115 protein-coding genes and 1 other RNA gene are annotated in these 112,238 nt (G+C 66.2%); 50 read left to right on the plus strand and 66 right to left on the minus strand.

Going from position 1 to position 112,238, the window contains the following annotated elements; translation table 11 throughout:
* Positions 1-269 precede the first annotated feature (269 nt).
* Positions 270-770, minus strand: coding sequence for a DUF3016 domain-containing protein (locus FPV16_RS08560; protein ID WP_227437804.1), 501 nt, complete (start codon positions 768-770; stop codon positions 270-272).
* A 3-nt stretch (positions 771-773) separates the two neighbouring features.
* A complete protein-coding gene (locus tag FPV16_RS08565) occupies positions 774-1,283 on the minus strand; it encodes a DUF2244 domain-containing protein (protein ID WP_227437805.1) in 510 nt (169 codons plus the stop codon).
* 47 nt (positions 1,284-1,330) lie between these two features.
* On the opposite strand from FPV16_RS08565, the gene nth reads away from it, so the two are divergent.
* A complete protein-coding gene (nth, locus tag FPV16_RS08570; RefSeq protein ID WP_227437806.1) occupies positions 1,331-2,110 on the plus strand; it encodes an endonuclease III in 780 nt (259 codons plus the stop codon).
* Positions 2,111-2,317: 207 nt separating this feature from the next.
* Entirely contained in the window at positions 2,318-3,112 is a 795-nt protein-coding gene (gene purC / locus FPV16_RS08575; RefSeq protein ID WP_026175628.1) for a phosphoribosylaminoimidazolesuccinocarboxamide synthase, read from the plus strand.
* Between the two features lie 90 nt (positions 3,113-3,202).
* On the opposite strand, the gene FPV16_RS08580 is transcribed toward purC, so the two are convergent.
* The gene (locus tag FPV16_RS08580) at positions 3,203-3,817 is read right to left on the minus strand and encodes a hypothetical protein (protein WP_227437807.1); all 615 of its coding nucleotides are present in this window, start codon (positions 3,815-3,817) and stop codon (positions 3,203-3,205) included.
* A gap of 80 nt (positions 3,818-3,897) precedes the next feature.
* Positions 3,898-4,377, minus strand: coding sequence for an invasion associated locus B family protein (locus FPV16_RS08585; RefSeq protein WP_227437808.1), 480 nt, complete (start codon positions 4,375-4,377; stop codon positions 3,898-3,900).
* 275 nt (positions 4,378-4,652) lie between these two features.
* Between FPV16_RS08585 and FPV16_RS08590 the strand changes: the two genes are divergently transcribed.
* Positions 4,653-5,030, plus strand: coding sequence for a hypothetical protein (locus FPV16_RS08590; RefSeq protein ID WP_227437809.1), 378 nt, complete (start codon positions 4,653-4,655; stop codon positions 5,028-5,030).
* Between the two features lie 46 nt (positions 5,031-5,076).
* On the opposite strand, the gene FPV16_RS08595 is transcribed toward FPV16_RS08590, so the two are convergent.
* Together FPV16_RS08595 and FPV16_RS08600 are read right to left on the minus strand one after the other, a co-directional pair.
* The gene (locus FPV16_RS08595) at positions 5,077-5,811 is read right to left on the minus strand and encodes a M48 family metallopeptidase (RefSeq protein WP_227437810.1); all 735 of its coding nucleotides are present in this window, start codon (positions 5,809-5,811) and stop codon (positions 5,077-5,079) included.
* A gap of 82 nt (positions 5,812-5,893) precedes the next feature.
* The gene (locus FPV16_RS08600) at positions 5,894-7,162 is read right to left on the minus strand and encodes a polyhydroxyalkanoate depolymerase (RefSeq protein ID WP_227437811.1); all 1,269 of its coding nucleotides are present in this window, start codon (positions 7,160-7,162) and stop codon (positions 5,894-5,896) included.
* Positions 7,163-7,390: 228 nt separating this feature from the next.
* Here FPV16_RS08600 and FPV16_RS08605 point away from each other — a divergent pair, with 228 nt between their 5' ends.
* The 5 genes from FPV16_RS08605 to purQ all read left to right on the plus strand — a co-directional run bounded on the left by FPV16_RS08605 (position 7,391) and on the right by purQ (position 10,842).
* The gene (locus tag FPV16_RS08605) at positions 7,391-8,776 is read left to right on the plus strand and encodes an ActS/PrrB/RegB family redox-sensitive histidine kinase (protein ID WP_227437812.1); all 1,386 of its coding nucleotides are present in this window, start codon (positions 7,391-7,393) and stop codon (positions 8,774-8,776) included.
* Between the two features lie 40 nt (positions 8,777-8,816).
* Positions 8,817-9,419, plus strand: coding sequence for an ActR/PrrA/RegA family redox response regulator transcription factor (locus FPV16_RS08610; protein ID WP_227437813.1), 603 nt, complete (start codon positions 8,817-8,819; stop codon positions 9,417-9,419).
* Between the two features lie 114 nt (positions 9,420-9,533).
* Complete coding sequence (locus FPV16_RS08615) at positions 9,534-9,773, plus strand: hypothetical protein (RefSeq protein WP_027170825.1); 240 nt, start codon at positions 9,534-9,536, stop codon at positions 9,771-9,773.
* Positions 9,774-9,922: 149 nt separating this feature from the next.
* Positions 9,923-10,162 carry a phosphoribosylformylglycinamidine synthase subunit PurS gene (gene purS, locus FPV16_RS08620; protein WP_227437814.1) on the plus strand — a complete coding sequence of 80 codons (240 nt, stop codon included), beginning with the start codon at positions 9,923-9,925 and terminating at the stop codon, positions 10,160-10,162.
* Entirely contained in the window at positions 10,162-10,842 is a 681-nt protein-coding gene (gene purQ, locus FPV16_RS08625) for a phosphoribosylformylglycinamidine synthase subunit PurQ (RefSeq protein ID WP_227437815.1), read from the plus strand. Before purS ends, purQ begins: the two co-directional genes overlap by 1 nt.
* Positions 10,843-10,991: 149 nt before the next feature.
* On the opposite strand, the gene FPV16_RS08630 is transcribed toward purQ, so the two are convergent.
* The gene (locus tag FPV16_RS08630; protein ID WP_027170828.1) at positions 10,992-11,537 is read right to left on the minus strand and encodes an adenine phosphoribosyltransferase; all 546 of its coding nucleotides are present in this window, start codon (positions 11,535-11,537) and stop codon (positions 10,992-10,994) included.
* Between the two features lie 190 nt (positions 11,538-11,727).
* Here FPV16_RS08630 and FPV16_RS26065 point away from each other — a divergent pair, with 190 nt between their 5' ends.
* Positions 11,728-11,862: a hypothetical protein gene (locus tag FPV16_RS26065; RefSeq protein ID WP_264483758.1), complete on the plus strand. Its 135-nt coding sequence runs from the start codon at positions 11,728-11,730 to the stop codon at positions 11,860-11,862.
* Between the two features lie 86 nt (positions 11,863-11,948).
* Positions 11,949-12,176: a type II toxin-antitoxin system RelE/ParE family toxin gene (locus FPV16_RS08635; RefSeq protein ID WP_227437816.1), complete on the plus strand. Its 228-nt coding sequence runs from the start codon at positions 11,949-11,951 to the stop codon at positions 12,174-12,176.
* A gap of 199 nt (positions 12,177-12,375) precedes the next feature.
* Here FPV16_RS08635 and FPV16_RS08640 read toward each other — a convergent pair whose 3' ends face one another.
* From FPV16_RS08640 to gap, 8 genes are all read right to left on the minus strand, one after another.
* Entirely contained in the window at positions 12,376-13,965 is a 1,590-nt protein-coding gene (locus FPV16_RS08640) for a calcium-binding protein (RefSeq protein WP_227437817.1), read from the minus strand.
* Positions 13,966-14,699: 734 nt separating this feature from the next.
* Positions 14,700-15,494 carry an inositol monophosphatase family protein gene (locus FPV16_RS08645; protein WP_227437818.1) on the minus strand — a complete coding sequence of 265 codons (795 nt, stop codon included), beginning with the start codon at positions 15,492-15,494 and terminating at the stop codon, positions 14,700-14,702.
* A 278-nt stretch (positions 15,495-15,772) separates the two neighbouring features.
* Positions 15,773-16,822, minus strand: a complete 1,050-nt coding sequence (locus tag FPV16_RS08650; RefSeq protein ID WP_227437819.1) for a tetratricopeptide repeat protein — start codon at positions 16,820-16,822, stop codon at positions 15,773-15,775.
* Positions 16,819-17,478 carry a thiamine phosphate synthase gene (locus tag FPV16_RS08655; RefSeq protein ID WP_227437820.1) on the minus strand — a complete coding sequence of 220 codons (660 nt, stop codon included), beginning with the start codon at positions 17,476-17,478 and terminating at the stop codon, positions 16,819-16,821. Before FPV16_RS08655 ends, FPV16_RS08650 begins: the two co-directional genes overlap by 4 nt.
* A 118-nt stretch (positions 17,479-17,596) precedes the next feature.
* Positions 17,597-18,667 carry a class II fructose-bisphosphate aldolase gene (gene fba / locus FPV16_RS08660; protein WP_018042049.1) on the minus strand — a complete coding sequence of 357 codons (1,071 nt, stop codon included), beginning with the start codon at positions 18,665-18,667 and terminating at the stop codon, positions 17,597-17,599.
* A 290-nt stretch (positions 18,668-18,957) separates the two neighbouring features.
* Positions 18,958-20,160 carry a phosphoglycerate kinase gene (locus FPV16_RS08665; RefSeq protein WP_227437821.1) on the minus strand — a complete coding sequence of 401 codons (1,203 nt, stop codon included), beginning with the start codon at positions 20,158-20,160 and terminating at the stop codon, positions 18,958-18,960.
* 29 nt (positions 20,161-20,189) lie between these two features.
* Positions 20,190-20,714 (minus strand): hypothetical protein, encoded by a 525-nt coding sequence (locus FPV16_RS08670; RefSeq protein WP_227437822.1) that lies wholly within the window; start codon positions 20,712-20,714, stop codon positions 20,190-20,192.
* 85 nt (positions 20,715-20,799) lie between these two features.
* A complete protein-coding gene (gene gap / locus FPV16_RS08675) occupies positions 20,800-21,807 on the minus strand; it encodes a type I glyceraldehyde-3-phosphate dehydrogenase (protein ID WP_027170834.1) in 1,008 nt (335 codons plus the stop codon).
* A 425-nt stretch (positions 21,808-22,232) separates the two neighbouring features.
* Between gap and FPV16_RS08680 the strand changes: the two genes are divergently transcribed.
* The 8 genes from FPV16_RS08680 (at position 22,233) to FPV16_RS08715 (ending at position 28,426) form a co-directional block, all read left to right on the plus strand.
* The gene (locus FPV16_RS08680; RefSeq protein ID WP_227437823.1) at positions 22,233-22,529 is read left to right on the plus strand and encodes a DUF4164 domain-containing protein; all 297 of its coding nucleotides are present in this window, start codon (positions 22,233-22,235) and stop codon (positions 22,527-22,529) included.
* Positions 22,530-22,613: 84 nt separating this feature from the next.
* Positions 22,614-22,973, plus strand: coding sequence for a cell division protein ZapA (locus FPV16_RS08685; RefSeq protein WP_227437824.1), 360 nt, complete (start codon positions 22,614-22,616; stop codon positions 22,971-22,973).
* Positions 22,974-23,040: 67 nt separating this feature from the next.
* A non-coding RNA gene (gene ssrS, locus FPV16_RS08690) (6S RNA) lies at positions 23,041-23,198 on the plus strand.
* Complete coding sequence (locus FPV16_RS08695) at positions 23,188-23,775, plus strand: 5-formyltetrahydrofolate cyclo-ligase (protein ID WP_227437825.1); 588 nt, start codon at positions 23,188-23,190, stop codon at positions 23,773-23,775. The genes ssrS and FPV16_RS08695 overlap by 11 nt, the downstream gene beginning before the upstream one ends.
* 9 nt (positions 23,776-23,784) lie before the next feature.
* Positions 23,785-24,606 carry a TIGR00282 family metallophosphoesterase gene (locus FPV16_RS08700; protein ID WP_227437826.1) on the plus strand — a complete coding sequence of 274 codons (822 nt, stop codon included), beginning with the start codon at positions 23,785-23,787 and terminating at the stop codon, positions 24,604-24,606.
* A 121-nt stretch (positions 24,607-24,727) separates the two neighbouring features.
* Positions 24,728-25,693, plus strand: coding sequence for a MotA/TolQ/ExbB proton channel family protein (locus tag FPV16_RS08705; protein ID WP_227437827.1), 966 nt, complete (start codon positions 24,728-24,730; stop codon positions 25,691-25,693).
* Positions 25,693-26,706 (plus strand): peptidoglycan -binding protein, encoded by a 1,014-nt coding sequence (locus FPV16_RS08710; RefSeq protein WP_227437828.1) that lies wholly within the window; start codon positions 25,693-25,695, stop codon positions 26,704-26,706. Before FPV16_RS08705 ends, FPV16_RS08710 begins: the two co-directional genes overlap by 1 nt.
* A 463-nt stretch (positions 26,707-27,169) precedes the next feature.
* A complete protein-coding gene (locus FPV16_RS08715; protein WP_227437829.1) occupies positions 27,170-28,426 on the plus strand; it encodes a glycosyltransferase in 1,257 nt (418 codons plus the stop codon).
* A 40-nt stretch (positions 28,427-28,466) separates the two neighbouring features.
* On the opposite strand, the gene FPV16_RS08720 is transcribed toward FPV16_RS08715, so the two are convergent.
* The 21 genes from FPV16_RS08720 to FPV16_RS08820 all read right to left on the minus strand — a co-directional run bounded on the left by FPV16_RS08720 (position 28,467) and on the right by FPV16_RS08820 (position 51,055).
* A complete protein-coding gene (locus FPV16_RS08720; RefSeq protein WP_227437830.1) occupies positions 28,467-29,180 on the minus strand; it encodes an ABC transporter ATP-binding protein in 714 nt (237 codons plus the stop codon).
* A 17-nt stretch (positions 29,181-29,197) separates the two neighbouring features.
* The gene (locus FPV16_RS08725; RefSeq protein WP_227437831.1) at positions 29,198-30,502 is read right to left on the minus strand and encodes a lipoprotein-releasing ABC transporter permease subunit; all 1,305 of its coding nucleotides are present in this window, start codon (positions 30,500-30,502) and stop codon (positions 29,198-29,200) included.
* A 7-nt stretch (positions 30,503-30,509) separates the two neighbouring features.
* On the minus strand, positions 30,510-31,835 hold the full coding sequence (gene proS, locus FPV16_RS08730) for a proline--tRNA ligase (RefSeq protein ID WP_227437832.1): 1,326 nt from the start codon (positions 31,833-31,835) through the stop codon (positions 30,510-30,512).
* A gap of 472 nt (positions 31,836-32,307) precedes the next feature.
* The gene (locus FPV16_RS08735) at positions 32,308-32,652 is read right to left on the minus strand and encodes a DUF1467 family protein (RefSeq protein ID WP_227437833.1); all 345 of its coding nucleotides are present in this window, start codon (positions 32,650-32,652) and stop codon (positions 32,308-32,310) included.
* Positions 32,649-33,053: a methylmalonyl-CoA epimerase gene (mce, locus tag FPV16_RS08740; protein WP_018042032.1), complete on the minus strand. Its 405-nt coding sequence runs from the start codon at positions 33,051-33,053 to the stop codon at positions 32,649-32,651. Before mce ends, FPV16_RS08735 begins: the two co-directional genes overlap by 4 nt.
* Positions 33,054-33,254: 201 nt before the next feature.
* Positions 33,255-34,928, minus strand: a complete 1,674-nt coding sequence (locus tag FPV16_RS08745; protein ID WP_227437834.1) for a ribonuclease J — start codon at positions 34,926-34,928, stop codon at positions 33,255-33,257.
* A gap of 12 nt (positions 34,929-34,940) precedes the next feature.
* Complete coding sequence (locus FPV16_RS08750) at positions 34,941-35,789, minus strand: biotin--[acetyl-CoA-carboxylase] ligase (protein ID WP_227437835.1); 849 nt, start codon at positions 35,787-35,789, stop codon at positions 34,941-34,943.
* A 4-nt stretch (positions 35,790-35,793) separates the two neighbouring features.
* Positions 35,794-37,236: an NADH-quinone oxidoreductase subunit NuoN gene (gene nuoN / locus FPV16_RS08755; protein ID WP_227437836.1), complete on the minus strand. Its 1,443-nt coding sequence runs from the start codon at positions 37,234-37,236 to the stop codon at positions 35,794-35,796.
* A gap of 13 nt (positions 37,237-37,249) precedes the next feature.
* Complete coding sequence (locus tag FPV16_RS08760; RefSeq protein ID WP_227437837.1) at positions 37,250-38,770, minus strand: NADH-quinone oxidoreductase subunit M; 1,521 nt, start codon at positions 38,768-38,770, stop codon at positions 37,250-37,252.
* A 47-nt stretch (positions 38,771-38,817) separates the two neighbouring features.
* The gene (gene nuoL, locus FPV16_RS08765) at positions 38,818-40,923 is read right to left on the minus strand and encodes an NADH-quinone oxidoreductase subunit L (RefSeq protein ID WP_227437838.1); all 2,106 of its coding nucleotides are present in this window, start codon (positions 40,921-40,923) and stop codon (positions 38,818-38,820) included.
* A 103-nt stretch (positions 40,924-41,026) separates the two neighbouring features.
* Positions 41,027-41,332, minus strand: a complete 306-nt coding sequence (gene nuoK, locus FPV16_RS08770) for an NADH-quinone oxidoreductase subunit NuoK (protein WP_018042026.1) — start codon at positions 41,330-41,332, stop codon at positions 41,027-41,029.
* A gap of 28 nt (positions 41,333-41,360) precedes the next feature.
* Positions 41,361-41,981 (minus strand): NADH-quinone oxidoreductase subunit J, encoded by a 621-nt coding sequence (locus tag FPV16_RS08775; RefSeq protein WP_018042025.1) that lies wholly within the window; start codon positions 41,979-41,981, stop codon positions 41,361-41,363.
* A gap of 121 nt (positions 41,982-42,102) precedes the next feature.
* The gene (nuoI, locus tag FPV16_RS08780) at positions 42,103-42,591 is read right to left on the minus strand and encodes an NADH-quinone oxidoreductase subunit NuoI (protein WP_227437839.1); all 489 of its coding nucleotides are present in this window, start codon (positions 42,589-42,591) and stop codon (positions 42,103-42,105) included.
* A gap of 25 nt (positions 42,592-42,616) precedes the next feature.
* Positions 42,617-43,633, minus strand: a complete 1,017-nt coding sequence (gene nuoH, locus FPV16_RS08785; protein WP_018042023.1) for an NADH-quinone oxidoreductase subunit NuoH — start codon at positions 43,631-43,633, stop codon at positions 42,617-42,619.
* 12 nt (positions 43,634-43,645) lie between these two features.
* Positions 43,646-45,727: an NADH-quinone oxidoreductase subunit NuoG gene (gene nuoG / locus FPV16_RS08790; RefSeq protein WP_227437840.1), complete on the minus strand. Its 2,082-nt coding sequence runs from the start codon at positions 45,725-45,727 to the stop codon at positions 43,646-43,648.
* A 43-nt stretch (positions 45,728-45,770) separates the two neighbouring features.
* On the minus strand, positions 45,771-47,072 hold the full coding sequence (nuoF, locus tag FPV16_RS08795; RefSeq protein WP_227437841.1) for an NADH-quinone oxidoreductase subunit NuoF: 1,302 nt from the start codon (positions 47,070-47,072) through the stop codon (positions 45,771-45,773).
* 1 nt (position 47,073) lies between these two features.
* Positions 47,074-48,165 (minus strand): NADH-quinone oxidoreductase subunit NuoE, encoded by a 1,092-nt coding sequence (gene nuoE, locus FPV16_RS08800; protein WP_227437842.1) that lies wholly within the window; start codon positions 48,163-48,165, stop codon positions 47,074-47,076.
* Positions 48,166-48,187: 22 nt separating this feature from the next.
* Positions 48,188-49,378, minus strand: a complete 1,191-nt coding sequence (locus FPV16_RS08805; protein WP_018042019.1) for an NADH-quinone oxidoreductase subunit D — start codon at positions 49,376-49,378, stop codon at positions 48,188-48,190.
* A gap of 16 nt (positions 49,379-49,394) precedes the next feature.
* Positions 49,395-50,039, minus strand: coding sequence for an NADH-quinone oxidoreductase subunit C (locus FPV16_RS08810; RefSeq protein ID WP_227437843.1), 645 nt, complete (start codon positions 50,037-50,039; stop codon positions 49,395-49,397).
* Positions 50,040-50,048: 9 nt separating this feature from the next.
* Positions 50,049-50,636 (minus strand): NuoB/complex I 20 kDa subunit family protein, encoded by a 588-nt coding sequence (locus FPV16_RS08815; RefSeq protein WP_018042017.1) that lies wholly within the window; start codon positions 50,634-50,636, stop codon positions 50,049-50,051.
* Positions 50,637-50,689: 53 nt separating this feature from the next.
* On the minus strand, positions 50,690-51,055 hold the full coding sequence (locus tag FPV16_RS08820; RefSeq protein ID WP_018042016.1) for an NADH-quinone oxidoreductase subunit A: 366 nt from the start codon (positions 51,053-51,055) through the stop codon (positions 50,690-50,692).
* 459 nt (positions 51,056-51,514) lie between these two features.
* On the opposite strand from FPV16_RS08820, the gene FPV16_RS08825 reads away from it, so the two are divergent.
* Positions 51,515-52,648 carry a glycosyltransferase family 4 protein gene (locus FPV16_RS08825; RefSeq protein WP_227437844.1) on the plus strand — a complete coding sequence of 378 codons (1,134 nt, stop codon included), beginning with the start codon at positions 51,515-51,517 and terminating at the stop codon, positions 52,646-52,648.
* 293 nt (positions 52,649-52,941) lie between these two features.
* Positions 52,942-55,278, plus strand: a complete 2,337-nt coding sequence (locus FPV16_RS08830) for a glycogen debranching N-terminal domain-containing protein (protein ID WP_227437845.1) — start codon at positions 52,942-52,944, stop codon at positions 55,276-55,278.
* Between the two features lie 171 nt (positions 55,279-55,449).
* Here the strand turns inward: FPV16_RS08830 and infC are convergent, their stop codons facing one another.
* Positions 55,450-55,971, minus strand: coding sequence for a translation initiation factor IF-3 (gene infC, locus FPV16_RS08835; RefSeq protein ID WP_019906832.1), 522 nt, complete (start codon positions 55,969-55,971; stop codon positions 55,450-55,452).
* A gap of 188 nt (positions 55,972-56,159) precedes the next feature.
* Positions 56,160-57,386, minus strand: coding sequence for a glycosyltransferase family 4 protein (locus FPV16_RS08840; RefSeq protein ID WP_227437846.1), 1,227 nt, complete (start codon positions 57,384-57,386; stop codon positions 56,160-56,162).
* Between the two features lie 179 nt (positions 57,387-57,565).
* Here FPV16_RS08840 and FPV16_RS08845 point away from each other — a divergent pair, with 179 nt between their 5' ends.
* Entirely contained in the window at positions 57,566-58,345 is a 780-nt protein-coding gene (locus FPV16_RS08845; protein ID WP_227437847.1) for an alpha/beta hydrolase, read from the plus strand.
* Positions 58,346-58,358: 13 nt separating this feature from the next.
* On the opposite strand, the gene FPV16_RS08850 is transcribed toward FPV16_RS08845, so the two are convergent.
* Together FPV16_RS08850 and FPV16_RS08855 are read right to left on the minus strand one after the other, a co-directional pair.
* Positions 58,359-58,643 (minus strand): DUF1150 family protein, encoded by a 285-nt coding sequence (locus tag FPV16_RS08850; protein ID WP_227437848.1) that lies wholly within the window; start codon positions 58,641-58,643, stop codon positions 58,359-58,361.
* Positions 58,644-58,721: 78 nt separating this feature from the next.
* The gene (locus FPV16_RS08855; protein WP_227437849.1) at positions 58,722-59,159 is read right to left on the minus strand and encodes an Hsp20 family protein; all 438 of its coding nucleotides are present in this window, start codon (positions 59,157-59,159) and stop codon (positions 58,722-58,724) included.
* A 619-nt stretch (positions 59,160-59,778) separates the two neighbouring features.
* Here FPV16_RS08855 and FPV16_RS08860 point away from each other — a divergent pair.
* The 7 genes from FPV16_RS08860 to FPV16_RS08890 all read left to right on the plus strand — a co-directional run bounded on the left by FPV16_RS08860 (position 59,779) and on the right by FPV16_RS08890 (position 63,974).
* A complete protein-coding gene (locus tag FPV16_RS08860) occupies positions 59,779-60,255 on the plus strand; it encodes a Tat pathway signal protein (protein WP_413629237.1) in 477 nt (158 codons plus the stop codon).
* 86 nt (positions 60,256-60,341) lie between these two features.
* A complete protein-coding gene (locus FPV16_RS08865) occupies positions 60,342-61,034 on the plus strand; it encodes a MotA/TolQ/ExbB proton channel family protein (RefSeq protein ID WP_227437850.1) in 693 nt (230 codons plus the stop codon).
* 110 nt (positions 61,035-61,144) lie between these two features.
* Positions 61,145-61,624 carry a protein TolR gene (tolR, locus tag FPV16_RS08870; protein ID WP_227437851.1) on the plus strand — a complete coding sequence of 160 codons (480 nt, stop codon included), beginning with the start codon at positions 61,145-61,147 and terminating at the stop codon, positions 61,622-61,624.
* Positions 61,625-61,629: 5 nt separating this feature from the next.
* Positions 61,630-62,634, plus strand: a complete 1,005-nt coding sequence (locus FPV16_RS08875; RefSeq protein WP_227437852.1) for an energy transducer TonB — start codon at positions 61,630-61,632, stop codon at positions 62,632-62,634.
* A gap of 13 nt (positions 62,635-62,647) precedes the next feature.
* Positions 62,648-63,172: a metallophosphoesterase family protein gene (locus FPV16_RS08880; protein ID WP_227437853.1), complete on the plus strand. Its 525-nt coding sequence runs from the start codon at positions 62,648-62,650 to the stop codon at positions 63,170-63,172.
* A gap of 138 nt (positions 63,173-63,310) precedes the next feature.
* Positions 63,311-63,625 carry a hypothetical protein gene (locus FPV16_RS08885; RefSeq protein WP_018042003.1) on the plus strand — a complete coding sequence of 105 codons (315 nt, stop codon included), beginning with the start codon at positions 63,311-63,313 and terminating at the stop codon, positions 63,623-63,625.
* A gap of 193 nt (positions 63,626-63,818) precedes the next feature.
* The gene (locus tag FPV16_RS08890; protein ID WP_197031090.1) at positions 63,819-63,974 is read left to right on the plus strand and encodes a hypothetical protein; all 156 of its coding nucleotides are present in this window, start codon (positions 63,819-63,821) and stop codon (positions 63,972-63,974) included.
* Positions 63,975-63,986: 12 nt separating this feature from the next.
* Here FPV16_RS08890 and FPV16_RS08895 read toward each other — a convergent pair whose 3' ends face one another.
* The gene (locus FPV16_RS08895) at positions 63,987-64,241 is read right to left on the minus strand and encodes a hypothetical protein (RefSeq protein ID WP_227437854.1); all 255 of its coding nucleotides are present in this window, start codon (positions 64,239-64,241) and stop codon (positions 63,987-63,989) included.
* Between the two features lie 296 nt (positions 64,242-64,537).
* Between FPV16_RS08895 and flaF the strand changes: the two genes are divergently transcribed.
* A complete protein-coding gene (flaF, locus tag FPV16_RS08900) occupies positions 64,538-64,897 on the plus strand; it encodes a flagellar biosynthesis regulator FlaF (RefSeq protein WP_027170870.1) in 360 nt (119 codons plus the stop codon).
* Between the two features lie 250 nt (positions 64,898-65,147).
* On the opposite strand, the gene FPV16_RS08905 is transcribed toward flaF, so the two are convergent.
* The 4 genes from FPV16_RS08905 to FPV16_RS08920 all read right to left on the minus strand — a co-directional run bounded on the left by FPV16_RS08905 (position 65,148) and on the right by FPV16_RS08920 (position 67,918).
* On the minus strand, positions 65,148-65,510 hold the full coding sequence (locus tag FPV16_RS08905) for a hypothetical protein (protein WP_227437855.1): 363 nt from the start codon (positions 65,508-65,510) through the stop codon (positions 65,148-65,150).
* A 188-nt stretch (positions 65,511-65,698) separates the two neighbouring features.
* The gene (gene modC, locus FPV16_RS08910) at positions 65,699-66,829 is read right to left on the minus strand and encodes a molybdenum ABC transporter ATP-binding protein (protein ID WP_227437856.1); all 1,131 of its coding nucleotides are present in this window, start codon (positions 66,827-66,829) and stop codon (positions 65,699-65,701) included.
* 8 nt (positions 66,830-66,837) lie between these two features.
* Positions 66,838-67,530, minus strand: a complete 693-nt coding sequence (modB, locus tag FPV16_RS08915; protein WP_227437857.1) for a molybdate ABC transporter permease subunit — start codon at positions 67,528-67,530, stop codon at positions 66,838-66,840.
* Positions 67,531-67,702: 172 nt separating this feature from the next.
* On the minus strand, positions 67,703-67,918 hold the full coding sequence (locus FPV16_RS08920; protein ID WP_227437858.1) for a hypothetical protein: 216 nt from the start codon (positions 67,916-67,918) through the stop codon (positions 67,703-67,705).
* A gap of 111 nt (positions 67,919-68,029) precedes the next feature.
* On the opposite strand from FPV16_RS08920, the gene FPV16_RS08925 reads away from it, so the two are divergent.
* The 6 genes from FPV16_RS08925 to FPV16_RS08950 all read left to right on the plus strand — a co-directional run bounded on the left by FPV16_RS08925 (position 68,030) and on the right by FPV16_RS08950 (position 75,587).
* Positions 68,030-68,947 carry a 50S ribosomal protein L11 methyltransferase gene (locus tag FPV16_RS08925; RefSeq protein WP_227437859.1) on the plus strand — a complete coding sequence of 306 codons (918 nt, stop codon included), beginning with the start codon at positions 68,030-68,032 and terminating at the stop codon, positions 68,945-68,947.
* Positions 68,948-68,990: 43 nt separating this feature from the next.
* The gene (locus tag FPV16_RS08930; RefSeq protein ID WP_227437860.1) at positions 68,991-70,835 is read left to right on the plus strand and encodes an aminopeptidase P family protein; all 1,845 of its coding nucleotides are present in this window, start codon (positions 68,991-68,993) and stop codon (positions 70,833-70,835) included.
* 34 nt (positions 70,836-70,869) lie between these two features.
* Positions 70,870-71,220: a hypothetical protein gene (locus FPV16_RS08935; protein WP_227437861.1), complete on the plus strand. Its 351-nt coding sequence runs from the start codon at positions 70,870-70,872 to the stop codon at positions 71,218-71,220.
* 123 nt (positions 71,221-71,343) lie between these two features.
* Entirely contained in the window at positions 71,344-72,618 is a 1,275-nt protein-coding gene (locus FPV16_RS08940; RefSeq protein WP_227437862.1) for an NAD(P)/FAD-dependent oxidoreductase, read from the plus strand.
* Positions 72,619-72,735: 117 nt separating this feature from the next.
* Positions 72,736-74,949 (plus strand): protein-disulfide reductase DsbD family protein, encoded by a 2,214-nt coding sequence (locus FPV16_RS08945; RefSeq protein ID WP_413629238.1) that lies wholly within the window; start codon positions 72,736-72,738, stop codon positions 74,947-74,949.
* A 5-nt stretch (positions 74,950-74,954) separates the two neighbouring features.
* Positions 74,955-75,587, plus strand: coding sequence for a redoxin domain-containing protein (locus FPV16_RS08950; RefSeq protein WP_227437863.1), 633 nt, complete (start codon positions 74,955-74,957; stop codon positions 75,585-75,587).
* Between the two features lie 13 nt (positions 75,588-75,600).
* Here the strand turns inward: FPV16_RS08950 and FPV16_RS08955 are convergent, their stop codons facing one another.
* Positions 75,601-76,770 carry a hypothetical protein gene (locus FPV16_RS08955; RefSeq protein ID WP_227437864.1) on the minus strand — a complete coding sequence of 390 codons (1,170 nt, stop codon included), beginning with the start codon at positions 76,768-76,770 and terminating at the stop codon, positions 75,601-75,603.
* 180 nt (positions 76,771-76,950) lie between these two features.
* Here FPV16_RS08955 and FPV16_RS08960 point away from each other — a divergent pair, with 180 nt between their 5' ends.
* A complete protein-coding gene (locus FPV16_RS08960) occupies positions 76,951-78,183 on the plus strand; it encodes an MFS transporter (RefSeq protein WP_227437865.1) in 1,233 nt (410 codons plus the stop codon).
* 157 nt (positions 78,184-78,340) lie between these two features.
* Here FPV16_RS08960 and tolB read toward each other — a convergent pair whose 3' ends face one another.
* The 4 genes from tolB to tolQ all read right to left on the minus strand — a co-directional run bounded on the left by tolB (position 78,341) and on the right by tolQ (position 82,464).
* Positions 78,341-79,672 (minus strand): Tol-Pal system beta propeller repeat protein TolB, encoded by a 1,332-nt coding sequence (gene tolB / locus FPV16_RS08965; RefSeq protein WP_227437866.1) that lies wholly within the window; start codon positions 79,670-79,672, stop codon positions 78,341-78,343.
* Between the two features lie 217 nt (positions 79,673-79,889).
* Complete coding sequence (gene tolA / locus FPV16_RS08970) at positions 79,890-81,257, minus strand: cell envelope integrity protein TolA (protein ID WP_227437867.1); 1,368 nt, start codon at positions 81,255-81,257, stop codon at positions 79,890-79,892.
* A 14-nt stretch (positions 81,258-81,271) separates the two neighbouring features.
* The gene (locus FPV16_RS08975; protein WP_227437868.1) at positions 81,272-81,715 is read right to left on the minus strand and encodes an ExbD/TolR family protein; all 444 of its coding nucleotides are present in this window, start codon (positions 81,713-81,715) and stop codon (positions 81,272-81,274) included.
* Positions 81,716-81,747: 32 nt separating this feature from the next.
* Positions 81,748-82,464: a protein TolQ gene (tolQ, locus tag FPV16_RS08980; RefSeq protein ID WP_018041984.1), complete on the minus strand. Its 717-nt coding sequence runs from the start codon at positions 82,462-82,464 to the stop codon at positions 81,748-81,750.
* 345 nt (positions 82,465-82,809) lie between these two features.
* On the opposite strand from tolQ, the gene FPV16_RS08985 reads away from it, so the two are divergent.
* A complete protein-coding gene (locus FPV16_RS08985) occupies positions 82,810-84,111 on the plus strand; it encodes a methyl-accepting chemotaxis protein (protein WP_227437869.1) in 1,302 nt (433 codons plus the stop codon).
* 27 nt (positions 84,112-84,138) lie between these two features.
* On the opposite strand, the gene ybgC is transcribed toward FPV16_RS08985, so the two are convergent.
* The 3 genes from ybgC to ruvB form a co-directional block, all read right to left on the minus strand.
* Complete coding sequence (gene ybgC / locus FPV16_RS08990; protein ID WP_227437870.1) at positions 84,139-84,552, minus strand: tol-pal system-associated acyl-CoA thioesterase; 414 nt, start codon at positions 84,550-84,552, stop codon at positions 84,139-84,141.
* A complete protein-coding gene (locus tag FPV16_RS08995; RefSeq protein ID WP_227437871.1) occupies positions 84,549-85,493 on the minus strand; it encodes a metallophosphoesterase in 945 nt (314 codons plus the stop codon). The genes ybgC and FPV16_RS08995 overlap by 4 nt, the downstream gene beginning before the upstream one ends.
* A 180-nt stretch (positions 85,494-85,673) precedes the next feature.
* On the minus strand, positions 85,674-86,762 hold the full coding sequence (gene ruvB / locus FPV16_RS09000) for a Holliday junction branch migration DNA helicase RuvB (protein ID WP_227437872.1): 1,089 nt from the start codon (positions 86,760-86,762) through the stop codon (positions 85,674-85,676).
* A 160-nt stretch (positions 86,763-86,922) separates the two neighbouring features.
* On the opposite strand from ruvB, the gene FPV16_RS09005 reads away from it, so the two are divergent.
* Positions 86,923-87,477 (plus strand): Uma2 family endonuclease, encoded by a 555-nt coding sequence (locus tag FPV16_RS09005; RefSeq protein ID WP_227437873.1) that lies wholly within the window; start codon positions 86,923-86,925, stop codon positions 87,475-87,477.
* Positions 87,478-87,507: 30 nt separating this feature from the next.
* On the opposite strand, the gene bfr is transcribed toward FPV16_RS09005, so the two are convergent.
* The 4 genes from bfr to ruvA form a co-directional block, all read right to left on the minus strand.
* Complete coding sequence (bfr, locus tag FPV16_RS09010; RefSeq protein ID WP_018041978.1) at positions 87,508-88,005, minus strand: bacterioferritin; 498 nt, start codon at positions 88,003-88,005, stop codon at positions 87,508-87,510.
* Positions 88,006-88,067: 62 nt separating this feature from the next.
* Complete coding sequence (locus tag FPV16_RS09015) at positions 88,068-88,349, minus strand: bacterioferritin-associated ferredoxin (RefSeq protein WP_227437874.1); 282 nt, start codon at positions 88,347-88,349, stop codon at positions 88,068-88,070.
* 206 nt (positions 88,350-88,555) lie between these two features.
* A complete protein-coding gene (locus FPV16_RS09020; protein ID WP_227437875.1) occupies positions 88,556-89,545 on the minus strand; it encodes a hypothetical protein in 990 nt (329 codons plus the stop codon).
* 173 nt (positions 89,546-89,718) lie between these two features.
* The gene (ruvA, locus tag FPV16_RS09025) at positions 89,719-90,336 is read right to left on the minus strand and encodes a Holliday junction branch migration protein RuvA (protein WP_027170893.1); all 618 of its coding nucleotides are present in this window, start codon (positions 90,334-90,336) and stop codon (positions 89,719-89,721) included.
* Between the two features lie 83 nt (positions 90,337-90,419).
* Between ruvA and FPV16_RS09030 the strand changes: the two genes are divergently transcribed.
* Positions 90,420-91,037, plus strand: a complete 618-nt coding sequence (locus FPV16_RS09030) for a YceI family protein (RefSeq protein WP_227437876.1) — start codon at positions 90,420-90,422, stop codon at positions 91,035-91,037.
* A gap of 78 nt (positions 91,038-91,115) precedes the next feature.
* Here FPV16_RS09030 and ruvC read toward each other — a convergent pair whose 3' ends face one another.
* On the minus strand, positions 91,116-91,682 hold the full coding sequence (gene ruvC, locus FPV16_RS09035; RefSeq protein ID WP_227437877.1) for a crossover junction endodeoxyribonuclease RuvC: 567 nt from the start codon (positions 91,680-91,682) through the stop codon (positions 91,116-91,118).
* A gap of 606 nt (positions 91,683-92,288) precedes the next feature.
* Here ruvC and FPV16_RS09040 point away from each other — a divergent pair.
* Together FPV16_RS09040 and FPV16_RS09045 are read left to right on the plus strand one after the other, a co-directional pair.
* Positions 92,289-92,504: a hypothetical protein gene (locus FPV16_RS09040; protein ID WP_227437878.1), complete on the plus strand. Its 216-nt coding sequence runs from the start codon at positions 92,289-92,291 to the stop codon at positions 92,502-92,504.
* 15 nt (positions 92,505-92,519) lie between these two features.
* A complete protein-coding gene (locus FPV16_RS09045; RefSeq protein WP_227437879.1) occupies positions 92,520-93,998 on the plus strand; it encodes a methyl-accepting chemotaxis protein in 1,479 nt (492 codons plus the stop codon).
* 129 nt (positions 93,999-94,127) lie between these two features.
* Here FPV16_RS09045 and FPV16_RS09050 read toward each other — a convergent pair whose 3' ends face one another.
* The 5 genes from FPV16_RS09050 to FPV16_RS09070 form a co-directional block, all read right to left on the minus strand.
* Complete coding sequence (locus FPV16_RS09050) at positions 94,128-94,874, minus strand: YebC/PmpR family DNA-binding transcriptional regulator (protein ID WP_227437880.1); 747 nt, start codon at positions 94,872-94,874, stop codon at positions 94,128-94,130.
* A 276-nt stretch (positions 94,875-95,150) separates the two neighbouring features.
* On the minus strand, positions 95,151-95,897 hold the full coding sequence (locus FPV16_RS09055; RefSeq protein WP_227437881.1) for an HAD-IA family hydrolase: 747 nt from the start codon (positions 95,895-95,897) through the stop codon (positions 95,151-95,153).
* Positions 95,891-96,577 (minus strand): ribulose-phosphate 3-epimerase, encoded by a 687-nt coding sequence (rpe, locus tag FPV16_RS09060; protein WP_227437882.1) that lies wholly within the window; start codon positions 96,575-96,577, stop codon positions 95,891-95,893. Before rpe ends, FPV16_RS09055 begins: the two co-directional genes overlap by 7 nt.
* Positions 96,578-96,638: 61 nt before the next feature.
* Positions 96,639-97,499 carry a phosphoribulokinase gene (locus tag FPV16_RS09065; RefSeq protein ID WP_018041968.1) on the minus strand — a complete coding sequence of 287 codons (861 nt, stop codon included), beginning with the start codon at positions 97,497-97,499 and terminating at the stop codon, positions 96,639-96,641.
* A gap of 34 nt (positions 97,500-97,533) precedes the next feature.
* On the minus strand, positions 97,534-98,595 hold the full coding sequence (locus FPV16_RS09070) for a class 1 fructose-bisphosphatase (protein WP_056247998.1): 1,062 nt from the start codon (positions 98,593-98,595) through the stop codon (positions 97,534-97,536).
* A gap of 203 nt (positions 98,596-98,798) precedes the next feature.
* On the opposite strand from FPV16_RS09070, the gene FPV16_RS09075 reads away from it, so the two are divergent.
* Both FPV16_RS09075 and FPV16_RS09080 read left to right on the plus strand, forming a co-directional pair.
* Positions 98,799-99,755 (plus strand): LysR family transcriptional regulator, encoded by a 957-nt coding sequence (locus FPV16_RS09075; RefSeq protein WP_056248002.1) that lies wholly within the window; start codon positions 98,799-98,801, stop codon positions 99,753-99,755.
* Positions 99,752-100,987: an NAD(P)/FAD-dependent oxidoreductase gene (locus FPV16_RS09080; protein ID WP_227437883.1), complete on the plus strand. Its 1,236-nt coding sequence runs from the start codon at positions 99,752-99,754 to the stop codon at positions 100,985-100,987. Before FPV16_RS09075 ends, FPV16_RS09080 begins: the two co-directional genes overlap by 4 nt.
* A gap of 18 nt (positions 100,988-101,005) precedes the next feature.
* On the opposite strand, the gene FPV16_RS09085 is transcribed toward FPV16_RS09080, so the two are convergent.
* Positions 101,006-101,326: an XRE family transcriptional regulator gene (locus tag FPV16_RS09085; protein ID WP_227437884.1), complete on the minus strand. Its 321-nt coding sequence runs from the start codon at positions 101,324-101,326 to the stop codon at positions 101,006-101,008.
* Between the two features lie 313 nt (positions 101,327-101,639).
* Here FPV16_RS09085 and FPV16_RS09090 point away from each other — a divergent pair, with 313 nt between their 5' ends.
* The 7 genes from FPV16_RS09090 (at position 101,640) to FPV16_RS09120 (ending at position 106,668) form a co-directional block, all read left to right on the plus strand.
* On the plus strand, positions 101,640-102,134 hold the full coding sequence (locus FPV16_RS09090) for an META domain-containing protein (RefSeq protein WP_227437905.1): 495 nt from the start codon (positions 101,640-101,642) through the stop codon (positions 102,132-102,134).
* A 369-nt stretch (positions 102,135-102,503) separates the two neighbouring features.
* Entirely contained in the window at positions 102,504-102,674 is a 171-nt protein-coding gene (locus tag FPV16_RS09095; protein WP_227437885.1) for a hypothetical protein, read from the plus strand.
* 279 nt (positions 102,675-102,953) lie between these two features.
* Positions 102,954-103,928: a cysteine synthase A gene (cysK, locus tag FPV16_RS09100; protein ID WP_227437886.1), complete on the plus strand. Its 975-nt coding sequence runs from the start codon at positions 102,954-102,956 to the stop codon at positions 103,926-103,928.
* Between the two features lie 167 nt (positions 103,929-104,095).
* Positions 104,096-104,428 (plus strand): hypothetical protein, encoded by a 333-nt coding sequence (locus tag FPV16_RS09105; RefSeq protein WP_227437887.1) that lies wholly within the window; start codon positions 104,096-104,098, stop codon positions 104,426-104,428.
* Positions 104,429-104,677 (plus strand): hypothetical protein, encoded by a 249-nt coding sequence (locus FPV16_RS09110; protein ID WP_227437888.1) that lies wholly within the window; start codon positions 104,429-104,431, stop codon positions 104,675-104,677.
* 51 nt (positions 104,678-104,728) lie between these two features.
* Positions 104,729-104,893 carry a hypothetical protein gene (locus tag FPV16_RS09115; RefSeq protein ID WP_227437889.1) on the plus strand — a complete coding sequence of 55 codons (165 nt, stop codon included), beginning with the start codon at positions 104,729-104,731 and terminating at the stop codon, positions 104,891-104,893.
* A 119-nt stretch (positions 104,894-105,012) separates the two neighbouring features.
* On the plus strand, positions 105,013-106,668 hold the full coding sequence (locus tag FPV16_RS09120) for an acyl-CoA synthetase (RefSeq protein ID WP_227437890.1): 1,656 nt from the start codon (positions 105,013-105,015) through the stop codon (positions 106,666-106,668).
* A 25-nt stretch (positions 106,669-106,693) separates the two neighbouring features.
* Here the strand turns inward: FPV16_RS09120 and FPV16_RS09125 are convergent, their stop codons facing one another.
* Both FPV16_RS09125 and typA read right to left on the minus strand, forming a co-directional pair.
* Positions 106,694-109,672, minus strand: coding sequence for an Eco57I restriction-modification methylase domain-containing protein (locus FPV16_RS09125; protein ID WP_227437891.1), 2,979 nt, complete (start codon positions 109,670-109,672; stop codon positions 106,694-106,696).
* A 493-nt stretch (positions 109,673-110,165) separates the two neighbouring features.
* Positions 110,166-111,986, minus strand: a complete 1,821-nt coding sequence (gene typA / locus FPV16_RS09130) for a translational GTPase TypA (RefSeq protein ID WP_027170907.1) — start codon at positions 111,984-111,986, stop codon at positions 110,166-110,168.
* Positions 111,987-112,238 lie beyond the last annotated feature (252 nt).

The following is a 112,238-nucleotide window of genomic DNA, read 5'->3' on the forward strand; positions in this document are numbered from 1 at the left end:
CACACAGGACAACAAAAACAGACGATCACCCAGCCAATCAGCCGGATCATCCATCCGATCATCGTCCCGAAGACACAACAACCGCCCGCCGAACCGAAGTCCCCGCTGGCCGCCGCCGATGAACAGGGATATACGGACCAGCTCAGCGGGCGTCAACCGCAAAAATCGAGGGATGGAGATTTCCCGAGCCGGCTCGTCATGGCGTCTCCCCTCCCCTGCGGTGTCCCCTATTCAGCACCATCCCTCGATTGGCCCAGTCAGGCGTTCGCTCAGCGGCGGTTCGCGAAGCGCCGTTTTGCCCATTCCCGGAGAACCTCGCGTTCGTAGGGAAAGCTGCCCGATTGCGCGGCGCGGGCACCGAACAGGAAGTTGATATCGCTGACCCGCTCCTCGTTCGACGCAATACGCTGCCCCCGCTGGTTCAGCAGCGTGTAGCGCAGGCGAAAGGACGGCGGGGTCGCGTCGGTGACGACCCGCAGGCCGTAGGGAAGATTGGCGCCCGGATTGGGGAAACCGGCCAGATCCACATCCAAGACATCGACCACCAGACGCTCGCCCGGGGCAAGGAAGGGTGACGCCGCCTGCTCCATCAACCGGCGTAGCTCGGCCAGTGTCGCCTCGGGTCCGATGCCGGAACTGAACCGGTTGTTGGCGTCGACGTAACGGCCGGGCTCGATGAAGCGTATCTCCACCGATCCGCCCGGCGCAGCGATCGCGGAGCCGGCAAAACCCACGAGGGCGAAGGCGAGTTGCAGGAGCGACGCGCGCACAGCTCAGTACCCCCTCTTCACATCCGCCAGGGCCCGCGTCAGTCCCTCGGCGATCCGCTCGCGGACGGGGGGCGATGCATCGCGGGCCACCACCACGAATTCCCGGCGCGAGACCAGGGTCAGGGTCTGGAGCCCGTATTCCTCGTCCTCGACCCTGGTCAGTTTCGTCCACAGGGGATTGAAGCGCCATTCGCGCCGCTCGCCAAGATGGGTCACGCGGGCGAGCGAAACCTCGAGCGGCGAGATCATGACCTCCTCGAAGGAGCCCCCACGCTTCAGGCTTGTCGTCAACGCCACGTAGAGGGCGATCATATCGAGGCCGAAAAAGCCCGCCACCGGCCAGAACCCCGCCTGGACACAGGCAATCGAGGTCACCAGCGAGACAGCACCGCAGCCGATCATGACGTTGCGAAAGCCACGATAGGTCAGCGACTGATGCGGACGGATGGTCGCCTGAAAAACCGGGACGTCGATGCTGTTCGGGTCGAGCCCGTCGGGATGGGATGGGATCATGTCGCGAACCATATTGCCGCTCTCCAGGGGCCACATATAACCCACCGATGAAGACCCGACAGTCGAAGCCCCCAAAGAAGTCCGCGACCGCGACGACATTGCCCGCTCCGAAGGCTCCCCGGGCAGCGAGGATCGACGCGACCATCGCCGCCCCCCTCGTCGCCGGGGTGGCGACGGCCCCCTCCCCTGTCGATGCCGCCACGGTCGCCGAGATCTTTTCGCGATTGCGTTCCGCCAACCCGGAGCCGAGGGCGGAACTCGACTATCTCAATCCGTTCACGCTGCTCGTCGCGGTGGTGCTGTCGGCCCAGGCCACCGACAGGAGCGTGAACCTCGCCACCGCGCCCCTCTTCGCCATCGCCGATACGCCGGCCGCAATGCTGGACGTGGGAGAGGAGCGGGTCCGCGACTTCATCCGCACCATCGGCCTGTTCAACACCAAGGCGAAGAACGTCATCGCCCTGTCCCGCATCCTGCTGGAGCAGCATGACGGGCAGGTCCCGGCCTCGCGCGAGCATCTCGAGATCCTGCCGGGTGTCGGCACCAAGACCGCGAGCGTGGTGATGAACGTCGCGTTCGGCGTGCCCACCATCGCCGTCGACACCCATATCTTCCGGGTCTCGAACCGCATCCCCCTCGTGGTCGCGGCAACGACCGACAAGGTCCAGGCGGGGCTGGAGGCGATCGTGCCGGAGCCGTTCCGCCTGAACGCCCACCATTGGCTGATCCTGTTCGGCCGCTACGTGTGCAAGGCGCGCAAGCCCGAATGCCCGACCTGCCTCATCGCCGATCTCTGCCGCTATCCGGACAAGACCGTCGCGGCCTGACGAAATGGCGCTTACCCCGTCATGCATATCCGACTCGCCCCGCACGGCCGGGCTGCGGGCGGGTGCGTTGTACTGCAAACCCGCTTCGGGTAGTTTGCGCCACGGTCGTCGAGGCTTTCGACAAACGATGTGTTCTCGCGGCCCGGTCTCATCGAGACCGCCACGCCGCGGATTCCGCACATCGACTGTCCGAAGGAGTCACGGCCCATGGACTTCCTCAAACCACGGTATACGCCTATGAACCGCCGCCGTCGCATCTACGAGGGCAAGGCGAAGGTCCTGTACGAGGGACCCGAGCCGGGAACGCTCATCCAGCACTTCAAGGATGATGCCACCGCCTTCAACGCGCAGAAGCACGAGGTCATCGACGGCAAGGGTGTGCTGAACAACCGGATCTCCGAGTTCGTGTTCCAGCACCTCAACGATATCGGCGTGCCGACCCACTTCATCCGCCGCCTCAACATGCGCGAGCAGCTGATCCGCGAAGTCGAGATCATCCCCCTCGAAGTGGTGGTGCGCAACGTCGCCGCCGGCTCGCTCGCCACCCGCCTCGGCCTCGAGGAAGGCACGCAGCTGCCGCGCTCGATCATCGAGTTCTATTACAAGAACGACGCGCTCAACGACCCGATGGTGTCGGAAGAGCACATCACCGCCTTCGGCTGGGCGACCCCCCAGGAGATCGACGACATCATGGCGCTCGCCATCCGCGTCAACGATTTCCTGTCGGGCCTCTTCCTCGGCGTCGGCATCCGTCTCGTGGACTTCAAGATCGAGACCGGCCGGCTCTGGGAAGGCGACCTGATGCGGATCGTCGTCGCCGACGAGATCTCCCCGGATTCGTGCCGCCTGTGGGACATCAAGAGCCAGGACAAGCTCGACAAGGACCGCTTCCGCAAGGATCTCGGCGGCCTGATCGAAGCCTACACGGAAGTGGCCAAGCGCCTCGGCATCATGTCCGAGAATGAGAAGGTCCAGTCCGGCGGGCCGCGCCTGGTTCAGTAGAAGACGTCACCAAGACGACATGAAAAAGGGGCCCCGCGCAAGCGGTGGCCCCTTTTTCATGCGCTAACGACGGGAGCGCGTGGCGGAAAGCTATTGCGACGCCTCGGGGGCCGCCTCTGCGGGGGCGGCGGCACTGGCCGGAGCGGGCTTGCGCTTGCGCTTCACCGCGGCCTTGCCGGGCGCTCCGTGCAGCGAGACGCCGATCTCGTAGCTCTCGCTCAAGGGGCGCGGCACCACGAGGTTCTCCTCGATCACCGAGAACAGACCCTGCGCCTCGCCCGGTCCGATCGACACCGCCACCTTGCGCGCCCGCGCGACGATGGTCTGGTCGCCGGCCTTGATCGTGAAATAGACCGGGGCCTCGAACCGCCCGGGCCGTCCCTGGGGTCCCAGCAGCACCTGCCCCTCGACGCCCACCTTCACGCTCACCGAGCCATCGGCCAAGCGCACGCATTCGCGGGCGAGACGCCCGAGGGTGATCTGGCTGCGCAAGCTGGCATTGTCGTCGGCCCGGCCACCGTAGCTGCGCAGGGCGGCGCCGTTCTCCGCGACATCGACCGTGGGGCAGTAGACTTCGCCGAGATCGGCGGGCTGCGACGGCGGAACCGTGGTCCCGCCGTATTTCAGCATGTTGGTGAACCAGTTGCCGTCCTCGGCCAGGGCCGCCCGGGGCATCATGGCCGCCAAGGGAAGGAATCCCGCCATCAGGGCGATTCCGACCGTTATCGCGCGTGTCCGCATCCTTTGATCCCGCTGAACCTCCGGCGCGGGGCGCCGGAACAGGCCTATTTCAAGCTGGAGAACCCGTCGCCGAAGCCCTTCATCGAGAGGGGGATGCCGACCCCCTCCTCCGGAGTCTGGAACACGATGAACGTGGCCTGCACCCCGGCGCTGAACTGCTTGACGAGGTTGTCGTCCATGACCACCTCGGCGACGCAGCCGGTGGTGAGGCAGCGCACGAACCCGGCCCGGCCGACATCGGTCTTGTCGATCTTCAGGCCGAGGCCGGAGGGCAGCAGAACGCCCAGCGGCGCCACCACGCGCAGCAGGTAGCCGCGATTGTCCGCCGTCTTGAGGACGATGACGACGAGGGTGAGGTTGGGCCGGTCCTCGGCGGCGAGGTATTGCACCAGGGCGCATTGCTCGGCCTTCGCCCCGGCCGGCGTCTCGCAGCGGAGCTGCCAGTCCCCGAACGTGTTGCGCACCATGCCCTGCGCCTCGGCGCGCCCGCCGCCGGCGAGCCCCGCGCCGACGAGTGCCGCCATGCAGACCAGACCGATCCGCGCCGAACGCCCGAGAGAGGTTGCCCGATCCTCGGCGACCCGCCTCGCACGCCCCAGCCTTGCTCGAAAACCCACGCGCCGATCCCTCTCGCCTCACCCCTCATGGCCAGGGGTACCCGATGAAACCCGCGGTGTTCCGACCATGCGCGGCTATTCTGTGTCAAGCGTGACCACTAGTTTACCCTCACGGACTATCGTTACCCCGCATGACGCCCTAGTTCAGGGAGTAAAGCCCCATGCGCCAACGGATCGAGCCCATGCGATATCCTGCTACCGCCGCGTTCCTGATCCTCGCCGGGATCGCTCCCGCCTCGGCTCAGTCCCTGCCCGTCGGCGAGACCACCTATGTCGAGCGGTCGCTCAACCGCGACGGACCGCTCGTGGTCGAACACCGGCCGATCCGGCGCATGCCGGGGGGCCGGGTCAATTCCAATTCGGCCGAGATCGCCGGTTTCTGCCGCGATGGCGGATATGTCCGCCGCCTCGACGAGTTCGGCAACCCGACGATCCTGCGCCAGCGCGAGGTCTGCGACAGCGTCGCGCCCCGCACGATGCGGCCCGGCGATGTGGACGCCCGTCCGACCTGGCCGGCCGAGCGGGTAGCGCGGGACCGGGTCCTGCGCGCACGCGGCTAAAGGTCCTGCGCGCACGCGGCTAAGGCGGAAAAACCCGGCCCCTGCCTCAGCCGTAGCGGTGGAGGCTGGCGCCGTTGCGCTTGAGCCAGCGCTCCGCCTCGTCCACATGCGGGCACAGGGATTCCACCAGCGACCAGAACCGCTGGGAATGGTTCATCTCGCGCAGATGCGCCATCTCGTGCGCCACGAGGTAATCGAGCACCAGGGGCGGCGCGAGGATCAGGCGCCAGGAGAAGTTCAGCTCGCCGCGCGCGGTGCAAGAGCCCCAGCGCGAGCGAGTATCGCGGATGGTGATCCGTTTCGGGCCCTGACCCAGCTTGCTCGTATAGACCGACACCGCCTGGGCGAGATCCTTGCGGACCTCCCGCTCCAGGAAGTCCCTGACCCGGCGCGGCAGGTGGGGCGCCTCGCACGCCACGGAGAGGACCGGCCCGCCCTCCTCTTCCGTCACCAGGGTCACGCCGCCGCGCTCGCTCCGGTGGACGATGCGATGCCCGACACCGCGCAGGGGGAGTTCGGCCCCCGCCTCGAACGCCACGCGATCCGGAACCTTGGCGAGCCGCATGGCGATCCAGCCGCCATGGCTGACCGCGAAGGTGCGGGCGACCGCCAGGGACGTGCGGGCGGGCAGGGTCATCACCACCTCGCCGGTGGCGCTCGATACGCGCAGGGTCAGCCTGCGGGCCGCCGGGCGGCGGCGCAGGGCGACGCGGAGCTTCACGCCCTCGTGCAGGATATCGATATGGTCGGGATCGGACCCACGCAGCAGGGCGACTCTCATGAGACCAGCTTAGCGGCAGCCTACCGCCGCCGCCATCGGCGCAGGAGTCACGTCCAGAACTTTCGCGGGGTCCGATTCCGCACTACGCCGCCGGGCGTTGCTCCAGAGCCGGCAAAGCCTGCATCTCGCGGATGAAGGAGGCGATCCGCGGGGCGATGACCGTGCGATAGCGCGAGCCGTTGAACACCCCGTAATGGCCGACGCGCTCCTGCAGGTGATAGGCCTTGCGCTCGGGCGGCAGGTTCGGGGTCAGGTCGAGGGAGGCCTTGGTCTGACCGACGCCGGAAATGTCGTCGTTCTCGCCCTCGATGGCGAGGATCGCGCAGCTCCGGATCGCGGAGAGGTCCACCCGCTCGCCGCGATGGCGCATCTCGCCCTTGGGCAGGGCGTGGTCGACGAAGACGGTCTTGATCGTCTGCAGGTAAAATTCCGCCGTGAGATCCATCACCGCGAGATACTCGTCGTAGAATTCCCGGTGCTTCTCGGCGGAATCGCCGTCGCCGGTGACGAGATGGTCGAACATCTCGGTATGGGCGTTGACGTGGCGATCGAGATTCATCGCCATGAAGCCGCCGAGCTGGAAGAAGCCCGGATAGACGCTGCGCAGAGCGCCGGGATACGCCAGCGGGACGATGGTGATGCAATTCCGCTCGAACCATGCGGTGCCGCGCTCTTGCGCCAGACAATTCACGGCGGTCGGCGAGCGACGGGTATCGATGGGGCCGCCCATCAGGGTCATCGAGCGCGGCACCGGCGCCGTGCCCTGCGCCTCCATCAATGCCACCGTGGCCAGAACCGGCACGGCCGGCTGGCACACGGCCATGACGTGCAGGTCCGGACCGAGGGCGACGAAGATCTCCTTCAGGTAATCGATATAGGTGTCGAGATCGAACCGCCCGTCGGTGATCGGCACAAGGCGCGCATCGGCCCAATCGGTGATGAAGACCTGATGATTGGGGAGCATCGCCTCCACGGTGCCGCGCAGGAGCGTGGCATAGTGGCCCGACATCGGCGCCACGATTAGGAGCTTGGGCTGCGGCTCGGAGGGACCGCGCGCGAAAGAGCGGTCGAAGGTCACGACCCGGCAGAACGGCTTCTCCCACACCACCCGTTCGCTGACCGGCACCCTCAATCCGTCGATCCAGGTTCCGGTGAAGCCGAAGGCCGGCTTGGCGTAGCGCCGGGTTCCGCGCTCGAACATCTCGCAGGCCGCGGCCATGGACTTCGCATAAGGCGAGTAGGCGAGCGGATTGGCGGGATTCTGCAGGCTGTGCTTGACCATGTCCGCCGCGAGGCGCGCCGGCGCCGTCATCATGCGGCCGAACTCGTACCAGGTGTAGGCCAAGCTCATATCCGCCCCTCCCCTGTCGTCCCGCGCTTCGCCATTCCGGGCGATCGAACGCGGTAGAAAACGCCGCGCCTCCGGAAACGTTCGGCTCCAGACGTCGCGCACGACAAATATGCGCAAGGCGAAACCACGAAATGCGGACACACGAAAGGATGCGGAGTGCGCAAGGATAGGCGCAATCGGCGGGCGAAGCATGGATTCCGAGCCGCCGAGCACTATCGTTGAGCGGACATGATCGACATGAGCACCAATGGCTTCGTTCGCGATGCCCGGCATCTCCGGCTCGACACGTTCGTGCGCCTGCGCTGGCTCGCGATCACCGGGCAGAGCGCGGCTGTCGTCGGCGCGCAGTTCGGCCTCGGCCTGCCCCTGCCCTTCGGCTGGTGCTTCCTCGTCATCGCGGCGTCGTCCTGGCTGAACCTCGCCCTGCGGATCCGGTTTCCCGCGAGCTACCGCCTCAGCGATGATTCGGCGGCCCTGCTCCTCGCCTTCGACATCATCCAGCTCGCCGCCCTCCTCTTCCTCACCGGCGGCCTGCAGAATCCGTTCTCGCTGCTCTTCCTCGCCCCGGTGCTGATCTCGGCCACGGCCCTGCCCCCGGAGCGGACCCTGGCCCTGGGGCTCCTGGCGGTGGGGCTCGCGACCATGCTGGCCCTGATCCACCGGCCGCTGCCGTGGTTCGCGGACGGGCGGCTCGAACTCCCGTTCCTCTACGTCTCGGGGGTGTGGACGGCGATCCTCCTCGGCACCGCCTTCACCGGGGTCTATGCCTGGAAGGTCGCCGACGAGACCCGGCAGCTCGCCCAGGCCCTCGCGGCCACGGAACTCGTGCTGGCACGCGAGCAGCACCTGTCGCAGCTCGACGGGCTGGCGGCGGCGGCGGCGCATGAACTCGGCACGCCGCTGGGTACGATCATGCTCGTCACCAAGGAACTCACCCGCCAGCTCGCCCCGACGGCCTCGCCCGCCGTGAAGGACGACCTCGACCTCCTGCGCGACCAGGTCGACCGCTGCCGCGGCATCCTGTCGAAGCTGACGTCCCTCGACGGAGACGAAGCCGGCATCCTCCAGACCGTGACCCTGAGCCATCTCGTGGAGGAGCTGGTGGCGCCCCAGCGCGCCATGGGCATCGCACTCGACGTCACCAGTCGGGGCGACGGCATCGAGCCGGCGTGCCGGCGCAATCCGGGAGTGCTGTTCGGCCTCGCCAACATCGTCGATAACGCCGTGGACTTCGCCACCAGCCGCGTCGTCATCGAGGCGCGCTGGACCGCCGAGCGGGTTTCCCTCGAGATCAGCGACGACGGCCCCGGCTTCTCCAGCGAGATCCTGCTGCGGGCGGGCGAGCCCTACGTCACCACCCGCAGCCCCGATAAAACGCGCGGCGGAAACAGCGTCGGCGCCGGCCTCGGCCTCGGTCTGTTCATCGCAAAGACGCTGATCGAACGCTCCGGCGCGCAGCTTACGCTCTCCAACGTTTCGGGCCACCAAGCAACCGGAGCGGTGGTCCGCGTATCCTGGGCGCGCCACATCTTCGAGCGGGACACGCTTCCCCGGCGCGGCACGGAATTCAACACCGAGGTGCCCCTGACCGAACGCAGTCCGGCGCCTATATAAGTTGCCAACAACTCGGTTTTGGAAAATGGAGGAGCGTCGGATGCTGACGCAGAGTGTAAGTCCGGGGCTTGCTGCCGATGCGCTGCAGACGTCGGAATCCGACCCGCTGGCGGCCTATGCCGACCGCACGCTGTTGATCGTTGACGACGACCGGCCGTTCTCCACCCGCCTGGCGCGGGCGATGGAAGCGCGCGGCTACGAGGTCCAGGTGGCCGAGAGCGTGGCGGAAGGCGTGTCGCTGGTGGAGACCCGCGCACCGGCCTTCGCGGTCATCGACATGCGCCTCGGTGATGGCAACGGCCTCGACGTGATCGCCCGGCTGAAGGAGAAGCGGCCCGAGGCACGGGGCGTCATCCTCACCGGCTACGGCAACATCGCCACCGCCGTCACCGCCGTGAAGCTCGGCGCGTTCGATTACCTCGCCAAGCCCGCCGATGCCGACGAGATCCACGGCACGCTGATGGCGCAGCCGGGCGAGCGGGCCGACCCGCCGGAGAACCCGATGTCGGCGGATCGGGTGCGGTGGGAGCATATCCAGCGGGTGTACGAATTGTGCAGCCGCAACGTCTCGGAGACGGCGCGTCGTCTCAACATGCACCGGCGCACGCTCCAGCGCATCCTCGCAAAGCGCGCGCCGCGCTGACACGCCCCTGACGACGACCCCGGCGGCGCGATGTTGCACGGAACCGGACTGGCGCTGTAAAGCTCCGGCCGCCCGCCGCAATCGCTGCACCGGGGCCGACGGAGAAGCATCCCCGTGAACACGCGCAACCTGATCACGATCGTCAGCATGATGGTGCTGGTGGGCACCGAAGTCTTCGCCGTCGCCATCGCCGCCGGCTGGGCGCTCGCCGGCCTGTTCGATCTCGGCGACACCGTGGGCCATGTCCTCATGGTCCTGTTCAGTTCGATCGCCGCCTGGATCATGCTCCAGCTCTGGCGTCGGGCGGTGAGCATCGAGCCGATCCGCGACGCCGCGCCGGCCGCCCGTCGCTGATTCGGGATATCATTCTGAATTGCTCTTGCGCCTGACGAAGGCGGAACGGGCGGGGACACATCCCCGCCGCGATGGGGTCGCCGCGTTGCATGGTCGGCATTTCCCGACTATCGCCTGACAGGCCGAGCCACAGCACCGAGTCCGAGACAATGAAAGCCCGCATCATCGTCACCCTGAAGACCGGCGTGCTCGACCCGCAGGGCAAGGCGATCGAATCCGCCCTCTCCTCCTTCGGCATCTCCGGCATCGAAGGTGTCCGCCAGGGCAAGGTGTTCGACATCGAGATCGCCGACACCGACCCGGCCAGCGCCGAAGCGACGCTGAAGAGCGCCTGCGAGAAGCTGCTCGCGAACACCGTGGTCGAGAATTACGAGATCGAGATCGTCTGATGCGCGCCGCGATCGTCGTCTTCCCCGGCTCCAACCGCGACGGCGACGTCGCCCGCGCCTTGCGCCTCGCCGGCGCGGAGGTGGTCAAGGTCTGGCACACCGAGACGGCGCTGCCGGCCGGCACCGATCTCGCGGTGCTTCCGGGCGGCTTCTCCTACGGCGACTATCTCCGCTGCGGCGCCATCGCCGGGCGCGCCGCCGCCATGGATGCCGTCCGCGACCACGCCGCCCGCGGCGGCCTGGTGCTCGGCATCTGCAACGGCTTCCAGATCCTGTGCGAATCCGGCCTCCTGCCGGGCGTGCTGATGCGCAACGTCGACCGGCGCTTCATCTGCCACCGGCAGCTGCTCCGGGTGGAGCGCGCCGACACCCGCTTCACCTCGTCCTATGCCAAGGGACAGGTGATCGACGTCTGCGTGGCGCATGGCGAGGGCAATTACTTCGCCGACGCCGAGACGGTCGCCCGCCTCGAAGGCGACGGCCGCGTGGCCTTCCGCTATTCCGACGCCTCGGGCGACCTGACCGTGCATGCCAACCGGAACGGCTCGCTGAACTCCATCGCCGGCATCTACAGCGAAAACCTCAACGTGCTCGGGATGATGCCCCACCCGGAGAACTTCGTCGAAGGTCTCATCGGCGGGGTCGACGGGCGCGGATTGTTCGAGAGTCTCGCGGCGTAACGCGCAAAGACCCTCTCTCCTTTGCGGGAGAGGGTACCTACGGAGCAGACTGTAGAGGGGAAGACCGCTCCGGACGACGGCGCTCCCCTCATCCGACCCGCCGGCGCGGGCTACCTTCTCCCGCAGGGGGAGAAGGAAGCTTTGCGCCCTCAATGCCCGTCGAATTCCATCAGCGTCCGGACCGGCACGTCGAGGTCGCGCAGCTTCTGGGCCCCGCCGATCTCGGGCAGGTCGATGACGAAGCAGGCCGCCACCACCTCGGCGCCGATCTGGCGGAGCAGGTTCACCGCCGCGCAGGCGGTGCCGCCGGTGGCGATGAGATCGTCCACCAGCAGCACCTTGTCGCCCGGCTTGATGGCATCCACGTGGATTTCCATCTCGTCGGTGCCGTATTCCAGCGCGTAGGCGATGGAGACGGTCTTGTGGGGCAACTTGCCCTTCTTGCGGATCGGCACGAAGCCCGATGAGAGCTGGTGCGCCACCGCGCCGCCGAGGATGAAGCCCCGCGCCTCGATGCCCGCCACCTGATCGATCCGGCCGCCCGCGAAGGGGTGGACCAGGGAATCCACCGCCCGGCGGAAGGCGCGCGGGTCGCTGAGCAGCGTGGTGATATCGCGAAAGACGATTCCGGGCTTCGGGTAATCCGGAATCGAACGGATCGAATCTTTTAGCGCGGAGTGGCGGCGGGCTTCCATGCGGGCGGCTTTCTTCAGCAAATTGTGTGGCGGCTTAGATCAGATGCGGTGCCCCGGGACCAGAGGGGCATGCTTGCCCGGTCGCCGACCCCGGCGCCGCGTGGCGCAATCGTGGATGGTGTTCCCCGCCCTCGTCACCCCCTTCTCGTAGCCGGTCGGAACGGCCTATTATGCGCGAGCGAGGTAAACCATGACGGATCTGCTGGAGAAGGCGGTCGAGGCGGTCCGGCGAATGCCACCCGCCGATCAGGACACGATCGCGCAGGCCATCATCAGCATGACGGAGATCGGCGGCGCCGACGATATCGACCCGGACCATCTCTAGGACGTACTGGACGCCATGGCGGAGATCGAACGCGGTGAATACGCTTCGGCAGAGGAGGTATCGGCGGCTTTTCGGAGCTTCGAACGGTGAAGCTCCTCGTCTCCGCAACCGCCATGCGGAGGCTGCGAGAGATCGCCGAACACATCCATGAACGTCATCCCGCTGCCGCGCGGAGCGTCGGCAGGACGATCGAGGATGCGTTCGACCTCGTCGCCCGCTATCCCGAAATGGGGCGGCGTCTGCCGAAGCGCGTGCGCCGTTTCGCAACGCCTTGCAAGCCTTATTTTATCTCAAATCAGGTTTCGCAAAAGTAGTCGCCGGTTTTGCATCTTAAACCTGCGACACTTTGAAAGCCCAAAGATCGTATTGAAGTCGATAACCGCCAGGGCTCGGCGTACCTCTGGGGGTTCGGTGACGTCCTGTATAGCCACCGGCTCGCGGACGATGCTCCACTAGCAAAGCCAAAATTGGCAGAGCGGGGCCTCGTTCCTTTTTAAGGCCCCGCCCACTCATTCATACTATCAGAAAATCACTTGCACTAATCGATGCTCTGTTATCTAAATCAGCAAATTTAATCATCTCAAATTTAACACCCGCCCCGTCCTGATCATAATACAAAGCACCTCTGTCGTGATCGTAAATAATTCTATCGCTCTTATCGATATCAGCAGCACTTAAATCTTTGAATGCACTGGAAAATAACTTTCCAGTCTTCGAAAGCCCCGTGAAAATTTCGTTTTCCAATGAAATGACATCTTTTTGATTGGCGTTCTTAGTAAAATCAATGATGATATCGGTGTTGCTTCGAGCGTCTAGGACCGTGTCGAAGAAAAACGTATCATTGCCGTTGCCGCCGCTCAATTTGTCGTTACCTCCACCGCCAAACAAACGATCATTCCCTGCGTCTCCAAGAAGAACATCGTTACCGTCCTTACCATGAATTAAGTTTTTTCCGGAATTGCCTTCTATTGTCTGTGAAAATTCATTGCCTATAAAGTCGATGGTAGATTTACTTTTAATGTCGGTCGTTCGGATTATTTCGACGAGGGCCGTCGTGCCTAATTGATAACTGACAGATGCTCGCAGCTCATCAGATCCGCCAGATAATTTTTCAATTATAATATCATTAATATTATCTACAATAAATAAATCATTGCCTTTCCCACCAGACATCATGTCTTCTCCGGCTCCGCCGTCTAGCACATCATTCCCGTTAGAGCCGTAAATTCTATCATTCCCACCTTTGCCAGATATTTTATAATCCAATTCTGGCATCTTAGCTCGTAATACGTTGTCTTTTTCTGTGCCAATCACTGATTCAACCCGAATATTATCGATTTTTTCTTGAATTTCATTGAGCATTTCTCCTGTATCCGTTTTATTGAATACGAATTTTGGCCGATTACCCCAAGTATTACTAATACTAATAATTATGTCTCTGCTAATATATATAACAATTCCATCATCAATATATTCAATCCGACCATCGAGATCAGATAACTTTTTTATTCCAGAAACTCCAGAAAACTCTATAATATCACCTTCATCTATTCCGGTTAATCCAATAATACCCGTGGGATTGCCGTTGATAATAACGCGATCAAGATCGCCGTCTCCCGGATAGCCGTAACCAGGGCCGATGTCGGCAGTGCCGGAGCCAGTGAAGACAATAGTATCTGCCCCAGAACCCGCCTCAACATGGCCTGCGAAGCTAAATATTACATCGTTACCAGTTCCCGAATCTACTTCATTGAGGCTACCTTCGGTTTCCCCGGATCTGATCCCTAGAAAAATTATATCGTCTCCTTCGCCACCATTAAGAACGCCGACTCCAACAATAATGTCATTTCCTGCCCCTCCCTCAATCGCAGAGGTCGCCCAATCTGTAGGGTCCATATAAAGTCTTGGATTTGCGCGAAGCCTACCCTCAAGATTCGCAAAAATGATATCATTTCCATTGCCGCCATAAATTTCATTAGATCCATCACCCCCAACTAAAAAATCATTCCCTTCCCCGCCTCTAATAATATCATCGCCGCCTAACCCGAAGAGCTTGTCGTTACGATTGCTTCCTATGATTAGATCATTACCTTTGGTGGCCATAATTTGCCTCACTAGGATTGGTCGGTGGAACTTTGAGCGAATCTGCAACAGCGATCATATCACGCGCCCATCCGCATGCTGTTGCTGTTGAAGCACAACTCGACACAATCAAGCATTGTAAGACCGGAAATATAAGTAAAAACTATTATGTATATTTATATTTTTGATTACATAAATATAAATATTATTACATTTCATAATTCGTAATTTTAATTAGCTAATCTAAAATAGTTAATGGAGTTTTTATAGTAAAAAGACTTTCTTTGCTTAATAAAAAAGAACGAAATTACTTATCCTAGGAGTATTTTTCAGTTTTCCATGCAACCACGCCGACGGCTGCTATCAGGTGCCGCGCTGCCAGGCAGGCTTGAGACGCGCCTGCGGAAGGGTCGAGGGGGGAGATCATGAAGCGGTCCGAGAAGCCGCGTCGACGGCGTCCAAAAGCTTTACCGTCCTGCCAAAGCGCCAGATCGTCGAGCGATCGTTAGCTTTACTGAAGCACCGCCGAGGGCCGGTACTGCCACACTCGAAACGCCCGGGCATTCCTCCACTGGGCTTCCGTCAGGCTCATGACCCGAAAACTCTGCCAGACCTTAAAATGATCCCGAGCAGGCACTAAGGCAGGAGAATCGTTGGCTTGCTAACGCAAACCGACAGGAGACGCGGTCGTCATCCTAAAAGTCCGACATGGAGCCCGGCGCCCGAGCACATGACCCAGGCCCGGCTTCGCGCCTTCAAGCGTTGGCGCGGCGCAGGAGCTTCACGAGGTCGTCGTGCAGGCTCTCGTTGCCGGCGGCCACCGAGCGGGCGGCCAGGGGCTCCGCGCCGCCATCGGCACTGGTGACGAAGCCGCCGGCCTCGCGCACCAGGATGATGCCGGCCGCGATGTCCCAGGTCTGGAGGTCACGCTCCCAGTAGAGGTCCGAGCGGCCGCAGGCGACATAGGCGAGATCGAGGGCGGCCGAGCCGAAGCGGCGGGAGCCGCCGGTCACAGCCATCACCGCCGCGACCTCGCGCAGAAGCTTCGGATGGTCGCCGCGGCCGAGATAGGGCGAGCCATAGGCGACGAGGGCGTCGGCGAGGTCGGTCCGGCCGGAGACGCGCAGGCGGCGGTTGTTGAGATAGGCACCCTTGCCGCGCTCGGCCACGAACAGTTCGTCCTTGGCCGGATCGTAGATGACGCCGGCGACGATCTGGCCCTCGCGTTCGAGACCCACCGAGATCGCGAAATGCGGGATGCCGTGGAGAAAGTTGGTGGTGCCGTCGAGGGGGTCGACATGCCAGGTATGGCTCTTGTCCTGCCCTTCGATATTCCCGGATTCCTCGAGAATCAGGCCGTAGCCCGGGCGCGCCTTCATCAGGGCGTCGCGCAGCACCTCCTCAGCCTTACGGTCGGCGGCGGAAACGAAGTTGCCGGGACCTTTACGCGAAACCTGGAGGTTCTCGATCTCGCCATAGTCGCGCTTGAGGCCACGGGCGGCCTTGCGGACGGCGTCGACCATGACGGTCATGAGGGGTGAGCTGATCATCGATGCAAAGGTCCGGGTCGATTCAAAGAACGGTCTTGCGCGGCCATAGCATGTTTGCCGCCCGCCTCACCCCTCGCCGATGCGGGGCAGAGGAGAAACGCGCGCAGGCGCCCATGGATGCCGCATCGTCCGCGGCAAGCGGCGCGCGGGTCTTGTTACCAAGAGGCACTGATCCCGACCAATGGCCGAAATCAGTGCGTTCGGCGCACGGCCGCCGCCGCGCGGTCGCGCGGTCGCGCGGGCAGTAGACGATCAGGTCGCCCCATCGTCTACTGGTATCACTCCACCTTCATCCGGGCCTCGGCCAGACGCTCGGCCCGGCCGCGCTCCTCGGCGCTGAGACCGGCAAGGGTCTCGTCGAGCTTGGGGTCGGAGCGTCCCTGGGCGGCGGCGGCGAGGTTCCAGGCCGCTGCCTCCACGAGGTTCTTCTGCATCCCCCGTCCGAGGGCATAGAGGATGGCCACGCGATTCTGCGCGATGGCGTTTCCCCGCGATGCGGCGTGCAGGAAATAGCGGGCCGCGCGGCCCTCGTCCTTCTCGACGCCGATGCCGTTGAACAGCAGGATCGCGAACTCGACCTCGCCGGCGAGATCACCGTTATCGGCGGCGCGCCGGAACCACTCGGCCGCCTGTTTGGGATCCTTCGGCACCCCCCTCCCCTGGAGGTAGAGCACGCCGAGATCGTGCTGGGCAGGGCCGATCTCGCCCTCCGCCGCCTTGCGGAACAACTCGGCGGCCTTGGCTTCGTCCGGCTCGGTTCCCGTCCCGATCAGGATCAGGGCGAGGTTGTAGGCGGCCGTGGTGTCGCCCTTGGCGGAGGCCTGTTCGAGCCAGCGGCGCCCGGTTTTCGGGTCCTTCGTGCCGCCACGGCCATCGATCGACATCAGGCCGAGGGAGGCCATGGCGTGGGTGTCGCCCTGGTTGGCGGCCAGGCGATACCATTCGGCCGCCTTCACCGGATCCTGCTTGACCCCGAGGCCCTGGTTGTAGAGCTCGCCGAGCAGCGTCATCGCCGCGGCGTCCTTGTTGTCGGCGGCAATCCGCTTCGTCGCCTCGCGGAAGGCGGTGGTGTATTGGCCGCGCTGGTAGGCGCCGAAGGCGATATCGGGCTCGGTCTTCGACCGTGGCGGCACCGCGCCGACCGCGCCGATGGAATACGGGGTCGGCAGGTCCCGCATCTGCCCCTTCAGCATCTCCTTGGGACGAGCCGTCAGGGATTGGGGCACGGCCGGATCGGTCGGCATCACCTTCGGCGCCTCGGCACGGGCTGACAACGCCGCCCCCCCGGCCAGAGCGAGGCCGAGGGCGGCCCGGCGGACGCGCCTCACGTATCGGCCTCCGAGGCCGAGACCAACGCCTGGATGGCGGCGAGATCGGCTCCCTCCACCATCCAGAGGGCGCTCTCGAGCCCGAGGAATTCGGCACCCGTCGCCAGGAGTCCTTCCACCTGCGCGAGGTCATGGGCGACGGCGATGCACGGTGTCTCGAAGATCTCGACCCACCATTCCGCGCGCTCGCGCACGGTGTCGGCATCGGGCGCGATCCCATCGGCGTAAAGGCCGCCGAACATCACGTAATCGACGCCGGCCTCGCCCGCCTCCATGGCCGCGTGTTTCTGCTCGTAGCCACCGGCCCCGAGGATACGGCCGTCGTCGAGGCGATCGCGGACATCCTTCAGAGCCCCATCGCGCGGCTTGTCCACATGGACGCCGTCCGCCCCGCCCCGGGCGGCGACGCTGACGAGGTCACCGGCGAAATCGGACACCGTGACGACCAGGGCGGCGCCGGTGGCCTGCGCCGCCGGGGCCAGACGCTTGACGAGGTTGACGAGGCTGCGCTCGTCCGCCGGTGCGAGGCGCAGGATCACGGCCGCCACGTCCCCCGCCGCGCAGGCGGCATTCAGCGCCTCGGCGAGGGCGTCGGCCTGATGGGCCTCGACCCTGTGGGGGGACAAAAGGGCGAGGCGGGTGCGGGGTTCGGCCATTCTTCTCGTCCTAACAGCATGATCCCGAGACGCGGGCTCCGCGTCTCGGGGACAGACGATGCGAGATCACCACGTCACGCATGGTTCCGGATCCGATCCGGAGCCATGAAGCCGGGGCTCAGGCGGCGCCGATCTTCGGGTCGAGGGAGCCGTTGGCGTAGCGCTTGGCCATCTCGGAGACCGAGATCGGGCGGATCTTGGAGCCCTGGCCGGCGGTGCCGAATTCCTCGAAACGCTGGCGACAGAGCTTCGTCATCGCGTCCATGGCGGGCTTCAGGTACTTGCGCGGATCGAACTCGGCCGGGTTCTCGGTGAGCACCTTCCGGATCTGACCGGTCATGGCCATGCGGTTGTCGGTGTCGATGTTGATCTTGCGCACGCCGTGCTTGATGCCGCGCTGGATCTCGGCCACCGGCACACCCCAGGTCGGCTTCATCTGGCCGCCGTAGGAATTGATGATGTCCTGCAGGTCCTGCGGCACCGAGGAGGAGCCGTGCATGACGAGGTGGGTCGTCGGCAGGCGGCGGTGGATCTCCTCGATCACGTTCATGGCGAGCACGTCGCCATCGGGCTGGCGGGTGAACTTGTAGGCGCCGTGGCTGGTGCCCATGGCGACGGCGAGCGCATCGACCTTGGTGGCGGTGACGAACTTCACCGCCTCTTCCGGGTCAGTAAGGAGCTGGTCGTGGCTGAGCACGCCCTCGGCGCCGTGGCCGTCCTCGGCCTCGCCCTGGCCGCTCTCCAGCGAGCCGAGCACGCCGAGCTCGCCCTCCACCGAGACGCCGGCCCAATGGGCCATGCGGGTGACGTTGCCAGTGATCTCGACGTTGTAGGCGTAATCTGCCGGGGTCTTGCCGTCGGCCTTCAGGGAGCCGTCCATCATCACCGAGGTGAAGCCGTACTGGATCGCCGTGGCGCAGGTGGCTTCGTTGTTGCCGTGGTCGAGATGCATGCAGACGGGGATGTGGGGGTAGATCTCCACGAGGCCGTCGATCAGCTTGGCCAGCACCACGTCGTTGGCATAGGCGCGCGCGCCCTTGCTCGCCTGCAGGATCACCGGCGAATCGGTGGCATCGGCCGCCGCCATGATGGCGAGGCCCTGCTCCATGTTGTTCAGGTTGAAGGCCGGGACGCCGTATTCGTATTCGGCGGCGTGATCCAGGAGCTGCCTCAGGGTGATGCGTGCCATTGGTGTCTCCTCAAACGATGGCTTCGACCCGTCGGGCCGCCATCCACTGAAATATGTCTGCCTTGTCGGACCTTACCGAGCCCGTCGCAACTCCATCCCGGAGCCTTCGGCCACAGAACCGTGCGTCATCGGCCCGAAATCCAAGCCAAATCCCTCATCCCGAGGTGACGAAGCGGAGCGAAGGCCTCGGAGGAGCCCTTCAGTTCGCGTGGAGGATGCCGGAGCCCTCCTTCGAGGCCCGCTGCCGCGGTCGCCTCAGGATGAGGTGATGGGATGGACGATGGAACCAATTACTCCTTGACGCGCAGGGCCTCGACGCCGGGTAGGACCTTGCCTTCCAGCCATTCGAGGAACGCGCCGCCGGCGGTGGATACGTAGGAAAAATCGTCGGCAACGCCGGCATGGTTGAGGGCGGCCACCGTGTCGCCGCCGCCGGCCACAGAAACGAGCTTACCGGCCTTGGTGCACTCGGCCGCGTGGCGCGCCGCCGCCACCGTCGCGGCATCGAAGGGTGTCAGCTCGAAGGCGCCGAGCGGTCCGTTCCAGACCAAGGTGGCAGCCTCGTCGATGGCGGCGTCGATCTCGGCGACCGAGGCCGGGCCGGCATCGAGGATCATGCCGGTCTCCGACACGGCATCGATGCCCACCGTCTCATGCACCGCGTTGGCCTTGAACTCGGCGGCGACGACCGCATCGACGGGCAGGATGATGCGGCACTTGACGGCCGCAGCGGCATCGAGGATGCGGAGCGCCGTCTCGGCGAGATCCTTCTCGCACAGGGACTTGCCCACGGCTTTCCCCTGCGCATGCAGGAAGGTGTTGGCCATACCGCCGCCGATGACGAGCATGTCGACCTTGGCGACGAGGTTCTGCAGGAGGTCGATCTTTGAGGAAACCTTGGCGCCGCCGACGAGGGCGATGACCGGGCGGTTCGGCGCCTCCAGTCCCTTGGTGAGCGCGTCGAGCTCCGCCTGCATCAGCCGGCCGGCATAGGCCGGCAGCACATGGGCGAGGCCCTCGGTCGAGGCATGGGCGCGATGAGCGGCGGAAAAGGCCTCGTTGACGAAGACGTCGCCGTTGGCAGCGAGGGCCGCCACGAAACCGGCTTCGTTCTTCTCCTCGCCCGCGTGAAAGCGGGTGTTCTCAAGGAGGAGGACGTCGCCGTCCTTCAGCGTCGAGACGGCCGAGGACGCGGCCGCGCCGATGCAATCCTCGGCAAAGGCGACCGGACGGCCGAGACGGTCGGACAGGGCGGCGACCACTTGTTTCAGCGAATCAGCCGCCACCGGCTTGCCCTTGGGGCGGCCGAAATGCGCCAGCAGCACCACGCGGCCGCCGCCATCGGCGATCTCACGGATCGTCGGGACGATCCTCTCGATGCGGGTGGCGTCGGTGACGCGCTCCCCCTCCATCGGCACGTTCAGGTCGACGCGGAGCAGCACGCGCTTGCCCTGGAGGGAGCCGGCATCGTCGAGGGTGCGGAAAGCGGTCATCCTGGCCTTCAGAGTCGTCGAGAGAAATATCAGCGCGGGGTGATGAGCCCGTCGAGATGGAAGCGCTGGGCGGCGATGGTCAGCACCACGGTGAGCACGGCGGTGATGACCGCCGTCAGCACCAGGGCCCCGGAGCCGGGCAGCCGACGCGTGCGGTCGGCGACGGCGCGGACTTCGCTGCGCAGGGCGGCGAGGTCGGACTGGCGCGCCGCCTCGCCCATGCGGGCGGTCGCCCCCTCGATCTTCTCCTCAACGCGGGAGAGCAGGGCCTCGGAGCGGGCGTACTTGTCCTCGATCCGCGCGCACTTGTCCTCGATGCGGGCGAGCTGATCGGCGCCGGGCGACGATGGGGCGGGCGCGGATTGAGCCAAGGGCTCGGCCTTGCCGACCACGAGCGGCGGCGCCGCCTGCTGGTTGGCGATCGCCTGGGTCTCGGGCACCGGCGACGGCGCCGCACCCGCGAGCGCGGTTCTCTCGGAAGTCATACTCTGAGAATTCTTGGCGCCCGGGATGAAGCTGGTTCCGGTCGACGGGGTCGGCGAAGGCTCGGTCATGTCGGACGCACCATTGCTGGTCGATCAAAGGGTGTCGTTCACGAGGCATCCCGGGCGGCCCGCGGGCCGCCCGGAAGCGCTGCTCTCAGAGCAGCTTTCCCATCGCCACGGCGGTGTCCGCCATGCGGTTCGAGAAGCCCCATTCGTTGTCGTACCAGGAGAGGATACGCACGAACGTGCCGTCCATCACCTTGGTCTGGTCGAGGTGGAAGGTGGACGAGTGGGGATCGTGGTTGAAGTCGATGGAGACGTTGGGCTGGTCGGTATAGGCCAGCACGCCCTTCAGCGGACCGTCGGCCGCGGCGCGGATCGCGTTGTTGATCTCCTCGACGGAGGTCTGACGCTTGGCGGTGAACACGAGATCGACGGCCGAGACGTTGGGGGTCGGCACGCGGATCGAGGTTCCGTCGAGCTTGCCCTTCAGTTCCGGCAGGACGAGGCCGACGGCCTTGGCCGCGCCCGTGGAGGTCGGGATCATCGACAGGGCGGCGGCGCGGGACCGGTAGAGGTCCTTGTGCATCTGGTCCAGCGAGGGCTGGTCGTTGGTGTAGGAATGGATCGTCGTCATGAAGCCGCGCTCGATCCCGACGAGATCGTTGAGCACCTTGGCCACCGGCACGAGGCAGTTGGTGGTGCAGGAAGCGTTCGAGATGACGAGGTGGTCGGCGGTCAGCTTGTCGTGGTTGACGCCGTAGACCACGGTCAGGTCGGCACCGTCGGCGGGGGCCGAGACGATGACGCGCTTGGCGCCGGCGTCGAGATGGGCCTTGGCCTTGTCCTTCGAAGTGAAGATGCCGGTGCATTCCAGGGCGATGTCGACGCCGAGTTCGCGGTGCGGCAGCTCGGCCGGGTTGCGCACGGCGGTGACCTTAATGCGCTGACCGTCGACGACGATGAACTCACCGTCCACTTCGACCTTGGCGTTGAAGCGGCCGTGGATCGAGTCGAAGCGCAGCAGGTGGGCATTGGTCTCGACGGGGCCGAGATCGTTGATCGCGACGACCTCGATATCCTTGCGGCCGGATTCGTGGATGGCGCGCAGGATGTTGCGGCCGATGCGTCCGAACCCGTTGATGGCAACCTTCACCGACACGGCGTGAATCCTTCTATGTACCGGGCACCGACCTAGCGGAACCCGTAAGCAGCAAGAGCGAGACAGCGGACCGGAGGGGCGGAGCCGCCATTCGGCGTCGCTGTGTCATGTGCACCGTTGAACGTCAGATGAACCGCTTGGCCCATCCTCGGACCCTCATGCGTCCGCGAAACGACCGATGCGGGATCGATGGTCGAACGGGTCACGGGCTCGAATTCCCAATCTGGCGGTCGGTTCGAGGAGCGCGCGGTCTCTAACATGGGGGAAACCGCTGGCAAAGGTTTTGCCCGATCGATTCGTTTTCCTTCCCCGCATATGATGGCAAAGCGTCGATTTCGCGCGCGGATCGGTGGAGGTTTGGCTACAAATCCGCTTTTCCGAAACAGATGCGCCAGCCCTTTCATGATCCGGCGGAAGGTAGAACGATGAGCCAGACGCCAGACCGGCCGAACGTGGACCATGCCCTTGCTCGGCTCGATACGGTGCTGACCCGCCTCGAGGCCTCGGTGGCCCATCGCCTCGAGGCCGAGCGCGAACCCGGCGACCTGGAGACGGAACTCGCGATCATGGCGGAGGATCGCGCGCGCCTCGCGGCGGAACTCGACGCCGCCAGCGCGCGCCTCGCCACGGTGGAGGCGACCACGAGCGATGTCGGCCACCGCCTGGGGCGGGCGATCGAAGCGGTGGAGGGCGTGCTGGCCCGTCCCCGCGCCGCACGCTAGGGCTGCGCTCTCTTTCGCCGAACCGGCATCCCCTTCGGCGGAGAGCTCTCTAATCCGACACCTCTCACACCAGCCCCATCGGACATGCCCCAGATCAGCGTCACCATCGACGGCAAGAGCTACCGGATGGCCTGCGCCGAAGGCGAGGAGGCGCATCTCTCAGCGCTGGCCGCGGAGCTCGACACCCGCGTCACCGACATGCGGAAATCCTTCGGCGAGATCGGCGACATGCGCCTGCATGTGATGGCCGCCCTCACCCAGGCGGACGAATTGGCGGAGCTCAAGCGGCGCCTGGCGGATCTGGAGGCCGAAACGGTCACGCTTCGGGAGCGCGTCGAAACCGCGGACTCCCTCCGCGCCAACGAGGAGACCCGGATCGCCGAAGGGCTCGGCCGGGCGGCGGACCGGATCGAGCGGCTGGCGCATGCGCTGGCGGCGGGATGAGCGTCCCTCGCACGATTGCCCGCCCCACCCCCTGGCGCGGAACGCCCGCCGACGCTACATGAGTCGAGCGGTGCTGCGGGGTTCGTCAGGAGTACTTTTCCCCGGGGCCTTATCGACTCCCCAGGGAGCTGTCCCTGGCCCTGTCCCTGGACTTGGCCAACACGGCGCCCACCTACACTGTAGGTTTCCCGGGATCGCAACTCCAACGGCTCACGTGGCTCCGCACTCTGATTTCCCCGCTCTGAAAGCCGCGCTTCGCAAGCAGGCCCTTGCCCGGCGCGACGGCCTCGACGCCGAGACCCGCCGGGTCGGCGGTCTACGGATCGCGCAGAGCGTCATGCGGGTCGAGCCCCTGGCCGATGCCGCCATCGTCGGCGCCTTCTGGGCGATCCGCAGTGAGGTCGACCCGCTCCCCCTCATCGAGATGCTGTTCGCGCGCGGACAGCGGGTCGCCCTGCCCAAGGTGACGCCCGACGGCCTCGTGTTCCGCGAATGGCGGGCGGGAGAGGCGCTGGTGCCGGGCTCCTTCGGCTTGAGCGAACCACGCGACGACCTTCCGCCCCTCGATCCCACCGCCCTCATCGTGCCACTCGCCGCCTTCGACCGGCGCGGGCATCGTATCGGCTACGGGCGCGGCTATTACGATCAGGCCATCGAGCGACTCTCCCGCAACGGCCCGGTCCTGACGATCGGCATCGCCTTCTCCGTCCAGGAGGTGGAGACCGTGCCCTCCGAGCCGCACGACCAGCCCCTCGACCATCTCATCACCGAAGCGGGGCCGATCCCGCTCGTCCGGGACTGACACCGACACATGCGACTTCTCTTCCTCGGCGATGTGGTGGGCCGCCCCGGCCGCAACGTGGTGATGGACCGGCTGCCGAAGCTGCGCGAGCGCTGGCGCCTCGATTGCGTGGTCATCAACGGCGAGAACGCGGCCGGCGGCTTCGGCATCACCGAGGCGATCTGCGACGAGCTCCTCCAGGCGGGCGCCGATGCGGTGACGCTGGGCAACCATTCCTTCGACCAGCGCGAAGCCCTGGTCTTCATCCAACGCCAGTCCCGCCTCGTCCGCCCGGCGAACTATCCGCCCGGCACACCGGGGCGCGGCGCCACCGTGGTGGAGACGCGGGGCGGCGCGCGCGTCCTCGTCCTCAACGTCATGGGCCGCATCTACATGGACGCGCTGGACGATCCCTTCGCCTCCGCCGAGCGTGAGCTCTCCGCCTGCCCCCTCGGCGAGGTAGCGGACGCCGTTATCGTCGACGTCCATGCCGAGGCGACCAGCGAGAAGCAGGCCTTCGGGCATTTCCTCGACGGCCGCGCCAGCCTCGTCGTCGGCACCCACACCCATACCCCCACCGCCGACCACCGCATCCTCCCCGGCGGCACCGCCTACCTGTCGGATGCCGGCATGTGCGGCGATTACGATTCGATCCTCGGCATGCAGAAAGACGAACCCCTGCGGCGCTTCCTGCAGAAGACCCCCGGCGCGCGCCTGGAAGCGGCCCAAGGCAAAGGCACCCTGTGCGGGATCGCCGTGGAGACCGACAACGCGACGGGGCTCGCCACCATGGTCTCGGCGGTGCGCCTCGGCCCACATCTCGAAGAAACCTGGCCCCGCGCTTGGGATTAGGCCCCTTGAGCTGGTGATGAGTTTCGCGGCGGGTTGATCGCGGCGGGGCATGACGCCAATGTGCGGGCACGGTCGACCCGCCCGTTTCGCGAGCCCGCGTAGATAGAGTCCCCGACACCCCATGGCGACCCGCTCCGCGACTGCCCCCTTGAGCCGCCCGGGCATCTACCTGATCCGGATGCTGGTCTTCCTGACCCTCGTCGGGTTCCTCGCCTTCGTGCTGTTCCGGCAGATCACACCGGCCTTCCTCGCCAATGCCGGGTTGAACGGGCTGATCCTCGGCGTCCTCCTCATCGCGATCCTGCTCGCCTTCGGGCAGGTGATCCGCCTCTTCCGCGAGGTCGCCTACGTCAATGCGGTCGCCGCCGGCGAGGATTCGGCCAAGCCGCCCTCGCTGCTGGCACCCCTCTCCCCGGCGATCCTGGCGCGGCGCGAGGGCACGACGCAGGCCGGCATCCGCTCCTATCTCGACACGGTGGCGGCGCGCCTCGACGAGGGCCGCGAGATCCTGCGCTACATCGCCGGTCTGCTGATCCTGCTCGGCCTGCTCGGCACCTTCTGGGGCCTCATCGACACCCTGAGCGCAGTGGGCAGCGTGATCCAGAGCATGCGCGGCGGCGGCGAGGCCAGCGCGATGTTCGACGAGTTGAAGAACGGCCTCGCCAAGCCGCTCTCCGGCATCGGCCTCGCCTTCTCGGCCTCGCTGTTCGGCTTGTCGAGCTCTCTCGTCACCGGGTTCCTCGACCTCCAGGCGGGCCAGGCCCATGCTCGCTTCCACAACGAACTGGAAGATTGGCTGGTCTCCGGCGAGGAGCAGGCCGCGGCGGCGCGCCCCGTGGCGACGCAGGAGCCGGCCTCGGCCCGCGAACTCACCGAGGCGGTGGACCGGCTCTCGGCCATCGTCTCGGAAGGTGCCAACGGCCGCGTGGCGACCCAGGCGATGACCAACCTCGCCGAAGGTATCCAGGGGCTCGTCCAGCACATGCGGGCCGAGCAGCAGATGATCCGCGACTGGGTCGAGGCGCAGGCGACGCGTGAGCGTGAACTCAAGCAGGTGCTCGACCGGCTCGGCCGCGAGAAGACCTGATGGCCTCGCTGCGCACGCGCCGGGATCGGAGCCTCAACGTCTGGCCGGGCTATGTCGACGCCCTGGCGACGCTGCTGCTCGCCGTCGTCTTCCTGCTGACGATCTTCGTCGTCGGACAGTTCTTCCTGTCCCAGGAGATCACCGGCCGCGATTCGGTGCTGAACCGGCTCAACCGCCAGATCGCCGATCTCACCGACCTCCTGGCACTGGAACGCTCCACGCGCCGGGCGCAGGAGGAGAAGGCCTCGAACCTGCGCACGACGCTGCTCGGCACCGAGGCCGAGCGCGACAAGCTGAAGGAACAGGCCGGCGCCGCCGCGAGCGGCGACAATCGTCAGGGCGAGCTCGACAAGCAGTTGGTGGCCGAGCGCGCCACCAACGCCCGCGCCGCGTCGCAGATCGATCTCCTCACAGAGCAGATCGGCGCCATGCGCCGGCAGCTTGCCGCCCTGGAGGATGCGCTGGCCGCGAGCGAGAGCCGCGACCGCGAGAGCCAGGTCCGCATCGCCGATCTCGGCAGCCGCCTCAACGTGGCCCTCGCCCAGAAGGTGCAGGAACTGGCGCGCTACCGCTCCGACTTCTTCGGCCGCCTGCGTCAGATCCTCGGCAATCGCAGTGACATCCGTGTGGTCGGCGACCGGTTCGTCCTGCAATCGGAGGTGCTGTTCCCGGCGGGCTCTGCGAGCCTGAAGCCCGAGGCGGCACCGGAACTCGACCGGATCGCCACGGCGATCCTCGATCTGTCGAAACAGATCCCAGCGGACATTCCCTGGGTCCTGCGGATCGACGGGCATACCGACGCCCGCCCTATCGCCAGTTCGCAATTCCCCTCGAACTGGTCGCTCTCGGCGGCCCGCGCCATTGCCGTGGTGCAGTACATGGCCGGCAGGGGCATCCCGCCCCAGCGCTTGCTCGCCGCCGCCTTCGGTGAATTCCAGCCCATCGAAGCCGGCACCAGCGACGACGTCTACGCCCGCAACCGCCGGATCGAGCTGAAGCTCACCGAACGTTAAGGCGAGCCCCCTACCGCAGAGGGGCCAGCGCCACCGCCCAGACGACGAACGCGCCGGAGAGCAACCCGAAGGCCATGAATTCCACCGCGCCGGTCAGGATCATCCGCTTGAGCATTGTGATCGCCTCTCGTTGACGTGACGATCTTTGTTCCTGTTTTGTTCTGTGTAAAGCGGAAATTCAGCGCGCGTCGCGAGGTGGTTAGCGAGCGGTAAACATCCTGATACAGCCCGGTGCCGGCCCCATCTGCCATGCGTCGCCGTTCTGCTTCGCCGCCCGACATGCTCCCTCGAGGCCATGTCCGAGACTCTCGCGATCGATCGGCGGGCTTCGTCAGAAAGCGGACAAATAGTCATCCCTACGCAACCCGATCAGCCCCGAAGAACTTGAAAGGCCAATCAGGGCGAAGAACCGCGGATAACATTCCATTCTCGGCCGATTTCGCTATCTTATGTGAAGGGTCGAATGCGAATACATCTCGTCGCCATCGGCTCCCATGGCGACGTCCTTCCGTTTCTCGCCATCGGCGCTGAATTCCTCCGTCGCGGACAAGATGTAATCTTGGCCGCCCCCGCCCCTTTCGCGGATCATGCGGCGCGGATCGGCTTGCCGTTCCACTCCCTCGGGGACAATTGCGACTACCGCCGCATCACCGCCGACCCCGAACTCTGGCATCCGCGCCGGGGGGCGGCCGCCCTGTTCGGAAACATGGCCGCCGCCACCGAGCAGACCTATCGCTGGATCGCCGCGAACGCGCGCAAGGGCCACTCGATCGTGGTGGCCTCGACGCTGGCCTTCGGCGCGCGCGTGGCACAGGAGAAGCTGCGCCTTCCCGTCATCACGATCCACGCGATGCCGCTGCTGATGGAGAGCCGTTATGCCTCCCCGATCCTGCCGGGCGTGCCGCTCCCCGCCTGGACGCCGTCTCGGGTTCGCCACTGGGTCGGCCGGGGCGCCGACAAATACGTGATCGGCCCGGCTGCCTTACCGACGATCAACGCGTTTCGGCAGGAACTCGGCCTCAACCCCGTGCGTCGGCTGCGTTACTGGTGGAACAGCCCCTCCCGTGTCCTGCTGCTCTTTCCCGACTGGTTCGCGGCCTCTCAGCCGGATTGGCCCCAGCAGGCCAGGCATGTGGGCTTTCCCATCGCGGATCGCTTCGGCGACACGGACCGCCTCGGGCCGCGTCTCACGCGATTCCTGAGGGGCGGGGATGCCCCCCTGGTCTTCACTTACGGATCGGCCATGCGCCAGGCATCGGGCTTCTTCCGCACCGCCCTCGCCATCTGCGAGCGTCTGGGGCGGCGGGGCGTACTGCTCGCTCCGGAGCACGGTCAGGTTCCCGAGTCCCTTCCGGATAACCTGATCCATGTCCCGTATGCGCCGCTCAGCGTCCTGCTGCCCCGGTCGGCGGCGTTGATCCATCATGGCGGGATCGGCACCGTGGCGCAGGCCCTGGCCGCCGGCACGCCGCAGATGATCGTTCCGGTGGCGTTCGATCATTTCGACGAGGCGGCACGCGTGAAGCGCCTCGGCGCCGGGATGAGCCTGAGTCGGCGCCGTTTCACGCCCGCGCGCGGCGCGCGCCGGCTTCGCCGCCTGCTGGCCTCGGCCGAGGTGGCGCGAGCCTGTGGAGATCTGAGGCTGCGCCTCGACGGGCTGGACGGAGTCGGCGCCGCTTGCGACGCGATCGAGCAGATGGCGCCCCGACGCCGCCGCTGAGCCCGGCGGGTCGTTTTCCTGCTCTTCGCCGATCCGGCTTTTAAGCCAGCTGCTCGATCAACCCGTCCCGAATGGTGACGCGCCGGTCCATGCGGGCGGCGAGCTCCATGTTGTGGGTGGCCACCAGCGCCGCGAGGCCCGAGGCGCGGACCAGCGAGACGAGGATGCCGAAGACATGCGCCGCCGTGTGCGGGTCGAGGTTGCCGGTCGGCTCGTCGGCCAGGAGCAGGCGCGGGCCGTTGGCGACCGCACGGGCTATGGCGACGCGCTGCTGCTCGCCACCCGACAATTCGGCCGGGCGGTGGACCAAGCGCTCCTTCAGGCCGAGGAAGCTCAGGAGTTCGGTGGCGCGCGCCTTGGCCTCCTTGGCACCGAGGCCGCGGATGAGCTGGGGCATCACCACGTTCTCCAGGGCCGAGAATTCCGGCAGGAGGTGGTGGAACTGGTAGACGAAGCCCATCTCCTCGCGGCGAAAGCGAGTGCGCTCGGCATCGGGCATGGCCGCCGTGGGCTGGCCACCGATATAGACCTCGCCCCCATCGGGCCGCTCCAGCAGGCCGGCGAGATGCAATAGCGTCGACTTGCCGGCCCCCGAGGGTGCCACCAGTGCCACGAGTTCACCGGGCCAGATCGCGAGATCGGCGCCGCGCAGGATGTCGAGGGCCCCCGTCCCCTGCGTGTAGCGGCGTTCGACTTTGGCGAAGAACAGGGCCGGGACCGGCTGCGCGCCGGCCGCCTCGGCTTGGGTTGTCATGATGGTTGAATCTCCCCTCAGCCGTAACGCAGGGCCTGCACCGGATCGAGCCGGGCGGCGCGCCAGGAGGGATAGAGCGTCGCCACGAGCGACAGGGCGATGGAGGTGAGGACCACCACCGTGATCTCGCCGGAATTCATCTCGGCCGGGATCTCGGCCAGGAACCGTACGGTCGGGTCCCAGGCCGAGGGAAACAGCACCCGCTGGATCGGCTTGATGTTGAGGGTGATGAGCGTCCCGAGAGCCAGCCCGCTCAACGTCCCGACCACGCCGATGAGCGCCCCGTTGATGAGAAAGACCCGCATCACGGTGCCGGGCGTGGCACCCATGGTCCGTAGGATCGCGATGTCGCTCGACTTGTCGCGCACCAGCAGGATCAGGCCCGAGACGATGTTGAGGGTCGCCACCACGACGATGAGGCTGAGGATGAGGAACATCACGTTCCGCTCCACCTCCAGCGCCCCGAAGAAAGTTCGGTTGCGCTGGCGCCAGTCGGTGAGAAGGACGGGCCGCTCGGCCGCCATTTCGAGATCGGGCCGCAATTGCGCCACGGCGTCGGCATTGTCGAGATAGACCTCGATCAGGCTGACGTCGCTGTCCCGGTTGAAGAAGGCCTGGGATTCGGCCAGCGGCATGAACACGAAGGTGGCGTCGAACTCGGTCATGCCGATCTCGAAAATCGCCTTGACCGTATAGGCCTTGGTGCGTGGCGCGGTGCCGAACGGTGTCGTCGCGCCCTTCGGCGTGGACAGGGTGATCTGGTCGCCGGCCTGGAGGCCGAGCGATTCCGCGAGCCGCCGCCCGATGGCGACGCCCGTCCCGTCATCGAACCCGTCGAGGGTGCCGCCCCGGATGGTCTTGGCGATGGAGCCGATGGAATCGATGTCCTCGCCCCTGATGCCGCGTACCAGCACGCCGCTGCCGCCATAGGGCGACGAGGCAAAGGCCTGGCCTTCCACCAGGGGGATCGCCGAGCGGACGCCGGCGACCTTGGAAAGGCGGTCGGACAGATCGACGTAATCGGTGAACAGCTTGTCGATGGGGGTGACGAAGACGTGGCCGTTGATGCCGACAATCTTCGAGAGCAGTTCGGTGCGGAAGCCGTTCATCACCGAGAGGACGATGATGAGGGTGGCGACCCCGAGGGCGATGCCGAGGACCGAGAAGAAGGCGACGACGGAGACGCCGCCGCCGCGCCGCCGGGCCCGGAGATAGCGCCCGGCGATGATCCATTCGAAGGCCGCGAAGGGCGGCGTGCTGCCGCGCTTGAACAGGCCGGAGAGACCCGCCAGCCGTTCCTTCACCGTCTCTGCCAGAGCCATGCGGGCCTCAGCTCCGCTTCAGGCGCGAGATCAGGTCGATGGGCGCCACGCTCTCGCGCTCGCCGCCAGAGCGCCGCTTGATCTCGACCTTGCCCTCGGCGAGGCCGCGCGGGCCCACCACGACCTGCCAGGGCAGGCCGATGAGATCGGCGGTGGCGAACTTGGCGCCGGGACGCTCGTCGCGGTCGTCGTAGAGGACCGTCAGGCCGCTGGCCTCGAGGTTGGACTGGATCTCGGCGCAGGCCGCGTCGGTCGCCGCATCGCCGGTCTTGAGGTTGATGAGGGCGACGTCGAAGGGCGCCACGGAATCCGGCCAAATGATGCCGGCCTCGTCGTGCGACGCCTCGATGATCGCCGCCACCAGCCGGCTCGGGCCGATGCCGTAGGAACCCATATGCACGGGGCGGTCGACGCCGTCCGGCCCGGTGACCTTGGCCCCCATCGCCTCGGAATACTTGGTGCCGAAATAGAAGATGTGCCCGACCTCGATGCCGCGCGCGGCCATCTGCTTGTCCTCGCCGACCTCGGCAAAGGCGGCGGGCTCGTGCATCTCGGAGGTAGCGGCGTAGAGCGAGGTCCAGCGGTCCACGGTGCCCTGGAGGCCGGCGACGTCGTCGAAATCGGTGGTCACCGGCGGAACGTCGAAATCGAGGTACTGCCTGTCGCAGAACACCTCGCTCTCGCCGGTCTGGGCCAGGATGATGAATTCGTGGCTGAGGTCACCGCCGATCGGGCCGGTATCGGCGCGCATGGGGATCGCCTTGAGGCCGAGGCCGGCGAAGGTGCGCAGATACGCCACGAACATCTTGTTGTAGGCGTGCCGGGCCGTCGCCTGATCGATATCGAACGAGTAGGCGTCCTTCATCAGGAACTCGCGCGAGCGCATGGTGCCGAAGCGCGGCCGCACCTCGTCGCGGAACTTCCACGAGATCTGGTAGAGGTTCTTCGGCAGGTCCTTGTAGGAGCGCACGCTGCCGCGGAAGATCTCGGTGATGACCTCCTCGGCGGTGGGGCCGAACAGCATCTCGCGGTCGTGCCGGTCGGAAATGCGCAGCATCTCCTTGCCGTAGGCCTCGTAGCGGCCGGATTCCTTCCACAACTCCGCCGACTGGATCGACGGCATCAGCAGTTCGATGGCACCGGACCGGTCCTGCTCCTCGCGGACCACCGCGCAGACCCTGTTGAGCACACGGAGGCCCAAGGGCAGCCAGGCATAGATGCCCGCCGCTTCCTGACGGATCAGGCCGGCCCGCAGCATCAGGCGATGGGAGACGATCTCCGCCTCCTTGGGCGTCTCGCGCAGGGTCGGCAGGAAATAGCGGGAGAGACGCATCGGGGGCCCTGGATCGTTTTGGAGCGCGATCGTACCGCGCATCGTTGCGGGGCACACAACACATTGCATCGAGAAAAGACAAGCGCCGTGCGGGCTCAGGGAAAGCCCCGCATGGTCACGGAAGCGGGTCGCGGGCGAAATGGCAGCCTAAACTCGCCAACTCCTGCAAAAAAACGCCAGGAATCATCTCCGAAGGCGTGACAATGCGCAATCCAGTTCCTATAAGCGCCACCGTGATGGTCGCGACGCCCGGAGAGGCAGCGCGAGGTCCGAGTCTCGGGAGGAAATTTCAGCCGCCACGCCGTCAGAAATGCGTGAGATAAAATAGGCTGACACGTCATCTGTCGTCTCAAAAGCAAGGCTCACGCCTTGCTTTTTTTATTGTCGGCACCCCGCGGATACGGGCGCAGGACGGTCCGACGCTCGCCTAATCCGACACTTGCCCGATCCGACATATGTCCGGATCGCGGCGCTACAGCCCCGACAGCTCGAAGATCGGGATCACTACGAGAAAGACGAGGCTGGCGAGCAGGGTCGTCCAGATCGCCTTCTCGAGCAGGCGCGGGGCCGCAGGCGCCCCCGGATCCTGCCCCGGCACGATCAGCGACGGGTCGGTCTCGACCTGATTGCGCAGCGGCAGGATCACGAAGAGCAGCGTCCACCACACCACGAAATACAGGGCGAAGGCCCCGAACACCGTCAGCTTGAACAGCACTACGGCGAGCGCCGCCACGGCCGAGACGATGACGAGCATGGTGGCCAGCGTCCGCCAGACCGTCGCCGAGACGGTCTGGACGAGGGCGTTCACGCCGCTCACACCTGCTCCAGCTCGACGAGGGTGCCGAGGAAGTCCTTGGGGTGGAGAAACAGCACCGGCTTGCCATGGGCGCCGATCTTCGGCTCGCCAGTGCCGAGGACGCGGGCGCCCTGGGCCTTCAGCTTATCGCGGGCGGCGATGATGTCGTCGACCTCGTAGCAGACATGGTGCACGCCGCCATTGGGGTTGCGCTCCACGAAGCTCTCGATGGGCGAGCCCTCGCCCAGCGGCGACATCAGCTCGACCTTGCTGTTGGGCAGGTTCACGAACACCACCGTCACGCCGTGCTCCGGCTGCGGCAGGGGCTCGGTGACCGTGGCGCCGAGGGTGTCGCGATAGATGGCACAGGCCGCGTCGAGGTCGCGCACGGCGATGGCCACGTGGTTCAGGCGTCCGATCATGGTCTGCTCCCCTCTTTCGCTCTCGTCATCCTACCCATCGCCCTCATCCTGAGGTGCCGCGCCAGCGGCCTCGAAGGAGCCCTCCAGTGGTCGCAGCGCGTACTGAAGGGCTCCTTCGAGGCCTTCGCTGCGCTCCGGACACCTCAGGATGAGGTCGCGGGGTGGAAGGGCAACGTCAGGCCACCGTTCCACCCCGCTTTCTCATACCTCCACCACCTGCACGTGGCAGGCGGGCTTCTTGCCCCAGGCCTCGTTCACGGCCGAGCGGATCGCCCGGTCGACGGCCTTCTCCACGGCCTCGGCATCCTTGCGCTTCTGCTTCGACAGGCCGCTGAGAGTGCGCGTCACCGCCTCGACGGCGACGTCGAGCATCGGCTGGCCGTTCTTGCCGCGGTTGGGCAGGCCCATGATGTCGATGGCAGGCTCGCCGAGAACCTCGCCCTGGACGTCGATGGCGATGGCGACAGACACGACGCCGGCTTGCGACAGCTTGCGCCGCTCGGGGATGGCGCGGTCCTTGCCGTCGATCAGGATGTTGCCATCCTTGAACAGGCGGCCGGCCTTCACGTGCTCAACGATCGCCGGCGTGCCGGGGGCGAGGCGCACGACGCTGCCGTTGCGGGCCTTGACCACGTTGCCGACGCCCTGGGCGAGGGCGAAGCGGGCGTGCTCGTCGAGATGCAGCGCTTCGCCGTGGACGGGGATCGCGGTCCTCGGCCGGGTCCAGGCATACATCTCGGCCATCTCGTCGCGGCGCGGGTGGCCGGAGACGTGGACGAGCTTCGTCCGGTCGGTCACCACCTCGATGCCGGCATTGATCAGGTCGTTGATGATCGCACCCACCGCCCGCTCGTTGCCGGGAATGGCGCGAGACGAGAAGATCACGCGATCGCCGGCGGCCAGCGTCACGTCGGGATGATCGTCGCGGGAGACGCGGGCGAGCGCCGCACGCTCCTCGCCCTGCGAGCCGGTGAGCAGGCAGACCACCTTGTCGCGGGGCAGGTAGCCGTAGCTGTCGGCCGAGCGGAAATCAGGCAGGCCGTCGAGGAAGCCGCATTCGCGGGCAACGCCGATGACCCGGTCCATGGCCCGCCCGACGGCGATGACCTCGCGGCCGCAATCGCGTGCTGCTTCGGCCACCGCCCGCATGCGGGCGACGTTGGAGGCGAAGGTGGTGACGGCGACCCGGTGAGGCGCCTCGGCGATGAGCTCGCGCAGGGTGGCGGCGACCTCGGCCTCGCTCGGGCTGCGGCCCTCGCGCACGACGTTGGTCGAATCGCTGATCATCGCGATGATGCCCTCGTCGCCCAGCTTGCGGAACGAGGCTTCCGAGGTGACGTCGCCGAGGATCGGCGTGGCGTCGAGCTTCCAATCGCCCGTATGCAGGACGAGGCCGTGCGCCGTGCGGATGGCGACCGCATTCGATTCCGGGATCGAGTGCGAGACCGGAACGTATTCGATCTCGAAGGGACCGACCGTCACCGGCTTGTGCGCCGCGATCTCGCGCAGGATTACCTTCGGCGCACCCGGCTCGCTGAGGCGCCGCGCCTCGAGCAGGTTCTTGGCAAAGCGCGTGGCGTAGACCGGCGCCTTCAGCTTGGGCCACAGCTCACCGATGGCGCCGATATGGTCCTCGTGCGCGTGGGTGATGAAGATGGCGAGGAGGTCGTCCTTGCGCTCTTCGATGAAGCTCAGATCTGGGAACATCAGGTCGATGCCCGGGAAGCCCTCTTCCCCGGCAAAGCCCATTCCGCAATCGACCATGATCCATTTCCGGCGCTTTTCCGGCCCGAAGCCGTAGAGCGCCGCATTCATGCCGATCTCGCCCACGCCGCCGAGCGGCACGAAGACGAGTTCGTCTTGCCCTGTCGTCATCACTGTAAAACCTCAAGCCGCCGTCGCGGCCGAACCCAAATGCACCTCGCCCGCCGTCACGGTCCGTCGCGTCCCATCATCCGATCGGACGACGAGCCGCCCCGCCTCGTCGATCGTCTCGAAAATTCCGTGCACGATCTCGCCGCCGATCCGCACCGAGACCGGTGCGCCGATTCCGGCGGCGTCGTCGAGCCAAAGCCGGCGGATCGATGAGAATCCGCCGCCCCGGCTCCAAAGTCGCGCTGCAGCGACGATCTCGTCCGACAGATAGTCGAACAGATCCTCGGCGCGCGTTTCGTACGAACTCTGACTGAGGCTTGTCGCGGGATAAGGCAAGTCCTGCGGTGACGCGGCGACATTGACGCCAAAGCCAATCACCGCCGTTCTGCGCCCGCCGGGATGGGTCTCGGCCTCCAGGAGCAGACCCGCGAGCTTCGCGCCGGAGACCAGGACGTCATTGGGCCATTTCAGGCGGAAGGGGCTCGTGCCACCCACTTTCCCACCGCCGACCTCATCCTGAGGTGATCTGATTGGTTGTTTAGGGTGAGAGGGTCTGATCGTTCGCTTCAGAGCCGCGATCAGTGCCACGCCTGCCACGAAGCCCAAGCTCGGCACCTGGACCGGATCGACGTCCGAGACCGGCCAGAGCAGGCTGGCCGTGAGGTTGCCGGGCAGGGACGCCCATTGGCTTCCCCTGCGACCGCGCCCCGACTCCTGCCTCAGCGCGACGACCCAGAGCGGTCCCCTCTCGCCCTGGCGCGCGAGGTCCATCGCCTGCGTGTTAGTGGAGCCGAGGCTCTCGTGAACGTGAAGTCGATGCCCGGCGGCCTTGGCCGCCGCGCCGAGGCGATATCCCGACACAATCCTAGAACAGCGACTTGGCCGCGGCCCCCGCCGCGCTCACCAGGGGAGAGGGCACGAGGAAGAACAGCACCACCACCGCGCTCGACAGGCCGAGCACGATGCGCAGACCCGGCGCCATGGTTTCGTAGGGAGCCTGGGGCTCGTCGAAATACATCACCTTGACCAGGCGCAAGTAATAGAACGCGCCGACCACGGAGGTGACGACACCGATCACCGCGAGACCGACGAGATCGGCCTTTATCGCGGCGGCGAAGACGTAGAACTTGCCAAAGAACCCGGCCAGCGGCGGAATGCCGGCCAGCGAGAACATCATCGCGGCAAGGCAGAAGGCCAGGACCGGATGCGTGCGCGAGAGGCCGGAGAGGTCGTCCACCGTTTCGTACATCCGCCCGCCGCGACGCAGGGACAGGAGCACGGCGAAGGCGCCGAGCGTCATGGCGAGATAGATGATCATGTAGATCACCACGCCGCGAATCCCCTCCTCCGAGGCGGCGGCGAGGCCGATGAGCGCGTAACCAATATTGCCGATGGAGGAATACGCCATCAGGCGCTTGATCGAGCGCTGGCCGATGGCGGCAAACGAGCCGAGGGTCATGGAAGCGATGGCGACGAAGACGATAATCTGCTGCCAGATCGCCGTCACGTCCGGGAAGGCGCCGATGAAGACCCGCACGGTCATGGCGACGGCGGCCATCTTCGGCGCCGAGGCGAAGAACGCCGTCACCGGTGTCGGCGAGCCCTCGTAGACGTCCGGCGTCCACATGTGGAATGGCACGGCGGACATCTTGAAGGCGACGCCGGCGGCCACGAACACGATGCCGAGTACGATGCCGATACCGGCATTGTCGTTGAGCGCGGAGACGATGCCGGGGAAAGAGACGGTCCCGGTGAAGCCGTAGACCAGCGATGAGCCGTAGAGCAGCATGCCCGAGGACAAGGCGCCGAGAACGAAGTATTTCAGCCCGGCTTCCGTGGATTTCAGGTTGTCGCGGTGGAAGGCGGCAATGACGTAGGCGGCGAGCGACTGCAGTTCGAGGCCGAGATAGAGCGCGATCAGGTCATTGGCCGAGGCCATCACCATCATGCCGATAGTGCAGAGCACGATCAGGATCGGGAACTCGAACCGGTCGATGCGCTCACGCTGGAAATAATCGCGCGAGAGCAGGATCGTGGCGGCCGAGCCGAGGAGGATCAGCGCCTTCATCACCTTCGAGAAATTGTCGACGATGAACGAGCCATTGAGGGTCGTGACCTTGGCGCCCGATTGCGACACGACCACGAAGAAAGCGAGGATCAGCAGGATGAGCGCGCCGACATTGACGCTCTCCACCGAGCGCTCGCCGCGGAACGCACCGTAGAGGATCAGCCCCAGCACGCCGATCGCGAGGATCAGCTCCGGCATCACCGGCGAAAGCGAGGGCAGGACGGCCTGGATAGCGGTCATCTGACGTAGACCTTCAGCGCGCCACGGGCGGGACGACCGCCGCGGTCTGCGTGTTTGAGAGCGCGGTCTTCATGCTCTGCAACAGCGCCTCCGTGGAGGGGGCGAAGGTGTCGAGGATGGGCGCCGGATGCACGCCGTAATAGATCGTCAGGGCGACGAGCGGCGCGATGATGATCTTCTCCCGCAGGTCGAGATCGAGGATGCCCTGAAGGTTGGGCTTCTCAAGCTTGCCGTAGATCACGCGGGCGTAGAGCCAGAGGGCGTATCCGGCCGAGAGGATGATGCCGAAGACGGAGAAGAAGGCGACGGTGGGGTTGGCCTTAAAGGCCCCCATCATGGCCAGGAACTCGCCGACGAAACCCGACGTGCCGGGCAGGCCGACATTGGCCATGGTGAACACCATCATCGCCGCAGCGTAGAGCGGCATCCGCTTCACGAGGCCACCATAGGCCGCGATCTCGCGGGTATGCATCCGGTCGTAGACCACGCCAACGCAGACGAAGAGCGCGCCCGAGACGATGCCGTGCGAGATCATCAGGAACAGGGCGCCCTGGATGCCCTGCTCGTTGAGGGTGAACAGGCCGAGCGTCACGAAGCCCATATGCGCCACCGACGAATAGGCGATGAGCTTCTTGATGTCGGTCTGCATCAGCGCGATCAGCGAGGTGAAGATGATCGCGATGACCGAAAGGGCGAAGACCATCGGCGCGAAATAGGCGCTGGCATCCGGGAACATCGGCAGCGAGATCCGGATGAAGCCGTAGCCGCCCATCTTGAGGAGGATGCCGGCGAGGATCACCGAGCCGGCGGTGGGCGCTTCCACGTGGGCGTCGGGCAGCCAGGTATGGACCGGCCACATCGGCATCTTCACGGCGAAGGAGGCGAAGAAGGCGAGCCACAGCCAGTATTGCAGGCCCACGGGGAAGCGGGTGTGCAGCAGGGTCGGGATGTCGGTGGTGCCGGCGTGCCAGTACATCGCCATGATGGCGAGCAGCATCAGCACCGAGCCGAGCAGGGTGTAGAGGAAGAACTTGAAGCTAGCGTAGATCCGCCGCTTGCCGCCCCAGATGCCGATGATCAGGAACATCGGGATCAGGCCGGCTTCGAAGAACAGGTAGAACAGCACCAGGTCGAGGGAGCAGAACACGCCGATCATCGTCGTCTCGAGGACGAGGAAGGCGACGAAATACTCCTTCACCCGCGTGTTCACCGAGAGCCACGACGCGCCGATGCAGAACGGCATCAGGAACGTGGTGAGCAGGATCAGCGGCATCGAAAATCCGTCGACGCCGAGCTTGAACTTGATCGTCTCCGCAAGCCAGCCGTGGGTCTCCACGAGCTGGAAGCTCGATGTCGACGGATCGAACCGGCCCCAGGCCACGAGGCTGAGGAGGAAGGTGACGATGGTGGTCGCGAGCGCGGCCCAGCGGGCGTTGCGCTTCACGCTCTCGGATTCGTTGCCGAGGGTCAGGATGAAGGCCGCGCCGCAGAGCGGCACGATCAGCAGGCCTGAAAGAATGCCGAGGCCGAACATCTAGCGGGCACTCCAATACGGGTTGGCGGCCGTCATTGCGCGAGACATCAGTGCCCGACCTTCGGCAGGCCGGTCAGCATGTACCAGCTGATGATTGCGGCGACGCCGATGAGCATGACGAAGGCGTAGTGGTAGACGTAGCCGGTCTGAAGCCGGACCACGCCGCGGGTGACGTCGAGCACGCGGGTGGCGATTCCGTCGGGGCCGAGCCCGTCGATGACGCGCCCGTCGCCCTCCTTCCAGAGGAACTTGCCGAAGTTCTTGGCCGGCCGGACGAAGATGCGCTCGTAGAGCTCGTCGAAATACCACTTGTTGAGCAGGAACCGGTACAGGCTCGGCTGCTGCGCGGCGAGCTGGCCCGGCAGTTCCGGCCGGCGGATATACATCCAGAAGGCCAGCAGGAAGCCGATCACCAGCATGATGAAGGGCGAATAGGCCACTAGAGCCGGCACCGAATGGATGTCGTGCATGATGTGGTTGTCGGGGCCGTGGCCGAGGGCATGCCCCCAGAACGTCTCCATGCCCTCACCGATGAAGCGGTTCTTAAAGATCAGGCCGGCAAAGAGCGCGCCGAAGGCGAGAATCGCGAGCGGGATCGTCATCACCAGCGGGCTCTCATGCGGCGTATGCGCATGGTCGTGATGCTCGATGGCGCTGTGCGAGGCCGGCTCGACGTCGTGGCCCTTGTCGTCATGGGCGACGCCTTCGTGGTGGCCCGGCGCGCCATCCGCCTGGACCGCCGCGTGGGCATGCGCTGCGGCCGGCGCCGCGTGATGGTCGTCATGATGAGCCGCGCCATGTCCGGCCCAGCGCGCCGGGCCCTCGAACGTCATGAAGAACAGGCGCCAGGAATAGAACGAGGTCATGAGGGCGGCGATGACGGTGGCCAGGAAGGCCAGCGTGTGGCCCGGCCGCGTGGAGGCATAGGCTGCCTCGATGATCGCGTCCTTCGAGTAGTAGCCGGCGGTGAAGGGGAAGCCGATCAGCGCCAGAGTGCCGATGGTCATCATCGCCGAGGTGAAGGGGATGTAGCGGCGCAAAGCCCCCATGTTCCGCATGTCCTGCTCGTGGTGCATCGCGTGGATGACCGAGCCGGCGCCGAGGAACAGCAGCGCCTTGAAGAAGGCGTGGGTGAAGAGGTGGAACACGGCGGCCGAATAGGCACCGACGCCGAGGGCGACGAACATGTAGCCGAGCTGCGAGCAGGTCGAGTAGGCGATGACCCGCTTGATGTCGTTCTGCACCATGCCGATCGTGGCCGCGAAGAACGCAGTGATGCCGCCGATGACGGTGACGACAATGAGGGCGTTGGGCGCCACCTCGAACAAAGGCGACAGGCGCGCCACCATGAACACGCCGGCCGTGACCATGGTCGCGGCATGGATCAGGGCGGAGACCGGGGTCGGCCCCTCCATGGCGTCGGGGAGCCAGGTGTGGAGCAGGAACTGCGCCGACTTGCCCATGGCGCCCATGAAGAGCAGCAGGCACGCCAGGGTCATGGCGTTCCAGTCGTAGCCGAGGAAGTGGAACGTAGCGTCCTTGAACTCGGCGGCGCGCGGCAGGATGCCGTCGAAGGCCACCGAACCGAACAGGACGAAGACGAGGAAGATGCCGAGCGAGAAGCCGAAATCGCCGACGCGGTTGACGATGAAGGCCTTCATCGCCGCCGCGTTGGCCGAAGGCTTCTCGTACCAGAACCCGATCAGCAGGTAGGAGGCGAGGCCGACGCCCTCCCAGCCGAAAAACATCTGCACGAGGTTGTCGGCTGTCACCAGCATCAGCATGGCGAAGGTGAACAGCGACAGGTAGGCGAAGAAGCGCGGCCGGTGCGGATCTTCCGCCATGTAGCCCACGGAGTAGAGGTGGACGAGGGTCGAGACCGTCGTCACCACCACCAGCATCACCACGGTGAGCGTGTCGATGCGGAACGCCCAGTCGACCACGAGGTCGCCGGCGGTGAACCAGGTCGCCACCTGCACGCGGGTGGCGTGATCCGAGCCCGGCACTTCGAAGAAGGCGCCCCAGGACAGGAGGGCGGAGAAGGCGAGGAAGCCGGTGGTGATGTACTCGCACACGCGAGGGCCGAGCTGCCGGCCGAACAGGCCGGCGAGCAGGGCGCCGATGAGCGGGAAGAAGACGATCGCGTGATACATCGCTGGCTGGCCCGGCCTCCGGAAGCGTGCCGGATGACCGGCCTCGCTCCATTCTCGTCAATGGGATCGCGCGGGGTGCCGCGCGGCTCGGCTTGGGGGAAGATCAGCCCTTCATCATGTTCACGTCCTCCACCGCGATCGAGCCGCGGTTTCGGAAGAAGACGACGAGGATGGCGAGCCCGATGGCCGCCTCCGCCGCCGCCACCGTGAGCACGAACAGGGCGAAGACCTGGCCGGTGATGTCGTTGAGATGGGTGGAGAACGCCACGAGGTTGATGTTCACCGCGAGCAGGATGAGCTCCACCGACATCAGGATGACGATGATGTTCTTGCGGTTCACGAAGATGCCGAGCACGCCGAGCGTGAACAGGATCGCCGCTACCGTGAGGTAATGGCTCAAGCCGATCATGAGCGCTGATCCTTCTGCAGAGCCGACATCAGACCTCGACACCCTGGCGCGAGGGCACCTTGCGGGTCTCCACCGCCATCTCCTGCGTCCGCGCGTTCTGGACGGAGATGTTCTGCCGCTTCACGCCCGGCCTGTCGCGCAGGGTGAGCACGATGGCACCGATCATCGCCACCAGCAGGATGAGCCCGGCCAGCTGGAAGTAGAAGACGTAGTCGGTGTAGAGCACCCGACCGAGCATCTGGGTGTTGGTGACGCCCTCGACATTGGCGAGCGGGCCCAGCGGCGCCTGCATCAGGCCGGGATCGATCGTCCAAGAGCCTACCACGAGCAGGAGCTCGATGAGGAAGACGGCCCCGATCAGCGCCCCCACGGGGAGGTATTGCTGGAAACCCTGGCGCAGCTGCGCGAAATCCACGTCGAGCATCATCACGACGAAGAGGAACAGCACCGCGACGGCGCCGACATAGACCACCACGAGGATCATCGCGAGGAACTCGGCGCCCATCAGGACGAACAGGCCCGCCGCGTTGACGAAGGTCAGGATGAGGAAGAGCACCGACGCGACCGGATTGCGCGAGGTGATGACCATGAACGCGGACGCGATCGCGATGCCGGCGAACAGGTAGAAGAAGGCTGCGGCTGCACTCATGCGACTATGGAGATCAGCCGTCCCGAGGACGGCCCCTTCTGCCGAAATTCAAACCAGCCCGTGCAGGCCGCCCGTCTATAGAACCCACCCCTGCGGCGCACAACCGCCGGGGCTCCCGTCATCACCGGTATGGCGCGTCCACCGCGATGTTGCGCGCGATCTCGCGCTCCCAGCGGTCGCCGTTCAGGAGCAGCTTGTCCTTGTCGTAGAGAAGCTCCTCGCGGGTCTCCACGGAGAATTCGAGATTCGGCCCCTCGACGATGGCATCCACCGGGCAGGCCTCCTGGCACATGCCGCAATAGATGCATTTCACCATGTCGATGTCGTAGCGCGTGGTGCGCCGTGTGCCGTCGTTGCGGCGCGGCCCGGCCTCGATGGTGATGGCCTGAGCCGGGCAGATCGCCTCGCATAGCTTGCAGGCGATGCAGCGCTCTTCCCCGTTGGGATAGCGGCGCAACGCATGTTCGCCACGAAAGCGCGGCCCGCGATGCCCCATCTCGAAGGGGTAGTTGATCGTGGCCTTGGGCTTGAAGAAGTAGCGCATGGCGAGGGAGAACCCCGACACGAACTCCTTCAGCAGCAGACCCTTGGCGACCTGATCGAGCTTCATGGCGCGATCTCCCTTATGCGTTGCATCATGCCCCCGGCGCGAGGCCGGTGAGCTTGAGGACGAAGGCGACGACGACGACCGAGACGAGCGAGAGCGGAAGGAACACCTTCCAGCCGAGGCGCATGAGCTGGTCGTAGCGGTAGCGCGGCACCATGGCCTTCACCATGGCGATCATGAAGAACAGGAAGCTCGCCTTCAGGGCAAACCAGATCAGCCCCGGCACCCAGGTGAAGGGCGCGAAGGGAATCGGCGAGAGCCAGCCGCCGAGGAACAGCACGGTTCCGAGCGCGCACATGGTCATGATCGCCACGTACTCGCCGAGCATGAACAGCAGGTACGGCGTCGAGGAATACTCGACCATGTACCCCGCCACGAGCTCCGATTCGGCCTCCGGCAGATCGAAGGGAGGCCGGTTGGTCTCGGCGAGCGCCGAGATGAAGAACACCACGAACATCGGAAACAGCCAAAGCCAGTACCAGCCGAGGATGCCGAGCGAGGTGTCCTGCGCCATGACGATGCGCGAGAGGTTGAGCGAGCCAGCGCAGAGCAGGACGCAGATGATGACGAAGCCCAAGCTGACTTCGTAAGAGATCATTTGTGCGGCGGAACGGAGGGCGCCGAGGAAGGCGTATTTCGAGTTCGAGGCCCAGCCGCCCATCAGCACGCCGTACACGCCGAGGGACGAGATCGCGAAGATGTAGGTGATGCCGACATTGAGATCGGCGATGGCCCAGCCTTCGGCCAGGGGGATCACCGCCCAGCCCGCCAGGGCCAGGGTGGCGAAGACCAGGGGCGCCAGCAGGAACAACGCCTTGTTGGCACCGGCCGGGATCACCGGCTCCTTCAGTACGAACTTCAGAAGATCGGCGAAGGATTGCAGCAGGCCCCAGGGACCGACCACGTTGGGGCCGCGCCGCAGCTGCACCGCCGCCCAGATCTTGCGATCGGCGAGCAGCGCGTAGGCGATGAAGACGAGAAGCAGCGCCAGGAGCACGAAGCTCTTGAGCACCAGCAGCAGGACGGTGCCGACGATTTCCAGCATGGTCGGCAGCCCCTATTCCGCCGCTTCGAGGCCGCGCGTCCGCGCGAGGCTCGAACATTCGGCTAGCACGCGCGACGCGCGGGCGATGGCATTTGTGAGGTAGAAGTCCGGCACCGCGGACACGAAGGCCGATCGGTTCGCCTCTCCGCCGAGGCCCGCCAGGGTCTCGACCGTGGCGGCGACGTCGCCTGGCGCCACCGCGTCGAGGGCGGCGAAATGCGGATATTCCGCATAGAGCGCACGCCGCAGGGCGCCGAGGGAATCGAAGGCCAGGCGCTTGCCGAGCACGTCGGACAAGGCCCGCAGGATCGCCCAATCCTCGCGGGCGTCGCCCGGCGGGAAGCCGGCACGGTTGGTGGTCTGCACCCGGCCCTCGAGATTGACGAAGGTGGCGTTCTTCTCGGTGTAGGCGGCCCCCGGCAGGATCACGTCGGCGCGGGTGGCGCCACGGTCGCCGTGGGTGCCCTGGTAGATCACGAAGGCACCGGCACCGATCTCGACCTCGTCGGCCCCGAGGTTGAACAGCACGTCCAGGGCACCCGGCTCGGCCATCGCACCGAAGCTCAAGCCCCCCTCCCCCGGCACGAAGCCGAGATCAAGGGCGCCGACGCGGGCGGCGGCAGTCTGGAGCACGGCAAAACCGCTCCATTCCGGGGTCACCGCTCCAACATCCTCGGCGAGGGCGGCCGCGGCCGCGAGGATGGCGGCTCCGTCCGGCCGGGACAGCGCCCCGGTCCCAACGATGACGAGGGGACGGCTCGCGCCCTTCAGCACCTCAGCGAAGCTGTGCCGACCGGCGGCGATGTCGGCCAGGGTGTCGGGGCCGGCGCCGAGATAGGTGTGCGGGTAGGTGAGATCCACGGCCTCGCCGATGAGGCCCACCGCCAGCGGCGCCATCCGCCAGCGCTTGCGGATGCGCACATTGAGGAGCGAGGCTTCGAGGCGCGGATTGGTCCCGACCAGAAGGATCGCATCCGCATCCTCGATCCCGGGGATGGTGGGATTGAAAGTGTAGGCGGCGCGGCCCCAGGCGGGGTCGATCGCCTCGCCGGCCTGGCGGCAATCGAGGTTGGTCACGCCGAGGGACGCCATCAGGGTCTTCAGGGCATAGATTTCCTCGACGGCGGGGAGATCGCCGACGATGGCGCCGACGCGCTTCGGATCGGCGCTCTTCATCCGAGCGGCGATGGCGGCGAAAGCCTCACCCCAGGAGGCGGGCCGCAGACGGCCGTTCTCGCGCAGATACGGCCGGTCGAGGCGCTGGGCGCGAAGGCCGTCCACCGCGTGCCGGGTCTTGTCGGAGATCCACTCCTCGTTGATGTCCTCGTTGACGCGCGGCTCGATCTGCATGACCTCGCGGCCGCGGGCATCGACCCGGATGGCGCAGCCGACGGCATCCATCACGTCGATGGATTCGGTCTTCGACAACTCCCAGGGCCGCACCTCGTAGCTCTGCGGCTTATGGACGAGGGCGCCCACGGGACAGAGATCCGCAACGTTGCCCTGCAGCTCGGAGCCCATGGCGCTCTCGAGATAGCTCGTGATCTCCATGTCCTCGCCGCGGCCGATGGCGCCGAGATCGGGCACGCCGGCCACTTCCGCCAGGAAGCGGACGCAGCGGGTGCAATGGATGCAGCGGTTCATGGCGGTCCGCACCAGCGGGCCAATGTACTTCTCCTCGACGGCCCGCTTGTTCTCGCCGTAGCGAGTCGAATCGACACCGTAGGCCATCGCCTGATCCTGCAGGTCGCAATGGCCGCCCTGGTCGCAGATCGGGCAATCGAGCGGGTGGTTGATGAGGAGGAACTCCATCACCCCCTCGCGGGCCTTCTTCGTGGTTCCCGACCGGGTCAGGATCTCCGGCGGCTCGCCATTGGGACCGGGACGACAATCCTTCACCGCGTAGGCGCAGGAGGCCACGGGTTTCGGCGCGCCCTTCAACTCAACGAGGCACATGCGGCAATTGCCGGCGATGGACAGCCGCTCGTGGAAGCAGAAGCGCGGGATCTCCGCGCCCGCGACTTCGCAGGCCTGCAGCAGGGTGTACTCGGCCGGAACATCGACCTCGGTGCCGTCGACGATGAGCTTGGTCATGCGTGCTTCTCGGTGTCGAACATCGGTCCGAAAGACATGGCGATCACTCTGCTGCCATCCGCACAGGGTCGCTGTGTGGGTTGGCGCTGTAGCGGTCGATGCGCTTTTCGATCTCGGGGCGGAAGTGGCGGATGAGGCCCTGGATCGGCCAAGCCGCTGCATCGCCCAGCGCGCAGATCGTGTGGCCCTCGATCTGCTTCGTCACGTCCAGCAGCATGTCGATCTCGCGGCGCTGGGCGCGGCCCTCGGCCATGCGCAGCATCACGCGCCACATCCAGCCGGTGCCCTCTCGGCAGGGCGTGCACTGGCCGCAGCTCTCGTGCTTGTAGAAATAGGCGATGCGGGCGATCGCCGAGACGATGTCGGTGGAGCGGTCGAGCACGATCACCGCCGCCGTGCCGAGGCCGGAGCCGAGGCCGCGCAGGGTATCGAAATCCATCTTGGCATCGATGATCTGCTCGGCCGGCACCAGCGGCACCGAAGAGCCGCCGGGGATGGAGCACAGCAGGTTGTCCCAGCCGCCGCGCATGCCGCCGCAATGCTTGTCGATGAGCTCGCGGAAGGTGATGCCGAGCTCCTCCTCGACGTTGCAGGGCTTGTTGACGTGGCCCGACACGCAGAACAGCTTGGTGCCGGTGTTGTTCTTGCCACCCAACCCGGCGAACCACGCGCCGCCCCGGCGCAGGATCGTGCCCGCCACTGCGATGGACTCGACGTTGTTCACCGTGGTGGGACAGCCGTAGAGGCCCATATTGGCCGGGAATGGCGGCTTCAGGCGTGGCATGCCCTTCTTGCCTTCGAGGCTCTCCAGAAGAGCGGTTTCCTCGCCGCAGATGTAAGCGCCGGCGCCGTGATGGACATAGATGTCGAACGGGTAGCCGTGGATGTTGTCCTTGCCGACGAGGCGGGCCGCATAGGCCTCGTCCACCGCCTTCTGCAGGGCGTGCTTCTCAGCGACGTACTCGCCGCGGATGTAGATGTAGCAGGCATGGGCCGCCATCGAGAACGAGGCCAGCATGCAGCCCTCGATCAGGAGATGCGGATCGTGCCGCATGATCTCCCGGTCCTTGCAGGTACCCGGCTCCGACTCGTCGGCATTGACGACGAGATAGTGCGGACGCCCATCGGACTTCTTGGGCATGAACGACCATTTCAGGCCGGTGGGGAAGCCGGCACCGCCACGTCCGCGCAGGCCGGACGCCTTCATCTCGTCGATGATCCAGTCGCGGCCCATTTCCAGAAGGAATTTGGTGCCGTCCCAGGCGCCGCGCTTCTTGGCTTCGTCCAAGCCCGGCGAATGCAGGCCGTACAGGTTGGTGAAGATGCGATCCTGATCGGAGAGCATGTCAGTTCCCCTCCGTCTTCGAAGCGCCCGGCTTGGGGGGCGACTTCGTCGGCTTGGCGGCCTTGGGCGACGTCGTGTCGTCCGGCCCCAGATCGTCGCTGGCACCGGAGGCGAGGGGTTGCGGCGGCGGCTCGTCCCGGAGCAGGTCCGATTGCGTTCCCGCCTCGGCACCAGCGGCTTCGGCGCGCGCCACCGTCACCCCGGCATTGGCCGTGGGATGACCCGGCTGAGCCTTGGAATCGTCACCGTCCGCTGCGTCGGCCTTGTCACCGGTCTTGACCGGCTCTTCGCCTCCGGCCGAGCGCTGGGCGGGGCCGTCAGAGGCCGACGAGGCAGCAGCACGCCCGGCATCGGGCTTGGCCGGCTTCGGATCGGTGGCGGCGCGCTGCTCGGAGGACGCCGCTTCGGACTTGCCCTCGGACGTGGTGTCGTCGGCCGCATGCTCCTCGAAGCGCTTGCGCCAGGCACCGACGCGGGAGCCATCGAACAGGGTCGCGTCGGTAAGGGTGTCGGCGCCGCCCTTCGGCTCGGACGAGGTACGTCCCACCTGCGAGCCGACTTTCACCGGGCGGCCGGCGGCCAGATCGTCCATCAACGTGCCGAGGAGATCCGGGGTCAGGTCCTCGTAGTAATCCTGGTTGATCTGCGCCATCGGGGCGTTGCAGCAGGCGCCGAGGCACTCGACTTCGAGCCACGAGAAGTTGCCGTCGGCGCTCACATGGCCAGGCGCACCGAGGCGCTCTTGAAGGTAGTCCTTCAGCTCGCGCGCGCCGCAGGAATCGCACGGCACCGTACCGCAGAGCTGGATCCAGAATCGGCCCACCGGCTCCAGGGCGAACATCGTGTAGAAGGTCGCCACTTCGAGAACGCGGATATGCGGCATGCCGAGTTCGGCCGCCACCGCCTCGATGGCCGCGCGCGGCAGCCAGCCGCCATTCTGCTCCTGCGCCTTCCACAGAAGCGGGATCACGGCGGAGGCCTGACGCCCTTCGGGATATTTCTCGATCTGCCCTTTCGCCCATTCGGCGTTCTCGGACGAGAAGGCGAAGGAGGCCGGCTGCTCGGAAGCGGGGGCGAGTCTGCGGTTGGCCATCAGTGCGAAACCTCGAATACCGTCACCGGTCCACCTCGCCGAACACGATGTCGAGCGTGCCGAGCACGCAGGACACGTCGGCCAGCATGTGGCCGCGGCACATCCAGTCCATGGCCTGGAGATGGGCGAAACCCGGAGCGCGGATCTTGCAGCGGTAGGGCTTGTTGGTGCCGTCGGCGACGAGATAGACGCCGAACTCGCCCTTGGGCGCCTCGACCGCCGCGTAGACCTCGCCGGCCGGGACGTGGAAGCCTTCGGTGTAGAGTTTGAAGTGGTGAATCAGCGCTTCCATCGAGCGCTTCATCTCGCGGCGCGGTGGGGGCGCGAACTTGCCGTCGGTGGCGGCGATCGGCCCCTGCCCGGCGGGCTCACGCAGCTTCACGCAGCATTGCCGCATGATCTTGGCCGATTCGCGCATCTCTTCCATGCGGATGACCTGGCGATCGTAGGTGTCGCCGTTCCTTCCCACGGGAACGTCGAACTCCATCTCCTCGTAGCATTCGTAGGGCTGCGACTTACGCAGATCCCACGGGATGCCGGAGCCGCGCACCATCACCCCGGAGAAGCCCCAGGCCATGGCCTCGTCCACGGTGACGATGCCGATGTCGACGTTGCGCTGCTTGAAGATGCGGTTGCCCATGACGAGATTGTCGAGGTCGTCCACAACCTGCAGGAACGGGTCGATGAACGCCTCGATGTCGTCGATCAGCGCCGGCGGCAGGTCCTGGTGCACGCCGCCGGGCCGGAAGTAATTGGCGTGGAGACGCGCACCCGAGGCGCGCTCGTAGAAGATCATCAACTTCTCACGCTCCTCGAAGCCCCAGAGCGGCGGCGTCAAAGCGCCGACATCCATCGCCTGCGTGGTGACGTTGAGGAGGTGGGAGAGGATGCGGCCGATCTCGCAGAACAGCACGCGGATGAGCTGAGCCCGGCGCGGCACCTGCAACCCGAGCAGCTTCTCGATGCCGAGACAGAAGGCATGCTCTTGGTTCATAGGCGAGACGTAGTCGAGCCGGTCGAAATACGGTGTCGCCTGCAGGTAGGTCTTGTGCTCGATCAGCTTCTCCGTGCCCCGATGCAGGAGGCCGATATGCGGATCGACCCGCTCGACGATCTCGCCGTCGAGTTCCAGAACGAGGCGCAGCACGCCATGCGCCGCCGGGTGCTGGGGGCCGAAATTGATCGCGAAGTTGCGGATATTGTGCTCGGTCATGGCCTCGCTCCGCCTCTCAAGCCGACTTTTTCTCGTCGCCCGGAAGCACGTATTCGGTGCCCTCCCATGGCGAGAGGAAGTCGAAGTTCCGGAATTCCTGCGCCAGCTTCACCGGCTCGTAGACCACGCGGGCTTCGTCCTGGTCGTAGCGGACCTCGACGAAGCCGGTGAGCGGGAAGTCCTTTCGGAGCGGATGCCCCTCGAACCCGTAATCCGTCAGGAGGCGGCGGAGATCGGGATGTCCGGAAAACAGGACGCCGTAGAGATCGTAGGTCTCGCGCTCGAACCAGTTGGCAGCCGGGAACACGTCGATGACGGAGGGGACCGGGGTCTGGTCGTCGGTCTGCACCTTCACCCGGATGCGGCTGTTATGGCGCAGGGAGAGCAGGTGGTAGACGACGTCGAAACGCTTCTCGCGGTTCGGGTAATCCGCGCCGCAGATGTCGATGAAGCACCGGAAGGCGCAGGCCGGGTCGTCGCGCAGATAGGTCAGTGCATAGACGATGTCGCTCGCCTGCACGTTCAGCGTCAGTTCGCCGAAGGCGATGGTGCGCGAAACGATGGCCGGGCCAAGCGCCGCCCCGACATGGTCGCCGAGCGCCTGGAGCGAGCCGTCGGCCGGGGCCGCGGTATGGGCGAGGATCGAGATGCCGTTGCTCATGGCGGACCCTCAGCGCTCGATCGTGCCGGTGCGGCGGATCTTCTTCTGCAGGAGGAGCACGCCGTAGAGCAGCGCCTCCGCCGTGGGCGGGCAGCCCGGCACGTAGATGTCCACCGGCACCACCCGGTCGCAGCCGCGCACCACCGAGTAGGAATAGTGATAATAGCCGCCGCCATTGGCGCAGGAGCCCATCGAGATGACATAGCGCGGCTCCGGCATCTGGTCGTAGACCTTGCGCAAAGCGGGAGCCATCTTGTTGGTCAGGGTCCCCGCCACGATCATCACGTCGGATTGGCGCGGCGAACCACGCGGCGCGAATCCGAAACGCTCGCAATCATAGCGCGGCATCGACATCTGCATCATCTCGACCGCGCAACAGGCGAGGCCGAACGTCATCCACATCAGCGACCCGGTGCGGGCCCAGTTGATGAGGTCGTCCGTCGAGGTGATGAGGAAGCCGCGGTCGGCGAGTTCGCTGTTGATCGACAGGAAGGTCGGATCATCGGCGCCGATGGGACGGCCGGTATTCGGATCGATGATCCCCTTCGGCGCAGGTGCGACGGCGGGGATCCGGGTCATGTCTGGACTGAAGGCCATCGGTTTCTCGGGATCCGGCTTCGGGCAATGCGATTGTCAGGTCGACGGGACGGCTAGTCCCATTCGAGGGCGCCCTTGCGCCACTCGTAGACGAACCCGACCGTGAGCACGCCGAGGAAGGCCATCATCGACCACATGCCGAACCAGCCGAGCTCACCGAAGGTGATCGCCCAGGGGAACAAGAACGCGACTTCGAGGTCGAAGATGATGAACAAGATAGCGACGAGATAAAACCGCACGTCGAACTTCATGCGGGCATCGTCGAAAGCATTGAAGCCGCACTCGTAAGCCGAGAGCTTCTCCGGGTCCGGGCTGTTGTAGGCGACGAGGAACGGCGCGACGAGCAGAGCCACGGCGATGAACAACGACACGCCAATGAAAACGATGAGGGGCAGATAATCCGCCAGCAGGCTTGTCATACGACACCTCTCGTGTTCGTGGCGGGCAAAGCGCCTCGCGAGCGCTCGACCGGTATGGAATTGCTCCAATGCCAGACTGCGCAGGCGCGAGGCTTAGACGACCCCCTTGAGCGAAACAAGGGCGTCGTGCGTCGCACAAATCCGGCCATGCCCGTGAAGTATGGGGCGGATCGCATCCGGCAACACGACCGATCCGCGCAGCCCCCTGACCGGTGGTCCGACGGTCCTGGCAAACGCCCGATATGGCCGGTTTCCTGCATGGCCCCGCCTTCGCTCGATCGTCCCGTCACGAGGCCTGGAAACAAGGATTCCGGGGACATCCGGACGGGGGGGAGATGGCAAGGAACGGCGCTTGTGGGACACACGGAACCAGAACCTTGGCCGTGAGTTCCGTTCATGTCCCACTCAGGCCGGATGGCGTTAGGTCGTCGCAATATTCGACCTTACAGGAGACGTTTCGTGCGCATTGCCCAGATTGCTCCGCTCTCGGAGGCAGTACCTCCGAAGTTCTACGGCGGCACCGAGCGCGTCGTATCGTGGATCACGGAGGAACTCGTCCGGCAGGGACATGATGTGACCCTGTTCGCCAGCGGCGATTCGGAGACATCCGCCAAGCTCGCCGCCTGCACGCCCGAGGGCCTTCGCCTCCTCGGATACCGCGATCACACCGCGAGCCATCTGGCGATGCTGCACACCGTCCATAAGCGGGCGCACGAGTTCGATGTGCTGCACTTCCACATCGACCTTCTGCAATACCCGATGTTCGAAGACCTCTACCACAAGTGCGTCACGACCATGCACGGCCGCCTCGACGTGCCCGATTTCATGCCGGTCTACCGCACCTTCACGGGCATGCCCCTGGTCTCGATCTCCGACAACCAGCGCGAGCCGATGCCATCGACCTCGAACTGGCAGTCGACGATTCATCACGGCCTGCCGGCCGAGAACTGCCCGTATTATCCGGACGCCAAAGGCGGCTACCTCGCCTTCCTCGGCCGCATCTCCCCCGAGAAGCGCCCCGACCGCGCAATCCAGATGGCGATTCAATCCGGTGTGAAGCTGAAGATCGCCGCCAAGGTCGACAAGGCCGACCAGGATTACTGGGACGAAGTCATCGAGCCGATGATCCACCACCCGCTCGTCGAGTTCATCGGCGAGATCAACGAGGAGCAGAAGAAGGACTTCCTCGGTAACGCCCTGGCGTTGGCCTTCCCGATCGATTGGCCGGAGCCTTTCGGCCTCGTCATGATCGAGGCAATGTCGGCCGGCACGCCGGTGATCGCGTTCCGCAACGGCTCCGTGCCGGAAGTTATCGCCGACGGCGTCAGCGGCGTCCTGTGCGACACGATGGACGATGCGATTGCAGCCGTGCACAAGGTCAAGACCATGAGCCGCGCCGGCGTGCGCCGCCACTTCGAGACGCAGTTCACCGCCGAGTGCATGGTGAAGAAGTATGTGGCGGTCTACGAGCAGCTGATCGAGAACGAGAAGAACGTCATCAAGATGCCGCGCGCGGGTGCCTTCACCCCGCATTATGGCGATCTGAACGGCTCGGCCCGCCCGTCGCTGTCCGCCGCTGCCATGCCTGCCTGAAAATCCTCGCAGAAAGGCTGGTGCCATAGCGCGTCAGCCTTGCTAACCTCTCGCCGAGTCGACGGCCCTCATTCGTGAGATCCGCCGCTACCGGTTATCGAAGGCCGCTGGATCGCCCTTTCGCGACCGGCGGCCTTTTGATTCGCGAGAGACGATCCAGCGCGTCGGGCCAGGGAGCGAAAGTCGCTTCATCGAGCCCGTCGACGCGACCGAGACGATCTGCGACATCGGGCCGGAGAGGCCCGGCTTCGATACCGCGGGTCCGATAATCCACTTCCCGGAGACGTTCAGGCATGGCGGCGAACACTTCCACGGCGACGACACAGGGCGGTCCCAGCAGCACGAACGGGCTGGGACAGGGGTTCCAGGATGCCGACGAGGTGCTGCCGCAATATCATATCGAGGCGCAGACCTCGCTGGTGGAGCGCCCCCTACGCTCGCTGAAATACGGCGAAGCCTTCGCCGTCCTCGACAGCTACGGCGATATCGGCGTGCTCCCCGGTCCAGAGGGCCTGTATTTCCAGGATACGCGCTACCTGTCGCGCCTCGGCTTCACCATCGAGGACCAGCGTCCGCTGCTGCTCTCGTCGGTGATGCAGGACGACAACGGCGCGCTGAGCGTCGACATGACGACGCCGGACATCCGCATCGATGCCCATGACGAGACCACGATCCCCCGCGAGTTGATCGCGATCGAGCGGACGAAATTCCTGTTCAAGGGGGCCTGCTACGACCGGATCGGGCTGCGCAACTACGATTCGCGCCATTGGAAGCTCAAGATCGGTGTGACTTTCGACGCCGACTACCGCGACCTGTTCGAGGTGCGCGGCATGGACCGGCCGGTCCGCGGCAAGCGCAGCGTGCAGGTGGCGAACGAATCGGAAGTCCAGTTCCGCTATGTCGGCCTCGACGAGGTGGTGCGCACCACGAGCCTGCATTTCGGGCCGAAGCCGCACCATATCGAGCCGGGCCGCGCCGAGTTCGAGGTCTCGCTGCCTCCGGGCGGCCGGACATCGTTGTTCATCCGCGTCGTCTGCGAATCGCACCGCGCCTTCACCAGCGCCCCGGCCGCGGAAAAGGTCGGCGAGGACGCCGCCGCCGGTCTGTCGCAGGCAGCGGGAAGCGGCGCGGGCGCGCGCCATCCCAAGGGCCTCGGTGAAGGCGTGATCTTCGCCCGTGCCTATCGCGACGCGCGCCGGGACCTGCGCCAGCTCACCGCCGGCATCACCACGATCATCTCGTCGAACGACCAGTTCAACGAAGCGGCCTGCCGCGCCACCGCCGATCTCTACATGCTGGCGAGCCGCACGCCCGAGGGTATCTACCCCTTCGCCGGCATCCCCTGGTACTCCACCGTGTTCGGCCGCGACGGCATCATCACCGCGATGATGGCCCTCTGGATCGACCCGAACTTCGCCAAGGGCGTCCTGCGCTATCTCGCCTCGACGCAGGCCAAGGCCGTGGACCCCGCCGCCGACGCCCAGCCCGGCAAGGTCCTGCACGAAACCCGGCGCGGCGAGATGGCGATGCTCGGCGAGGTGCCGTTCCGCCACTATTACGGCACCATCGACGGCACGCCGCTCTTCGTCATGCTGGCCTACGAGTATTACGCCGTCACCGGCGACATCGAGACGATCGAGCGGATCTGGCCGGCCCTCGAACTCGCCCTCGCATGGATGAACGAGTACGGCGACCGGGACGGCGACGGCTTCGTCGAATATGCCCGCGACACCGACAAGGGCCTCGAGAATCAGGGCTGGAAGGACAGCCACGACTCGATCTTCCACACCGACGGCCATCTTGCCAAAGGTCCGATCGCCCTGTGCGAGGTCCAGGGTTACGTCTATGCCGCCAAGAACGGCATGGCCAAGCTCGCCACCCTGCTCGGCCACGACGACCTCGCCACCCGCCTCGGCAAGGAGGCGCTGGCGCTCCGCGAAAACTTCGACAAGGCCTTCTGGTGCGAGGAGATCGGCACCTACGCGCTGGCCCTGGACGGGGCGAAGAAGCAATGCGCTGTGCGCTCGTCCAATGCCGGCCACGCCCTCTTCACCGGTATCGCCCTGCCGGAGCGGGCCGCGAGTGTCGCCGCTAACTTGCTCTCGAAAGACGGGTTCAACGGCTGGGGCGTGCGCACGATCGCGCGCGGCGAGGCCCGCTACAACCCGATGTCGTACCATAACGGCTCGATCTGGCCGCACGACAACGCCTTGGTCGCCATGGGCCTCGCGCGCTACGACCTGAAGCCGGAAGCCTCCCGCATCTTCCAGGGCATGTTCGACACCGCCCTCTACCAGGACCAGAAACGCCTGCCGGAGCTGTTCTGCGGTTTCATGCGCCGCAACCAACGCGGACCGGTCTCCTATCCGGTGGCCTGCTCGCCCCAGGCCTGGGCGGCGGCGGCGCCGTTCGCCTTCCTCTCGGCCTGCATCGGTTTGGAGATCCAGCACGACCGCAACCGCATCCGTCTGCGCAATCCCACCCTGCCGGCCTTCCTCGAAGGCGTCTCGATCTTCAACTTGAAGCTCGGGGAATCGCGGATCGACCTGCGGGTCCAGCGCTACGGCAGCGACGTCACGGTGAACGTGCTGAGGCGGGTAGGCGACGCGCAGGTATCCGTGGTGAAGTAAAACCTCGAGAATTGGGGGCGGCCCACAAGCCGCCCCCGTCCCTCGCGACAAGCACAAAGCTGCCCCGAATCACACGATATTCGGGACCGGCCGTGAGGCGATAAAAAAAGCCGCCTCCCCAAGGAAGCGGCTTTTCAATCGTCTATGTCCCGTGACGGGACGATGCCTGCCTCAGCGCGGCGCCAGGATCATGATCATCTGGCGGCCCTCGAGCATCGGCTCGCTTTCAACCTTGGCGATTTCCTGGGTCTCGTTCTTCACCCGCTCGAGCAGGCGCAGGCCGATATCCTGGTGCGCCATCTCACGGCCACGGAAGCGCAGGGTGACCTTCACCTTGTCGCCCTCCTCGAAGAAGCGGATGACCGCCTTCATCTTGGTGTCGTAATCGTGCTTGTCGATACCGGGGCGGAGCTTGATCTCCTTGACCTCGACCGTCTTCTGCTTCTTGCGGGCCTCGTTCTGCTTCTTCTGTTCGTTGAAGCGGAAGCGGCCGTAATCGAGAAGCTTACAGACGGGAGGGACGGAGTTCGGCGCGATTTCCACGAGATCGAGGCCCGCCTCTTCGGCGAGGGTGAGCGCGTCGAAGAAGGCAACGACACCGCGGTTCTGCCCGGTATCATCGATGAGCTGCACTTCGCGGACGCCACGGATGTCCCGATTGGCGCGCGGCCCGTCCTTCTGCGGGGCCGGCATGGCTCTCATTGGTCTACGAATGGCTTCAATCTCCTAGTGAACGACGAAACGGCAGCCTTCGGACATCGCCCGGAGGGCTAGACCTGCCACCAATCGCTCCGGCAATCCGGTTACGGACACCATGTCCGAACTGCGTCCTGTGTCAACAGGCAGGAACGGGTTTGGTTCACGAACCGGCTCATACGACGTCAGCGCGGGCGGTGGGCGAGGAGCTCTCCATAGATGCCGAGAGTTGCGCCCACCATGCCATCGAGGGAGAAATGCGCCTCCACATGGGCGCGCCCCCGCCTCGTCATGGCGTCCCGCGCGCTGGCCCCAAGGGTGAGCGCCTCAAGCAGAGCCTCGGCCAGGGCCGGCGCGTCGCCGGGCGGCACTCGCCAGCCGGTGCGCTGGGACGCAGGCACTTCCGGCGGGGCGAGCACCGTCTCCGGCACGGCGCCGAGATCCGAGACCACGACCGGGGTCCCGAGGGCCTGGGCTTCCACAGCCGAACGCCCGAAGGCCTCGGGCTCCACGGACGGCACGGCGACCACCGAAGCCGCCCGGAAGGCGGCCGGCATGTCGGTGCAATGGCCGACCCGCAGGACGATGTCGCGGAGCCCGCGGGCCTCGATCAGCGCGTCGAGTTCCCGCTCGTAAGCGGAGCGCCCCTGCGGATCGCCGGCGAGGACGAAGACCACATCGGCAATGCCCCGATCGCGCAGGACGGACGCCGCCTCGATCAGCACGCGCTGCCCCTTCCAGGCGGTGAGCCGGGCCGCGAGCAGGACGACGCGTTGATGCGGCGCCACGCCCCAGGACCGGCGCAGGGCCTCGACGCGGGCCGGCGCCACGGCGCCGGGCGAGAATTGCGCGAGATCGGTGCCGCGGTGAACGACCCGGACACGGTCGCCGGCCTGATCGGGATGGAGCATCCGGATGAGGTCGGCGGTGTAGTGCGAGTTGGCGATGACCACGTCGCCGCGCGCCATCACCGAATTGTAGAGCACCTTCACGCCGGTCCGGCCGGAATAACTCCCGTGATAGGTGGTCACATAAGGGATCTTCAGCCGCCGGGCGGCGCCGAGGGCCACCCAGGCGGGGGCGCGCGAGCGGGCATGGATGATCTGGACCCCCTCGCGTCGGCACAGCCTGGCCAAGCGACCCACATTCAGCGCCATGGCGAGGGGATTCTTGGAGGCCGCCGGGAACGGAAGCCAGGTCCCGCCCTTGGCCTGCATCTCGCCGACGAGGCGTCCGCCTTCCGTGGCCACGAGTGCCCGCGCGCCCACGGACGCGAGGGCTGCGGCCACATCCACCGTGGTGCGCTCCGCCCCGCCCGCGTCGAGGGCGGGAATGATCTGCAGCACGGTGGCGCCTGCCAGCGGCTGCGCTTCGCTGGGGAAACCTGCGCCAAATCGCTCATCGCCGCTCATCGCGACCATCCTTCCGGCGACGGCCGAATTGACGGAAAATAGTCGTCGAAGGGGCGAGGGGACTCGTCTCGTGTCTCGATCATGGTCTCCAGCATCGGGGGCACGCTTTACGGCTCGGTAAACGAAATGCGACTGCGTCACAGTCAAATGTCGGTTTTACCGGATTAAAAGGACTACGCATGGACTCAGCGCTCAGCCAGGCCCCGACCTTCATCACCGTGGGCGAGGGCGATGCCGCACGCCGCATCGCTGTGCGCACCTGCGCGGGAGACGGGCCTGCCCTGGTCTGGCTCGGGGGATTCCACTCCGATATGGGCGCCACCAAGGCGATGGTCCTCGACGCCTTCGCGCGGGACCATGGCCGCGCCCTCGTCCGGTTCGACTATACCGGGCACGGCGAATCGGAGGGAGAGTTCGCCGAATCGACGATCTCGACCTGGCTCGAAGACGCCATGGCGGTCGTCGACGCCACTGTGACAGGGCGCGCCATCCTCGTGGGCTCGTCGATGGGAGGCTGGATCGCCTGCCTCGCGGCACGGGCACGGGCGCTCCGGGGGGATGCCCCCCTCGCCGGCATGGTGCTAATCGCCCCCGCCCTCGATTTCACCGAGCGCCTGATGTGGGAGCGGTTCCCGCCGGAGATCCGCGAGACGATGGAACGCGAGGGCGTGTGGATGCGGCCCACCGAGTACGGTCCGGAGCCTATCCCCACCACGATGGCGCTGATCGAGGATGGACGTCGGCACCTCCTTCTCGGCGGGCCGATCGATCCGGGCTGTCCGGTCCACATCCTGCAGGGCATGCGGGATTTAGACGTGCCCTACACCCATGCCCTCGCGACGGTGGAACGGCTGCCGGCACCCGGCACCGTTCTCACCCTCATCGCTGATGGCGACCACCGCCTGTCGCGGCCGCAGGATCTGACGCGGCTGCTGGCGGCGGTGGCGGAAATCGCCTGAGCGTGCCTGCCGCTCAGTGCAAACTGACGGCGTGAAGATCGTTCGCCGCCGCATTGGCGACAATCACATCGCGCGAATCGGCCAGCAGGATCGGGCTGCCGCTGGCCGAGAGAAGAGCGAACAGGTCCATGCCGGGGGTCAGGTCCGGCGCCTGTGGGAACAGCCGCTTCACCTCGTCGGAGCGGATCGGCCGGACATAGGCGATATGGCCTTCGCCGAGGGCCGCGAGGTCGGCGGCGTTGAACTCGGCAGGGTCGAGATCAGCCGGGGTGATCGGGTTCGCGTTAAAATTGGTCATGATGCCCTCCTTTCGAGGCAGAGCTTGCTCCCGTGCGGCGCCATTTCTCGGACCGCATGGGAGGAAAGAGTCACGCGCCTACACGTCGTCGCGGGATGCGATGGCGATCTTTCGGACGATCCGTTCCGGCTCCGGGCGGGTGAGATCGATGGAAAGAAGCCCGTTCGATAGGTCGGCGCCCACCACCTCCATGCCGTCGGCGAGGAGGAAGGCACGCTGGAACTGACGAGCAGCGATGCCGCGATGCAGGAACTGACGCGCCTTGTCGTCGACCTGACGGCCCCGCACCACGAGCTGGTTCTCCTCCAGCATCACGTCGAGTTGGTCCCGCGTAAAGCCGGCCACCGCGAGGGTGATCCGGAGCCGCTCGGGCTCGTCGTCGGAGCGCTGCACGCGCTCGATATTGTAGGGGGGGTACCCGTCATTGGCCGCCTTCGACACGCGGTCGAGGGCCTGCTCGATCTCGTCGAAGCCGAGAAGAAACGGATGTCCGAACGGAGAAGGCCGTGTCGTCACGTGATCTTGTTCCTTCGCGAAGCCCAAGGGTCGATAGATTGAGGCACTTCGAACTGTCGGAGCCCGCCTGCTGCAGCACTCCTCCCGGCGGTCGCCTGCCGGTCATCGCGATATGGAGATGTGGAAAAGCGGCATCAAGGGTTTGGCTCCAAGGGTTCCGCTCGCCGCCGATCCCTGGCACCGCCCGGGTCCCCCCAATGGGGGATGCCGGCCTGGAACGTCATCGCATCAAGTGGGGATGACGATCGCGGATCGAGAAAAGGCGCAAGAGGTCAGGATGATCAGGCAATTTGTTTGGGAGAATTAGGTAATCGACGGTGCCCCAGGGGAGCGTCGCAGTAACAGTTTGGAACTGCTCTGATTTTCAGCACAAAGCTTGATCTTGGCGGATCAATTCGGATACTCCGCGCCACGTCGAACGATGCGGCGGTGCGCAAGCCGGACGCCACGGGTCAGGCTGGAGCGACACCGGAACGCGAGCGTCGCGCTCAATGCCCGAGGAACCGCAGAAGACGAGCCCTGCCAGGGGTCTCGGCGAGCCCGTTTGCCATGGCGTTTCGACGCATGCAACCAGGGCACGCGACTAGGGATAGCCGCAACCGAGGAGAACCGGACCGTTATGAAAGAGGCGCACCGCGTGATCGACTTTCCATCTCTTTCTCCCGTCCGGGCCATGGGCGCCGCGCTGATGACCGCCGCCCTCACGGTGGGATGGGCCGGCTCCGCACCCGCCCAGGACGCGAAGGCTCCCGTCCTGAAGCTCGAACTCAACCGTCTCGAGCCGGCGGGCGAAGCCTGCCGCACCTATCTTCTCGTGGACAACAGCCGCGGCACCGCGCTGAAATCCCTTAAGCTCGACCTCTTCGCCTTCGATACGGAGGGCGTCGCGCAGAAGCGCCTCGCCGTCGAAGTCGGCCCCGTCCAGGACCGCAAGACCATGGTCCGGCTGTTCGATTTCCCGGCCCTCGCCTGCCCGAAGATCGGCCGCGTCCTCCTCAACGACGTCCTTGCCTGCGAAGGCGGCGAGGCCAGCCGCGAGAGCTGCCTCGACCGGATCGAGACCGAGAGCAAGACGAGCGCGACCTTTACCCGCTGACCCCACGGACGGGCCGACGGCCTGTCTGGACGCCGATCCGGTCGCCCCTCGGCGATCGCCACCCAATGAACCCGGAGGAGCCCGCCATGGATCCGACTTCCGCGCCGGCCGCTGCCGCTCACGACTTTTCCTTCATCGGCCTGTTTCTCCAGGCGGATCCGATCGTCAAAAGCGTCATGATCCTGCTGGTGGTCGCCTCGATCGCCTGTTGGACGGTGGTGTTCGAGAAGCTCGTCCGCTTCGCCGCCGCCAAGCGTCAGGCCAAGGCGTTCGATACGCTGGTCCGCTCGGGCGGGTCCCTCGAAGCCACGGGCTCGGGGATCGATGCGGGCATCGTTCAGGCCGGCCTCGAAGCGTGGCGCGACCAGGATGCCACCGAGACCCGGGCCGAGCGCCGCGACCGTATCGAGCGCGCCATGCGGGCCGCCCTCACGTTGCGGGTCAAGCGCCTCCAGACCGGTCTTCCGCTTCTGGCGACCTCCGGCTCCACCGCCCCGTTCATCGGTCTTTTCGGCACGGTCTGGGGCATCATGAACTCGTTCTCGTCCATCGCCCAGAGCCAGGACACGTCGCTCGCCGTGGTGGCCCCCGGCATCGCCGAGGCTCTCTTCGCCACGGCCATCGGCCTCATCGTCGCGATCCCGGCGGTGATGGCCTACAACAAGCTGACCAACGATCTCGGCAAAGTGCAATCCGCCTTCGTGGCCAGCATCGGCACCCTCGGCAACCGCCTTGCGCGGGACCGCAAGAGCGTGCCGCACGCCGCCGCCGCCGAGTAGCACGGCTCTCTCGACGCTCTGAACATTCCATGGCCGGCGCAGACGCGGCGGCACGGTGACGACATGCGGCGGGCCATCGAGCCGGCCGTCGATGCCCCGGAGGGCGAACGATGGGTATGGGTTCGGTCCGCGCCAGCGGCGGCGACGACGAGGATGACCTCGATTCCGCGCCGATGTCTGAGATCAACGTCACTCCGATGGTGGACGTGATGCTAGTGCTGCTGATCATCTTCATGGTCGCGGCGCCGCTGATGACGACGGGCGTGCCGGTGCAACTGCCGAAGACCACCGCCGCCAAGGTCGCGCAGGCGAAGAAGCCCCTGGAAATTTCCATCGACAAGGAAGGCAAGCCGTTCCTGGCCAAGGACGAGCTGACGCCCGAGACGATCATGCCGCGCCTGAAGGCGCTGGCGGCAGAAGACCCGACCCAGGTGATGCTGGTGCGCGGCGACAAGGACGTGCCCTACGGCAAGATCATGGAAGTGATGGGCCTCGTCGGCCAGGCCGGCTTCACCAAGGTGTCCCTCATCGCTCAATCCCCGGGCGGGGCGCTTCCGGCTGCCCCCGCGGCGAGTGGAGCACCGCGGTAGACCCGATGAGCGCCCTCGTCTCGACACGTGAATCCGGACCGCAAGGTCCCACGGGACTCGCTGCCGCCTTCCTCGTGGCCTTCGTCCTGCACCTGACGGTGCTGGCGGGCATGATGCTGTTCGGCCAGCCGCCCAAGGCGCCCCCCGGCGAGAACACGATCACCATCGATCTGGCGCCGCAATCGACGGAGGCCGAAGCCCCGTCTGCCCCCGCCATGACGGAGGCGGTGCCTCCGCCCGCCGAACAGGCGCCGGTCGAGACGCCGGACGTGGTGGAAGAAGTGCAGCCGCCGGAGATGGTGGCGGTGACGCCGCCCGAGACTGCCGAGATCCCCCCCGACGAGACCCAGCCCGTGGTCACGCCCGACACGATCACCGAGGTGCCGCCGGAAGAGCAGGTGGTCACCTCCACCGCCGAGGTGGCCGAGCCCCTCGCTCCCCCGCCGCCGGTCGTGGCCAAGCCCCCCGAGCCGGTCAAGCCACCGAAGCCCGTGGAGGTCGTCCGGCCGAAGCCTAAGCCCGATCCGAGGATCGAGGCCAAGCGACAGGAGGAATTGGAGGCCAAGCGCGAAGCCATTCGCGAAGCGAAGCTGAAGGCGGCCAAGGAAGCCAAGCTCAGGGCCGCGCGTGAGACCAGCAGGCGCGCCGCTCAGGAGGGTGGGCCCAGCAGTTCGGCCTCGTCCGCGAGGCAGGCGAGCACGGGATCGTCCGCCTCCGGCAACGATCCGAGCGCCCTGCGTCAATGGCAGGGAGCCTTGGCCTCGGCCATCAACGGCCGCATGAACCGCAACGCGGCGGCGGGAACGGCAGGCGGCACTGCCGTGGTGCGCTTCACCGTCTCGCGGTCGGGTCAGGTGCTCAGCGCCGGGCTCGCCAGCAGCAGCGGCATCAGCGTCATCGACGGCGCCGCGCTAGCCGCCGTGCGCGGTTCGCTGCCGGCGGCTCCTCCCGGCGTCTCCGTGAGCAGCCTCGCCGTCACCGTTCCCATGCGCTTCCGGCCCGGCGGTTGAGCCGGGAGGGGTCGTGGCGGTCTGGTTCACCAGCGATACGCATTTCGGCGACAGGCGTGCGCTGAACATCGACCGCCGCCCCTATCCGGACCTCGCGGCCCACGATGCCGGCCTCATCGCCAACTGGAACGAGAGGGTCGCGCCCGACGACACCGTCTGGCATCTCGGCGACGTGGCCCTCGGCCCCTCCGATGCGCGCGTCGCCGAGATCGTCGGCGCCCTCAACGGCGTGAAACACCTGATCGTCGGCAACAATGACGGTCCGGGCACGCTCGCCCTACGGGACTGGGCCTCTGTGGGCCATTATGCCGAGATCGACGTCGAGGGGCGGCGGCTCGTCCTCTGCCATTACGCGTTCCGGACCTGGAACGGCATCGGGCGCGGTGCCCTCAATCTCCACGGCCATTCCCACGGCAAGCTCACGCCGGCCCCGCGGCAATACGATGTCGGTGTAGACGTGCATGCCTGTGCCCCGGTACGCCTCGACCAAGTTTTGGCCTCTCGCAGGCGCAAGAAACCTGCGGAACCTTCGCCGTGAGTTCGCCGTTTGAACCGCATAACCAACGATGACGACCGATCACTGGCTTTGAACTTGATCAGGTACTGACCGTACCAAGGTGCCGATGTCGAAAGACGGACAGCCCTCCTTCAACGAGACGCACAATCGGATTCTCCCATGCGCTTCGCTCCTGCAACGCCCATCGCCGCTTTCGGCTTCGTGCTGTGCATGATCGCCCCGACCCTCGCGGCTCCCTCCTGTCTCAAGGGTGAACGGAAGATCCAAGAGGCCGCGGCCCTGCGCTATCAGGCACGCGAAGAAGCGCGGCTCGGCAACCGTGACCGGGTCTGCGACACTCTCGATGAGGTCGGAGATCGCTACGAAGACGCGAAGGAAGCCTTTGAGGATTGTGGTGCCGGTATCGTCGCCATCGATCTTCGCAGCGAGACGCGGGCCTTGCGGGCCGCCAAATCGGTGAACCGCTGCGACTGAACTGCGTGACCGGAACGCCGATACTGCTCTCCGGACCTCGTCGACTGACATACCGAAACTAGAAAAAGTATCCGCCTTGTCGCGGATTGTCTCCGTATGCCCCGGTCCGGTGCGGCCACGCACAGCCGCACCGTCATTCCCACGTCACAGCTTCACGAACGACGGAAAGCTTGTCCGTCGGGAGACTTTCGTCATGAACGCGTCCGCCCAGCACAGCGATCTCACCCTGCTCTCGTCCCACGCCGCACACTCGCCGGCGACCGGCCCGTCTTTCGCGGCGGCCCTGTGCGGTTTCCTATCGACCACCGTGGCGACGACGATGGTGATGTTTCTGCTGAGCAGCCTCTGATCGGTAGTCCCTTCAAGGGGCTACGAACCAGAACCGGCGCTTGGAGAACAGCATGTCCGGGTGGCCGATGCTCTGGTCGCTCTGGGGACGCGCAGGGACGAGGCTGCAGGGCGGCTCGATGCGCGGCGGAGCTGCCGGGAGCAGCAGGGCCGACGATACCGGGTAGAGGCCGAGCTTGGCCTGGACCTCGGGTTGGCGGACGGCCACGATGGTGACGACCCCGGCGATGAGCCCTCCGGCGAGCGTACCCAGCAGAAAATTCATCATGTCAGTGAAAGTCATGCCAGCCAGCGGCGTGGGTCTGCCCAGATGCAGCATGACCGCAAAATCTGACTGATGCGTTGCACAAAGCCGGTGGGTATTTTCCCATTGCTGCAGCGCACGCCATGGTATTGGTCGATCCCGTCGGACAGGCGAGGTCATCCACCCCCCGTCTCCTCCTCCTCCAGCTTATCGGCATGATTGGGGCGATATCCGTTCGCTACCGGATTTTAACCTTACCCCGTCAGTGTCTGCCTCCAGCGGCCCGAATCAGCTCGGCCGCTTCGGGAGAAGGATCGGCCATGTCCTATGGAGCCAGTGCCTATGCACGGGTCGCGCAGACCGCGTTGACCCCTCGGGAGGCAGAAGCTGCCGTCCTGATCAAGGCGGCGGGCCGGCTCCAGACGATCCAGGCGGATTGGCAGAATCAGTCCGGAGCGCTGAACGAAGCCCTGAACTTCAACCAGAAGGTCTGGTCGATCATCGCCGGTGCCGCGACGGCACCCGACAGCCAGCTCCCGATCGAGATCAAGACGAGCATCGCCGAACTCTCGACCTTCGTCTTCAAGCGGATGATCGACACGATGATCGAGCCGAAGGCGGAGAAGCTGTCGGCCCTCATCAACATCAACCATCAGATCGCCGCCGGCCTGCGCACCTGACGCCGGAGGGGGCCTATCTCCACGGATGCATGTGGTTCGCACCGCATCCCGGCACGGCGAATAGACTGCCGCGATACCGCCGTCGCGTGGTCACGAGTCGGGGGTTGCACCGACCAGCCCGCCGACGGAATTCTGCTCCTCGCTGCAAGGACGTCGCATGCTCTCCGGGCCAACGGCGAAAAGGCCGTAGCCTGCGCTGCGACCTTGCTCTCCCACCCGCCCTCAGCCGTGCGGCCGGCCTCGGCTCCCGTCAGGCCGTCCGATCCAGGGGCCGCTGATCTTCCTTCGCCCGCATCGCCGTTGCCTCCGCATAGGCGCGGGCTCGAAGAATCGTGGCCTCGGGTAACTGAACGACGACGTCGCCGGAATTCGGATCCACCACCTGATACACGAGGCTCTTGGTGTCCTGATCCACCGTGATGCGGCGCTCATCGGCCGTCGGCGCCTCCGCGTCGGGCTTCGGCGCCGGGTCGTCGGCAACGGGCGCGTCGTCCAGCCTGACATCGAACCGCACGGGTGGGTCCAGCGGCGTGCCGACCGTCGTCGCCGGGCCGGCCTTGCGCACCGGGGCCGGGGAATTCACGGTGGGTGCGACCGGCGCGACGGTGGGCATCGACATCGGAGAGATACTGAGGATCGTCATTGCACGCCCTTTCGAAGGTGGTCGTGGCATGCAACCAAAAACGACGGCGAGGGTAAACCAGTCTTTAAAACCCGCGGGTTACCCACCACTGCCCCTGAAGATGACAAAGGAATCCTCAGGAGAATAGATGGTTTTTTAGGAATCAGACGGATCCGCGGTCAGATCTCCACCGCTTCCGGCCTCGCCGTGCCGACGCCCTGGGGATCGAAGGCGACGCTTTTCACCACCGCGTAGACGGCGCGGCCGGGTGCCAGAGCGAGATCGCGCACCGAGGCACGGGTCACGCGGGCCGCGAGCAGGGCGCCGTTGCAGTCGATCTCCACCATGGACGCCGCCTCGCCGAGGGCGTGGATCGAGACGACGTGCCCTTCCAGGATGTTGCGCGCGCTCAAGCCCACCGGTGGCTGCGTCGCGAGGAGGACGTCACGGGCCGGCACGCGGATGCGCACCGCCGTGCCGGGGCGTCGCGTGAGGCGGGGAACGGAGAGCCGGCCGGCGCGCCCGCTCAGCCGGGTCAGGCCGGTTTCTGAATCCGTCTCCTCGACGATCATGTCGAGGATCGCCCCAGCCTCGGCCTCCTGCGTGGCAAGGAGGTCGGCCCGGCGAAGCACCGTATCCGCAGCCCCGACGGCGGCGACACGGCCGGCATCGAGTACGACCACGGTGCGCGCCAGCCGCGCCACCTCCGAGACCGAGTGGCTGACATAGACGATGGGCAACCCGGCTTCGTCGCGCAGGCGCTCGATATAGGGCAGGACCTCGGCCTTGCGGGCCTCGTCGAGGGCGGCGAGGGGTTCGTCCATCAGCAGGAGCCGAGGCCGGCTGAGCAGGGCCCGGCCAATCGCCACCCGTTGTGCCTCTCCACCCGAGAGACCCGCCGGCCGCCGTTCGAGGAGATGGCCGATCCCCAGCAGGTCGACGACGCCGTCGAAGGCGATGCCGTCGCTGCGGCCGCGGGCGAAGGCCCGGCCGTAGCCGAGGTTCCGTCGCACCGAGAGATGCGGCATCAGCCGCGCCTGCTGGAACACCACACCGATGCGCCGGCGATGGGCCGGCACGGCAATGCCCCGCTCCGTGTCGAGCAGCGTCTCGCCCGCCACCGCGATGCGGCCCCGATCCGGCCGCGCCAGCCCGGCGATGAGGTCGATCACCGTGGTCTTGCCCGAGCCGGAGCGACCGAACAGCGCGGTCAGGCCGGGACCGGCGGTGAAGGCGACGTCGAGGCTGAAGGCCCCCCGCGTGAGCGAGACGTCGATGTCGAGGGTAGCAGTGTGGAGTGTGGCGGACATGGGAGACCTCACCCCGTGCCGAGGCGGCGCGCGAGGCGTCGGGCCAGCAGTTCAGAGACGAGGAGGGCCGCCATCGACAGGGCTACCGAGATCAGGGTGAGGCGCAACGCACCCGCCTCGCCGCCGGGCACCTGCGTCAGGCTGTAGATGGCTGAGGGCAGCGTCTGGGTCTCGCCGGGAATGTTGGAGACGAAGGTGATGGTGGCGCCGAACTCGCCCATCGCCTTGGCGAAGGCCAGCACCGAACCGGCGAGGATGCCGGGCATGGCGAGCGGCAGGGTGACGGTGAGGAAGACCGCGCTCGGCCGTGCCCCGAGGGTGGCGGCGGCCTGTTCGAGGCGCCGGTCCACCGCCTCGATGGACAGGCGCATGGCCCGGACCATCAACGGGAACCCCATGATCGCGCAGGCCAGGGCTGCCCCGGTCCAGCGGAAGGAGAACACGATCCCGATCTCGGCGAGCGCCGCGCCGAAGGTGCCGCGCCGTCCGAACGAGAGCAGCAGGAGGTAGCCCGTCACCACGGGAGGCAGGATCAAGGGCAGGTGGACCAGGCCATCGAGGAGCGCGCGGCCGGGAAAACGTCCGCGCGCCAGGAGCATGGCGATGAAGAGGCCGGGCACGAGGCTGGCCAACGTCGCCACGGAGGCGACTTTCAGGCTCAAGCCGATGGCGGTCCATTCGTCGGGGGTGAGATCGAGCACGGACGGCGGATCAGATGCCGGTCCCGGCGAACCGCCTGCCGAAACCTCCGATGCCGCTGCCCTGGATCATGAAGACGCGCATCCCTCTCACCGCAGGCCGATCCTCGTGAACCGGGCCGGCCAGTCGGCAGAATCGATAGCACGGATCGCGGTCATTGATGCGGACCTGCACTCAGGCCGCAGGTGGCTCTTCCTCCGGCTTGAACTGGCGCTCGGCGCGATGAAGCCGGCTCAGGAGGACCAGCATCGAACCCGGCACCGGCTCGAAAGTCGGCTCGGAATCGAGCAGCCCCGAGGGTCCGCTTGCCCTGAGGCGTCTGGCGGTCTTCCTGCCGACGATGGCCACGGGAGCCCGTCTGATGTTTTTCTTCTGGTTCGTACTCAACACCGCACCCTCGAACGCCACGGGGACGACAGGAGAAGCGCAGGGAAACGCGAAGGTTCGAGCTCGGTTCCGCGACGGTGGCGGGCAGTCCCTGCGGATGCTAGAGCCCGCATCATGCTCGAAGGCCTTCATCCCAACCGCCCCACCCATGTGCTGCGTCTCCTCACGGACGAGCGGTCGGCGCGCGCCATGACCGACATCCTCGGCGAGATGTTCGATCCGACGGAGACGGCGGTCGCCGCCTTCGAGGCGGAGGATGGCAAAACCTGGCGGCTGGAGGCCTATTTCGCCGATGCGCCGGACGAGGAGATGGTCCGCGACCTGATCCGTCCCCTGGTGGGCGAGCAGGCGGATGCGGCCGTGTTCGAGACCATCGACCAGCAGGATTGGGTCCGCGCCTCCCTGGAGGGGTTGAACCCGGTCCGTGCCGGGCGCTTCCTCGTGCACGGCGCGCATGACCGCCACACCATACGGCCCAACGATCTGGCCATTGAGATCGAGGCGGCCCTGGCCTTCGGCACCGGCCACCACGGCACGACGCTGGGCTGCCTCAAGGCCCTGGCCGGCATCCTGAAGCAGGGCCGACCCGCGCATGTTCTCGATGTGGGCACCGGCACCGGCATCCTCGCCTTCGCGGCGGCCAAGGCCCTGCACCAGCCCGTCCATGCCGGCGACCTCGACCCCGAAGCGGTCTCCACCGCCAAGGGCAATGCCCGGTTGAACGGGCTCGGCGGCCTCGTCCGACTCTATGTCGGCCCCGGCGTCCGTCATGCGAGCGCGGACCGCAGCCGGCGCTTCGACGTGGTGTTCGCCAACATCCTCGCCCGGCCCCTGAAGCGCCTCGCGCCGACCCTTACGGCGACTGTGGCGGACCACGGCGTGCTCATCCTCTCGGGGCTGATCGAGCGCGACGTGCCCGGCGTTCTCTCCACCTATCGCCATCGCGGCTTCCACCTCGCCCGGCATGGCCTGATCGAGGGCTGGGCGACCCTGGTGCTCAAACGCGGCGGAGCGGCACCGCGCCCGCTCTGAGAGCGGTTGCCGCCTCGTCCGGCGGCGCGTAACGCTCGACGCCATGAGCCGCGCCCGCTTCCAGACCTTCGACGATCCGAGCCACCGGGAGGGCGCGACGCGCATCGCCGCCCTGAGGGAGGCGATGCGGCGAGTGGGGATCGACGGGTTCGTGGTGCCCCGCGCCGACGAGCATCAATCGGAATACGTGCCCGCGAATGCCGAGCGCCTCGCCTGGCTCACCGGCTTCACCGGCTCGGCCGGCACTGCCGTGATTCTCGCCGACGAGGCGGCCCTGGTGGTGGATGGGCGCTACACGCTCCAGGCCCCGGCCCAGGTGGACACCACAATCCTCACCCCGGTGCAGCTCGCCGAGACCAGTGTCGAGGCCTGGATCAGCGAACATCTGCGGCAGGGCGCCGTGCTTGGCTACGACCCGTGGCTCCACACCGCCGAAGGCGTCGCCAAGCTGGAGAAGGCGGCGGCCAAGGCCGGCGCCCGCGTCATGCCGGTCACCGAGAACCCCGTCGATGCGGTCTGGGCCGGCAGGGCCGCCGCCCCCGCAGGCGCGGTGATGGCGCATCCCCTCGAACTCGCCGGAGACTCCGTCGAGGCGAAGCTCCGCCGCATCCGTGAGGCGCTGGGGCGTGGCGGCTGTGACGCCCTGGTGATCTCCGATCCACACAATCTCGCCTGGGCGTTCAACCTGCGCGGCGGCGACGTGGCGCATACGCCCCTGGCGCTCGGCTACGCCGTCGTTCCCCGGACGGGACGCGCCGCCCTGTATCTGACCTCGCCGGCCATCGATCCCGCCCTGCGGGAGGCGCTCTCGCCGTCCGCTGACATCGCCGGGCGGGCGGATTTCGCCGCGGCCCTCGCCGCTCTCGCTGCCGGAGATGCCAGGATCAGGCTCGATTCCGGCACCGGCGCGTCGGCTTTGGCGACCCTGGTGGAACAGGCGGGGGGCCAAGTCGATCCCGGCCCCGACCCGATCACGCTGATGAAGGCGGTGAAGAACGCGGGCGAGATCGCCGGATCGCGCGCGGCCCATCACCGCGACGGCATCGCGGTCACGCGCTTCCTTGCCTGGCTGTCGCGGCAGGCGCCGGACGGCCGCCTCACCGAGATTGCCGCCGTGGAGGCGCTGGAGGATTTTCGCGGCGAGACCGGCCTGTTGCGCGACATTTCTTTCCCGACCATCTCGGGCAGCGGCCCCAACGGCGCCATCGTGCATTACCGCGTGACCCGCGACACCGATCGGCCGGTCGGCCAGGGCGAGCTGTTCCTCGTGGATTCGGGCGCGCAATATGCCGACGGCACCACCGACATCACCCGCACCGTCGCGATCGGGACGCCGACGGCGGAGATGCGCGACCGCTTCACCCGCGTGCTCAAGGGCCATGTCGCCATCGCGCGGGCCGTGTTCCCGAAGGGCACCACCGGCGCGCAGATCGATTCCTTCGCCCGCGCGCCGCTCTGGCAGGCGGGACTCGATTTCGATCACGGCACCGGCCACGGCGTCGGCGCCTTCCTGTCCGTGCATGAAGGCCCGCAGCGCATCGCCAAGACCGGCACCACCGCCCTCTCACCCGGCATGATTCTCTCCAACGAGCCGGGCTATTACCGAGCCGGCGCCTACGGCATCCGCATCGAGAACCTCGTCCTCGTGGAGGAACGCGCGATCCCCGGCGGCGACCGGCCGATGCTCGGCTTCGAGACCCTGACGCTTGCCCCCTACGATACCGGCCTCATCGACCCGTCCCTGCTCGACGAGGCCGAAATCGCCTGGATCGATGCGTATCACGCACGGGTGCGGGACGCCCTGAGCGCCGACCTCGACGGGGAGACGCGGGCGTGGCTCGAGGCAGCGACGCGGCCGCTCGGTCGGCTTAAGGACGCGGACGCGTGATCCTTCAGAAGAGGGACGCCAAAGGCCCTTCGGGATGAAGGATTTTTATGGCTTGATGGTCGCGCTTTACGGAGGTCCATTCGTGTTTGCGCTTCTGCTGCGCAGATGGTGGCACCTCGGATTAGCGGCATTCGCGGGCCTGCTCGTCACCTCGCTTGCCGTGAACAGCCTCCACAGCAGCAATGGCCCCGGCGGGCCCTTAGGTTTCGCGATCCTGATGATCGGTGTCATCGGCCTCTATGCGGGTCTGACGACGCGGGCGATCAGCTTTCGCTTCGCTCCGCCGTCTACCGCCCCTGTTCGCTTTGGCATCCTTGCGGCCTTCGGTTTCGGCCTCCTCCCCCTCGTCGTCGCTATATTCGCCTGGGGGAAGGGCTACCGGTAAGGCGGTGGTCCCGGTCCTTCTTCTCCGGAAAGCTGCCTTTCGGAACACGAGCGCGTCCGTGATAGGTGGCGAACCGATGCGCTCCGGCGAAAGGCGAGGGATGCTACCAAGGGACAACACCAGATGACCGCGCAAGCAGGTCTCCACGTGGTCGTCATCGGCTCCGGCGCGGTCGGGACGGTGAGCGCCATCGAATGCCTGCGGGCGGGGCATCGGGTCACCGTGGTCGATCCCGGCCCGCCCGGCGGCGAGCAGGCGTCGAGCTATGGCAATGCGGGCTGGCTCTCGTCGCACTCGGTCATCCCGCCGGCGGAGCCCGGCATGTGGAAGCGGGTGCCCTCCTTCCTCCTCGATCCGCTCGGGCCACTTTCGATCCGCTGGGCCTATCTGCCGAAGGTGATGCCCTGGCTCACGCGGTTTCTGCTCGCCGCCGCCACCACGCCCCGGATCGAGCGCACCGCCCGCGCCATGCGGACGCTCCTCGTCGATGCGCCGAAGCTCCATGCGACGCTCGCCGAGGAGGCGGGTGTCCCGCAGCTCGTGGAGCGGCGCGGCGTGCTGCACGTCTATCCCGACCGGGCCGCTTTCGAGCGCGAGGCGCGGTCCTGGGCAATCAGGCGCAAGGTCGGCGTCACCTGGCTCGAACTCTCGGCCGATGAGTTGCGGCAGAGGGAGCCGAGCTTGCATCGGCGCTATACGTTCGGCCTCGTGGTCGAGGAGGCGGGCCATTGCCGCGATCCCGGCGGCTACGTCGCCGCCCTGTCCGACCTCGCGCAGGCGCGCGGCGCCGACCGGGTCGCAACCCGCGCGACGGGGTTCCGGCTTGAACGCGGGCGCCTCGCCGCGGTCACGACGGAACAGGGCGAGATCCCCTGCGACCGCGCCGTCGTCGCGGCCGGCGCCCGGTCGAAGCCCCTCGCCGCCTCCCTCGGCGACACGCTGCCGCTGGAGAGCGAGCGCGGCTACCACGTCATGGTGACGGGCGCCGAGGCAGGGCCGCGCACGCCGGTCATGGCGTCGGATGCCAAGATGATCGTCAATTTCATGAATGGCGGCCTGCGCGCGGCCGGTCAGGTGGAGTTCGCGGGACTGGCGGCAAATCCCAACTGGAAGCGCGCGGAGATCCTCCGCGATCACCTGATCCCGATGTTTCCCGGATTGCCGAACCCGATACCCGAGGATCGCCTGAAGGTCTGGCTCGGCCATCGCCCGAGCATGCCGGATGGGCGGCCCTGCATCGGCCAGGCGCGCAAGACCACGGATGTCGTCTACGCCTTTGGGCATGGCCATGTGGGCCTCGTCGGCTCGGCGCGGACCGGACGCCTCGTCGCCCAGCTCGTCGGCGGCGAGACACCGGAGATCCCCCTCGCGCCCTTCGACCCCCGACGCTTCCTGTGAGCCTTTCGGGTTCAAGGCTCACGGCGAACGCCCTATCGCGGCGATTCCGTCGCGGGCAATCGCGGGCCGCCGGTTTTACCACGGCACCAAACGGCCATATCTAGGCGTCAGGGTGTTATGTCGGGTACCCCGCCCCTCCGCCTCAAGGTTTCGATGATCCGGCCCCTCGCCCTCCTGCTCCTCGCGCTGATCGGTGCCATGGGCGCCTCGGCGCAGGGGCTCAAGCCGCCGGCCGATCTCGTCAAGGCTCACCTCGTGGCCGAGCCGGGGGCGATCCGGGCCGGGGAGCCCTTCACCATCGGCATCCGCATGGTGATGCGCCCGCACTGGCATGTCTACTGGCGCAATCCGGGCGATTCCGGCCTGTCGCCCGAAGTGGCGTGGTCGCTGCCCCAGGGCTTCACGGCGGGCGCGATTCAATGGCCGACGCCGAGCCGGATCCCGGTGGCGCATCTGGTGAATTTCGGTTTCGAGGGTGAAACGGTGCTGCTGGCCGAGATCACCCCGCCGGCGCTACTGCCGCCCGGCAAGTCCGTGACCCTGGCGGCAAAGCTCACCTACCTCGTCTGCGAGCGCGAATGCATTCCGGGCTCCGCCGACCTGAAGCTCAGCCTGCCCGTGGCCACGCCGGGCACCAGCACCGGCAGTTCGGCCGCCAACATCCTGCTGTTCGAGGATGCCCGCGCGGCACTCCCCGTGCCCTCCCCCTGGCCGGTGACACTCACGAGCGAGGGCGACAGGCTGGTCCTCACCGCCGACGCGCCCGGCCTGAAACCCGACGCGATCCGCGCGGCCGCCTTCTTCCCCTATTCCGAGACGGCGATCGAGAACGCCGCTCCCCAGACTCTGACGATCGACGACAAGGGGTTCCGTTTGAGCCTCGCGCGGGCGACACCCGGCGAGACCGCCCCCTCGGAGCTTCCCGGCGTCCTCACCTTCGACGAGCAGACCGCCGATGGCACGGTCCAGCGCTCCTATGCCATCGGCGAGGCGCCCGCCGCCGCTCCCACCGGGGTGATTCCCACAACACGGGACTCCGCGTCGCGAAACACTTCGTCGGAGGAGACGCTGACCCTGTGGAGTGCGGCCGGCCTCGCCTTCCTCGGCGGCCTCCTCCTCAACCTGATGCCCTGCGTCTTCCCCGTGCTGTCGATCAAGGTGCTGAGCCTCGTGAAGCATTCGGGCGAGCCGCCCGCCCGCGTACGCCTGCACGGGCTGGCCTACACCGCCGGTGTGCTCGCCGCCTTCCTGTCCCTGGCAGGGCTGCTGATCACCCTCAAGGGCGCGGGCGCGGGGATCGGCTGGGGCTTCCAGCTGCAATCGCCCCTCGTGGTGGCGGCCCTCGCCTACCTGCTCTTCGCCATGGGCCTCAGCCTCTCCGGCGTGGTCCATCTGGGCAGCGGAATAGCCGGGCTCGGCGACGGACTGACCCGGCGGGCGGGGCTCGAAGGCTCGTTCTTCACCGGCATCCTGGCAACGGTGGTGGCCACTCCCTGCACCGCCCCGTTCATGGGCTCAGCGGTGGGGTTCGCACTGACACAGGCCCCCCTGGTGAGCCTCGCGGTGTTCGCGAGCCTCGGCCTCGGCCTCGCTTTGCCCTTCCTTGTCCTCACCACGTGGCCGGCGGCTTTACGGCGCCTGCCGCGGCCCGGCGCCTGGATGGAGACGCTGAAGGGGGCGCTCGCCTTTCCGATCTACGCCACCGTGGCCTGGCTCGTCTGGGTGCTGTCGCAGCAGGTCGGCTCTGCCGGTCTTCTGGCCGCGCTGATCGGCCTCGTCCTCGTGGGCCTCGCCGCCTGGGCCTGGGAGCGGGCGCGCCATGCGGGCGGCATCGGCGCCGGGCTCGCCCGCCTGACCGCCGTCGCGGCCCTGGCGGCGACCCTCGCACTCACCGTCGGCCTCGACCAAGACCGGGCCTCGGCGGATATGAGGAATGCGACGGCCGACGGCATCACGCCCTTCACCCAGGCCCGCCTCGATTCCCTCGTGGCCGACGGCAAACCGGTCTTCGTCAACATGACGGCGGCGTGGTGCATCACCTGTCAGGTCAACGAACGCACGGCGCTCCGCACCCAAAGCGTGGAGGCCGCGTTCAAGGCGCGCGACGTGACCTATCTGAAGGGTGACTGGACCAACCAGAATCCTGAGATCACCACCCTGCTGGAGAAGCATGGCCGCAGCGGCGTGCCGCTCTATCTGCTTTATACCGGCACGGGCGAGCCCATCGTGCTGCCGCAGATCCTGACATCGGGTATCGTCCTCGACGAGTTGTCCAAGATCCCGGCGAAGGCCACCGACCGGCGCGCCACCCTCGAGACCACGAAAAGGTGAGAGCCATGGCCCTGCCCCGCCGGATGATTCTCGCAACCGCATTCGCCGCAGGGCTCTCCGGGCTCTTGCCCATCGGCGAGGCGATGGCGGCGGGCCCGCAGGTGGGCAAGCCCGCTCCGCTCTTCACCGGCACGGATGCCGATGGCCGAACCGTCCGGCTGGAGGATTACAGAGGCAAAACCGTCGTCCTCGAATGGACCAATCACGATTGCCCCTTCGTGATAAAGCATTACGGCGGCCAGGCGATGCAGTCCCTGCAGAAGAAATGGACCGAGGCCGGCATCGTCTGGCTGTCGGTCATCTCCTCCGCCCCCGGAGAGCAGGGCGCGGTGGACGGGCAGGCCGCCAACCGCCTGACCCAGACCCGTGGGGCCGCGCCTACCGCCGTGATCCTCGACCCCGCCGGCACGATCGGCCGCGCCTACGACGCCAAAACGACGCCTCACATGTTCATCGTCTCGGGCGACGGCACCCTGCTCTATCAGGGCGGCATCGACGACAAGCCTTCCGCCAATCTCGACGACCTCAAGACCGCGAAAAATTACGTGGACCTCGCCCTCACCGAGATCGCCGCCGGCAAGCCGGTGAGCGTCAGGACCGCAAAGCCCTATGGCTGCACGGTAAAGTACGCTTCCTGAGGAATCCGCCCCGTCACGAGAAATCCTCGGTGACGATCCGGGCCCAGGTCTCTCCGGCAAGCCCGCCGAGAAAGACGTTGCCGCTGCGAAGCGTCGCCGCCACCTCCGGATCGCGCGTCCAGGCGATCGTCCCCATGACGTGGTGATAGAAGAGCCCCTTCTGGCGGAAGAGTCCCTTCATCAGGTCGGGTGAGGTCGCCCCGCGCACGGCGACGGCTCCGTGTGCGGCCGCATCGGCGAACATCTGGCCGACGACGAGTTCCTCGCGGTTGGGCAGCGCCAAAACCTGGAGCGCATAAGCGACGCCATCCCGACGGGCGTAGAGGAGATACAACCCGATCCGACGGCCGATCCGATCCACCACCTCGCGGATCTGCAGGGGGCCGTATTTCGTCTGGAGACCGGCCTGGTCGACGAACCAGCCGAGTTCGGCCGGGTCCGGCTTCAGATCGTAGTGAGCGAGGAAGGGACGGGCGGCCTCCGCGAAATCGGCGGCGGCGATGGGGCGCGAGACGATACCGTCGGGGCGTGGGGAGCCGGAGGGCAGGAAGCGCCGGAGCACGCTATCGGCCGAGCGGGCGATCGGGACGACCCAACGCGCGAGCCCGGGGAGGCGCTTTCCCAGGAAATACGCCACCGTCCCCGCGGGCCGGTGGATCTTCACCCATTCGAGGCTCTGCGCCGGCAGGATCACGAAGCGGGTGGCGCGGGCGATATCGAGGGATGTGCGGTTGGCGGTGTCGGTGAAAAGGAGGTCGAAATCGCGGGCGGTGACGCCCCGGACGAGGCTGACGCCGATGCCGGGATTGTTGTCGGGATCGGCGGCCATGTAGGCGCTGAGGATTCCGGCGCGCAGGGTCCGCTCACCGACGACCATGGTCATGGCGATGACGCCCATGAAGCCGTCCACGGCCCCGTTCCGGTCCAGATGGACGATGGAGCCGGTGCCTTCGGTATAGCCCGGCGAATCGAAATACGTCGCTTCCAGGCAGGCGGCGAGCTTGCCCGCCTGATAGCTCTTGCCCAGGCGAAAGGTCTCCGAAAACAGACGGCAGACCTGCGGAATGTCGCTCCTCTCGAACGCCCTGATCGAGCCGCGCGAAGACGAGGCGGAGGTTGTCGGAACATGAACCGAATGCTGAGCTTGGCCTGCCTGATTCTGCTCAAGATTGCTTTGGTTCATTCCGGCACAGCTCGATGACACCTCACTATCGAAGGCAATTTATCGGCCCAACCATTATCAATTCGACAAGGCAGCACCTCGCATCCGGCATACCCGGCATCGGTGCCGCCCCCGACGATCTCGTCTAGACAAGCACGGGCGTATCTCCGCCCGAACCGCATGCGCTCGTCCGAGTCCCCCATGACAGAACCCGCCGCGCCCCGTTGGTCGGTCTTCCGCAACGGCGATTTCCGGCTGTATGGCGCCGCGCGGTTCCTCACCGGCCTCGCCTACCAGATGCAGGCGGTGGCGGTGGGATGGTTCGTCTACGACCTGACCCGCTCGGCCCTCGCCCTCGGCCTCGTGGGGCTCGCGAGCTTTCTCCCGGCGATGCTCTCCGCCCTGATCACCGGGCATGTGGCCGACACCTACGACCGGCGCCTGGTGACGGCGATCGCCTATGCAACCCTGACCGTGGCCGATCTCGGCCTTCTCGGCCTCGCCTTGTCCGGCACCGCCTCGATCTGGCCCATCTACGCCCTCGTCGTCGTCATCGGCACATCGCGGGCCTTCGCAAACCCCGCGCTGCAGGCCCTGCTCCCGACCCTGGTCCCGCGCCCCCTGTTCGGATCGGCCATCGCCTGGAACGCCTCGCTCTGGCAGAGCGCGTCGATCCTCGGCCCGGCCGCCGGCGGCTTCCTCTACATGCTGGGGCCCGCCGCCGTGTTCGGGGCGGCGGCGGCGAGCTTCGCCCTGGCGAGCGCCCTCGTGGTCGCGATCCGCTTTCGCCCCGCTGCCGTGACGGAGCGGCCGCCCGTCACCTGGGCCACCCTCTCGGCCGGCCTGTCCTACATCCGCTCGCAGCCGGTGGTGCTCGGTGCGATCAGCCTCGATCTCGTGGCCGTGCTGCTGGGAGGCGCCACCGCCCTGCTGCCGATCTTCGCCGCCGAGATCCTCCATGTCGGCCCCCTCGGGCTCGGCGCCCTGCGCAGCATGCCCGCGGCGGGAGCCGTGGTCACCGCCATCCTTCTCGCCTATCGCCCCCTCGAACGCCATGCCGGCCGACGGATGCTCCAGGCGGTGGCGGTCTTCGGCCTCGCCATCACGGCGTTCGGCCTGTCCACGTCGCTGCCGCTCTCCATGGCCTGCCTGTTCGTCACGGGGGCGGCCGACATGATCAGCGTCTATGTGCGCCAGACCTTCGTCCAGGGCGAGACGCCCAATGCCATGCGCGGACGGGTCTCGGCGGTGAACACGGTGTTCATCGGCGCCTCCAACGAACTCGGTGAGTTCGAATCCGGCACGCTCGCCGCCCTCGTCGGCGCGGTACCCGCCGTGGTGGCGGGCGGGCTCGCGACGATCCTCGTGGCCGCGCTGTGGGGACGCCTGTTCCCGGCGCTCAAGGCGCGGGACCGGCTGCTGCCGGCGGAGTGATCGGAACTCCGCAGCCCGGCGGTCCGTATCCCCACCCCATCCTGCGGGGAGATTATTCCTTTCCGGTCATGGACGCGACGCGACAGGGATAGGACCGTTCGACGGAAGTCCTTGGTTTGGCGGGAATACCGGTCGAGATCGTTGCCCGCCTTTCCCCTCACTTCCCCGCCAGCAGCGGCGACCAGGTCGGGTCGGAGGCGTAGGACGGGGTCGGCACCGGCTGCTCCACCTTGCCGGTGATGTCGACCATGTAGAGCTTGCCGCCGCCCTGGCCGCCGGGATCGCGGAAGAACAGCACGTACTGACCGTTCGGCGCGAAGGTCGGCCCTTCATTGTGGAAGCCCTCCGTGAGCACGCGCTCGCCCGAACCGTCCGGCTTCATCACGCAGATGGCGAAACCGCCCTTGCGCTGGCGGGTGAAGGCGATGAGATCACCCTTGGGCGACCAGGCCGGCTGCGAGGCCGAGCCTTCGCCGAAGGAAATACGGGTCGGGTTCGAGCCGTCGGCGCCCATCACGTAGACCTGCTGCGAGCCGCCGCGATCGGATTCGAACACGATCTTGCTGCCGTCCGGGGAGTAGGTGGGCGAGGTGTCGATGGCGTTGCCGTTGGTAATCGGCGTCTGCGCCTTCGAGCCGAGATCCATCTTGACGATGTCGGCGTTGCCGCCCTGCTGCACGCTCATGACGAGGTGATGCCCGTCGGGCGAGAAACGCGGGCTGGTGCTCATGGAATCCATCCGGCCGATGGCCTGACGCGCGCCGGTCTCGAGGTTGATCACCTGGACGCGCGGCTGCTGCCCGCTGGCCTGGGTCATGAACGCGATGTCCTGCGTCGAGGGCGAGTAGCGCGGAGCCACCACGGCGGATTCGCCGTTGGTCAGCGCACGGACATTGGCGCCGTCCTGGTCCATCACCATCAGGCGCTTGCGGCGATTCTCCTTCGAGCCGGATTCGTCGACGAAGGCGATCCGGCTGTCGAACCAGCCGCCGAGCCCGGTGATCTTGGTATAGACCACGTCCGAGATCAGGTGCCCGGTGCGGCGGGCATTGGCGACGTCCGCGCCATATTGCTGACCGGTGAGCTGCTGGCCGGAGGTGACGTCCCAGAGCCGGAACTCGACCTTGAGCTTGCCGGCCGGATCACGCCCGACCCGGCCGGTGATCAGGGCCTGGGCGCCGGCGGCACGCCACTTGTCGAAGCCCGGCACCGCATCGAAGCCGGGATTCTCAGGGAACTTCCCCTTCTCCAGGGGCACGAAATAGCCGGACCGGCGCAGGTTGTTGGTCACCACGCTCGAAACCAGCAGGCCGAGGCTCGGATCACCGGAGAAATCGGCGACCGCGATGGGCATCGGCTGGAACGAGCCGCCGCCGATGCGCAGGTTCAGCTGCGCCTGTGCGGGCGCCGCGAAGGCGAGCACGAGGGCGAGGACCGCGAGGAGCGACGCCAGGGGCGAGGCGAGCCGCTGGTGGAAAGTGTCGGTCATGAAGAGATTCCGAAAACCTTGAGCAGGGATTCTGGGAGCGTCGGTCCTTCCTATCCTCGACCTCATCCTGAGGTGCCGAAGCGTGGGCGAAGGCCGCGAAGGAGGCTTCCAGGGCCCTTGTGCTGTCTGGAAGCCTCCTTCGAGGCCCGCTGACGCGGGCACCTCAGGATGGGGGAGAGGGATTGGACGAATCCGAAGGAAGGATCACCGACCTGTATCACACCCGCGAGAACTCGAATTCCGCGTTGATCGCCTTCCAGTCGTCATAGTACGGCGCGAACTGGGGCGGGATCTTGTAGGGCGCGCAGCGCTTCACCGCACGAAGCGCCGCCTCGGCGAGGGAGCGGTCCACGGCGTTGGCGCCGCCGCGCATGATCCGCGGCTCGGTGCTCAGCGAACCATTGGCCGAGAGGCGGATATCGAGCATCGGCAGCACCACGCCCTGGGAGGCGCCTGGGGGCGCCGAGTAGCAGCGCTCGATCTGCTGGGTCAGCATTCCGATCAGGGAATCGCGCATGGAGGGCGAGAGGCGCTGCGAGGTGCCGCTGGCCGCCCCCAGCGAAGCCGTGCGCTGGACCTCGTGGCCGGTGGCGCCGGTGGATTGCGAGGGCGCCCGTGAGGCGAGCAGCTGCTTGATGTCGCCGGAACTGAACTTGTCGGCGAGCTCGGCCTGTTTCTTCGCCTTGGCCTCCGCATCGGCCTTGGCGCGGGCATCCGCCATGGCCTTCGCCTTGGCCTTCGCGGCGGCATCCGCCCTGGCCTTCGCCTCGGCCTGCGCCTTGGCATCCGCCGCAGCCTTGGCCTCCGCGACCGCCTGTTGACGCTCGGCCTCGGCTTTTGCCTTCGCTTCGGCCCTGGCTTCCGCCTCGGCCTCAGCCTTCTCCGCCTTGGCGAGGGCTTCGGCCTTGGCCTTCGCGTCCGCCAGAGCCTTGGCCTTTTCGGCCTTGGCGGCCTCCGCCTTGGCGATGGCCTCGGCCTCCTGGCGCTCGATGAGTTCGGCCAGCTTCTCGCGCTTCTCGGCCTCGACCTTGGCAGCCTTCACCGCCTCGGCCTTGGCTTCCGCCTTGGCAGCCTCCGCCTTGGCGGCGGCTTTAGCTTCTGCCTTGGCCTCAGCTTTGGCCTCAGCCGCAGCCTTGGCTTCCGCCGCTTTCGCGGCTTCAGCCTTGGCGGCCTCTTTGGCGAGCTTCGCCGCTTCGGCCTTGGCGGCGGCCTCCGCCGCCTCTTTCTCGGAATCGTGGTCGGGCATACGCAGGGGCATTTCCTCGGCGCTGGCGACCTTCATGTCGGCCGGGCGCTTCGGGGGCGCGGGCGCATCGACTTTGGCATTCTCGGGTTCGCGCTCCTCGGCCTTCTCCGCGACCTTGTCGGCGCGGGGCTTGGCGTCGGGCATCGGCTTGTCGGCGTTCCTCTCGCCCTTGGTCAGTTCCGAGAATTGCTGCTCGGTCATCACCTCCACCGGCACGCCCTCCTGCGCGTCGGGCAGGGCCGGGGCGGCGACCGACATCAGCGCCACCGTGAGAACGGCGACATGGACGCCGCTGGAGATCCAGACGCCCGGTTCGCGCAGTTTGGCGGGGAGCTTCACGGTGGCGGCGCCCGCTACTTCTGGTCCGGCTCGGTGACGAGGGCGACCTTCTTGAAGCCACCTCCGGTCACGATCGCCATCACCTGGGCCACGCGGCCGTAATCGACCCGCTTATCGCCGCGCACGAAGACCCGCTCCTCGAAGCCGGACTTGGAGGTCTCCACGAGTTTCGGGACGATGGTGTCGTCGGTGAGTTCGGCCTCGCCGAGGAAGATCTGGCCGGTCTGGCGGATCGACAGGGTCACCGGCGTCGAATCGGAGTTGAGCGGGCTCGCCTTGGATTGCGGCAGGTCGAGGGGCACGCCCACCGTCATCATCGGCGCGGCGACCATGAACACGATGAGCAGCACGAGCACGACGTCGATGAACGGCGTCATGTTGATCTCGTTGATGGCGCCGCCCCGCCGCGCGCGACGCCGCCTGCTGCCCCCCTGCGCCGCTCCGTGGGCCATGCCCATGATCGTGCCTCGATGCTTCTAAGGATGCGGGATCAGGCGGCGAGCGACAGGCGCTCGTCGATCTGACGCGAAAGGATGGCGGAGAACTCGTCGGCAAAGCCCTCCAGCCGCGACTGGGCCTTCGAGACGTTCGACTGCAGCTTGTTGTAGGCGAGCACCGCGGGAATGGCTGCGAACAGGCCGATGGCTGTGGCGAACAGAGCCTCGGCGATGCCGGGGGCCACCACTGCCAGCGACGTGTTCTTCGAGGCGGCGATGGCGGTGAAGGAGGTCATGATGCCCCAGACCGTGCCGAACAGGCCGACATAGGGACCGGCCGAGCCGATGGAGGCGAGAAACAGCAGGCGCGATTCGAGGCGTTCCACCTCACGCTGGATCGTTACGTCGAGCACCTTGTCGATGCGCTGGGACAGGCTCTGGATCTGGCGGCCCGAGCCCTCGAACGAGCGCTTCCACTCACGCATGGCGGCCACGAACAGGGCGCCGAGATTGGTGGCGGGTCGGTCGTTGAAGGAGCGGTAGAGTTCTTCCAGCGAGCGGCCGGACCAGAACGCCTCCTCGAACGCGTCCATTTCGGTCTTCGTGCGGCGGAACAGCAGCGTCTTGTCGACGATGATCGCCCAGCACCAGACGGAGCAGCCGAGCAGCCCCACCATCACCAGCTTGACCACGAAATGGGCGTGCCAGAACAGGTTGAACAGGCTCATGTCCGGCGGCGGCAGCGCCTGCATGGCATCGGCTGGGTTCATGGCAACACGATCCTCGAAAAACCCAGTGCAGGGCTGCCGCAGAACCGGCGGCCCGGCCTTCGCGTTCGAACCGGAACCTTGAGTGATTTCAACGTTCAATGGTCCGCGAATCTGTCGAAAGTAAGGGCTGGTTTGTGCAGCGCACCGCGGTTGTGTCCGCGCCAGTTAAGCATCCGGCAGGGTTAACATTCCCTTGCGGTCGGTCCGGACCGGTCCACCGAAGGGGGACCCGCCGACGGACCCCAATCCTTCAGGACGGCACAAGACAGAGATGACGAAATATTGTTCTTACAAATTCAGTACAGATCTGATTTTTAATAAATCGTTATACCTTATAGATTTATATTGATCGACACCAACAGCAGCATTTCGCTCTGTATTTGCCGTGGATTGGAAAAGATTTCCATGCTCGCGCTCGCTCGATTTAAAAAAGAGACAAAGCCGACGATAGATACACGCATGAGCGTGGACTTCGAGGCCGTCCTCGATGCTCTACCCGTCAATGTGCTGGTCTTGGACCCGACGAGCGCAAATATTACTTACGCGAACCGTCGGAGTATCGAGACCCTTCACACCTTACGCGAGCACATTCCAAGCAGCGTCGACCCCGACCGCATGGTCGGCAGCTCCATGGACGTGTTTCACAAGAACCCAAGCCACCAGCGCGGGATCGTGTCCGATCCCGCGCGTCTTCCCTGGCGGACGAAAATTCGCCTCGGTCCCAAGACCCTCGATCTGCACGTTTCGGCCGTCTACTCGGGCAATGGGGACTACCTCGCCGCCGTTCTGTCCTGGGCGGACATGACACCTCTGACAGATGCCATCGCGTCCTTCGACCAGGCGGCGCAGACCTCGCTGGGAAGGGCCGCGGAGGCCACGACGACGGTCCGCGGAGCCGCCGGCCATGTCCTGAACAAGACCGGCGAGACCTCGCAAGCCGCCGAAATCGCCTCGACCGGTGCGAGTGGCACATCCTCGAATGTCGGGGCCGTCGCTGCCGCCGTGGAGGAGCTCAACGCTTCCAATGCCGAGATCAATCAGCAGATGAACCGGTCCCGCTCGGTCACGTCGGCGGCCGTGGAGGAAGTCCGGCAGGCCGTGGCCAGTGTCCAGGCGCTGCGGGAGAACTCGCAGCGTATCGAACGGGTGGTCGGAATGATCGGCAAGATCGCCAGCCAGACCAATCTGCTTGCCCTCAACGCGACGATCGAGGCCGCCCGGGCAGGGGTCGCCGGGCGCGGCTTCGCCGTGGTGGCGACGGAGGTCAAGGAACTGGCCGACCAGACCTCGCGTGCGACGAGCGAGGTCTCGCAGCAGATCACGCAGATCCAGGCGACGACCACCGCGACCGTGACGATGATCGAGCGGATCGCCGTGACCATCGCCCGCATCGACGAGAGCGCCGTCACGGTGGCGGCGGCAATCGAGGAGCAGACGGCGACCGCGACCGAGATCAGCCGCAGCATCAACACGGCGTCGCTGCAGACGAGGCGTGTGAACGAGAGCGTCGTGGCGGTGGCGGCCAGTGCCGACAGCTCCGCTGCCTCGGCGCAGAGCGTGCTCGGCGCTACCACTGAACTCGATCAGCAGATCAATCACCTCACGCAGGCGGTCACGGTCTTCCTGGGCGAGGTCCGCAAGATCTGAAGGTCGGGGATCCGCTCGGCCGGCCTGCTATGCCTCATCGACCTGCATCGTCGTCAGAGCTTGGCGCAGGCTGTCCGGCAGGCGGATCGCCCGTCCGTCACGGACGCAAGCGATGACGACTTCGGCGCGGACCAGCCTGTCGTCCCCGCGCAGCACCTCCTGCATCAGATGCATCGAAGCGCCCTTCATCTGCGCCGTCCAGGTCCGGATCTCGAGCAGATCGTCCATCCGCGCGGGCCTGGCATAGTCGATGACCATCCGGCGCACGACGAAATGCAGTCCGTCGGCCTCCTGGTGCAGTTCCGACTGGTTCCCGGCCAGGGTCCGGAACAGCTCCGTCCGCCCCCGCTCCATGAAGCGCAGGTAGCTGGCGTGATAGACGAAGCCGGAAAAATCGGTGTCCTCGTAATAGACGCGGATATCGATGCGATGAGACGTCATGTGATGGCTTCCGAAGACAGGTCGACCACGACGATCTCGGGGGGAACGCCGAGGCGCACCGGCAGGCCGCTCATGCCTAAACCGCCGGACACGACGAGATCGGTCTGCTCGCGCACATGGCCATAGGCGTAGCGCCGCCCATAGCGGGAGGGGACGACGGGAGCATAGCCGAGGAGCCGGACCTGTCCGCCGTGGGTATGGCCGGAGAGGGTGAGCGCCACATGGGCCGGAACCTTCGGGAAGATGTCCGGCTCGTGGGCGAGGAGGATGGAGGGCGCGCCGTCGGGGATCGCCGCAAGGGTGGCCGGCAGGTCGTCGCTTCCCTTCCGGGGGAGACCGTAACGCCACCATGTGCGCTCGAAGCTCAGTTGATCACCGAGCCCGGCGAGCCAGACTTCGTGTCCCCTCACCCGCAGAGGCAGAGCCTCGTTCTCGAGAACGCGGATGCCGGCGCGGGTCAGGGCCTCCCTGGCGAAAGTCGGGCCGTGCCCGCGCTCGCAGGCGGCGCGATCGACCCACCAATCATGGTTGCCGAGGATGGCATAGGTACCGAGCGGCGCCTTCAAGCCGCCGAGGACGGGCGCCCAATCGGCGGAATCCACGAGGCCCGTGATCCGCTTCATGCCGCTCACATAATCGCCGAGCAGCACGATCACATCGCCGCCGAGGCCGTTGGCCGCCTCGACGATCCGTCGGATGTGCTCGGGCGTCATGAAGGGATCGCAGGCATGGACGTCGGAGACGGCCACGATCCGCAGGGTCAGGCCCGACGGCCAGGGTGCCATCGGCCTGATCCGGTACCGCGTGATGGCGAGACGCATCGGCTCGATGCCGATCCCGTAGGCGGCCGTGCCACTGCCCGCGAGCGCCACGGCGCCGAGCCCGAGCACGACGGTGCGGCGGGTGATCCAGACCGGAGAGGGTGCGGGTTCGGAGCTCATGGGACGGACGTCGCCTTTTGCACCACCCATCCCGTTTCGGCCGGGGCTCTTGCATAGGATCTGGCTTTCGGACCGACGCTAGCACCCCCCTCTCTCCGCATGCGGGGCGAAGGGCTGCGCACCCATTGCCTTGCTTCGAAAGCCTTCCTCGCAAAGCGCAGGACAAAATGGCCTCTCCCATCAGCCATCGGGATCGGCCGCCCCGAACAATCCGAATTGCGAACCGGATTCCCGCCGGGGCTCGACGAAGCCCATGTGCTTGTAGGCGTGCGGGGTCAGCATGCGTCCGCGCGGGGTGCGCTGGACGAAGCCCTTCTGGATCAGGAACGGCTCGATGATGTCCTCAATGGCGTCGCGCGGCTCGGACAGCGCCGCCGCGATCGTCTCGATTCCCACCGGGCCGCCGCCGAAGGAGGTGGCGATCATCGTCAGGTACTTGCGGTCCATGACGTCGAGGCCGGCCGGGTCCACGTCGAGGAGCTGGAGCGCCCGGTCCGCGATGGCCCGCGTGACGGCGGGAGCGTCGGCCACGATGGCGAAGTCGCGCACCCGGCGCAGGAGACGGCCGGCGATGCGTGGCGTACCGCGCGCGCGCTTTGCGATCTCGTTGGCGCCCTCCGCCGACATGCCGATACCGAGCACCCGCGCACCGCGGGTGACGATGAGTTCGAGCTCGTCGACATCGTAGAATTCGAGGCGGATCGGGATGCCGAACCGGTCTCGCAGGGGCGTGGTGAGCAGCCCGGCGCGTGTGGTGGCGCCCACCAGCGTGAATTTCGGCAGCTCGATTTTCACCGAGCGGGCGGCCGGCCCCTCGCCGATGATGAGGTCGAGCTGGTAATCCTCCATCGCCGGATAAAGGATCTCCTCCACCGCCGGGTTGAGGCGGTGGATCTCATCGATAAAGAGCACGTCGCGCTCTTCGAGGTTGGTGAGCTGGGCCGCGAGGTCCCCGGCCTTGGCGATGACCGGGCCGGAGGTGGAGCGGAAGTTCACCCCGAGCTCACGCGCCACGATCTGCGCCAGGGTAGTCTTGCCGAGACCCGGCGGCCCGACGAACAGGACGTGGTCGAGGGCGGAACCGGTCTTCTTTGCGGATTCGATGAAGATCTGCATGTTCGCACGCGCCGCACGCTGGCCGATGAACTCGGCAAGGCTCAGCGGACGGATCGATTGCTCGATGTCGTCCGGGCGGCGCTCGGGCGTGAGGAGCGACTCCGGAAGCGGGTGCAGGGTCGGGGATTTCGGCGATTTGGGAAGCTTGCTCACACGGGCTCTCGGTCGGGGCCCGGCACGGGGCCTGCTCCGGTGGACGGGCGTTCGGCCCGATGTCGCACAACGCCGCCGCGCGCGCTACACTGCCCCATCGGCGGCAGGCGGCCGCGGCAGGGGGTTCGCGATGAGTGACGCCTCACAGCAATTCGAGAGGATGGCCCTCGACGATTTCGAGGAGTTGCTGGCCGACAAGCCGCGCAACGAGCGCTGGGAACTGATCGGCGGCCGCGTCGTGCGGATGATGGTCGGCGCCCGCTGGGAGCACGGACGCATCGTCCAGAACATCGCGACCGGTCTTGAAAATGTCTTTCGCGCCAAAGGGTCTTCCTGCCAGACCTTCACCGAGACGTTCTATATGAAATGCAAATCGCTCGACGCAGCGATGTTGCCGGATGTCCTCGTCGTCTGCGGCGACCTCGAACCGGGAACGACCTCGGTGGACAACCCGACTATCCTGTTCGAAGTGCTGTCTCCAGGGACGGAAGCACGCGACCATTTCGAGAAGTGGCACGTCTATCAGCAACTCGGCTCCCTGCAGCATTACGTGCTGGTGGCACGCGACAAACCACATATCGAAGTCTTCGACCGGGTCGACGGCATTTGGAGCGGGCTGCGTGTCATCAAGGCGATCGATGCAAGTCTCGATCTTGGGGCAATCCAGGCTGTGTTGCCCCTGCGCGACATCTACTATCGTGTGATCGCGCGCTAAGCGCCGGCCGGGCCGGCGCTCAGCTTCGGATCAATCCTTCTCGGGAGCGATCGCTTCCAGGCCGCCGATATGCTTCTGGGCGTAGAGCGCCAGGCCGATCTGGGCGATCAGGGTCTGCTGCGTCTCGAGGAAGTCGATATGGCCTTCCTCGTCGGCGGCCAGCTCCTCGAACAGGATCTTCGACACCCGGTCGTTGATCGAATCGCAATACTGCGCGGCTTCGAGATAAAGCGCGCGGGCCTCGGTCTCGGCGGCGAGATCGGAGGCGATGATCTCCTCGATGTTCTGGCCGATCCGCAGCGGATCGAGCTCCTGCAGGTTCGGAAACCCGTCGAGGAACAGGATCCGATCGATGAACCGATCGGCGTGGTTCATCTCCTCGATGGATTCCTTGCGCCAGAACTTGGCGAGATCGATATAGCCCCAGTCGTTCAGCATGCGGAAATGGAGCCAGTACTGGCTCACGGCCGTCAGTTCACTGCGCAGACCTCTGTTGAGGTACTCGACGACCTTCGCATCACCCTTCATAAAACTCACTCCCGTCCGGCTAGTTCAAGCTCGAAGGGGAGCGTGGGACCTCGCACAGGCCCTCAGGCGGCGATCCCCTCCCCCGCAGTTTGGAATTGAACCAAACTACAGCCGCTTGCGCAACCCGTTCCGCACGCATGGCCGGACTCCGCCACCGCGTCTTGCAGGGCCCCCTGCAGGGCCGCCTGCATGATCGAGCGGATGGTCCGGGCGCAGCGGCCGCATTTCGGGCTGCAGCCGAGGCAGGCATGAACCTGCGCCGGGGTTCGCGGGCAATCGGGCCCGTCCTTCAGGCACGCGCGGACGGCACCGTCGGACAACACGTTACAGGAACAGACGATCATGGGAGCTCGCTGAACGAAACAGGAAGCGTCGATCGCGGACGAGACAATTGCGTCATCGGCAAATTCCCCTCCCCGATCATTTGCTTGCGTGCCTTTTTAGAACTTTTAAAATCTACTGCTTTCTCAATAACTTAACTGCCGCGGGACGAATGCGCAAGGCACGCGGACGCGCCTGCGGCCACGGGGCTCGATCGGGGAGAGCCTGCTCAGAAGACGTGGAACGCGATGCCGGCGAGGAAGCTCTTCTCTTCCGTCCCCTTCAGGGTCGCCGTTTCGAGATTGCCGAACTTGTTCAGCCAGTACTGGAAACCGATGAACACATCGACGCGGTCGGGCTGGTCGTAGACGAGCTTGCCGAGGTCGAGCACGAGATTGGTGCGGGAGACGAATTCGAGCCCCGTCTGCCGGTTGAAGGCGAAAATCGCAGGGTTGCGGACACCACGCCCCTTGGGCAGGACGATGTTGTTGATGCCGGTGACGCTGAGGGGCAAGCCGGTGAAGGCCAGGGGGAAGCTGTAGGCGATCTCGATCTCGGGGACGGTGTCGTAGCTGATGTCCCGGTTCGGATAGGGGTTGAAGCCGTTGCGGTTCCACTCCTTGTAGGCGTGGACCGAGGCGCTGAGAAAGCCGGCCGGCACGTCGAAGGCGAGGTTCAGGCCGCCGACGACGTTGCGCTTACGCGGGCCGAAGGCGGTGTCCTTCGTATTGGCGTCGAACCCATAGGACAGGGAGACGTCCTTGACGAGGCCGGGCACCACGAACGCCTTGGTCCCGGTGAGGGCGTTTAGGCTGAGGGTGCCGCGATAGAGGCCATAGACCTCCGTCGCGCCGTCATCGCGAAGCAAAAACCCGCCCGGCGCGTTGGTGGTGCCGGCGCGTTCCTGCGAGCCGGATTTCAGGATGTCAAGGGAGAGGAGATTGGTGCCGTAGGCCCAGGCATTGGCATGCGAGAAGGTGAAGATCTGCTTGGGGATGCCGCGTGACCGGAACGAGCCGTCCGCGTTCCGCACCCGCACGCCCGGCTCGGCGGCGGGGAACTGGTAGTGGTAGCTCACCTGGGTGTCGGTAAACAGGAAGAACGGCGAGGGCGTATCCGGAACGGGCGGCGGCGCGCCCGCCGGATCGGCCGCCAGGGCCGGTGCCAGCGCCGCGCACGAGACCAAAGCGGCCGCCAGGGATATCCAGAAGCCCGTCATATTCAATCCCGGAGCGCGGTCCGCCCAGTCGGGGCTCCGGTCGATAGCGGATTTGACAGGTCACCGGAAGGACGAAAGCCGATCCGCCCAGTCAAAGCAGCGGGTCGCCGTAACGTAGACCATTAAAACCGGCGCCGGGCCGGATGAGGATTCACCCGTGGCAGCGCCCGGACTCAGCGGGCGAGTTCGCGGAGCCCGAGGCGGATCAGGGTCTTGGCCTCCGCCCCCTCGCCGGCGCCCTTCATCGCCGCGGCGATGGCGGCTGAAGCCTGGACCGGGGCATAGCCGAGATTGACCAGGGCGGAGATCGCATCGGCGGCGGGTTGCGGCGCGGTGCGATCCTCCACGGCGCCGGACAAGGCCAGCACGGCGGGGTCGATGGGTGCGAAGGCCGGCGCCTTGTCCTTCAGCTCGGCGGTGAGGCGAGCGGCCAGACGCGGACCGACCCCCGGCGCACGGGCGATCGAGGTCTTGTCCCCCATGGCGATGGCGGTAGCGAGGGCCTCCGGCTCTAGGACGGATAGGAGGCCGAGGGCGACTTTGGAGCCGACCCCCTGCACGGTCTGGAGCAGGCGGAACCACTCGCGCTCCGCATCCGACCGGAAGCCGTAGAGCCGGATCATGTCCTCGCGGACATGGGTCTCGATGGCCAGCGACGCCGCCTCGCCGGCGCCGGGCATCCGCTGCAGGGTGCGGGCGGAGCAATGCACCACGTAGCCGACCCCCTGCACGTCGAGGATCACGAAATCCTCACCGTAGGAATCCACCACGCCCTTCAACTTGCCGATCATGCGTCATCCCGTCATCACGGACGGGTCTTTACCAGGGACAGGCCCGCCTGTCCGACCCGCCTCCGAGAGAAAGTGACCGCCCGATGCGCACACCCCTCGCCGCCCTCCTCGTCGTGATGGCCGCCGCTACCGCAAATGCCCAGAGCCCGGCCCAGGATGCCGGCCCCACCACCGACCCGACCCAGGTCCGGGCCGGGAGCTACGTGCTCGACGCGGCCCACGGCAAGATCACCTGGTCGGTCAGCCACCTCGGCTACTCCACCTATTACGGCCAGATCACCGACGTGGCGGGACAGGCCGACCTCGACCCCAAGGATCCGGGCAAGAGCCGGCTCACGGTGACCATCGGCATGGGGAGCATCAACGCCCTCAACGAGGCGCTCAACCGCCATCTCCAGGGGCCGGACTTCTTCGACACCCAGAAGTTTCCCACCGCCACCTTCACCGCCACCCTGGTGGAGCCCACGAGCCCGACCACGGCCCGCGTCGCCGGCAGCCTCACCCTGAAGGGCGTGACGAAGCCAGTGGCTTTCGACGCCACTTTCAACCGGGCCGGCCTCAACCCCATCGACAAGCGCTACACCGTGGGCTTCGACGGCTGGGCCGTGATCAAGCGCTCGGATTTCGGCGTCAGCGCCTTCCTCCCCGCGATCGGCGACGACGTGTCCCTGCGGCTGGAGGGCGAATTCAAGGCGCAGTGAGCGGCCGCCTCCCCCCGCGCGGGGAGGCGTTTCAGGCGGTGCCCCCCAGCTCGTCCCGCAAGGGCGAGAGGAGAATGCTCACTCCTTCGCCAGGGCCGCCGCGATCCGCGCGGCGGCAAGCCCGCTCACCCCGGCGACGGGGGCGTGGAGCTTCTTCAGGGCATGCGCCCCGCGATGATTGGCATGGGTGACGGCGATGGCCAGGGCATCCGCCGCGTCCGCCGTCTTGAACTCGGCCTTGGGCATCAGGAACTTCACCATCGCCTGGATCTGCACCTTCTCGGCATGGCCCGAGCCGCAGACGGTCTTCTTCACCAGGTTGGCGGCGTATTCGGAGACGGGAAGCCCCGCCAGCGCGGGTACCAGCAGGGCGATGGCGCGGGCGTGCCCGAGCTTCAGGGTCGCCTGCGCATCCTTGTTGACAAAGGTCTCCTCCACGGCGACCTCGTCGGGCGAGAACCCCGACACCACGCGGGCGATGCCCTCGTGCAATTCCCGCAGGCGCAGGGCGAGCGGCAAGTCCCCATCCGACGTCACCACGCCGCAATCGACATAGGTCAGTTTGGTCCCGATGACGGAGATCAGACCCCAGCCGGTGCGGCGCAGGCCGGGATCGATGCCGAGGATGCGGATGGGACCGGTCATGCGGGCAGGACCAAAGGTAACAAAATCATGGATCGGACCGCTCCGGGCGCGAGCACCGCGCCAATCTGAGCAGTAAGGACATATCGTGAACGATGTCTTGTGCCAAGGCCTGAACCAGGCACAGGCAAGACTTTGGCAATGCACAATCCTGACGCCGAAGCCTCCGGACCGATACCTGGGGTAGACCCCGCGCCAGACTGTTGGCCTGCCCTGCGGCCGTTGTCCTTCTAAACTCTAGCCGATCGGAGCGAAACTCGCAATATTACTGCAAAAAACCGAATCACGCGTCCAAAATCCAGATTTATAATTTGATACTTATTACAAATATCCAATAAGACGCAGATATTATCAGAAAAGATTCGACAAACAGTTTGTAAATGCGATTTTGGTAAGGCTTTATAGATATTTTTATATGATTTTATAAGAATGACATGAAATTTGACTGAATTACTGGTGCCCCTGAACAGATCAGAATGCTCTCTAAGCCGACCTGCCGCCGGACTCATCGCTGGTCTAGCGGTGATCACGGTCGTCCTGGTCCCACTCGGCCTCTTGGCAATACCCGCCTCCCGAACGGTGGTGGTCCTTGGCCCGCCCGGGCACGACATGGCCGCCCTCGTCGCCCGAGCCGGCGGGTCGATCCTGCGCATGGGCGGATGGACCAACAGCATCGTAGTCACCGCCGGCCCACCGGATCTGGTCGCCCGCCTCTACGCCTCCGGCGCGTGGCTCGTCATCGACGCCGGCGACGCGCGCGGCTGCGATTCCGCATCCCGATCCCCTGCTTCACGAGCCCGAGCTCCCCTAGCCAAGCGCATCTGAAAGACCCGAACCTCAATGACGAACCTCGAGACTCTCCGGCGGAGCTTCAGCCGATTCCTGATCGTCCTCCTCTGGCTGCACCTGCCGATCATCGGGCTCGGCGCCTGGTTCAGCGGGAACGCTCCGACGGATGCCATCCTGGCGGCAACCATCCTGGCGGGGCTCAGCACGCTGACACGTTGGCGATCTCCCACCGGTATGGTGACCCGCCTCGTCAGCAGCCTGTCGTTGATCGGCATGGCGGCCGTGCTGCTCTCGATCTTCTCCGGGCATTCCTGGCAGATCGACCTGCACATGTACTTTTTCGCCTGCATGGCACTGGTCGTGGCGTGGTGCGACTGGCGCGTCCTGATTGCCTGTGCGGCGGCCACGGCCGGGCACCACCTCGCCCTCGATCTCGCGATGCCGGCTCTGATCTTTCCCCAGGGCGTCGCGGGAGGGGAACTGAGGCGCGTGGCGCTCCATGCGGTCATCCTGATCCTCGAGACCGGCGTGCTCGCCTGGGTGGCAAAAACCATCGTGGCGACCTTCACCGCCCAGGCGGCCTCTGAGCGGGAGATCCGGACGCAGATGGCGCGCATGCAGGCCCTCGAGGCGGAAACGGCCCTGGCGCGTGCCGGTGCAGAAACAGAGCGCAGAGCCGCGATGCAGCAGACAGCCCACTACTTCGAATCCACGGTGAGCGGCATCCTCGGCCGGGTCACACTGGCCGCCGCGGCAATGCAGGACACAGCGCGCACGATGGCGGGGACGGCGGACAGTACGGCGGGACAGGCGAGCGCCGTCGCGCGGGCCGTCGCGACCGCGGCCGAGGGCGCTGTCGCCAACGTCACGTTGGTGGCTGCCTCTGCAGAGGAGCTCGGCGCCTCGGTTCAGGAGATCGGTCGGCAGGTGGAGGAATCGGCGCGCATGGCGCAAGGCGCGGTTGGCCAGGCCGATGCGACGGGCCGTCTGGTCCAGGCCCTGAGCACGGGCGCCGCCCGAATCGGCGACGTCGTTGGGATGATCACGGGCATCGCCGGACAGACCAACCTCCTGGCGCTCAACGCCACGATCGAGGCGGCGCGGGCCGGCGACGCCGGTCGCGGCTTCGCCGTGGTCGCCTCGGAGGTCAAGGAGCTCGCCAACCAGACTGCCAGGGCCACCGAAGAGATCGTTCAACAGATCAGCGCGATCCAGGGGACGACCGGCGAGGCGGTGGCTGCCATCGAGAGCATCGTTGCGCGTATCCGCACCATGAGCAGTGCGGCGGACACTATCGCGGGTGCGGTGGATCAACAGGGCGCGGCAACGCGCGAGATCATCCGCAACGTGGCCAAGGCCGCCGCAAGCACCAGTGCGATCACCGGGACTATCGGAAGCGTCGCCGGGTCGGCCGGGGAGACCGGAACGGCCGCGGCCAAGGTCCTCGCTTCGGCCTCGGCCCTCGCGCACGAAGCCGGTCAGCTCGGTGCTGAAGTCGATCGCTTCCTGGATACCGTCAAGGCTGCGTGATCCCGATTCCGCTCCAGCAAAGCGGATGACCGGATCGGTCGAGCCCGTCCGGCACCTCAGCGAGGCCCAAATCCGCCCTCCCGAAGGGATCAATCGGATTTGGCATGACCCCTCTCGGTTCCGGGGCGCTCACCCCTCCAGCTTCGCCACCAGCGCGTCGGAGAGGGCGAAATTGACGTAGACGTTCTGGACGTCGTCCTGGTCCTCGATGACCTCCACCAGGCGGATCAACTTCTCGCCGGTTTCGTCGTCGACCTCGATGGTGTTCTGGGCCTTCCAGACCAGGGCCGTGCGGCGCGGCTCGCCGAAGCGGGCCTCCAGGGCCTTGGAGACCTCGCCGTAGGAATCCTGGGCGCAGGTGATCTCGTGACCATCATCGGAGGAGCGCACGTCATCGGCGCCCGCCTCGATGGCGGCCTCCAGCATCGTGTCGGCATCGGCCACCTTGGCGTCGAACTCCACCACGCCGACATGGTCGAACATGAAGGAGACGGCGCCCGTCTCGGCGAGGCTGCCGCCGGACTTGGTGAAGGCGGAGCGCACGTCGGAGGCGGTGCGGTTGCGGTTGTCGGTCTGGGCCTCGACGATGAGGGCAGCGCCGCCGGGGCCGTAGCCCTCGTAGCGGATCTCGTCGTAGCTCTCGGCATCGGCGCCCGAGGCCTTCTTGATGGCGCGCTCGATATTGTCCTTGGGCACATTCTCGGCCCGGGCCGCAATGATGGCGGCGCGCAGGCGCGCGTTCATCGCCGGGTCGGGCATGCCGAGCTTGGCCGCCACCGTGATCTCGCGGGCGAGCTTGCCGAAGATCTTGGATCGGACCGCATCGACGCGGCCCTTGCGGTGCATGATGTTCTTGAACTGGGAATGGCCGGCCATGGCGTGACCTTGGGTCGTATCGGAGGTGGAACGGAGGGGCACGCATGCGTCGCCGCAGCGGCATTTGGCCGGGTTATAGGCCGGGTCCGCCCATGGAGGCAACGCGAGCGAGCCCGCCGCGTTGGCGGAACAGGGCTTTTCCGGCCCCGGCGGATACGAACATGGCGACATCCTCCCGAGACGACGGGGCCGGGCGGCCCTGGTGGCGCCTCGCCCTCACCGCCGGCCTCGGTTTCCTGGCTGGCGCGACGCTGTTCCCCAGGCAGGCCAAGGGGATCAGCCCGCCCGCTCGTGCCAGGCCGCCAGCCCCGCGAGGGTGACGACACCCCCGGTCCATGGGGTTCCCGAGAGGTGGGTATGGGGCGTCCCCGGCTCACCGAGATCCGACACCGCCGAAAAGGCGCCGTCCAGACTATGGCTGCCGGTGTAGCGGCTGCGCGTGGCTACTACGGGCAGGCCCGCATCCAGCGCCGAGCGGATGCCGGCCGCCGAATCCTCAAAGGCGATGGCTTCTCCCGCGGCCACGCCGAGGCGCGTCAGGGCCAGGACGAACACGTCCGGATGCGGCTTCTTGCGCTCCGCCTCGTCGCCGCAGGCGACCACGTCGAAGGGGCTACCCTCGGGAAAATTGACGGCGAGGAGCGCATCCACGTTGGGACGGCTCGTGGTGCTCGCCACCGCAAGAAGCAGGCCCGCGCGCTTGGCTTCCCCCACCAGGCGCGCGATGCCCGGGCGCAGTTCGAGCGCCCCCTTCGTGACGAGGTCGCCGTAGATCCCGGTCTTGCGGTCGTGGATCTCGCCCATCTGGGCGCGGCGTTCCGCATCCGGATCGCCGTGCTCGGTGGCCACGTAATGGGCGAGCCGCTCCTTGCCACCCATGACTGTGAGGAGGTCGGCATAGAGTTCCGGCGACCAGTGCCAGTCGAGGCCCAGCTCGGAAAAGGCGCGGTTGAAGGCCTGCCGGTGCAGGTCCTCGGTCTCGGCCAGCGTCCCGTCGACGTCGAAGATCAGCGCCTTCAACATGCGACGGTGCCGCCGGCGCCCGCCCGGATCGCGGCGATGCGCTCGGCATATCCGGCCGGTCCGCCCTTGAACACGGCGCTGCCGGCGACGAACGCGTTGGCTCCGGCAGCGGCGGCGAGGCCGACATTCTCCGGGGTGATGCCGCCATCCACCTCGATGTCGATGTCGCGGCCGGCGGTCATGGCCTTGATCCGGGCGATGGTCTCCAGGGTCGAGGGGATGAAGCTCTGGCCGCCGAAGCCGGGATTCACCGTCATCACCAGGACGAGATCGACCATGTCGATCAGGGGCTCGATGGCGCTCGCAGGGGTGCCCGGATTCAGCGCGATCCCGGCGCGCTTGCCGAGGGTCCGGATGGTCTGGAGCGAGCGGTGGATATGCGGGCCGGCCTCGACATGGACCGAAATCGCATCCGCGCCCGCCTCGGCGAAGGCGGCGAGATACGGGTCGGCGGGGGCGATCATCAGGTGGACGTCGAAGACCTTGGCGCTGTGCGGCCGAAGCGCCTTCACCACGTCGGGCCCGAAGGTGATGTTAGGCACGAAATGCCCGTCCATCACGTCGAGATGGATCCAGTCCGCACCGGCCTCCGAGACCGCACGAACCTCCTCGCCGAGGGCGGCGAAATCCGCCGCGAGGATGGAGGGAGAGATGATGGGGCCGGCCGTTCGGGTCGTCATACGGGCTATCTCGTTCACTCTTTCGGTCCGGCAAGTGCCGTCGCGCGGACGTCGGGTCGTCTCAGGCGAGCCGGCGCTTGCGCTCCACGAGCTGCATGATGATCGGGGTCAGGATGAGCTGCATCGCGATGTCGAGCTTGCCGCCGGGAATCACGATGGAATTGGCACGGCTCATGAAGGAGCCCTGGATCATCGAGATCAGGTAGGAGAAGTCGATACCCTTCGGATCCTTGAACCGGATCACCACCATCGATTCGTCGGCGGTGGGAATCCAGCGGGCGATGAAGGGGTTGGAGGTGTCCACCGTGGGCACGCGCTGGAAGTTGATGTCGGTCCAGGTGAATTGCGGGCAGATCGTCTGCACGTAATCCGGCATGCGCCGCAGGATCACGTCGGTGACGGCCTCGGTGGAATAGCCGCGGAACGAGCGGTCCCGGTGCAGCTTCTGGATCCATTCGAGATTGATCACCGGCACGACGCCGATCTTGAGGTCGGCGTAGCGGGCCATATCGACGTTGTCGTCGACGACGCAGCCGTGAAGGCCTTCGTAGAACAGCAGGTCGGAGCCCGGCGGGAAATCCTCCCAGGGCGTGAAGGTGCCCGGCTCGGCGCCATAGGCTTGAGCGTCGGCGACGTCATGGACGTAGTGGCGCGTACGCCCGCCCCCGGACTCACCGTAGCTGCGAAACACCTCCTCCAGTTCCAAGAGGAGGTTGGCGCGGGGCGCGAAGTGGCTGAGGGTCGGCTCCTCGGCCATGGCCTTACGCATGGCGTTGCGATCGAGGGCGTGGAACGCGTCCCCCTCGATGTAGACCGCGCTCACGTCCTCGCGGCGGAAGATCTGTTCGAACGTGTTGCGCACGGAGGTCGTGCCGGCGCCCGACGATCCGGTGACCGAGATGATGGGATGACGCGCCGACATGAGCGATGCCCGACCGGTTCCAGCCCGTCCCCGGTCAGCTGCGCATCAGGCCGCGCTGCCCGAACAGGGGCGAGCGGCCGGCGGCGGCGTTGCGGCCACCGTAATACTTGGCGACACAGGCCACGTCCTCGCTCGAGCCGAACACCAGCGGCACGCGCTCGTGGATGCCGGTGGCGGAGATGTCGAGGATGCGGTTGGCGCCGTCGGTGGCGGCCGCACCGGCCTGCTCCATCAGCATCGCGATGGGCGCGGCCTCGTAGAGAAGGCGCAAGCGGCCCTGCGCGTAGCCCTTCCGGTTGTCGCCGGGATAGAGGAACACGCCGCCACGGAGGAGAACCCGCTGCGCATCCGCCACCAGGGAGCCGAGCCAGCGCATGTTGAAATTCTTGTCCAGCGGCCCGTCGGAACCGGCCAGACAATCCTCGATATAGGCCTTCACCGGGGTGTCCCAATGGCGGGCGTTGGAGGCGTTGATGGCGTATTCCTTGGCGGCGGCCACCACCTCGATCCGCGGGCTGGTGAGGCGGAACACGCGCTCGGCCCGGTCCAGGGTGAAGATCTGCGTGCCGAAGCCGAGCGTCAGCACCAGGGAGGTCGCCGGACCGTAGGTGACGAAGCCTGCGGCGAGCTGAGCGGTGCCGGGACTGGTGAACGAGCCGAGCGGGTTCTCCGCCGTTGCGCCCACGGGCCGGATACCGAAGATCGAGCCCACCGCCATGTTCACGCCGATGTTGGACGAGCCGTCCAGGGGATCAATGGCGACGGCAAGGGGGGCGCCGGCATTGAGGAGCATGATGCCCTCAGCCTCCTCGGAGGCGACCTCCGCCACCGGCGCGCCGCGCAGGGCCTCGGTGAAGCGGTGGTGCGCCAGCACGTCGAGGGCCTTCTGCACGTCGCCGTCGCTGTTCTGCTCGCCCTGCGCCGCGAGATCACCGCCGCCCAGTGCGCCGCGGCCGATCACCTCGCTCACGTCCACGGCCGCCTCGGCACAGGCCGCGATGACTGCGGCGACATCGGCGAGGCCCTGATCGGCGGCGACCGCCTGGGCGAGGTACGCATCGAGCCGCGACCCGATTTCCAGAGACCCCAACGACATCGGCTCACGTCCTCTTCCACAGACATGCCGGAGACCATCCGGCCGCTCATCATCCGTCCAGGTACCGGGCCTTCGAAAGCCCGGAGCACCGCCCTTTGCACGATAGCGCCGGGTTCAACCAGAGCGCCAGACGGGCATTCCCCGTGCAAAGAAGGAATTCTGAAAAAACTTGCGGGCGGTTCCAAAAAAACTAAAAACGCCGGATGCGCAACCTCTCGCTCAAGCAACTCCAGGCCGTCGCAGCGGTCGCCCGCCTCGGAACGATGACCCGTGCGGCCCAGGAACTCAACGTCACCTCGGCGGCGCTCTACGCGCGCATCCGCCAGTTGGAGGAGGAGGCGGGGCTGCTGCTGTTCGACCGGACCCCCACGGGCCTGAAGCCCACCGATGCCGGGCGGGAGATGCTGTGGGCGATCGACAGCATCAACACGGTGCTGGAGACCTGCGCCGACCGGCTCCAGACCCTCAAGGGTGGAAGCGGCGGCCGGGTCGCCATGGGGGTGGTGTCCACCGCCAAGTACTTCACGCCTCAGATCATCGCCGGCTTCGTCGACCGTTATCCCGCAGTGGAGATCAACCTCGTCGTCGGCAATCGCGGCGCCATGGTCGAGGCCCTGCGTAACTACGAAATCGACTTCGCCATCATGGGCCGTCCGCCGCGCGACTTCGCCATCGAGGCCGAAATGTTCGGCGCGCACCCGCTGGTGATCATCGCGGCGCCGAGCCATCGCATCAGCACGCGCACCAACCTCACCCGGGCGGATCTGGCCGAGGAATCCTTCCTGGTGCGCGAGGAGGGGTCCGGCACTCGTACGGTGTTCGAGGAGTTCATGTCGGGCATCATGATCCAGCGCGCAAAGCTCGGGATCGATTCGGGCTCGAACGAAACCATCAAGCAGGCGGTGATGGCCGGGCTCGGCATCGCCCTCATCTCCGGCCACACGGTGGCGGCCGAGGTGGAGAGCGGGCGTCTCATCCTGCTCGACGTGCAGGGATTACCGATCCGCCGCGACTGGTACGTGGTCCGCCGCGCCGACAAGGTGCTCGGGCCGGCGGCGGCGGCGTTCTGGGATTACACGGTGAAGGAAGGCGGGCGGAAGCTGCCGCGTCTGGCCCTGACACCGGCCGTCAGTTCGGTCACCGCGGAGTTCGAGGCGTGAGCGACACCGGGATCGTCGTCGTCGGTGCCGGTCAGGCGGGTTTGCAGGCTGCGGCTTCCCTGCGCGAGGCGGGCTATGCCGGACCGGTGACGATGATCGGCGACGAGCCGAGCCTTCCCTATCAGCGTCCGCCGCTCTCGAAGGCCTATCTCGCCGGCAAGGTGGATGCCGCTGGCCTATTCCTGCGCGCGCCGGGCTTCTACGCCGATCACCGCATCGCCTGCGAGACCTCGGTCAAGGCCGTCGCGATCGACCGGGCGGCCCGCCAAGTCCGCCTCAGCGACGGACGCGACCTCGGCTACGATCACCTCGTCCTCGCCACCGGATCGCGAAATCGACCTTTGCCGGTGCCCGGCGCGGAGCTCGGGGGCGTGTACCAGCTGCGCTCGATCATGGATGCCGACCGGATCCAGGCGGCCATCGCAGAAGCGCGCAGCATTGCCATCGTCGGTGCGGGGTTCATCGGGCTCGAATTCGCCAGCATCTGCGCCGAGCGCGGTCTGTCCGTCACCGTCATCGAGGCCGCGGACCGTCCGATGGCGAGGGCGGTGTCCGAGCCGATTGCCACCTTCTTCCGAGAGGTACACGAGAGCGCCGGCATCCGTTTCCTGTTCGGCAGCGGCGTGCAGGCCATCGAGGGTCGGGCCGGTCGGGCCGCGTCGATTGTCTTGTCAGACGGCACCACGTGCCCGGCGGATCTGGTCCTGATCGGGATCGGTGTCCTTCCGAACCAGGACCTCGCGGCCGAGGCCGGCCTTCGCGTGGAAGACGGCATCGTCGTCGATTCCGTCCTTCTCACCGACGATCCGTTGATCTCGGCCATCGGCGATTGCGCCCAGTTTCCTACACGCTTCGCCGCCCATGGCACGGCACGGGTGGAATCCGTCCAGAACGCCATCGATCAGGGTCGCTGCCTTGCCGCCCGCATCACCGGACGCCCCGCCCCCTACGATGCCGTTCCCTGGTTCTGGAGCGATCAGGCCGGGCATAAGCTGCAGATGGTGGGATTGCCGGTGCCAGGCGACGTCTCGGTGCGACGCGCCACCGTCGGGGGCTTTGCGGTGTTCCGTTATCGCGGTCCGCACCTGACCGGGATCGAGACGGTGGATTCGGCGGCCGAGCACATGGCCGCCCGCCGGATCATCGCGCGCGGCCTGTCGCCGACGCAGGACGAGGTGGCGGATCCGGCCTTCGATCTCAAGTCTCTCGCCATGGGACGCAACAAAACCTAGCCGCCACTCACTTCGACCTCAGTGATCGTTCTCCGTGGTCAGCGAACCGAGCCGCGTGCCTTCGTCCCCACCCGACGCGCGCAGGCCGACACCGCTCTCGCTGCCTTCGTGAAAGACGATGCCGGCAGTCATGAGGACACTTCTCAGCGCCTCGATCCAGCCCGATGCCGGATCGCCGGTGCCATTCTCGAAGGCTTTTACGTCCTGCTCGGCCAGACCGACCTTGGCCGCGAGATCCGCCTCAGACCAGCCCAGCATGCCGCGAGCGGCCCGCGATTGCGCCGGGCTCATTGTGTTCGGCCCTGCCTCGCCGCGTCCGTTCTCGTCCAATCCCGACACAGGAAGCTCTCCGTCATGCAATGGCGCTCGAAGCGCGCCAGCCTCTAAGCTGCTTTAACGAGGCTCGCAGCGGGATTGTTCACGTAGAGTGAGCGTGGAGCGACGTTTGGAAGGGGATGACAAGGAAAACTCACGATAGACAGTCTTGACCATATTTGTGCTGGAATCTTATCCGAAGGGCGTCCGTACGCTGTCCAGGCGAGCTTCGTCCGACACGGAGCTCCGCACGGAACGCGCGGCCCGAACTCTTGCCACCGGGACGCGGTGCGCGACCATGCGAGTTCGATTGATGATGACGAAGGAGGGCCTGACGATGAGAGCGATGCTGTTCGCCGCGATGGCTTGTGCCGCGACGGCGGGGATGCTGGCGACGGGCGCAATGGCGCAGGGATCCAACGTCACCGGCTTCGGTAAGGACAATCGCGAGAAGCCCGAGAAGAAGCAGTACGTTCCGGCGGCCAAGGCCCAGGAGAAGATGTTTCCGCTCGATGCGACCTGGACCGCCGTGAGCCTGAACGGCAAGCCCTTCAACGGCAATGATCGGCCGAGCTTCATCATCGATAAGCAGTACCGCGCCCGCGGCTACGGCGGCTGCAACACCTTCGCCGCCACGGCCTTCCCCCTGCGCGAGCAGCACCTCGCCGTCGGCCCCCTCGCTTTGACGAAGAAGCCCTGTGACAAGGGTACTGGTGCCAGCGAGCAGGACTTCTTCATCGCCCTGCGCACCGCCGCCCAGTGGGATCTCGTCGGATCTCAGTTGGTGATCAAGAGCCAGAAGGGCGAGTTGAAGTTCGACCGCGCGCTTTAAATCTCGACGCAACACGGCCGGTCACCGGGCGCCCTCCCTTGGGCGAAAAGGCGCTGCGTTGAATGTTTCGCGGGCGACAGGCCCACTCGGCTGACTCCGATGGAACCGAGGCGGGAGAGCGCAAAGACGGCGCGTCGCCCCCATCCGGTCGACATATGAGCAGCGACGACGGTGCAGGCGGGACCGTCCGATGCCCTGCCTACGCCCTCGGTGCCCATCCGTCAGGCGCCTCGACACTGGCTCCATCGCAAATGTCGGCTTCGCTTTAAGACCGTGTTGACGACGATCCGAGGTCTCCGGCTCGGCTTTACCCCTCGTTCAATGCCCCCGTCGCCTTCTGCCGCTCGCGGTTGAGGCGAGGGAAGCGAAATGGTGAAGCGACTGGAATGGGGGACGGGGAGCGTCGTCCGCAGCGGCGCTCGCGAAGAGGCGGTCTATACCTGCCCGCCGAGCCTGCATCCGGGCGCCTTCCGGATCGCGCTGTCGACGCCGCTCTGCGCGACTCTGCTCGTACTCTCGGCGATGGTCCTGTTCTCGTGAGCGCCGCCTGATCCCGGCATTGATCGCGCGCGACCGCCCAGAAAATCCCGAACGATAGGCCGCGCGCGGCATCGCGAGAACAACATTCTCTCAATGCGACATCAAGCAAATCAATATTTCTACTGTCGATTCCGATTGTTGCAGACAGAGAAGATTTGTCTTTGCCCTGCGGCCATTGCCGATTGCCTCGCATAGAGCGACACGATATCCCGGCGCACACCGAGCGCAAGGCCTGTCGAGGCCTTCGCAATGCGTAAGAGCCGATCAGGAGACCTTGTCATGGCCGACACCAGCCCCTCGCAGACCCGCAAACCCGGCCACGGCCATATCTACGGCTCGATCACCGAGACGATCGGCAACACGCCCCTGGTCCGGCTCAACCGCATCACCAAGGAACGCGGCGTCGATGCCGAGATCCTGCTCAAGCTCGAGTTCTTCAACCCGATCGCGAGCGTGAAGGATCGTATTGGCGTCAACATGATCGACGCCCTCGAAGCCTCCGGCCAACTGAAGCCGGGCGGCACGCTGGTGGAGCCCACCTCCGGCAATACCGGCATCGCCCTGGCCTTCGTGGCGGCGGCGCGCGGCTACCGTCTGATCCTCGTCATGCCCGAGACCATGTCCCTCGAACGCCGCAAGATGCTGGCTTTCCTCGGAGCGGAACTGGCCCTCACCCCCGGCCCGCAGGGCATGAAGGGCGCGATCAGCAAGGCCGAAGAACTGCTCAACGAGATTCCCGGCTCGATCATGCCGCAGCAATTCTCGAACCCGGCCAACCCGGAAATCCACCGCAAGACCACGGCCGAGGAGATCTGGAACGACACCCAGGGTCATCTCGACGCGTTCGTCGCCGGTGTCGGCACCGGCGGGACGATCACGGGTGTCGGCAGCGTGTTGAAGCCGCGCCTGCCGAACCTCAAGGTCATCGCCGTCGAGCCGACCGATTCGCCCGTCATCTCCGGCGGCCAGCCTGGCCCGCACAAGATCCAGGGCATCGGCGCTGGGTTCATCCCAGGCAACCTCGACCGCGAGGTCATCGACGAGGTGATTACGGTCTCGAACCAGGAAGCCTTCGACACCGCCCGGCTTCTTGCCAAGCTCGAAGGCATCCCCGGCGGCATCTCCACCGGCGGCAACGTTGCCGCAGCGCTGAAGCTGGCGGCACGGCCTGAGTTCCAGGGCAAGCGCATCGTCACGGTGGCCTGCTCCTTTGCCGAGCGTTACATCTCGTCGGCCCTGTTCGAGGGCATCTGACCTTCGCGGGGCGGCGCCCGCGTCGCCGTTCTCTCTTCACGAGGCGTCCCGATGCTCGCGCATCGGGACGCCTTTTTTCTGATCTTCCCTCCGCGTGACCGGACTTTGCGGCCAAAGCAACCTCCCACCGCGTCGAAGGGTTGAGTCCTCAAGATTGGGAGGACTTCATGACCAGCGCCTCACGCCCTTCGCTCAAGAACTTCGACGCCTACACCGATCGCAACGGGCAGGATCTCGGCCAGGACGAGGCCCGCGATATCGGTCTGCCCGCGCGAACGCAGCACGACCTGAAGAGCGACCCGTCCGGCCAAGCCGAGACTGCTCGGATAGCCTCTGGAACCCCCGGCTCGGATGCCACGGATGAAACCGAGGCCGAGGTGCCGGCGGAGAACATCCGCGCCATCGGCGATGCCTCGCAGAAGGCGCCCGCACCACGAGGGGATGCCAAGGAAGGCATCGATCGCGCCACGGCGTCGGTCGGCACGGACGAGGAGGGTTAGATGTCGGATTTCGACAAGAACCCCACCGACGCTGCCACCCGCAAGCCCGATGACGTCGGGAGCCAGGGCAAGCCTGCCGTAGGGGGTGGCCATCAGACTGCTGAGCAGGCGGAGATCACCGGGATCGACGCTGGCGGCCTCACCGATGCTGATCGGAAGACAGATTGGAATGAGGACGCCGACAACGCAGGGCGCAACCCGACCCCCGTCGGTGGCTCGTCGGACGGTCAATCCGACCGCAAGCGGTGAAGGGTTTAAGGCAGAGGCAGCGACGACGCTCTGAAAGGGGAGGAAACAGCCATGGCGGACGATGCGGACAAGGACAGTAAATCACCTGGAGAGAAGCCGGCCAATTCGGCTCCGGATGCAGTGATGGACCCGAACGAGAAGACCGAGGGCAAACCGGGACAAGGGCCTGAAGGCGACAAAAATCCCGACGACGAGACCGATCCCGGTGGCGGCTGACGGATATTGATGAAGAAGGGCGCGTCCTCGGATCGGGCACGCCCTTTTTCATGTGGCTAGCGAAGGGCGTTGAGCGGATCAGCGGGACGGGTACTGTATCCCAAAGGGAGACAGACGCCATGAATGCCCCCGATTCGGTCGCCGGAGACGCGAAGACGATCTACGACCGGGACCTTGACCGAAACCCGGCCAATCACCAGCCTCTGACACCGCTGAGTTACCTCGACCGGGCGGCGCGGGTGTTTCCCGACCATGTGGCGGTGATCCATGGTGAGTTGCGCCGAACCTATGCGGAGCTCTACGAGCGCAGCCGGCGTCTTGCGGCGGCCCTCAAAGCACGGGGCATCGGTCGGGGCGACACGGTGGCGGTTATGCTCGCCAACACTCCCGAGATGATCGAGTGCCATTACGGAGTGCCCATGACCGGCGCGGTGCTCAATACCTTGAACACCCGTCTCGACCCGGCTGGTCTCGCCTTCTGCCTCGACCATGGCGAGGCCCGGGTGCTGATCACCGACCGGGAGTTCAGCCGGGTCGTCGGCCCCGCCCTGGAGCAAGTCGGAGCGAGGCCCCTCGTCATTGATGTAAACGATCCGGTGTTCACCGGCGAGGGCACGGCGATCGGCAGCCTCAGCTACGAGGCCCTGCTGGCCGAGGGCGATCCGGCGTCCGACTGGGCAATGCCGGCGGATGAGTGGGACGCGATCTCGCTCAACTACACCTCGGGCACCACCGGCGCCCCCAAGGGCGTCGTCTATCATCATCGCGGCGCGGCGCTCCTGTCCCTCGGTAACGTGATCACCGGCCAACTCGGGCAGCACCCGGTCTATCTCTGGACCCTGCCGATGTTTCACTGCAACGGCTGGTGCTTCCCCTGGACCCTGTCGGTGGTCGCCGGCACCCATGTCTGCCTGCGCCAGGTCCGGGCCGCAGCGCTCTACGCAGCAATCGCCGAGCACGACGTGACGCATCTCTGCGGCGCGCCGATCGTGATGCAGCTCCTGCTCAACGCCTCGGATTCCGAGCGCCGCCCCCTGCCCCGCCGGGTGGCCTTTCTCACGGCCGCCGCGCCGCCGCCCCAGGCAGTGCTCGCTGCCATGGGGTCCGCCGGCTTCGACGTCACCCATCTCTACGGCCTCACCGAGACCTATGGCCCGGCCGTCGTGAATGCCTGGCACCGGGACTGGGACGCGTTGGATGCCGACGCGCGTGCGGAAAAAATGGCGCGCCAGGGCGTGCGCTACCCCGTGCTCGAAGGCTTCGACATCCGCGACCCCGAAACCTGCGAATCGGTGCCGGCCGATGGACAGACCATGGGGGAGGCGATGTTTCGCGGCAACGTGGTGATGCGCGGCTACCTGAAGAACCGATCAGCGACCCAGGCCGCCTTCGCGGGCGGTTGGTTCCGCTCCGGCGACCTCGGGGTCAAGCACCCGGACGGCTACATTCAATTGAAGGACCGCTCGAAGGACATCATCATCTCGGGCGGCGAAAACATTTCCTCGATCGAGGTCGAGGACGCCCTGTTCCGTCACCCCGCCGTCTCCGCCGCCGCGGTCGTCGCCCGCCCCGACGAAAAGTGGGGTGAAACCCCCATGGCCTTCGTCGAATTGAAGCCCGACGCCACCGTGGAGGCCGACGCCCTCATCGCCTGGTGCCGCGAGCGGCTGGCTGGTTACAAGCTGCCCCGCGACGTTGTGTTCGGAGAATTGCCCAAGACTTCGACGGGGAAGGTACAGAAGTATCTCCTGCGGGAGCGCGCGAAGGAGGGGTGAGCCGAGCGACGGTCCCGTCCGTCGCCTATCGCCGAGGGGCCTCGAACCTGCGATGGACCAGAGCTGTTTCGTCCGCCGTCAGGCTGTAGATCGTCTCGATCATCCGATCGAGACCGGACCGAACCTCCCGGAAGCGCTGTGTCGCGTCCGCCCGGATCTTCACGCTCGGATTGGCATTGAGCTGCACGCCCAGCTGGATCAGGTGCCCGACCTGCGCGACGATCGCGGCGTGGGTCCGCGCCTCGCCGGCATCCCCAAGGTCGAGCAGCTTGATCGGCAGGGCGGCGAGTTCGTTCGTCCCGACATTGTTGTTGGAACTGGTGAGCTGGAAGCGCCATTGCAGCAGCCGACTGTTCAAACAGGCGAGAATGTACTCCGGCGACAGGCCACAGGTCGGCGCGACGACGACGGAGTTGGTCGAGTCGGCGAAGTACCAATCCGGCTCCGAGAGCGTCGCGACGATCCGGTGCTTCTCGTCGACGCCGGTGATCCTCTGGGTCGCGATACGGCGGATGCCGACCGGGTCCGGCGTGCGGTGGGCTTGCTCGTACCGTGCGCGATCGAACCATTCGACCCGCCCCTGGCTCAGGGTGCGATGGATCGCGTAGGCTGAGACCTCGACACCCTTGAGCAGCTTGCTGTGCCGGGGATTGTCCGTGATGAAGGTCCGATAGATCGTCTGGTTGATCTCGCCGCGCGTGATCCGGATGCCCTCGATGCCGTCGAGGCGTGCGACCGAATTCAACTGATGAAGCTTCTTGGCCAGTTCCCATGAGACTTGATCGGTGATCGGGATCGGCAGGCCCAGAGGATCGATGGCTGCCAGTTCAGAACGTCGCATCACGACATCCTGGGACGGATCATCGAAGGACGCCCGGGGATAGACGTGGAGACCGATGGGCGGGTTATGCCTGCGCCGGGACGAGGGGCGCTTGCGGCCTCCGACGATCACCGTCGACAGCTTGGCGTCGTAGAAGACGCGATGCTGGCGGATATCCTTTTGCGGAAAGGCGCGTGCGTTTAGTTCGTCGAGCTGATCCAGGACGGACAGGCGCGTCGCCTTGCAACTAAAATCCGCCAGGAGCGCCATGGGCACGATCATGCCCAGGTAGCCGTTATGCCTGACGAGTTGCAGGCTCTGGATCAGGAAGAACCGGAACAGGTTCAGCTTGCCGCCCTTGGCGGCATCCAGCCGGTCCGTCTTCGCAAGATAGGCGCGGAAAACGTCGTGGGGCCAGGACGCCGCGCCGCGTTCCTTCTCGATGACGTCGTAGGGCGGATTACCGATGACCGCGTCGAACCAGCCGCGCGCATACACGTCCGGGAACGCCGTCTCCCAGGAGAAAGGCCGCGCCTCGACGATCCGCAGGGCGGCTGGCAGAAGCGCATAGGCATCCGTTCCAAGGAGGCTGTTTCCGACGTGGATGTTGCCGGACAGGTCGGGCAGAAACGTTTCGTTCGGGAACAGGAGCCTCTGCCGTCCCAGCGTGGATTGTGTCTCGCCCTCTAGGATCTTGAGATAGATCGACATCTCCGAGACTTCGACCGCCTGCCGGTCGATATCGACGCCGAAGATGCAATCCTTGGCGATACGTTTCTTGAGCTCGCTGGTGAGCTTCAAGTCGCCGTGCGCGTCGAGATAAACGGATCTCCCGTCGCGCTTGTCCACATTCAGATGGTAATAGTGGATGTGGGCCTGGAACAGCTTCTCCAGCGCCCGGATTAGGAAGGTTCCAGACCCGCAAGCCGGATCGAGCACCCGGATCCGGCGCATCTGTTCCGGTGTCCGGCCTTCAAGGAGCGGCGCCAGGGCGCCGTCTACGATGTGGGCGACGATGTGTTCAGGCGTATAGAAGACGCCGCCCTGTCGGCGGATCTCGGGCTTCGCGGTGACGTTTCCCTTTTCGTCGATGATCGAACCGAGGAAGCGCTCGTAGACCGATCCGAGAATCTCGATCGGCAGGGTGCTGAAGAGGTAGGGAGATTCATCTCCCGCGAGGTGTTCGATGAAATCGGCGAGCCAGCGGTCGTCAACCACGCAGGTCTCGACGAAGTGGGACGGCGCTCCGGCGCGCCCGTAGAGCCCCCCGTTGAAGGCTGCCCGCATGTTCGCCTGATTACCGACGATCAGGGGCCACAACGCACCCTTCCGGCATCCGTGCCGCTCCCAGAGGGCCAGGGCCTGCCGGAGCGGCTGGAAGGTGTCGATGTCGCGGTCCTCGCAGACCCGCTGGAAGATGAGCCGGTCGAGGATGACCTGGACGGCCTCGTTGATGGAATCCACATCCCAGCGCAGGGCGGCGTTGTTCTTGATCAGGGACTTGGCGAGCCGGGCGCGCTCGCCTTCAAGATAATGCAGGAAGTCGGTGTCGACGGTCCTGTTCCGGTCCGGCTTGATCAGCCAGAGCTGCCGTTCGGTTCGGGACAAGACCTTGGGAAGGTCTTGGATGAACGCTTCCAGGGACCCCGCCGCGACCGCCTGACGCGAGAGCAGGTCCCAGATCTTGGGAGCCGCCGCTAGATAGTCCTGATAGCAGAGGCGCCAGCCCGGCACGACGCTGAACGGTTTTTCGCGACTCGGCTTTCCGCCGACAACGAACAGGTTCAACTCGTCGAAGTTCGTCGTCAGGCCGATCCAGAGACGCAGGTTGTAGACGTAGTTCTGAACTTGGAAGCGATGGTTCTCTAACTTTTCGGGAAACTTCTTCGCTTCACAGACGAAACGATCGAACCCGCCGATACGGAAAACGTAATCCGCCTTCCCATTGATGACGCCGTCATAGGCCCTGTACTCGACCCGCACGTCCCGCATGAAAGGCGGATCGTCCTTGGTGTTTCGGACGTCCCAGCCCAAGGCCTCGAAGAACGGATCGAGGTATTCGTTCCGCAGGGAATACTCGTCCAGGCCCCTGCGATACTCCGGCCGATATCTCTCGAAGCGCTGGCATAACCGACGCAGGACGTCGATGAAATGATCGAAGTCGGCTCCACGTTGCACGTCCATCCGCACCGCTCCGATTGAACACCCTGTCTTGGTTTTTCGGTGGCTCTAGCGATGCCCTCCGGGCGATCGCCTCAAGGGATGGAGCAGGGCGGGAGGTTCGAGGCCGGATCGTTGGGCCGATGGCGCGGCAGGTCCGGGGCCGGAGGGGCGGAGCCCCCCGGCACGAAGGGTCGGGCGGGAGCAGTTTTTGAAAACGGCGCCCTTCGACCGGCGCCATCCGGGCGGACGCGGATCGTCGCCGTCATCGGCACGCGATCCGCGCCAACGCGCTCTCAGGCCGCCGAAGCCTGCTGATCCGGAATCAACGATCACGAACTCGGTCTGCATAAACCAACCTAACGTTTGCTATAGATAAATTCTAGGTGGTATCGCTCCGATATCCCCGGGGCTGCTGGCTGCCTCTTTCCGAAACGTTCGGCGGGCGCGATGCCCCAAACGAAAAAGGCCGGGCACTGGGCCCGGCCTTCTCAAAGCGGTGAGACGATGGGGTCGCTTACGCGACGCCGCCCGAGCGCTCGAAGCGCTTGCGCTCGTTCGGATCGAGGTAAGTCTTGCGCAGGCGGATCGACTTCGGTGTGACTTCCATTAGCTCGTCGTCCTGGATCCAGGCCAGCGAGCGCTCCAGGGTCATGCGGATCGGAGGGGTGAGGCGCACGGCCTCGTCCTTCGAGGTGGTGCGGATGTTGGTGAGCTTCTTGCCCTTGAGCACGTTCACCTCGAGATCGTTCTCGCGGTTGTGCTCGCCGATGATCATGCCCTGGTACACCTTGGCGCCGGGCTCGATCATCATCGGGCCACGATCTTCCAGGTTCCACATGGCGTAGGCCACGGCCTCGCCCTTGTCGTTCGAGATCAGCACGCCGTTGCGGCGGCCGGGCATCTCACCCTTGTAGAGCTCGTAGGCCTTGAACAGGCGGTTCATGATCGCCGTGCCGCGCGTGTCGGTCATGAGCTCACCCTGGTAGCCGATGAGGCCACGGGTCGGCGCATGGAAGACGAGGCGCAGGCGGCTACCGCCGGAGGGCCGCATTTCGATCATCTCGGCCTTACGCTCGGACATCTTCTGCACGACGACGCCCGAGTACTCCTCGTCCACGTCGACCACGACCTCCTCGACCGGCTCGAGGACGTTGTCGTTCTCGTCCTTGGAGAGCACCACGCGCGGACGCGACACGGCGATCTCGAAGCCTTCACGGCGCATCGTCTCGATCAGGATGGCGAGCTGCAACTCGCCGCGGCCAGAGACGAAGAACGAATCCTTGTCGGCGGCTTCCTCGATCTTGAGCGTGACGTTACCCTCGGCCTCCTTGAACAGGCGGTCGCGGATCATGCGGCTCGTGACCTTGTCGCCCTCGGTGCCGGCCAGCGGCGAATCGTTGACGATGAAGGACATGGTGACGGTGGGCGGATCGATCGGCTGGGCCTGGATCGGGGTCTCCACCTGCGGGTCGCAGAAGGTGTCGGCGACGGTGCCCTTCACAAGGCCGGCAATGGAGACGATGTCGCCCGCCTCACCGATGTCGATGGGCGCGCGCTCCAGGCCACGGAAGGCGAGAATCTTCGAGACACGGCCGGTCTCCACGAGCTTGCCCGTGCGGTCCATGACCTTGATGGCCTGGTTCGGCTTGACGGTACCGGACGCGATACGGCCGGTGATGATGCGGCCGAGGAAGGGGTTGGCTTCGAGCAGGGTGCCGAGCATCCGGAACGGACCCTCTTCGACCTTGGCCTGGGGCACGTGAGAGAGCACGAGGTCGAAGAGCGGCGCGAGGCCGTCTTCCTGGGATCCGTCGGGGGACGTCGCCATCCAGCCGGCACGGCCCGAACCGTAGAGGATCGGGAAATCGAGCTGGTCGTCGGTGGCGTCGAGAGCGGCGAAGAGGTCGAACACCTCGTTCACCACTTCCGTGATGCGGGCATCCGGACGATCGACCTTGTTGATCGCCACGATCGGCTTCAGGCCGATCTTGAGGGCCTTGCCGACCACGAACTTGGTCTGGGGCATCGGGCCCTCGGCGGCATCGACGAGGACGATCACGCCGTCCACCATCGAGAGGATACGCTCCACCTCGCCGCCGAAATCGGCGTGGCCGGGGGTGTCGACGACGTTGACGCGGGTATCCTTCCAGACGACCGAGGTCGCCTTGGCCAGGATGGTGATGCCGCGCTCCTTCTCGAGATCGTTCGAATCCATCGCGCGCTCTTCGACGCGCTGGTTGTCTCGGAACGACCCCGACTGGGACAGGAGCTTGTCGACGAGCGTCGTCTTGCCGTGGTCGACGTGGGCGATGATGGCGATGTTGCGAAGCTTCATAAGGTATCCGGCAGCGAGAAGAGCCCGTCACGCGACGGGCCGCAGGGATGCGGCCGGCAGCGCCGGGTCACGGGATCGAGCTATCGCGTCGCAATATAAGGTGTCGGGCGTTCCGGCAAGGGGCATGGGCCACGTGTCTGCCACTCATCTCATAAGGCCCCGCGCACCACAGCTTCGAGTCCGACGCTTCATGCGCAGAATCGGCGAGGTCCGGTGATGCTGCCCTGTGAGCCACATACAGTCTGCCGCGCA

This window comes from Methylobacterium sp. W2 (assembly GCF_020662345.1).
Lineage (GTDB): Bacteria > Pseudomonadota > Alphaproteobacteria > Rhizobiales > Beijerinckiaceae > Methylobacterium.

Coding starts and splice junctions, on each gene's coding strand:
- nuoN (WP_227437836.1), bottom strand. CDS start 37,236: ATGACCGCTATCCAGGCCGTCCTGCCCTCGCTTTCGCCGGTGATGCCG.
- FPV16_RS09050 (WP_227437880.1), bottom strand. CDS start 94,874: ATGGCCGGCCATTCCCAGTTCAAGAACATCATGCACCGCAAGGGCCGC.
- infC (WP_019906832.1), bottom strand. CDS start 55,971: ATGCCGGCCCCGCAGAAGGACGGGCCGCGCGCCAATCGGGACATCCGT.
- FPV16_RS08715 (WP_227437829.1), top strand. CDS start 27,170: ATGCGAATACATCTCGTCGCCATCGGCTCCCATGGCGACGTCCTTCCG.
- rpe (WP_227437882.1), bottom strand. CDS start 96,577: ATGACGACCCGAACGGCCGGCCCCATCATCTCTCCCTCCATCCTCGCG.
- FPV16_RS08640 (WP_227437817.1), bottom strand. CDS start 13,965: ATGGCCACCAAAGGTAATGATCTAATCATAGGAAGCAATCGTAACGAC.
- FPV16_RS08865 (WP_227437850.1), top strand. CDS start 60,342: ATGGATCCGACTTCCGCGCCGGCCGCTGCCGCTCACGACTTTTCCTTC.
- FPV16_RS08960 (WP_227437865.1), top strand. CDS start 76,951: ATGACAGAACCCGCCGCGCCCCGTTGGTCGGTCTTCCGCAACGGCGAT.
- purS (WP_227437814.1), top strand. CDS start 9,923: ATGAAAGCCCGCATCATCGTCACCCTGAAGACCGGCGTGCTCGACCCG.
- tolQ (WP_018041984.1), bottom strand. CDS start 82,464: ATGAACCCAGCCGATGCCATGCAGGCGCTGCCGCCGCCGGACATGAGC.
- FPV16_RS08705 (WP_227437827.1), top strand. CDS start 24,728: ATGGCGACCCGCTCCGCGACTGCCCCCTTGAGCCGCCCGGGCATCTAC.
- FPV16_RS09020 (WP_227437875.1), bottom strand. CDS start 89,545: ATGACGGGCTTCTGGATATCCCTGGCGGCCGCTTTGGTCTCGTGCGCG.
- FPV16_RS08600 (WP_227437811.1), bottom strand. CDS start 7,162: ATGAGCTTGGCCTACACCTGGTACGAGTTCGGCCGCATGATGACGGCG.
- ruvA (WP_027170893.1), bottom strand. CDS start 90,336: ATGATCGGCAAGTTGAAGGGCGTGGTGGATTCCTACGGTGAGGATTTC.
- purQ (WP_227437815.1), top strand. CDS start 10,162: ATGCGCGCCGCGATCGTCGTCTTCCCCGGCTCCAACCGCGACGGCGAC.
- FPV16_RS08725 (WP_227437831.1), bottom strand. CDS start 30,502: ATGGCTCTGGCAGAGACGGTGAAGGAACGGCTGGCGGGTCTCTCCGGC.
- nuoF (WP_227437841.1), bottom strand. CDS start 47,072: ATGCTCTCCGATCAGGATCGCATCTTCACCAACCTGTACGGCCTGCAT.
- nth (WP_227437806.1), top strand. CDS start 1,331: ATGAAGACCCGACAGTCGAAGCCCCCAAAGAAGTCCGCGACCGCGACG.
- FPV16_RS09105 (WP_227437887.1), top strand. CDS start 104,096: ATGACCAGCGCCTCACGCCCTTCGCTCAAGAACTTCGACGCCTACACC.
- FPV16_RS08995 (WP_227437871.1), bottom strand. CDS start 85,493: ATGAGCTCCGAACCCGCACCCTCTCCGGTCTGGATCACCCGCCGCACC.
- FPV16_RS08820 (WP_018042016.1), bottom strand. CDS start 51,055: ATGACAAGCCTGCTGGCGGATTATCTGCCCCTCATCGTTTTCATTGGC.
- FPV16_RS08810 (WP_227437843.1), bottom strand. CDS start 50,039: ATGAGCAACGGCATCTCGATCCTCGCCCATACCGCGGCCCCGGCCGAC.
- bfr (WP_018041978.1), bottom strand. CDS start 88,005: ATGAAGGGTGATGCGAAGGTCGTCGAGTACCTCAACAGAGGTCTGCGC.
- FPV16_RS08710 (WP_227437828.1), top strand. CDS start 25,693: ATGGCCTCGCTGCGCACGCGCCGGGATCGGAGCCTCAACGTCTGGCCG.
- FPV16_RS09040 (WP_227437878.1), top strand. CDS start 92,289: ATGGCCGCCCTCGTCGCCCGAGCCGGCGGGTCGATCCTGCGCATGGGC.
- FPV16_RS09075 (WP_056248002.1), top strand. CDS start 98,799: ATGCGCAACCTCTCGCTCAAGCAACTCCAGGCCGTCGCAGCGGTCGCC.
- FPV16_RS09055 (WP_227437881.1), bottom strand. CDS start 95,897: ATGTTGAAGGCGCTGATCTTCGACGTCGACGGGACGCTGGCCGAGACC.
- FPV16_RS09030 (WP_227437876.1), top strand. CDS start 90,420: ATGCGCACACCCCTCGCCGCCCTCCTCGTCGTGATGGCCGCCGCTACC.
- FPV16_RS08745 (WP_227437834.1), bottom strand. CDS start 34,928: ATGACGACAGGGCAAGACGAACTCGTCTTCGTGCCGCTCGGCGGCGTG.
- FPV16_RS08905 (WP_227437855.1), bottom strand. CDS start 65,510: ATGCCCACCGTCGCGCCGGTCGCACCCACCGTGAATTCCCCGGCCCCG.
- FPV16_RS08585 (WP_227437808.1), bottom strand. CDS start 4,377: ATGGCGGCACTCGTCGGCGCGGGGCTCGCCGGCGGCGGGCGCGCCGAG.
- FPV16_RS08630 (WP_027170828.1), bottom strand. CDS start 11,537: ATGGAAGCCCGCCGCCACTCCGCGCTAAAAGATTCGATCCGTTCGATT.
- FPV16_RS09065 (WP_018041968.1), bottom strand. CDS start 97,499: ATGTCGGCGCGTCATCCCATCATCTCGGTCACCGGATCGTCGGGCGCC.
- FPV16_RS09120 (WP_227437890.1), top strand. CDS start 105,013: ATGAATGCCCCCGATTCGGTCGCCGGAGACGCGAAGACGATCTACGAC.
- FPV16_RS08845 (WP_227437847.1), top strand. CDS start 57,566: ATGGACTCAGCGCTCAGCCAGGCCCCGACCTTCATCACCGTGGGCGAG.
- fba (WP_018042049.1), bottom strand. CDS start 18,667: ATGGCACGCATCACCCTGAGGCAGCTCCTGGATCACGCCGCCGAATAC.
- nuoE (WP_227437842.1), bottom strand. CDS start 48,165: ATGGCCAACCGCAGACTCGCCCCCGCTTCCGAGCAGCCGGCCTCCTTC.
- FPV16_RS09070 (WP_056247998.1), bottom strand. CDS start 98,595: ATGTCGTTGGGGTCTCTGGAAATCGGGTCGCGGCTCGATGCGTACCTC.
- FPV16_RS08925 (WP_227437859.1), top strand. CDS start 68,030: ATGCTCGAAGGCCTTCATCCCAACCGCCCCACCCATGTGCTGCGTCTC.
- FPV16_RS08595 (WP_227437810.1), bottom strand. CDS start 5,811: ATGAGAGTCGCCCTGCTGCGTGGGTCCGATCCCGACCATATCGATATC.
- FPV16_RS08890 (WP_197031090.1), top strand. CDS start 63,819: ATGAACGCGTCCGCCCAGCACAGCGATCTCACCCTGCTCTCGTCCCAC.
- FPV16_RS08590 (WP_227437809.1), top strand. CDS start 4,653: ATGCGATATCCTGCTACCGCCGCGTTCCTGATCCTCGCCGGGATCGCT.
- FPV16_RS08975 (WP_227437868.1), bottom strand. CDS start 81,715: ATGGGCATGGCCCACGGAGCGGCGCAGGGGGGCAGCAGGCGGCGTCGC.
- FPV16_RS08720 (WP_227437830.1), bottom strand. CDS start 29,180: ATGACAACCCAAGCCGAGGCGGCCGGCGCGCAGCCGGTCCCGGCCCTG.
- FPV16_RS08680 (WP_227437823.1), top strand. CDS start 22,233: ATGAGCCAGACGCCAGACCGGCCGAACGTGGACCATGCCCTTGCTCGG.
- FPV16_RS09095 (WP_227437885.1), top strand. CDS start 102,504: ATGGTGAAGCGACTGGAATGGGGGACGGGGAGCGTCGTCCGCAGCGGC.
- nuoH (WP_018042023.1), bottom strand. CDS start 43,633: ATGCTGGAAATCGTCGGCACCGTCCTGCTGCTGGTGCTCAAGAGCTTC.
- FPV16_RS08645 (WP_227437818.1), bottom strand. CDS start 15,494: ATGATCAGCTCACCCCTCATGACCGTCATGGTCGACGCCGTCCGCAAG.
- mce (WP_018042032.1), bottom strand. CDS start 33,053: ATGATCGGACGCCTGAACCACGTGGCCATCGCCGTGCGCGACCTCGAC.
- nuoL (WP_227437838.1), bottom strand. CDS start 40,923: ATGTATCACGCGATCGTCTTCTTCCCGCTCATCGGCGCCCTGCTCGCC.
- FPV16_RS08850 (WP_227437848.1), bottom strand. CDS start 58,643: ATGACCAATTTTAACGCGAACCCGATCACCCCGGCTGATCTCGACCCT.
- FPV16_RS08840 (WP_227437846.1), bottom strand. CDS start 57,386: ATGAGCGGCGATGAGCGATTTGGCGCAGGTTTCCCCAGCGAAGCGCAG.
- FPV16_RS08580 (WP_227437807.1), bottom strand. CDS start 3,817: ATGGCGGGATTCCTTCCCTTGGCGGCCATGATGCCCCGGGCGGCCCTG.
- FPV16_RS08655 (WP_227437820.1), bottom strand. CDS start 17,478: ATGGCCGAACCCCGCACCCGCCTCGCCCTTTTGTCCCCCCACAGGGTC.
- FPV16_RS09045 (WP_227437879.1), top strand. CDS start 92,520: ATGACGAACCTCGAGACTCTCCGGCGGAGCTTCAGCCGATTCCTGATC.
- cysK (WP_227437886.1), top strand. CDS start 102,954: ATGGCCGACACCAGCCCCTCGCAGACCCGCAAACCCGGCCACGGCCAT.
- FPV16_RS08815 (WP_018042017.1), bottom strand. CDS start 50,636: ATGGCCTTCAGTCCAGACATGACCCGGATCCCCGCCGTCGCACCTGCG.
- FPV16_RS08885 (WP_018042003.1), top strand. CDS start 63,311: ATGCGCTTCGCTCCTGCAACGCCCATCGCCGCTTTCGGCTTCGTGCTG.
- FPV16_RS08930 (WP_227437860.1), top strand. CDS start 68,991: ATGAGCCGCGCCCGCTTCCAGACCTTCGACGATCCGAGCCACCGGGAG.
- nuoG (WP_227437840.1), bottom strand. CDS start 45,727: ATGACCAAGCTCATCGTCGACGGCACCGAGGTCGATGTTCCGGCCGAG.
- FPV16_RS09090 (WP_227437905.1), top strand. CDS start 101,640: ATGAGAGCGATGCTGTTCGCCGCGATGGCTTGTGCCGCGACGGCGGGG.
- FPV16_RS26065 (WP_264483758.1), top strand. CDS start 11,728: ATGACGGATCTGCTGGAGAAGGCGGTCGAGGCGGTCCGGCGAATGCCA.
- FPV16_RS08610 (WP_227437813.1), top strand. CDS start 8,817: ATGCTGACGCAGAGTGTAAGTCCGGGGCTTGCTGCCGATGCGCTGCAG.
- tolB (WP_227437866.1), bottom strand. CDS start 79,672: ATGACCGACACTTTCCACCAGCGGCTCGCCTCGCCCCTGGCGTCGCTC.
- FPV16_RS08760 (WP_227437837.1), bottom strand. CDS start 38,770: ATGTTCGGCCTCGGCATTCTTTCAGGCCTGCTGATCGTGCCGCTCTGC.
- FPV16_RS08565 (WP_227437805.1), bottom strand. CDS start 1,283: ATGATCCCATCCCATCCCGACGGGCTCGACCCGAACAGCATCGACGTC.
- nuoK (WP_018042026.1), bottom strand. CDS start 41,332: ATGATCGGCTTGAGCCATTACCTCACGGTAGCGGCGATCCTGTTCACG.
- FPV16_RS08950 (WP_227437863.1), top strand. CDS start 74,955: ATGGCCCTGCCCCGCCGGATGATTCTCGCAACCGCATTCGCCGCAGGG.
- FPV16_RS08860 (WP_413629237.1), top strand. CDS start 59,779: ATGAAAGAGGCGCACCGCGTGATCGACTTTCCATCTCTTTCTCCCGTC.
- FPV16_RS08955 (WP_227437864.1), bottom strand. CDS start 76,770: ATGAACCAAAGCAATCTTGAGCAGAATCAGGCAGGCCAAGCTCAGCAT.
- FPV16_RS09115 (WP_227437889.1), top strand. CDS start 104,729: ATGGCGGACGATGCGGACAAGGACAGTAAATCACCTGGAGAGAAGCCG.
- FPV16_RS08665 (WP_227437821.1), bottom strand. CDS start 20,160: ATGACCGCTTTCCGCACCCTCGACGATGCCGGCTCCCTCCAGGGCAAG.
- modC (WP_227437856.1), bottom strand. CDS start 66,829: ATGTCCGCCACACTCCACACTGCTACCCTCGACATCGACGTCTCGCTC.
- FPV16_RS08895 (WP_227437854.1), bottom strand. CDS start 64,241: ATGATGAATTTTCTGCTGGGTACGCTCGCCGGAGGGCTCATCGCCGGG.
- FPV16_RS08685 (WP_227437824.1), top strand. CDS start 22,614: ATGCCCCAGATCAGCGTCACCATCGACGGCAAGAGCTACCGGATGGCC.
- nuoI (WP_227437839.1), bottom strand. CDS start 42,591: ATGAAGCTCGATCAGGTCGCCAAGGGTCTGCTGCTGAAGGAGTTCGTG.
- FPV16_RS09015 (WP_227437874.1), bottom strand. CDS start 88,349: ATGATCGTCTGTTCCTGTAACGTGTTGTCCGACGGTGCCGTCCGCGCG.
- ruvC (WP_227437877.1), bottom strand. CDS start 91,682: ATGACCGGTCCCATCCGCATCCTCGGCATCGATCCCGGCCTGCGCCGC.
- ybgC (WP_227437870.1), bottom strand. CDS start 84,552: ATGACGTCTCATCGCATCGATATCCGCGTCTATTACGAGGACACCGAT.
- FPV16_RS08700 (WP_227437826.1), top strand. CDS start 23,785: ATGCGACTTCTCTTCCTCGGCGATGTGGTGGGCCGCCCCGGCCGCAAC.
- FPV16_RS08940 (WP_227437862.1), top strand. CDS start 71,344: ATGACCGCGCAAGCAGGTCTCCACGTGGTCGTCATCGGCTCCGGCGCG.
- FPV16_RS09005 (WP_227437873.1), top strand. CDS start 86,923: ATGGCCCTCGACGATTTCGAGGAGTTGCTGGCCGACAAGCCGCGCAAC.
- FPV16_RS09125 (WP_227437891.1), bottom strand. CDS start 109,672: ATGGACGTGCAACGTGGAGCCGACTTCGATCATTTCATCGACGTCCTG.
- FPV16_RS08670 (WP_227437822.1), bottom strand. CDS start 20,714: ATGACCGAGCCTTCGCCGACCCCGTCGACCGGAACCAGCTTCATCCCG.
- FPV16_RS08875 (WP_227437852.1), top strand. CDS start 61,630: ATGAGCGCCCTCGTCTCGACACGTGAATCCGGACCGCAAGGTCCCACG.
- FPV16_RS08805 (WP_018042019.1), bottom strand. CDS start 49,378: ATGACCGAGCACAATATCCGCAACTTCGCGATCAATTTCGGCCCCCAG.
- proS (WP_227437832.1), bottom strand. CDS start 31,835: ATGCGTCTCTCCCGCTATTTCCTGCCGACCCTGCGCGAGACGCCCAAG.
- tolR (WP_227437851.1), top strand. CDS start 61,145: ATGGGTATGGGTTCGGTCCGCGCCAGCGGCGGCGACGACGAGGATGAC.
- typA (WP_027170907.1), bottom strand. CDS start 111,986: ATGAAGCTTCGCAACATCGCCATCATCGCCCACGTCGACCACGGCAAG.
- FPV16_RS09110 (WP_227437888.1), top strand. CDS start 104,429: ATGTCGGATTTCGACAAGAACCCCACCGACGCTGCCACCCGCAAGCCC.
- FPV16_RS08775 (WP_018042025.1), bottom strand. CDS start 41,981: ATGAGTGCAGCCGCAGCCTTCTTCTACCTGTTCGCCGGCATCGCGATC.
- purC (WP_026175628.1), top strand. CDS start 2,318: ATGGACTTCCTCAAACCACGGTATACGCCTATGAACCGCCGCCGTCGC.
- FPV16_RS08605 (WP_227437812.1), top strand. CDS start 7,391: ATGATCGACATGAGCACCAATGGCTTCGTTCGCGATGCCCGGCATCTC.
- FPV16_RS08945 (WP_413629238.1), top strand. CDS start 72,736: ATGTCGGGTACCCCGCCCCTCCGCCTCAAGGTTTCGATGATCCGGCCC.
- FPV16_RS08935 (WP_227437861.1), top strand. CDS start 70,870: ATGAAGGATTTTTATGGCTTGATGGTCGCGCTTTACGGAGGTCCATTC.
- FPV16_RS08830 (WP_227437845.1), top strand. CDS start 52,942: ATGGCGGCGAACACTTCCACGGCGACGACACAGGGCGGTCCCAGCAGC.
- flaF (WP_027170870.1), top strand. CDS start 64,538: ATGTCCTATGGAGCCAGTGCCTATGCACGGGTCGCGCAGACCGCGTTG.